105 protein-coding genes, 1 tRNA gene and 1 riboswitch (2 of these 107 cut by a window edge) are annotated in these 113870 nt (G+C 69.7%); of the genes, 45 read left to right on the top strand and 61 right to left on the bottom strand.

The window, feature by feature from the left end:
* On the bottom strand, window positions 1–687 hold the 5' portion of the coding sequence (locus tag OG452_RS19375; RefSeq protein WP_327296832.1) for an ATP-grasp domain-containing protein. The gene continues 594 nt to the left of window position 1, outside the view; 687 of the gene's 1281 nt are visible here — the first part of the coding sequence; its start codon is at window positions 685–687; its stop codon lies beyond the left edge, outside the window.
* A gap of 175 nt (window positions 688–862) precedes the next feature.
* Between OG452_RS19375 and OG452_RS19370 the strand changes: the two genes are divergently transcribed.
* Both OG452_RS19370 and OG452_RS19365 read left to right on the top strand, forming a co-directional pair.
* Complete coding sequence (locus OG452_RS19370; RefSeq protein ID WP_327296831.1) at window positions 863–1864, top strand: LuxR C-terminal-related transcriptional regulator; 1002 nt, start codon at window positions 863–865, stop codon at window positions 1862–1864.
* A 141-nt stretch (window positions 1865–2005) separates the two neighbouring features.
* Window positions 2006–3052, top strand: coding sequence for a LuxR family transcriptional regulator (locus OG452_RS19365; RefSeq protein WP_327296830.1), 1047 nt, complete (start codon window positions 2006–2008; stop codon window positions 3050–3052).
* Window positions 3053–3082: 30 nt separating this feature from the next.
* Here OG452_RS19365 and OG452_RS19360 read toward each other — a convergent pair whose 3' ends face one another.
* From OG452_RS19360 to OG452_RS19330, 7 genes are all read right to left on the bottom strand, one after another.
* Window positions 3083–4564 (bottom strand): uracil-xanthine permease family protein, encoded by a 1482-nt coding sequence (locus OG452_RS19360; protein ID WP_327296829.1) that lies wholly within the window; start codon window positions 4562–4564, stop codon window positions 3083–3085.
* A 128-nt stretch (window positions 4565–4692) separates the two neighbouring features.
* The gene (locus OG452_RS19355; RefSeq protein ID WP_327296828.1) at window positions 4693–5928 is read right to left on the bottom strand and encodes an ATP-grasp domain-containing protein; all 1236 of its coding nucleotides are present in this window, start codon (window positions 5926–5928) and stop codon (window positions 4693–4695) included.
* A 59-nt stretch (window positions 5929–5987) separates the two neighbouring features.
* Window positions 5988–7025, bottom strand: a complete 1038-nt coding sequence (locus OG452_RS19350; RefSeq protein ID WP_327296827.1) for an isopenicillin N synthase family dioxygenase — start codon at window positions 7023–7025, stop codon at window positions 5988–5990.
* 33 nt (window positions 7026–7058) lie between these two features.
* Entirely contained in the window at window positions 7059–7619 is a 561-nt protein-coding gene (locus OG452_RS19345; protein WP_327296826.1) for a TIGR00730 family Rossman fold protein, read from the bottom strand.
* Window positions 7620–7638: 19 nt separating this feature from the next.
* Window positions 7639–8409: an FAD-dependent thymidylate synthase gene (gene thyX / locus OG452_RS19340; RefSeq protein WP_327296825.1), complete on the bottom strand. Its 771-nt coding sequence runs from the start codon at window positions 8407–8409 to the stop codon at window positions 7639–7641.
* Window positions 8410–8463: 54 nt separating this feature from the next.
* Entirely contained in the window at window positions 8464–8664 is a 201-nt protein-coding gene (locus OG452_RS19335; RefSeq protein WP_327296824.1) for a hypothetical protein, read from the bottom strand.
* Between the two features lie 591 nt (window positions 8665–9255).
* Window positions 9256–9579 carry a hypothetical protein gene (locus OG452_RS19330; RefSeq protein WP_327296823.1) on the bottom strand — a complete coding sequence of 108 codons (324 nt, stop codon included), beginning with the start codon at window positions 9577–9579 and terminating at the stop codon, window positions 9256–9258.
* Between the two features lie 227 nt (window positions 9580–9806).
* Here OG452_RS19330 and OG452_RS19325 point away from each other — a divergent pair, with 227 nt between their 5' ends.
* The 3 genes from OG452_RS19325 to OG452_RS19315 all read left to right on the top strand — a co-directional run bounded on the left by OG452_RS19325 (window position 9807) and on the right by OG452_RS19315 (window position 12368).
* The gene (locus tag OG452_RS19325) at window positions 9807–10586 is read left to right on the top strand and encodes an alpha/beta fold hydrolase (RefSeq protein ID WP_327296822.1); all 780 of its coding nucleotides are present in this window, start codon (window positions 9807–9809) and stop codon (window positions 10584–10586) included.
* A gap of 310 nt (window positions 10587–10896) precedes the next feature.
* The gene (locus tag OG452_RS19320; protein ID WP_327296821.1) at window positions 10897–11721 is read left to right on the top strand and encodes a hypothetical protein; all 825 of its coding nucleotides are present in this window, start codon (window positions 10897–10899) and stop codon (window positions 11719–11721) included.
* Between the two features lie 56 nt (window positions 11722–11777).
* Window positions 11778–12368: a Uma2 family endonuclease gene (locus OG452_RS19315; protein WP_327296820.1), complete on the top strand. Its 591-nt coding sequence runs from the start codon at window positions 11778–11780 to the stop codon at window positions 12366–12368.
* Window positions 12369–12487: 119 nt separating this feature from the next.
* On the opposite strand, the gene groL is transcribed toward OG452_RS19315, so the two are convergent.
* From groL to thrC, 4 genes are all read right to left on the bottom strand, one after another.
* Window positions 12488–14113 (bottom strand): chaperonin GroEL, encoded by a 1626-nt coding sequence (groL, locus tag OG452_RS19310; protein WP_266855604.1) that lies wholly within the window; start codon window positions 14111–14113, stop codon window positions 12488–12490.
* 306 nt (window positions 14114–14419) lie between these two features.
* Window positions 14420–14623: a cold-shock protein gene (locus OG452_RS19305; protein WP_005315736.1), complete on the bottom strand. Its 204-nt coding sequence runs from the start codon at window positions 14621–14623 to the stop codon at window positions 14420–14422.
* Window positions 14624–15067: 444 nt separating this feature from the next.
* The gene (locus OG452_RS19300) at window positions 15068–15343 is read right to left on the bottom strand and encodes a MoaD/ThiS family protein (protein ID WP_266855603.1); all 276 of its coding nucleotides are present in this window, start codon (window positions 15341–15343) and stop codon (window positions 15068–15070) included.
* Between the two features lie 76 nt (window positions 15344–15419).
* On the bottom strand, window positions 15420–16721 hold the full coding sequence (gene thrC / locus OG452_RS19295) for a threonine synthase (RefSeq protein ID WP_327296819.1): 1302 nt from the start codon (window positions 16719–16721) through the stop codon (window positions 15420–15422).
* A gap of 15 nt (window positions 16722–16736) precedes the next feature.
* Window positions 16737–16864: riboswitch (SAM riboswitch) on the bottom strand.
* Window positions 16865–17020: 156 nt separating this feature from the next.
* Between thrC and OG452_RS19290 the strand changes: the two genes are divergently transcribed.
* The 3 genes from OG452_RS19290 to OG452_RS19280 all read left to right on the top strand — a co-directional run bounded on the left by OG452_RS19290 (window position 17021) and on the right by OG452_RS19280 (window position 21381).
* Entirely contained in the window at window positions 17021–17971 is a 951-nt protein-coding gene (locus OG452_RS19290) for a glucosyl-3-phosphoglycerate synthase (RefSeq protein WP_327296818.1), read from the top strand.
* A gap of 368 nt (window positions 17972–18339) precedes the next feature.
* Window positions 18340–19800, top strand: coding sequence for an APC family permease (locus tag OG452_RS19285; RefSeq protein ID WP_327296817.1), 1461 nt, complete (start codon window positions 18340–18342; stop codon window positions 19798–19800).
* Between the two features lie 156 nt (window positions 19801–19956).
* On the top strand, window positions 19957–21381 hold the full coding sequence (locus OG452_RS19280) for an alpha,alpha-trehalose-phosphate synthase (UDP-forming) (protein ID WP_327296816.1): 1425 nt from the start codon (window positions 19957–19959) through the stop codon (window positions 21379–21381).
* Window positions 21382–21394: 13 nt separating this feature from the next.
* On the opposite strand, the gene otsB is transcribed toward OG452_RS19280, so the two are convergent.
* The 3 genes from otsB to OG452_RS19265 all read right to left on the bottom strand — a co-directional run bounded on the left by otsB (window position 21395) and on the right by OG452_RS19265 (window position 23848).
* A complete protein-coding gene (gene otsB, locus OG452_RS19275; protein WP_327296815.1) occupies window positions 21395–22246 on the bottom strand; it encodes a trehalose-phosphatase in 852 nt (283 codons plus the stop codon).
* Between the two features lie 61 nt (window positions 22247–22307).
* Window positions 22308–22556 (bottom strand): DUF3263 domain-containing protein, encoded by a 249-nt coding sequence (locus OG452_RS19270; RefSeq protein WP_327296814.1) that lies wholly within the window; start codon window positions 22554–22556, stop codon window positions 22308–22310.
* A 74-nt stretch (window positions 22557–22630) separates the two neighbouring features.
* Window positions 22631–23848, bottom strand: coding sequence for an ABC transporter substrate-binding protein (locus OG452_RS19265; RefSeq protein WP_442810162.1), 1218 nt, complete (start codon window positions 23846–23848; stop codon window positions 22631–22633).
* Window positions 23849–24245: 397 nt separating this feature from the next.
* On the opposite strand from OG452_RS19265, the gene OG452_RS19260 reads away from it, so the two are divergent.
* The 3 genes from OG452_RS19260 (at window position 24246) to OG452_RS19250 (ending at window position 27295) form a co-directional block, all read left to right on the top strand.
* Entirely contained in the window at window positions 24246–25139 is an 894-nt protein-coding gene (locus tag OG452_RS19260) for an ROK family protein (protein WP_442810161.1), read from the top strand.
* Window positions 25139–26293: an N-acetylglucosamine-6-phosphate deacetylase gene (gene nagA / locus OG452_RS19255; RefSeq protein WP_327296811.1), complete on the top strand. Its 1155-nt coding sequence runs from the start codon at window positions 25139–25141 to the stop codon at window positions 26291–26293. Before OG452_RS19260 ends, nagA begins: the two co-directional genes overlap by 1 nt.
* 78 nt (window positions 26294–26371) lie before the next feature.
* Complete coding sequence (locus OG452_RS19250) at window positions 26372–27295, top strand: 1-phosphofructokinase family hexose kinase (RefSeq protein WP_327299694.1); 924 nt, start codon at window positions 26372–26374, stop codon at window positions 27293–27295.
* Window positions 27296–27342: 47 nt separating this feature from the next.
* On the opposite strand, the gene OG452_RS19245 is transcribed toward OG452_RS19250, so the two are convergent.
* Together OG452_RS19245 and cdgB are read right to left on the bottom strand one after the other, a co-directional pair.
* A complete protein-coding gene (locus OG452_RS19245) occupies window positions 27343–28326 on the bottom strand; it encodes a carbohydrate-binding protein (protein WP_327296810.1) in 984 nt (327 codons plus the stop codon).
* Window positions 28327–28436: 110 nt separating this feature from the next.
* The gene (gene cdgB, locus OG452_RS19240) at window positions 28437–30122 is read right to left on the bottom strand and encodes a diguanylate cyclase CdgB (RefSeq protein ID WP_327296809.1); all 1686 of its coding nucleotides are present in this window, start codon (window positions 30120–30122) and stop codon (window positions 28437–28439) included.
* 244 nt (window positions 30123–30366) lie between these two features.
* Here cdgB and OG452_RS19235 point away from each other — a divergent pair, with 244 nt between their 5' ends.
* Window positions 30367–30957 (top strand): flavin reductase family protein, encoded by a 591-nt coding sequence (locus OG452_RS19235; RefSeq protein ID WP_442810050.1) that lies wholly within the window; start codon window positions 30367–30369, stop codon window positions 30955–30957.
* 109 nt (window positions 30958–31066) lie between these two features.
* Here OG452_RS19235 and arfB read toward each other — a convergent pair whose 3' ends face one another.
* Window positions 31067–31495 (bottom strand): alternative ribosome rescue aminoacyl-tRNA hydrolase ArfB, encoded by a 429-nt coding sequence (arfB, locus tag OG452_RS19230; RefSeq protein WP_327296807.1) that lies wholly within the window; start codon window positions 31493–31495, stop codon window positions 31067–31069.
* Window positions 31496–31719: 224 nt separating this feature from the next.
* Between arfB and OG452_RS19225 the strand changes: the two genes are divergently transcribed.
* On the top strand, window positions 31720–32295 hold the full coding sequence (locus tag OG452_RS19225) for a TerD family protein (protein WP_266855589.1): 576 nt from the start codon (window positions 31720–31722) through the stop codon (window positions 32293–32295).
* A gap of 172 nt (window positions 32296–32467) precedes the next feature.
* Here the strand turns inward: OG452_RS19225 and OG452_RS19220 are convergent, their stop codons facing one another.
* On the bottom strand, window positions 32468–33880 hold the full coding sequence (locus OG452_RS19220) for a M1 family metallopeptidase (RefSeq protein WP_327296806.1): 1413 nt from the start codon (window positions 33878–33880) through the stop codon (window positions 32468–32470).
* Between the two features lie 84 nt (window positions 33881–33964).
* On the opposite strand from OG452_RS19220, the gene OG452_RS19215 reads away from it, so the two are divergent.
* Complete coding sequence (locus OG452_RS19215; protein ID WP_327296805.1) at window positions 33965–34462, top strand: hypothetical protein; 498 nt, start codon at window positions 33965–33967, stop codon at window positions 34460–34462.
* 78 nt (window positions 34463–34540) lie between these two features.
* Here OG452_RS19215 and OG452_RS19210 read toward each other — a convergent pair whose 3' ends face one another.
* On the bottom strand, window positions 34541–35227 hold the full coding sequence (locus OG452_RS19210) for a pentapeptide repeat-containing protein (RefSeq protein WP_327296804.1): 687 nt from the start codon (window positions 35225–35227) through the stop codon (window positions 34541–34543).
* 209 nt (window positions 35228–35436) lie between these two features.
* On the opposite strand from OG452_RS19210, the gene OG452_RS19205 reads away from it, so the two are divergent.
* The 4 genes from OG452_RS19205 (at window position 35437) to OG452_RS19190 (ending at window position 39317) form a co-directional block, all read left to right on the top strand.
* On the top strand, window positions 35437–36597 hold the full coding sequence (locus OG452_RS19205) for an NAD(P)-binding protein (RefSeq protein ID WP_327296803.1): 1161 nt from the start codon (window positions 35437–35439) through the stop codon (window positions 36595–36597).
* Window positions 36598–36738: 141 nt separating this feature from the next.
* Window positions 36739–38283 carry an MFS transporter gene (locus OG452_RS19200; RefSeq protein WP_327296802.1) on the top strand — a complete coding sequence of 515 codons (1545 nt, stop codon included), beginning with the start codon at window positions 36739–36741 and terminating at the stop codon, window positions 38281–38283.
* A complete protein-coding gene (locus OG452_RS35460) occupies window positions 38280–38678 on the top strand; it encodes a Scr1 family TA system antitoxin-like transcriptional regulator (protein WP_442810159.1) in 399 nt (132 codons plus the stop codon). Before OG452_RS19200 ends, OG452_RS35460 begins: the two co-directional genes overlap by 4 nt.
* Window positions 38679–38885: 207 nt before the next feature.
* Window positions 38886–39317 (top strand): VOC family protein, encoded by a 432-nt coding sequence (locus OG452_RS19190; protein WP_327296800.1) that lies wholly within the window; start codon window positions 38886–38888, stop codon window positions 39315–39317.
* Window positions 39318–39456: 139 nt separating this feature from the next.
* Here the strand turns inward: OG452_RS19190 and OG452_RS19185 are convergent, their stop codons facing one another.
* The 3 genes from OG452_RS19185 to OG452_RS19175 all read right to left on the bottom strand — a co-directional run bounded on the left by OG452_RS19185 (window position 39457) and on the right by OG452_RS19175 (window position 42460).
* Window positions 39457–39933 carry a GNAT family N-acetyltransferase gene (locus OG452_RS19185; RefSeq protein WP_327296799.1) on the bottom strand — a complete coding sequence of 159 codons (477 nt, stop codon included), beginning with the start codon at window positions 39931–39933 and terminating at the stop codon, window positions 39457–39459.
* Window positions 39934–39976: 43 nt separating this feature from the next.
* Window positions 39977–41245, bottom strand: a complete 1269-nt coding sequence (locus OG452_RS19180) for an ATP-binding protein (RefSeq protein ID WP_327296798.1) — start codon at window positions 41243–41245, stop codon at window positions 39977–39979.
* 162 nt (window positions 41246–41407) lie between these two features.
* The gene (locus OG452_RS19175) at window positions 41408–42460 is read right to left on the bottom strand and encodes an aminoglycoside phosphotransferase family protein (RefSeq protein WP_327296797.1); all 1053 of its coding nucleotides are present in this window, start codon (window positions 42458–42460) and stop codon (window positions 41408–41410) included.
* On the opposite strand from OG452_RS19175, the gene OG452_RS19170 reads away from it, so the two are divergent.
* From OG452_RS19170 to OG452_RS19160, 3 genes are all read left to right on the top strand, one after another.
* Entirely contained in the window at window positions 42459–43148 is a 690-nt protein-coding gene (locus OG452_RS19170; RefSeq protein ID WP_327296796.1) for a rhomboid-like protein, read from the top strand. The two genes, OG452_RS19175 and OG452_RS19170, sit on opposite strands and share 2 nt — an antisense overlap.
* A gap of 46 nt (window positions 43149–43194) precedes the next feature.
* A complete protein-coding gene (locus OG452_RS19165; RefSeq protein ID WP_327296795.1) occupies window positions 43195–44619 on the top strand; it encodes an NAD(P)/FAD-dependent oxidoreductase in 1425 nt (474 codons plus the stop codon).
* A 390-nt stretch (window positions 44620–45009) separates the two neighbouring features.
* Window positions 45010–46557, top strand: coding sequence for a hypothetical protein (locus tag OG452_RS19160; RefSeq protein WP_327296794.1), 1548 nt, complete (start codon window positions 45010–45012; stop codon window positions 46555–46557).
* 36 nt (window positions 46558–46593) lie between these two features.
* Here the strand turns inward: OG452_RS19160 and OG452_RS19155 are convergent, their stop codons facing one another.
* Window positions 46594–47052 carry a MarR family winged helix-turn-helix transcriptional regulator gene (locus tag OG452_RS19155; RefSeq protein ID WP_405565463.1) on the bottom strand — a complete coding sequence of 153 codons (459 nt, stop codon included), beginning with the start codon at window positions 47050–47052 and terminating at the stop codon, window positions 46594–46596.
* 119 nt (window positions 47053–47171) lie between these two features.
* A complete protein-coding gene (locus OG452_RS19150; protein WP_327296792.1) occupies window positions 47172–47315 on the bottom strand; it encodes a hypothetical protein in 144 nt (47 codons plus the stop codon).
* A gap of 298 nt (window positions 47316–47613) precedes the next feature.
* Here OG452_RS19150 and OG452_RS19145 point away from each other — a divergent pair, with 298 nt between their 5' ends.
* The 6 genes from OG452_RS19145 to rfbH all read left to right on the top strand — a co-directional run bounded on the left by OG452_RS19145 (window position 47614) and on the right by rfbH (window position 56278).
* Window positions 47614–49503: a chloride channel protein gene (locus OG452_RS19145; protein ID WP_327296791.1), complete on the top strand. Its 1890-nt coding sequence runs from the start codon at window positions 47614–47616 to the stop codon at window positions 49501–49503.
* Between the two features lie 219 nt (window positions 49504–49722).
* Window positions 49723–51639: an alpha-L-fucosidase gene (locus tag OG452_RS19140; RefSeq protein WP_327296790.1), complete on the top strand. Its 1917-nt coding sequence runs from the start codon at window positions 49723–49725 to the stop codon at window positions 51637–51639.
* A 234-nt stretch (window positions 51640–51873) separates the two neighbouring features.
* The gene (locus OG452_RS19135) at window positions 51874–52941 is read left to right on the top strand and encodes a glucose-1-phosphate thymidylyltransferase (RefSeq protein ID WP_327296789.1); all 1068 of its coding nucleotides are present in this window, start codon (window positions 51874–51876) and stop codon (window positions 52939–52941) included.
* Complete coding sequence (rfbB, locus tag OG452_RS19130) at window positions 52938–53924, top strand: dTDP-glucose 4,6-dehydratase (protein WP_327296788.1); 987 nt, start codon at window positions 52938–52940, stop codon at window positions 53922–53924. The genes OG452_RS19135 and rfbB overlap by 4 nt, the downstream gene beginning before the upstream one ends.
* A gap of 111 nt (window positions 53925–54035) precedes the next feature.
* Window positions 54036–54938 carry an NAD-dependent epimerase/dehydratase family protein gene (locus OG452_RS19125; protein WP_327296787.1) on the top strand — a complete coding sequence of 301 codons (903 nt, stop codon included), beginning with the start codon at window positions 54036–54038 and terminating at the stop codon, window positions 54936–54938.
* Between the two features lie 32 nt (window positions 54939–54970).
* On the top strand, window positions 54971–56278 hold the full coding sequence (gene rfbH / locus OG452_RS19120) for a lipopolysaccharide biosynthesis protein RfbH (protein WP_327296786.1): 1308 nt from the start codon (window positions 54971–54973) through the stop codon (window positions 56276–56278).
* A gap of 224 nt (window positions 56279–56502) precedes the next feature.
* Here rfbH and OG452_RS19115 read toward each other — a convergent pair whose 3' ends face one another.
* Together OG452_RS19115 and OG452_RS19110 are read right to left on the bottom strand one after the other, a co-directional pair.
* Window positions 56503–57720 (bottom strand): cytochrome P450, encoded by a 1218-nt coding sequence (locus tag OG452_RS19115; RefSeq protein WP_327296785.1) that lies wholly within the window; start codon window positions 57718–57720, stop codon window positions 56503–56505.
* Between the two features lie 30 nt (window positions 57721–57750).
* Window positions 57751–58905: an acyltransferase family protein gene (locus OG452_RS19110; RefSeq protein ID WP_327296784.1), complete on the bottom strand. Its 1155-nt coding sequence runs from the start codon at window positions 58903–58905 to the stop codon at window positions 57751–57753.
* A 377-nt stretch (window positions 58906–59282) separates the two neighbouring features.
* Between OG452_RS19110 and OG452_RS19105 the strand changes: the two genes are divergently transcribed.
* From OG452_RS19105 to OG452_RS19075, 7 genes are all read left to right on the top strand, one after another.
* Entirely contained in the window at window positions 59283–60236 is a 954-nt protein-coding gene (locus tag OG452_RS19105; protein ID WP_327296783.1) for a nitroreductase/quinone reductase family protein, read from the top strand.
* 247 nt (window positions 60237–60483) lie between these two features.
* Window positions 60484–61749, top strand: a complete 1266-nt coding sequence (locus OG452_RS19100; RefSeq protein ID WP_327296782.1) for a beta-ketoacyl-[acyl-carrier-protein] synthase family protein — start codon at window positions 60484–60486, stop codon at window positions 61747–61749.
* Window positions 61746–62951 (top strand): ketosynthase chain-length factor, encoded by a 1206-nt coding sequence (locus OG452_RS19095; RefSeq protein WP_327296781.1) that lies wholly within the window; start codon window positions 61746–61748, stop codon window positions 62949–62951. The genes OG452_RS19100 and OG452_RS19095 overlap by 4 nt, the downstream gene beginning before the upstream one ends.
* A 26-nt stretch (window positions 62952–62977) precedes the next feature.
* Window positions 62978–63238: an acyl carrier protein gene (locus OG452_RS19090; RefSeq protein ID WP_327296780.1), complete on the top strand. Its 261-nt coding sequence runs from the start codon at window positions 62978–62980 to the stop codon at window positions 63236–63238.
* A 3-nt stretch (window positions 63239–63241) separates the two neighbouring features.
* A complete protein-coding gene (locus OG452_RS19085) occupies window positions 63242–64165 on the top strand; it encodes an aromatase/cyclase (protein WP_327296779.1) in 924 nt (307 codons plus the stop codon).
* Window positions 64166–64179: 14 nt separating this feature from the next.
* Complete coding sequence (locus OG452_RS19080; protein WP_327296778.1) at window positions 64180–65364, top strand: serine hydrolase domain-containing protein; 1185 nt, start codon at window positions 64180–64182, stop codon at window positions 65362–65364.
* A gap of 87 nt (window positions 65365–65451) precedes the next feature.
* Window positions 65452–66237: a 3-oxoacyl-ACP reductase gene (locus OG452_RS19075; RefSeq protein ID WP_327299693.1), complete on the top strand. Its 786-nt coding sequence runs from the start codon at window positions 65452–65454 to the stop codon at window positions 66235–66237.
* Between the two features lie 133 nt (window positions 66238–66370).
* On the opposite strand, the gene fabD is transcribed toward OG452_RS19075, so the two are convergent.
* Complete coding sequence (fabD, locus tag OG452_RS19070) at window positions 66371–67330, bottom strand: ACP S-malonyltransferase (RefSeq protein WP_327296777.1); 960 nt, start codon at window positions 67328–67330, stop codon at window positions 66371–66373.
* Window positions 67331–67466: 136 nt separating this feature from the next.
* On the opposite strand from fabD, the gene OG452_RS19065 reads away from it, so the two are divergent.
* The gene (locus OG452_RS19065; RefSeq protein WP_327296776.1) at window positions 67467–68435 is read left to right on the top strand and encodes a superoxide dismutase; all 969 of its coding nucleotides are present in this window, start codon (window positions 67467–67469) and stop codon (window positions 68433–68435) included.
* Between the two features lie 84 nt (window positions 68436–68519).
* The gene (locus OG452_RS19060; RefSeq protein WP_327296775.1) at window positions 68520–69278 is read left to right on the top strand and encodes an FkbM family methyltransferase; all 759 of its coding nucleotides are present in this window, start codon (window positions 68520–68522) and stop codon (window positions 69276–69278) included.
* On the opposite strand, the gene OG452_RS19055 is transcribed toward OG452_RS19060, so the two are convergent.
* Entirely contained in the window at window positions 69254–70519 is a 1266-nt protein-coding gene (locus tag OG452_RS19055) for a nucleotide disphospho-sugar-binding domain-containing protein (RefSeq protein WP_327296774.1), read from the bottom strand. The two genes, OG452_RS19060 and OG452_RS19055, sit on opposite strands and share 25 nt — an antisense overlap.
* Window positions 70520–70706: 187 nt before the next feature.
* Between OG452_RS19055 and OG452_RS19050 the strand changes: the two genes are divergently transcribed.
* On the top strand, window positions 70707–71297 hold the full coding sequence (locus tag OG452_RS19050; protein WP_327296773.1) for a dTDP-4-dehydrorhamnose 3,5-epimerase family protein: 591 nt from the start codon (window positions 70707–70709) through the stop codon (window positions 71295–71297).
* Between the two features lie 166 nt (window positions 71298–71463).
* On the opposite strand, the gene OG452_RS19045 is transcribed toward OG452_RS19050, so the two are convergent.
* Together OG452_RS19045 and OG452_RS19040 are read right to left on the bottom strand one after the other, a co-directional pair.
* Window positions 71464–72408 (bottom strand): MBL fold metallo-hydrolase, encoded by a 945-nt coding sequence (locus OG452_RS19045; RefSeq protein WP_327296772.1) that lies wholly within the window; start codon window positions 72406–72408, stop codon window positions 71464–71466.
* A 55-nt stretch (window positions 72409–72463) separates the two neighbouring features.
* Complete coding sequence (locus tag OG452_RS19040) at window positions 72464–73312, bottom strand: AfsR/SARP family transcriptional regulator (RefSeq protein WP_327296771.1); 849 nt, start codon at window positions 73310–73312, stop codon at window positions 72464–72466.
* Between the two features lie 639 nt (window positions 73313–73951).
* On the opposite strand from OG452_RS19040, the gene OG452_RS19035 reads away from it, so the two are divergent.
* Window positions 73952–75097 (top strand): glycosyltransferase, encoded by a 1146-nt coding sequence (locus tag OG452_RS19035; protein WP_327296770.1) that lies wholly within the window; start codon window positions 73952–73954, stop codon window positions 75095–75097.
* A gap of 139 nt (window positions 75098–75236) precedes the next feature.
* On the opposite strand, the gene OG452_RS19030 is transcribed toward OG452_RS19035, so the two are convergent.
* The 4 genes from OG452_RS19030 to OG452_RS19015 all read right to left on the bottom strand — a co-directional run bounded on the left by OG452_RS19030 (window position 75237) and on the right by OG452_RS19015 (window position 78657).
* Complete coding sequence (locus tag OG452_RS19030; protein ID WP_327296769.1) at window positions 75237–76205, bottom strand: Gfo/Idh/MocA family protein; 969 nt, start codon at window positions 76203–76205, stop codon at window positions 75237–75239.
* A gap of 169 nt (window positions 76206–76374) precedes the next feature.
* Window positions 76375–77409, bottom strand: coding sequence for an LLM class flavin-dependent oxidoreductase (locus OG452_RS19025; RefSeq protein WP_327296768.1), 1035 nt, complete (start codon window positions 77407–77409; stop codon window positions 76375–76377).
* A 39-nt stretch (window positions 77410–77448) separates the two neighbouring features.
* Entirely contained in the window at window positions 77449–78180 is a 732-nt protein-coding gene (locus OG452_RS19020; protein ID WP_327296767.1) for an SDR family NAD(P)-dependent oxidoreductase, read from the bottom strand.
* Window positions 78181–78219: 39 nt separating this feature from the next.
* A complete protein-coding gene (locus OG452_RS19015) occupies window positions 78220–78657 on the bottom strand; it encodes a nuclear transport factor 2 family protein (protein ID WP_327296766.1) in 438 nt (145 codons plus the stop codon).
* 230 nt (window positions 78658–78887) lie between these two features.
* Here OG452_RS19015 and OG452_RS19010 point away from each other — a divergent pair, with 230 nt between their 5' ends.
* Both OG452_RS19010 and OG452_RS19005 read left to right on the top strand, forming a co-directional pair.
* Complete coding sequence (locus OG452_RS19010; protein WP_327296765.1) at window positions 78888–80054, top strand: acyl-CoA dehydrogenase family protein; 1167 nt, start codon at window positions 78888–78890, stop codon at window positions 80052–80054.
* 25 nt (window positions 80055–80079) lie between these two features.
* Complete coding sequence (locus OG452_RS19005) at window positions 80080–80577, top strand: nitroreductase family deazaflavin-dependent oxidoreductase (protein WP_327296764.1); 498 nt, start codon at window positions 80080–80082, stop codon at window positions 80575–80577.
* 45 nt (window positions 80578–80622) lie between these two features.
* Here OG452_RS19005 and OG452_RS19000 read toward each other — a convergent pair whose 3' ends face one another.
* From OG452_RS19000 to OG452_RS18920, 17 genes are all read right to left on the bottom strand, one after another.
* The gene (locus tag OG452_RS19000) at window positions 80623–81306 is read right to left on the bottom strand and encodes an ArsR/SmtB family transcription factor (RefSeq protein ID WP_327296763.1); all 684 of its coding nucleotides are present in this window, start codon (window positions 81304–81306) and stop codon (window positions 80623–80625) included.
* A 29-nt stretch (window positions 81307–81335) separates the two neighbouring features.
* Window positions 81336–82607, bottom strand: coding sequence for an MFS transporter (locus OG452_RS18995; RefSeq protein WP_327296762.1), 1272 nt, complete (start codon window positions 82605–82607; stop codon window positions 81336–81338).
* Window positions 82604–83872 carry an ATP-binding protein gene (locus tag OG452_RS18990; protein WP_327296761.1) on the bottom strand — a complete coding sequence of 423 codons (1269 nt, stop codon included), beginning with the start codon at window positions 83870–83872 and terminating at the stop codon, window positions 82604–82606. Before OG452_RS18990 ends, OG452_RS18995 begins: the two co-directional genes overlap by 4 nt.
* The gene (locus OG452_RS18985) at window positions 83869–85176 is read right to left on the bottom strand and encodes an ATP-grasp domain-containing protein (RefSeq protein ID WP_327296760.1); all 1308 of its coding nucleotides are present in this window, start codon (window positions 85174–85176) and stop codon (window positions 83869–83871) included. The genes OG452_RS18990 and OG452_RS18985 overlap by 4 nt, the downstream gene beginning before the upstream one ends.
* A gap of 81 nt (window positions 85177–85257) precedes the next feature.
* On the bottom strand, window positions 85258–86241 hold the full coding sequence (cysK, locus tag OG452_RS18980) for a cysteine synthase A (protein WP_327296759.1): 984 nt from the start codon (window positions 86239–86241) through the stop codon (window positions 85258–85260).
* Window positions 86242–86282: 41 nt separating this feature from the next.
* Entirely contained in the window at window positions 86283–86891 is a 609-nt protein-coding gene (gene epsC / locus OG452_RS18975) for a serine O-acetyltransferase EpsC (protein ID WP_442810048.1), read from the bottom strand.
* 85 nt (window positions 86892–86976) lie between these two features.
* Window positions 86977–87267, bottom strand: a complete 291-nt coding sequence (locus OG452_RS18970; RefSeq protein WP_327296758.1) for a hypothetical protein — start codon at window positions 87265–87267, stop codon at window positions 86977–86979.
* Window positions 87268–87328: 61 nt separating this feature from the next.
* Complete coding sequence (locus tag OG452_RS18965; protein WP_327296757.1) at window positions 87329–87934, bottom strand: NADPH-dependent FMN reductase; 606 nt, start codon at window positions 87932–87934, stop codon at window positions 87329–87331.
* Between the two features lie 23 nt (window positions 87935–87957).
* Entirely contained in the window at window positions 87958–89205 is a 1248-nt protein-coding gene (locus tag OG452_RS18960; RefSeq protein ID WP_327296756.1) for an FAD-dependent monooxygenase, read from the bottom strand.
* Entirely contained in the window at window positions 89202–90566 is a 1365-nt protein-coding gene (locus OG452_RS18955; protein WP_327296755.1) for a dihydroorotase, read from the bottom strand. Before OG452_RS18955 ends, OG452_RS18960 begins: the two co-directional genes overlap by 4 nt.
* Window positions 90554–91684 (bottom strand): acyl-CoA dehydrogenase family protein, encoded by a 1131-nt coding sequence (locus OG452_RS18950; protein ID WP_327296754.1) that lies wholly within the window; start codon window positions 91682–91684, stop codon window positions 90554–90556. Before OG452_RS18950 ends, OG452_RS18955 begins: the two co-directional genes overlap by 13 nt.
* Window positions 91685–91698: 14 nt before the next feature.
* Window positions 91699–92709, bottom strand: a complete 1011-nt coding sequence (locus tag OG452_RS18945; protein ID WP_327296753.1) for a PrpF domain-containing protein — start codon at window positions 92707–92709, stop codon at window positions 91699–91701.
* A complete protein-coding gene (asnB, locus tag OG452_RS18940; protein ID WP_327296752.1) occupies window positions 92706–94508 on the bottom strand; it encodes an asparagine synthase (glutamine-hydrolyzing) in 1803 nt (600 codons plus the stop codon). Before asnB ends, OG452_RS18945 begins: the two co-directional genes overlap by 4 nt.
* A gap of 327 nt (window positions 94509–94835) precedes the next feature.
* The gene (locus OG452_RS18935; protein ID WP_327296751.1) at window positions 94836–95768 is read right to left on the bottom strand and encodes a PLP-dependent cysteine synthase family protein; all 933 of its coding nucleotides are present in this window, start codon (window positions 95766–95768) and stop codon (window positions 94836–94838) included.
* Window positions 95768–96589 carry an HpcH/HpaI aldolase family protein gene (locus OG452_RS18930; RefSeq protein WP_327296750.1) on the bottom strand — a complete coding sequence of 274 codons (822 nt, stop codon included), beginning with the start codon at window positions 96587–96589 and terminating at the stop codon, window positions 95768–95770. The genes OG452_RS18935 and OG452_RS18930 overlap by 1 nt, the downstream gene beginning before the upstream one ends.
* Window positions 96586–97443, bottom strand: coding sequence for a TauD/TfdA dioxygenase family protein (locus OG452_RS18925; protein WP_327296749.1), 858 nt, complete (start codon window positions 97441–97443; stop codon window positions 96586–96588). Before OG452_RS18925 ends, OG452_RS18930 begins: the two co-directional genes overlap by 4 nt.
* Before the next feature lie 47 nt (window positions 97444–97490).
* Complete coding sequence (locus tag OG452_RS18920; protein WP_327296748.1) at window positions 97491–98693, bottom strand: serine hydrolase domain-containing protein; 1203 nt, start codon at window positions 98691–98693, stop codon at window positions 97491–97493.
* Between the two features lie 313 nt (window positions 98694–99006).
* Here OG452_RS18920 and OG452_RS18915 point away from each other — a divergent pair, with 313 nt between their 5' ends.
* Both OG452_RS18915 and OG452_RS18910 read left to right on the top strand, forming a co-directional pair.
* Window positions 99007–100245 (top strand): nucleotide disphospho-sugar-binding domain-containing protein, encoded by a 1239-nt coding sequence (locus tag OG452_RS18915; RefSeq protein WP_327296747.1) that lies wholly within the window; start codon window positions 99007–99009, stop codon window positions 100243–100245.
* Between the two features lie 42 nt (window positions 100246–100287).
* Entirely contained in the window at window positions 100288–101664 is a 1377-nt protein-coding gene (locus OG452_RS18910; protein ID WP_327296746.1) for an NDP-hexose 2,3-dehydratase family protein, read from the top strand.
* Between the two features lie 285 nt (window positions 101665–101949).
* Here the strand turns inward: OG452_RS18910 and OG452_RS18905 are convergent, their stop codons facing one another.
* From OG452_RS18905 to OG452_RS18880, 6 genes are all read right to left on the bottom strand, one after another.
* The gene (locus tag OG452_RS18905; RefSeq protein WP_327296745.1) at window positions 101950–102339 is read right to left on the bottom strand and encodes a thiol-disulfide oxidoreductase DCC family protein; all 390 of its coding nucleotides are present in this window, start codon (window positions 102337–102339) and stop codon (window positions 101950–101952) included.
* Between the two features lie 105 nt (window positions 102340–102444).
* Window positions 102445–103581 carry an HTTM domain-containing protein gene (locus tag OG452_RS18900; protein ID WP_327296744.1) on the bottom strand — a complete coding sequence of 379 codons (1137 nt, stop codon included), beginning with the start codon at window positions 103579–103581 and terminating at the stop codon, window positions 102445–102447.
* Complete coding sequence (locus OG452_RS18895) at window positions 103562–104158, bottom strand: DUF5819 family protein (RefSeq protein WP_405561805.1); 597 nt, start codon at window positions 104156–104158, stop codon at window positions 103562–103564. Before OG452_RS18895 ends, OG452_RS18900 begins: the two co-directional genes overlap by 20 nt.
* A gap of 258 nt (window positions 104159–104416) precedes the next feature.
* Window positions 104417–105700, bottom strand: a complete 1284-nt coding sequence (locus OG452_RS18890) for an ice-binding family protein (protein ID WP_327296743.1) — start codon at window positions 105698–105700, stop codon at window positions 104417–104419.
* 686 nt (window positions 105701–106386) lie between these two features.
* The gene (locus OG452_RS18885) at window positions 106387–106716 is read right to left on the bottom strand and encodes a hypothetical protein (protein WP_327296742.1); all 330 of its coding nucleotides are present in this window, start codon (window positions 106714–106716) and stop codon (window positions 106387–106389) included.
* A 1040-nt stretch (window positions 106717–107756) separates the two neighbouring features.
* Window positions 107757–107830 (bottom strand) — tRNA-Thr (locus tag OG452_RS18880).
* Window positions 107831–108011: 181 nt separating this feature from the next.
* On the opposite strand from OG452_RS18880, the gene OG452_RS18875 reads away from it, so the two are divergent.
* From OG452_RS18875 to OG452_RS18865, 3 genes are all read left to right on the top strand, one after another.
* A complete protein-coding gene (locus OG452_RS18875; RefSeq protein WP_327296741.1) occupies window positions 108012–109145 on the top strand; it encodes an ABC transporter ATP-binding protein in 1134 nt (377 codons plus the stop codon).
* Between the two features lie 281 nt (window positions 109146–109426).
* Complete coding sequence (locus OG452_RS18870; RefSeq protein ID WP_327296740.1) at window positions 109427–109840, top strand: hypothetical protein; 414 nt, start codon at window positions 109427–109429, stop codon at window positions 109838–109840.
* A gap of 143 nt (window positions 109841–109983) precedes the next feature.
* On the top strand, window positions 109984–110721 hold the full coding sequence (locus OG452_RS18865) for a nucleotidyltransferase family protein (RefSeq protein WP_327296739.1): 738 nt from the start codon (window positions 109984–109986) through the stop codon (window positions 110719–110721).
* A gap of 159 nt (window positions 110722–110880) precedes the next feature.
* Here the strand turns inward: OG452_RS18865 and OG452_RS18860 are convergent, their stop codons facing one another.
* The 3 genes from OG452_RS18860 to cysS form a co-directional block, all read right to left on the bottom strand.
* Window positions 110881–112512, bottom strand: a complete 1632-nt coding sequence (locus OG452_RS18860; RefSeq protein ID WP_327296738.1) for a DoxX family membrane protein — start codon at window positions 112510–112512, stop codon at window positions 110881–110883.
* A 291-nt stretch (window positions 112513–112803) separates the two neighbouring features.
* A complete protein-coding gene (gene rlmB, locus OG452_RS18855; RefSeq protein WP_327296737.1) occupies window positions 112804–113760 on the bottom strand; it encodes a 23S rRNA (guanosine(2251)-2'-O)-methyltransferase RlmB in 957 nt (318 codons plus the stop codon).
* A gap of 84 nt (window positions 113761–113844) precedes the next feature.
* On the bottom strand, window positions 113845–113870 hold the end of the coding sequence (gene cysS / locus OG452_RS18850; RefSeq protein ID WP_327296736.1) for a cysteine--tRNA ligase. It continues 1375 nt past the right edge of the window; only the last 26 of its 1401 coding nucleotides appear in the window; the start codon falls outside the window, past its right edge — the gene reads right to left on this strand; it ends in the stop codon at window positions 113845–113847.

Here is a 113870-nt window from a genome sequence, read left to right as displayed (position 1 = left end):
CCACACTACGGGGTGGACCACGTACTCCCCGTATGCGCCGACTACTTCAACGGAACAGATCTCACCGGAGACACAGCGCTCCAGGATGAAGTTTCCGTCGTGAGGCTCCGCCAGGTGGCGTTCGAGCGCCGCCTCGTCGGGGATGACCACCATGCCGGCGCCCATGCAGTCCCAGAGCGGCTTGCTCAGCACGGGAAAGCCCATGTCGGAGACCTGCAGGAGGATCGAGTCGACGTAAGCCGGGATCAGCAGCCCGCGGCCGGCCAGGACGTCGCTGTCGACGAGCACACCGGGCGGGGTGTCAAAACCCTGCTCGATGAGCATGCGTTTGGTCTCCCATTTGTTCGCCGTCAGCCCCGTGGCGAACACACTGTGCATGACCATCGGAATTCCGAGAGGTTCGAGCCTGCGCTTCACCACCGCGTCGCGCAGGGCGTTCTCGTCGGCTATGGAAAGCGAGATGACACCATCCGCCGACCAGTCGATGACCTTTTTGGCGAGATCGTCGGCCGATATATCGACCGGCACCTTCTCGGAGGTTCCCGGGAATTCATCCGGTCCGCACTCGCCGTCGGTGTAGAAGAGCCTGGCCTCGATGCCGTCCCGCTCGAACCTCTCCGACAGGTTCTGCAGAAAAGGCTTTGTCTGCTGGATTTCGATAGAACGCAAGAATGCGATTCGACGCATGCTGAGTCACCCTTCCGGGGAGCTTCGGCCGTGAACTCGGCCGTGCTGTGAGCGCGATATGAAGACCTTGACAGCCGCAACGACCGCCGTGGGGGGATACTCGGTGTCCTAAGCTGGCCAGACCGGAAGAGGTTCTCGACAAATGGGGCATTCAAGGATGCAATGGGGCGGCGAAATGTCCCTGCTTGAGAACAACTCACTGTCCGTCTACGAATGGGCCCTGCGGAATGGCACGCTCCGCGCCGGGAGCGCGGCTGCGGCCGATCTGGGCCTGACCCCGGAGGAGTTGGCGCAGGCGCGGGCCGACCTGCTGGACCTGGGGCTGCTCCTGCCGGCCGGTGACGGCACGGGGGAGATTCCGGCCGACCCGGCGATCGCCGAGATGATGGTCAGCGCCCCGCTAGAACAGGAGATAGAGCAGCGGCAGCAGGCCCTGATCCGCGTCCATGAGCAACTGCGCCCGCTGTCACCCCTCTTCGCGGAGCACACGCTCACGGGGCGGCAGGGCGAGGGGATACGTTCCTTCGACGAACCCGCGGCTGTACAGCGAGAGTTGTCGATGATGACCCGGCTGTGCAGCGAGGAGATGGTCTCCATCCAGCCAGGCGGTGGCCGGAATCCGGACACTCTGCGGGGCATCGTGCAGGAGAGCCTGTCGATGCTGGAACGCGGGGTGCGGCTGCGCACCCTCTACCAGCACACGGCCCGGGCGAGCCTCACGACCAGGGCCTATGTACGGGAGGTGTCGGCGGCGGGGGCCCAGATACGCACCACGGCCGAGGTGTTCGACCGGATGATCATTTTCGACCGCGAAACAGCCTTCGTACCGCAGCCGCGTACCGACGGCCGGCCGCATGGCGCTTCGCTGGTCACCGACCCGACCGTCGTGGGCTTCCTGTTCCGGATGTTCGAGAGCATCTGGGAATCGGGCCAGCCCTTTGAAACACAGCAGGCGGAGTACCAGCAGACCGCCGAGCAGCTGCGGATATCGATCCTCCGGCTGATGGCGGCGGGCCTCAAGGACGAGGTCATCGCGAAGCGCCTGGGCATGGCGACGCGTACGTGTCGGAGGTATGTCAAGGATATTACGGATGAACTGGGAGCGGCGAGCCGATTCCAAGCGGGCTATATGGTTTGGAAATTGGGGCTTCCGCTGGAGCCGGAACGCGGAGAGTGACCGTCAGGAGGGTCCGTTGAGGGCCGCGCCCGGTCATCCGGCAATGCGTCGGCCTGCCGGGCGAACCACCACTTCTGCACCGGACGATCGGCTAGACTCCACTCGTTTCAGTGGACGACGTCCCTATAAATGGAGTTGGCTATGTGCGCAGCAAAGCCAGTGGCACTCGTTCCCAGTGCGAAAGCCCGCACGGCGTATGTCGAACTCCTCCGCGGCGAGACCCGCGCACAGTCGCAGCAGGAACGTTCCCCCGCACTGGGCGGGAACCACTCCCCCGACCGCGAGACCATCCAGGAGCTGATCCGGATGGGGATGGTGAGCGAGGACGCCTCGTCGCCCGCTCAGGTGTCCCCGGTGGACCCCGGCATCGTTGAGGCGCGGCTCGGCAGCCTGCTGCGTTCGTCGGCACTGACCATGCTGGAAGAGGCGCGCTCCCTGACGGACCTGCTCCGTCCACTGATCGGCGAGGCACGCAGCGCGTCGGCGCACGGCGGGGAGCCCATCGTCCGGATCGAGGGCAAGGCGGCGATCAGCGCCATCGTCGGCGAGACCGTGCAGCAGGCCGCCAAGGAGCTGCTGACGGCGCAGCCCGGGGGCGGCAGACCCCGGGCCACGCTCGCCACGATCCGCGAGCAGACCGGCGCACTGCTCGACCGCGGTGTCGAGATACGGACGCTGTACCAGCACACCGCCTGGCACGACGGCCCCACCCGGGAGTACGTCTCCGAGGTGACAGCGCTCGGGGCGCAGGTACGCACGCTGGACGAGTTCTTCGACCGGCTCATCATCGTGGACCGGAAGCTGGCGTTCATCCCGGCGGACACCGAACGTGAACGGGCTGTCATCATCCGCGAGGCAGCCGTCGTCCGCTTCCTCGTCGAAGTCTTCGAGCGCAACTGGCAGCGCGCCAAGACGTTCCAGGGCTCCCGCACCCCGAACGAGTCGGTCGACATCAGCGCCGGGTTGCGGGAGACGATCATCCGCTGCCTGATCCACGGGGACAGCGACAGCAAGATCGCGAAGCGGATCGGGCTCAGCACCCGCGCCTACTCCTCCCATCTGGCCAAACTCAAGGCCGAGTTCAAGGCAGAGAGCAGATTCCAGCTCGGCTATCTGCTGGGCCAGCTCGCGGCGGAGGAAGCGGCCTCCGGAGCGAACGAGGCGGTCCCCGGCGCCGGGGGGTTCTGACCCCCCGGCACCGAGGCGCTCCGGCCGGTCTCAGGCCCCGGCCCCGGCCGTGACAGGACGGCCTTCGGACGAGACGTCGACAGGGACATCGGCAGCGGCATCGGCACGGGCACCGGGCTGCTGAACGGCTGTACGCGCGGGCTCTGTCCGGGCCGGAGCTTCCGCCGGTCGCCGCCGGCCGACGAAGGCCAGACCGTGGTACCCCACCAGCGTCACGAGCGTGCCCAGTGCTATCCCGCTGATGGAGAAGGTGTCCGTCAGCGTGACCGAGACCCCGCCGATCCCCAGCACCGTGCCGGCCGCGATCGGGACGAGGTTCTGCGGGTTGCCGAAGTCCACGCCCGCCTTGATCCAGATCTTCACGCCCAGCAGCCCGATCATCCCGTACAGCACGACGGTGATGCCGCCGAGTACGCCGCCGGGGGTAGCCGCCACGAGCGCACCGAACTTGGGGCACAGGCCGAAGACCACCGCGGCTCCGGCCGCCGCCCAGTACGCGGCCGTCGAGTAGACCCTGGTCGCGGCCATGACCCCGATGTTCTCGGCGAACGTGGTCGTCGGCGCACCGCCGACCGACGAGGACATCGCGGTGGCGAGACCGTCACCCAGAATCGCCCGGCCGAGCGTCGGATCGAGGTCCTTCCCCGTCATCTCGGCGACCGCCTTGATGTGCCCGGTGTTCTCGGCGAGCAGTGCGATCACCCCCGGGAGTACGAGCAGGATCGCCGACCCGGAGAACGTCGGCGCCTGGAAGTGCGGCAGCCCGACCCACGGCGCCGAAGCGACCCCGGACAGCTGCACCCGCAGATGTCGGCCCACCCCCCCGCTCGGGCCCGGCGAGGTGATCGGGCCGGCGAGCCGGTCCAGCAGCCAGGACAGCAGGAAGCCGGAGACCAGCCCGACGAACACCGCGAGCCGTCCCCAGAAACCGCGCAGCAGCACACCGGCGCCGACGACGACACACATCGTCACGAACGCCACCCACTGGTCCTGCGGCCAGTAGATCTTCGCGACCACCGGCGCCAGATTGAGCCCGATGAGCAGCACGACGGCTCCCGAAACCACCGGTGGGAACGCCCTGTTGATCAGACCGGGGCCCGCGTAATGGACCACGAGACCGACCAGGGCGAGCACCAGGCCAGCGACGAGGATCGCGCCGGTGACGGTGCCCGTGCTGCCGCCGGCGGCCCTGATGGCCGCGACCGCGCCCACGAAGGACGCGCTGGTCCCCAGATAGCTGGGAATCCGCCCCTGCACGACGAGCAGGAACAGGACGGTCGAGAGCCCCGACATCATGATCGCCAGGTTCGGGTCGAGGCCCATGACGACGGGGAACACAAAGGTCGCGCCGAACATCGCCACGACGTGCTGTGCCCCGAGCCCTACCGTACGGGGCCAGGAGAGCCGTTCGTCCGGCATCACCACGGCTCCCGGCAGCGGACGGCTGCCGTCGCCGTGCAGGCTCCAGCCGATGCCGAGCAGTCGGCGCGGCGAGCGGTACGTGCCTTTCATCTTTCCCTCCGGTCCATGGCGGGGCCGCCGCGCACCATGCCCGGCGGCCCCCACAGCGTTCGACGGTCGATGGACGGTGCCCGATGGATGACGGCAGGCGGACGGTGATCGACGGGCACCGGCTCCGGTCAGGGCTCCACCCGGCTGGAGATGCCCGCGATCGCCGCGTCGGCGCGCTGGTCCGCCAGGTCGGCACTGGGCGCCTGGACGATCACATGGCCGAGCCGGGTGTACTTCCGGTGGGCGCTGCCGATGAGGTCTCCCGGCTGCACATAGGAGCGCACGAGTGCGACGTGCGGGCTCTGCGCCAGCCCCTCCAGGCCGCGGAAGACACCGTGGCGCACCGTGCTGATGAACCTGATCGCGGCGGCGTCGGTGCGCCGCGGCCGGGTGCCCGGTCGCTCGCCCAGGACGGTCTGGAGGTACACCGCTGCCGTGTTGACCCCGGTCGCGAGCTCGATCGCCTGCATGGTGGGTACGTCGGGCGGCCCGACGTCCACCGCGATCACCGTTGGCCCGGCCTCCGTCACCCTGAGATCGCTGTGGGCGACTCCGTCGCGCAGGCCGAGCGCGGCCAGCCCGCTCTCCACCGTCGAGAGGATCAGGGCTTCGGCCGGCAGCCCGAAGCCGGCCGGCATCGTACGGCCGGTGTCCTCGCGGAAACGGCCGGTGGTGGTGTAGTTCCGCATGATCGCCAGGTGGGTGAACTCCCCCTGGTGCACGGCCGTCACCACACCGCACGACGCACCCTCCACATGCTGCTGGATGAGGACGGTCGTATCGACGGGCGCACCGTACGGCAGGCTCTTCCGGCGCCGCTGCGCCACCCGCACCATCCCCGCCAGGTCGTCGGGGGAGTCCACCGGAATCACCCCCACCGAACCGGCGCTCTCGGCCGGCTTCACCACCAGGGGGTAACCGAGCCCTGCCGCGCTCCCGGCCGGAATCCCGCCGTCGGGCGCCGGTACGGCCAGGGTGCGCGGGTGCGGGACTCCCCGTTCGCGGAACGCCTCCGCCATCAGCCACTTGTTACGGGTCGCGGGCGCGGCGGCGGGATCGTGCCCCGGCAGTCCGAGCCGGGCGGCCAGCAGGGCGCCCAGCGGGGAGAGGAACTTCCAGCTGACCCCCACGCCCCCGACCCCGCCCTGGACGCAGTGCTCGGTGAGCTGGTCCAGGGCGTGCAACGGGATACGGAAGTCGGTGAACACGACGCCTGCCAGCCGGTTGCGCAGCGCGTCCCCGTAGTTCCGGTAGAGCGTCCGGTGGGTCGCCACATGGAGCCGGATGTCGAGCTCGTCGGCGGCCTGCGCGAGGCGTTCGGCGACTTCGCTCTCCGCTCCGAGGAGCAGCACTGTTCTGACCACGGTTGGTCAACTCGCCTTCCGCGGAGTGCCCCAGGGCAGCCCGGCGTGCTTCCGGGCCGTCACGTGCCGTAGGCCCTGCTGAACTTCCCGATGATGTAGTCGCCCGAGCGCACCGGCTGGTGCCTGGGCGGGTTGTCCGGCCCGGTACAGGTCGGAATGCACTCGATGAGCGCGTCGTAGGAGGGCTGGTGGAAGAAGGGCACCGAGTACCGCTCCCGGCCGGCCAGCTCCCGCGGCGGGTTGACGACCCGGTGCACGGTGCTCACCCAGCGGTTGTTGGTCCAGATGGCCATCAGATCGCCGATGTTGACCACGAACGAGCCCTCGATCACCGGGACATCGAGCCATCGGCCCTCCTTGTCGAGGACCTGCAGCCCGCCGGGGCCGTCGTCCTGGTAGAGGATGGTGAGGCTGCCCCAGTCGCTGTGCATGCCCTTGCGCAACTGCCCCGGCGCCGGCGGAACGGGCTGCTTGGGGTAGAAGTTCGCGGTCAGATTCGTCATGTGGTGCCGGATCTTCTCCTCGAACCAGTCCTCCGGGAGGTCAAGGGCGAGGGCGAAGAGCCGCATGATGTCCGCTGCCAGTGTCTCCATGGCCGCGTAGTAACTCCGGTACGCCTCCGCGAAGCCGGGCAGCTCGGGCCACCGGTTGGGCGTGCGCAGCGCGGGGTCGGCATCCGGCGGAAGAGCCGATTCGCCAGGCTCGCCCAGGCGGTTGACGGTGTACGTCTCCGACACATCCGGCAGGGCCCGCTCCTGCTCGACCAGGGCTTCCTCGTTGGACGCGGCGAGGCTGCCCTCGCGGCCGAAGCCGCGCATCAGCGGGTCGGACGCATCCGCCCGCAGCGCCACCTTCCGCGCGGCGGGCAGCGCGAAGAACTCCCGGGTGGCCCGGTACATCTCGGAGATCGTGTGCTCCTGGACGCCGTGCCCGACGACGACGAGGAAGCCGCTGGTCCGGCAGACTTCGTCGATCACCGCGGCAAGTCTCCGGTCCGCGCTCTCCCCCGTACGGGCGGAGCTGAGGTCGATCACCGGGACATAGCCGTCCACCACCGTGACCGGGTCGGCCTCCCGCGGCTTGCTCTCCAACTTCACTACCGACATCATTCCCACTTCCGACTTCCGATTTCAGCCCCAGCGCGGAGGCGGAGGCTCCCACGATCCGATCAACTCGATGAACTCGTCGGCGTCCGCGACCGCCGGGAGCGTCCCGGCCTCGCCGGGACGGAGGAAACCACTGGCGGACATCCGGCAGTTCATCCGCAGCAGCCGGTCCCAGTACCCGTCGACATTCAGCAGGGCCATCGGCTTGTGATGGCTGCCGAGGATCAGCCATGCCCACACTTCGAGGATCTCCTCGACCGTGCCGACACCGCCGGGAAGCGCCACGAAGGCGTCCGCCAGGTCGGCCATGAGCTGCTTGCGCTGGTGCATGGTGTCGACGACGTGCAGTTCGGTGAGGCCCGGATGGGCCACCTCGGCATCGACCAGATGGCGGGGAATGACTCCCGTGACCCGGCCGCCGGCGGCCAGGGCCGTGTCGGCGACGACGCCCATGAGGCCCGCCGCACCGCCGCCGTAGACAATCTCGTGTCCCGCCGCGACCATCTCCTTGGCGAAGACAGCCGCCTCGTCCCGGTAGGCCGCCCTGTTGCCCAGGGCCGATCCCGCGTAGACCGTGATACGCATGGCAGAGATCTCCGTCCGGTCAGGGGCTCACACGCCCGCACTTCTCGAAGGACGCGTGGGTCAGCGGCATCAGCCGCGCGAACTCGTTCTCCATCTGCTCTGCGACCAGCTCGATCTCACGCTGGGGATGCGACACATACGTGGCGTCCGAGCGGTTGGTGCGCAGGGCGAGGAAGTGCATCAGTGAGCGGGCGTTGCAGGTCGCGTAGACCGTCGAGTACGTGGCCACCGGGAGTACGATCCGGGCCAGTTCACGGGCGATCCCGGCATCGAGCAACCGCTGGTACTCGCGGAACGCCGCCCGGTACGCCTCACTGGTGGACGTGGACAGCAGCTCGTAATCCTGCTCGGTGCCCTCCACGTACTGGTAGTGCCCCGGCTTGCCCTCCTGGCGGAGCATGCGGTCACGGTCGGGGACGTAGAAGACGTTCTTGAGGTCCTTGTAGCGGGCGCTCTCCTCATTGAACGACCACATGCGGTGGCGCATCATGTGCCGGATCGTGAAGATCGGCGCGTGCACCAGGAAGGTCAGCGAATTGTGCTCGAAGGGGCTGCCGTGGCGGCTGCGCATCAGATAGTTGATGAGTCCCGCTATATACGCGTCGCCGCGTTCCTCGCGGTGTGCTTCCTCACCGGCGGTGGACACCCGGGCGGCGCGTACCACCGCGAGATCGGACGCGGTGTGGTCGACGAGTTCGGCGGTGATCGTGGAGCGGAGCTCGATCTCGGGACCGAAGACCGCGGATTCGGCAGTTCCGGTCCCGGATTCCAGGGCTGTGGTGATCGTCATTCGTTCTCTCCTCAGCTGAGGTGGCGTGATTGCGTCGGCCGGAAATACAACAGATCAGTCCCAGCCGTGGTCGCTTGCCGGGGACACGTCGGCCGCTACGCGGGTGGTGGCGGTGTGCGGACCGGCCGCGAACTGCGTGACCGCACCGGCTCCGACGACAGATGCGAACGTCGCGCCGGCCACGGCGGCCACCAGCGCCGCCTTGACTCCACGGCGAGCGGCGACGGTCTTGATCTGGTCGTTGTACTTCCGCATGGCTTCTTTTCCTTTTCGCTGAGTCTGCGAGTCTTCGAGTCCGCTTCTGCGTTCTCCGTGCGACCCCTTCGCACATTTCTATTCTTCGAGAAGGGGACGCCCGCTATAAGGTCAGACTTGTGCAGTGCGTAAGTAGGAACCATGGGACCGGGCGCTCGACCAGCAGAAACGGTGAGGCTCCGGTGCCGCAGCCGACCGATGAGTCGACTGCGGCAACGGAGCCTCACCGTCGCGATGGTGGTCTCTCCACGGGAACGGAAAACTGAGCCCGATCCCCTTCACGGCCCCCTCCGCCGGAATGCTTCCTACCGGAATATTCACTACCGGAATAACGGCTACCGGAATGCTGTAATTCCGGAATGCCGGCTACCGGATTCTTCGATGCCCGAATATGCCCAGGGGTAATGCGCCCTGCTAAGGGCTGTCCCGCAATTCCTGGTGGATCAGCGCGCGGCGTCAGATGCGGTGCATCGCAAGGCGGAGGGACGTCCGCATACTGGATGTATGTGGACGTTCCGACAACGCGGCGAGGTGCCGTAGCTGTCGTCGCGCGCCCGCCGGGAATTGCGGGACAGCCCTTAGGTCCTGGGCCTAACGGTCGAGGCCGCAGACGACCCTTCCCGGCCGCTGGACACTGCCGGACTCCTGCACCAGGCCCCTGCCGGACTCGTCGTGGATCTGCCGTACGGCGAACGTCGCCGTCACGACGGCGGCGCGGGCGTGCCCGAGCGCCTCCCGTGCGGAGTCCACGTCACGGTCGGCCCTGGGGAGCCGTTCGACCACGTCCGCCGCGCACTCGATGAGATGCAGCGCGGCACGCGCAAGACGGTCGTCACACGGAAAGCCCTGGGCCACCGCCTTGTGGGCCGTCTCCAGCATCGCTGTCGCGGTCAGCTGGGTGTCTGTTTCGGTCACGGCTGATGTCCCCTCGATAGGTCGGTCCACGTCGATAGGTCGGTCCGCGCCGGCGCCGGTCGAGCACGATTCTGTTGCCGCCCCCGGAATCCCGGAAGGGTCACATCCATGCAGGTGCAGAGAACTGCACGTCAACCAGGGCGAGTTCACGACCTGGCGAGCCGCACGGCAGCACGGCAGAGCCTTAGACTCAGCGGTCAGCCATCTTGACCGCAGGGGAGCATGCTGTGCGCAGTACCGCAGTGACAGGCAACGGTGACCGCATCAGGTGGGTCGAACTCCCGGGCGCCGAGCCCGCACGTATCTATCTGCACGGCCTCGGCGCGACCTCACCCGCCTACTTCGCCGAGGTCGCGGTCCATCCACTGCTGGCAGGCCGCAGGTCGCTCCTGATGGACATGCTCGGCCACGGCATCAGCGACCGCCCCACCGACTTCGGCTACACCCTGGAGGCGCATGCCGACGCCCTCGCGGCGGCCATCACCGCGGCGGGCGTCTCCGGCGCCGAGGTCGTCGCGCACAGCATGGGCGGCTCGGCGGCAATCGTTCTCGCCGCACGCCACCCGGAGCTGGTCTCCCGCCTCGTCCTGGTCGACGCCAACCTCGACCCCCTGGTGCCCACGCTGGGAACACTCGGCAGCAGCGGCATCGCCGCCTACTCCGAGGAGGAGTTCCTCGCGTACGGCTGGGCAGAGGTACGCGACCAGGCCGGGGCCCACTGGTGGTCCACCATGCGGCTGGCGGGCCGGGAGGCCCTGCACCGCAGCGCCACCCACCTGGCCCACGGCAGCACGCCGTCGATGCGCGAGCTGCTCCTCGGCCTGAAGATCCCGCGCGCTTTCCTGTACCCGGAGACCGACGGCTCGCTCCCCGGCGCCGACGGGCTCACCGCGGCCGGCGTATCAGTGGTCGCGATCCCGGACTGCGGGCACAACATCATGCTGGACAACCCGGCCGCGTTCGTCAGGGCCACGGCCAGGGCACTCGAAGCCGACACCGCTCACTGACCTCGCCCGGCCCCGGGGGCGCCCCGGGGCTCAAGTCCCGCGCCCCGAGCCCTCTTGACAGTGATGGGGTGGAGGGTCCGATACCCCACCCAACCACCCTCCCCGCGCGTGCTGTTGACTTCTCGTGACCGACTTGCCACGGGCAGTTGCCAGGCTCTAGCGTGCTCACAGAACGTGAACGGCCCCGGTCGGTGCGCCAACACCGGCTCCGGGGCCTGACCATCCAGATCGATATAGCTGCGAGGTTCGATCCATGGCTGACAGCCACCTTAATCCTGCCCCGAACCCGACACACGGGGCCCCTCACCCGATGGCCAATCCGGGCTACGGAAAGCGCTCCGCGCCAGGTCAACGCGCGTACAGCGCAGCAGATTTCGCGCTGCTGCCGCCCCGCGAAGCGGCCATCGCCGCGTACATCGACCGGCTGCCGGACGGGGCCGACATCTCGGTGAAGACGCTGGCCAAGGTCCTTCCGTACGGGCAGTGCGCCCTGCGCACCGCGCTCAACGCCCTTCAGCGCGCCGGGCATCTGCGCCGGGGCAGCGAGCACCTGATCGGGGCGGACAGCGCCCGCTGGGTGACCCGTACGTGGTTCTCCCGCACCGCCCGCGACGACGACTGGTGGGCCGCCTTCACCACCGGAGGCGTACCGGAGGACGCACTTCCACCCCAACGGCCCACCCGGTCACGGGCGTTCATCCTGCTGGCCGCCCTCGGCCGCACCGCGCCCTCGTTGAGCCTGTCGGCGGCGGACTGTGCCGCGCTGGAGCCCCTCGCCGCCACGTGGTTCGACCGTCGCGCCACCGAGCCGGAGATGCTGCACGCCCTGACCGCCGGGCTGCCCTCCCCCGTACACCGCGCGTCCTCACTCGTCCGCAGGCGGCTCACCGACAAGCTCCCGCCCGAGCGCCCGCCACTCCCGGCGCCACGCCTCCCGCGCCCGGCTCTGCGGATTCTGGAGTGCGGAAAGTGCGGGGTCCCCGGGCGCCCGGAAGCCCTGCCCGGCGGTGAGTGCGCGGAGTGCCGGGGCGGACCCGTACGCCGCCCCGCCCCGCTCACCCCGGCCCAGGTCCACACCCGGGCGGCACAGGCCCGTGCGGCAGCGACTCGACAACCCGAGAGGACCCGCACATGACCGTTCAGCTCACTCGGCCCCGGAACAGGGCACGATGGAAGGGAGGAGGCGACGCCATGACCCCCAGCACCGCTGACCACGCCCAGGACGCCCAGATGTCCGTCGAGGAGTTCGAGGAACTCGCCCGCCACGCGCCCGAGACGGTGTCATTGGAATTCATCAGTGGAAAGCTTGCGGTCAAGCACGTGCTGGACCAATTGCATGGCGCCATTGTCATGTGGCTGCTGAGGCAATGCATGCAGCATCGCCCTGAGCTGGCCCTGTATCCGGAGCAGGGACTCAAGGTGGACTCCTACCGCAGGGGCCGCGCCTGCGCGGACGGTGCCCTGGCCCCGCTCGACCACTACGTGGGCCAGAGCGGCGAGTGGGCGGACCCCGATGGCACGCTCATGGTTGTGGAAGTCACCTCGTACGACGCGGACACGGACCTCCGTGACCGCGTGGAGAAGCGCGACGGCTACGCGGCCGCAGGCATCCCCGTCTACCTTCTCGTCGACCGGGACGCGGAGAAGCTCGTCGTCTACAGCGAGCCGGACCGGGGCGAGTACCGGACCCGTACGTCCCACGCCTATGGCTCCACGGTCACTCTTCCCTCCCCGGTCTCGATCACCCTGGAGACCGGGAGGCTCAAGGACTACGCCGGCTGACGAAACCCTCAGGGAACGCCCGAGGGCGGTACCCCTCCGAGAAGGGGTACCGCCCTCGGTCCGTACGAACTGCTCGCCGTGCTACGGCTGGAACAGCCGATCCTCGCTCTCGCTGAGGATCAGAAGTCCATGTCACCGCCGGGCATACCGCCCGGGGCGCCGCCGGGAGCGGCCTTCTCCGGCTTGTCGGCGATGACGGCCTCGGTGGTGAGGAACAGCGCGGCGATCGACGCGGCGTTCTGCAGCGCGGAGCGCGTGACCTTCGCCGGGTCGATGATGCCCTCGGCGATCATGTCGACGTACTCGCCGGTCGCGGCGTTCAGGCCGTGGCCGACCGTCAGGTTGCGGACCTTCTCGACGACGACTCCGCCTTCGAGACCACCGTTGACGGCGATCTGCTTCAGCGGGGCCTCAAGCGCGAGCTTCACGGCGTTGGCACCGGTCGCCTCGTCGCCTTCGAGCTCAAGCTTCTCGAACACCGCGGAAGCCTGGAGCAGGGCCACGCCACCACCGGCGACGATGCCCTCCTCGACGGCCGCCTTCGCGTTGCGAACGGCGTCCTCGATGCGGTGCTTGCGCTCCTTGAGCTCGACCTCGGTCGCGGCACCGGCCTTGATGACGGCCACGCCGCCGGCCAGCTTCGCGAGGCGCTCCTGGAGCTTCTCGCGGTCGTAGTCCGAGTCGGAGTTCTCGATCTCGGCGCGGATCTGGTTGACGCGACCCTGGACCTGGTCGCTGTCACCGGCACCGTCGACGATCGTGGTCTCGTCCTTGGTGATGACGACCTTACGGGCGCGGCCGAGCAGGTCGAGACCGGCGCTCTCCAGCTTGAGGCCGACCTCCTCGGAGATGACCGTGCCACCGGTGAGGATGGCGATGTCACCGAGCATGGCCTTGCGGCGGTCGCCGAAGCCCGGGGCCTTGACGGCGACGGACTTGAAGGTGCCGCGGATCTTGTTGACGACCAGGGTCGACAGCGCCTCGCCCTCGACGTCCTCCGCGATGATCAGCAGCGCCTTGCCGGACTGCATGACCTTCTCGAGCAGCGGAAGGAGATCCTTCACGTTGCCGATCTTGGAGTTGACGATCAGGATGTACGGGTCGTCGAGCGACGCCTCCATACGCTCCATGTCGGTGGCGAAGTACGCCGAGATGTAGCCCTTGTCGAAGCGCATGCCCTCGGTGAGCTCAAGCTCAAGCCCGAAGGTCTGCGACTCCTCGACGGTGATGACGCCTTCCTTGCCGACCTTGTCCATCGCCTCGGCGATGAGCTCGCCGATCTGGGTGTCAGCGGCGGAGATGGAGGCGGTCGAAGCGATCTGCTCCTTGGTCTCCACGTCCTTGGCCTGCTCCAGCAGAGCGGCGGAGACGGCCTCGACGGCCTTCTCGATGCCACGCTTGAGGGCCATCGGGTTGGCACCGGCGGCGACGTTGCGGAGGCCCTCACGAACCAGCGCCTGCGCGAGGACGGTCGCGGTGGTCGTACCGTCACCGGCGACGTCGTCCGTCTTCTTGGCGACCTCCTTGACCAGCTCGGCGCCGATCTTCTCGTACGGGTCCTCGAGCTCGATCTCCTTGGCGATGGAAACACCATCGTTGGTGATCGTGGGGGCGCCCCACTTCTTCTCAAGGACGACGTTGCGGCCCTTGGGGCCGAGGGTGACCTTGACGGCGTCGGCGAGCTGGTTCATCCCGCGCTCGAGACCGCGCCGTGCCTCCTCGTCGAACGCGATGATCTTGGCCATGTGAAGTGGTCCTCCCGGACAGGGGGTGGAAAGCGTCAGACCTGGCGGTGCCCGCGACGGACGGCCTGCTTGCCCGGTGGTTCCTTGCCCCACCCGGCCCGCGGGCCTCACCAACCCGGTCCTTCTGTCACTCTCACTGGGAGAGTGCTAACGCCAATGATTAGCACTCGACCCCTGTGAGTGCAAGCGCCTTCGAAGAAGGCCCACGTGGGTGCGGTGCTGCCCCCGGACGCACGAGAGGCCCGCGCCCCTGTGTGGGGTGCGGGCCTCTCGGCGTGAGTGGGTCGGTGGCCGATCGCGCCGAGATCAGACGGCGAGTTTGACCATGTCCGCCTGCGGACCCTTCTGGCCCTGCGAGATCTCGAACTCAACTCGCTGACCTTCTTCAAGGGTGCGGTAGCCGTCCATCTGAATCGCGCTGTAGTGGACGAAAACATCCGCACCACCGTCGACCGCGATGAAGCCGTACCCCTTCTCCGCGTTGAACCACTTGACGGTGCCCTGAGCCATGCCTAACTCCCCTATTACTGGCCCTTGCACAGAGCCCGCACTTCGCGGGATCCGGGTCAGACCTTGCGCCGGAACGCGTCGACCGCGGCTGAATGTATCTGCCCAACTGCCCTCTGCAACAGGTCAATCGGACGAGAATTCTGAGCACGGCTGAACGCCCCATTGGGCGGATTTCCGGGTATCCCAGGGCAAGTCGGGCCGGGCAAAGGGCACTTACGACGCAAAGAGATCTACGCATTGCCCAGACATTGACGCGTGCTCATACGCGCTCGGCGCGGGCGATCAAGGGGGCTGCCCCAACTCTACCGTGTTCAATCATGCTGAATTGCCCCCTCCGCTTCGTACGCGGAGAGGGCAACGGGTCCAGCAGATGACACGACGGACGGCGGGGCGGACCCCCGGGCGGCGAGCACCGGGGGTCGCCGCGGCGCCGCAGGGGCTTGCTCAGCCGCCGGCGACGGCCGGGATGATGGAAACGCCCGCGCCGTCCGGCGTCGCCGTCTCCAGGCCCTGCTCGAAGCGCACGTCGTCGTCGTTCACGTACACGTTCACGAAGCGGCGCAGCTTGCCCTGGTCGTCCAGGACGCGGGCCGCGATGCCGGTGTGGTTCTTCTCCAGGTCGGCGATGACCTCGGAGAGGGTGCCGCCGTCGGCGGCGACCTCGGCCTGGCCGCCCGTGTAGGTGCGGAGGATGGTGGGGATGCGGACCTTGACGCTCATACGGGATTACCTTCCAGGAGTCCGGGGCGGGACGGAACGGGCGGGTACGGACAGGGCTGGGTACGGAGAGCCCGGGTCAGGCGCCCGTGGCCAGGCCGGCCTCGCGGAACGCGTCCAGGGTCGGACGGATCGTCGCGGTCGGGCCGGACGTCGGGGCGACCGCGTCCAGGGTCTTGAGGCCGTCACCCGTGTTCAGTACGACGGTGGTGAGCGACGGGTCGAGCAGACCGGCCTCGATGAGCTTCTTCGTCACGCCGACGGTCACGCCGCCCGCAGTCTCCGCGAAGATGCCCTCGGTACGGGCCAGCAGCTTGATCGCATCGACGATCTGCTCGTCGTTGACGTCCTCGACGGCGCCGCCGGTGCGGCGGGCGATGTCCAGGACGTACGGGCCGTCCGCCGGGTTGCCGATGGCCAGCGACTTGGCGATCGTGTCCGGCTTCTGCGGCCGTACGACGTCGTGACCGGCCTTGAACGCGGTGGAGACCGGTGAGCAGCCCTCGGCCTGCGCGCCGAAGATCTTGTACGGCTTGTCCTCGACCAGACCGAGCTTGATCAGCTCCTGGAGCCCCTTGTCGATCTTCGTGAGCTGGGAGCCCGACGCGATCGGGATGACGATCTGGTCGGGCAGCTGCCAGCCGAGCTGCTCGCAGATCTCGTACGCCAGGGTCTTGGAACCCTCGCCGTAGTACGGGCGGAGGTTGACGTTGACGAAGCCCCAGCCCTCACCGATCGGGTCGCCGATGAGCTCGGAGCAGAAGCGGTTGACGTCGTCGTAGTTGCCCTCGATGCCGACCAGTTCGCCGCCGTAGACGGCGGCCATCACGACCTTGCCCTGCTCCAGGTCGTGCGGGATGAACACGCAGGAGCGGAAGCCGGCGCGGGCGGCGGCGGCGCCGACGGCTCCGGCCAGGTTGCCCGTCGATGAGCAGGAGAGCGTGGTGAAGCCGAAGGCGCGGGCGGCCTCGACGGCGATGGCGACGACACGGTCCTTGAAGGAGTGCGTCGGGTTGCCGGAGTCGTCCTTGACGTGCAGAGCGCCGGTGACACCCAGCTCGCGGGCGAGGTTGTCGGCCTTGACCAGCTTGGTGAAGCCCGGGTTCAAGTTGGGCTGGTCGGCCACACCGGCGGGGACCGGCAGCAGCGGGGCGTAGCGCCAGATGTTGTTCGGGCCGGCCTCGATGCGCTTCTTCAGCTCGTCGGGGGAGCCGCTCGGGAGGTCGTACGCCACTTCGAGCGGCCCGAAACAGGAGGCGCAGGCGAAGAGGGGGCCGAGAGGGAAACGCTCTCCGCACTCGCGGCACGAGAGGGCGGCGGCGGGGCCGAGATCGACGGCCCCGGTGGAGTCACTGGTGCTGGTGACGGTCTGTACAGCCATGGTGGCGAGGTCCTCTCCTCATCTTCCTCGCGACGTACTTCGCCGCAAGACGGAATTGGCACCTTCCCCACCATGACCTCGCGGTCGGCAGGAGGGTTGCCGGGACTTCTACGGGCCGTTCCCTCAGTCCCTCTGGATGAGCGCTTATGACGCGAGCCTTGAGGCCCGGCGTGTTTGTCCGCATCTGCTGACCCCGGCATCCCGTGGCCATTTGCGTTGTTCAAGACTGTAACCGAAGGCAGTGACAGTTGAGATAGTCGTCCGAACCGCGAGATGGCTCACAGTCAAGGAGACGCGTCGTGCTGGAAGAGGTGGACCGCTGGCTGACCAGGCGTTCCTGGTCGGCGGCCGACCGTCCGCTGGACCGGCTGATCGCGGCCAAACGCGGCACGAGGGTAAGTGTCGTCCTGCCCGCGCTCAACGAGGAGGCGACGGTCGGGGCGATCGTCGCGACCATCCGGCGGGAGCTGATGGACGCCCTGCCGGTGCCGCTCGTGGACGAGCTGGTGGTCATCGACTCCGGCTCCACCGACCGTACGGCCGCTGCCGCCGCTGCCGCCGGGGCGCGGGTGGTGCACCGGGACGAGATCCTGCCGCGGATTCCGGCCGTGCCCGGCAAGGGCGAGGTGCTGTGGCGTTCGCTCCTGGTGACCGGCGGCGACATCGTCTGCTTCGTGGACGCGGACCTGCGGGAGTTCTCGGCGGACTTCGTCTCGGGGATCGTCGGGCCGCTGCTGACCGACCCCGATGTGCAGTTCGTGAAGGCCATGTACGACCGGCCGCTCGGCGAGACCGCCGGTCAGGGCGGCCGGGTGACCGAGCTGGTGGCGCGGCCGCTGCTGAACCTGCACTGGCCGCAGCTGGCCGGCTTCGTCCAGCCGCTGGGCGGCGAGTACGCGGTACGGCGCTCGCTGCTCGAACAGCTGCCCTTCCCGGTCGGTTACGGGGTGGAGCTGGGCCTGCTGGTCGACGCGCTCCACACGGTGGGGCTCGACGCGCTGGCGCAGGTCGACGTGGGCTCGCGCAAACACCGCCACCAGGACGGGCTCGCGCTGGGGCGGATGGCGGCGGCGATCTACCGCACGGCGCAGCTGCGGCTGTCGCGGGGGCAGCTGGTGCGGCCGGAGCTGACACAGTTCGAGCGGGGCGCGGAAGGGTCGGGCTTCGTACCGCGGACGCACGCGGTGGACACCGAGGAGCGGCCGCCGATGCGGAGCGTCGGGGAGTACGCGGCCCGCCGGGCCGCCTGACCGGAGACTGCCGGGGCGGACGGCCACGGACAGTGTCCGGCAGCTGTCCATGGAAAGGTTTTAGCCATAGTCGGCACGAGAATCCGCACCCCTCACCAGGCCGCGATATCCGTGTAGTCACCGCCTTATTGGCGGGAAGGAGCACTGCGACACCGTAAAGAAACAACGGATTTCGTTGCGATGACGCTTTAACGAACCCTTGACGTGAATGGTCGTCGGGAGTTGTATTCGGTCACCGGAGCGGCGTGGACGTCGTCGCGGTCCGCCCCGCATGTGCGGCACTCTTCAGCGAATACCCAGCGAATGCCCGAAGGTGCCCGCCCCCTCATGCCGCCAGCCTCATGACGCCAGCACCGATGGGACAACGGATGACCTCTACGCCCGACACGACCGTTGCCGCGACCCCCGGGAAACCGGAGGCCGACACCCGTGCCGCCAGGGCCGGGGAAGCGCCCACCCTCACCCGTTCCATCGGTGTGGTGGGAGGGACGCTGCTCACGCTCTCCTGTCTGACCCCGGCATCGTCGCTCTTCGTGATCGTGCCGGACTCTTTCGCTACCCTGGGCACCGGAACGGCCCTCACCATCGCCATCGCGGGTCTGCTCTGTATCGGAGTCGCGTTCACCTACTCGGAGCTGGGCACGCTCATACCGAGCTCCGGTGGCGAGTACGCCATGGTCGGGACCCTCATGGGCCGGCTCGCCGGCTGGCTGGTTTTCGTCCTCTCGCTGATCGTCGTCATGATCGTGCCGCCCATCATCGCGCTGGGCACCGCCGACTATCTGGCGCCGATCGTGCATCTGAACCCGCAGTACACGGCGGCCGGAGTGATGCTCCTCGCCACCGCGATGGGCCTGCTCGACCTGCGCGCCAACGCCTGGATCACCGGCATCTTCCTGGTCCTGGAAGTCGTGGCCTGCGCGGTCGTCGCCTTCCTCGGCTTCACCCACACCAGCCGGTCCGCGTCGGTCCTCATCCACCCGGTGATGGACGCCGGGCACGGCCAGAGCTCGGCCGTCACCGCCGGTCTGATCGTGACCGGACTCGCCACCGCGCTCTTCATCCTCCAGGGCTTCTCGACCGCCGTGTACCTGGCCGAGGAGATGGACAACCCCCGCCGCAACGTCTCCCGCACCGTGCTGTGGACGCTCGCGATCGGTGCGGCCGTCGTCCTGATCCCGGTCATCGCGATCACGCTCGGCGCCCCGGACCTCAAGACCCTCGCCACGGGCAATGTCGCGGGCATGGTGCAGACCTGGAGCAACTCCGGCGTCGGCACGTTCGTCAGTCTCTGCATCGCGCTTGCGATCATCAACGCGGCGATCGTGATGGTGATCCAGAACTCCCGCGTCGTCTACTCGTCGGCCCGTGACGCGGCCTGGCCGACCGCCGCCAACCGCGTCCTCTCCCACATCGGCAAGCGCTACAGCTCCCCCTGGGCGGCGACGCTGGCCGTCGGCGTCCCCGGAGCGGTGCTCTGCTTCGTCAATCTGGACACGCTGAGCGAGGTCACCGGTGTCGCGGTGGCCGCGATGTACGTCTTCGTCGCGCTCGGCGCCCTGGTGTCGCGCCGCGGTGAGCACAAGCACCGGCTGGCCTGGCGCATGCCGCTGTGGCCGGCGATCCCCGCACTGCTGGTCGTGGTCCTGGCCTGGGTGCTGTACCAGCAGAGCGTCGAGAGCCTGGTCATCACCGGTGTCATCGTCGCCGTCGCGGCGCTGTACTGGGCGCTGTACCTCCGGCCCCGGCAGGCCACGCACTGGGTGATCTCCGTCCCCGAGGACGAATTCGCCCCGGCGACGGACGCTTCGGGCACCTCGTCGCGCTGATCCCCGCGCAGCACGGAACACCTCGTCGCACTGACCCCCGCGCCACCTGACCACGGGCCGTACCGGCCCCCGCGCCGTACGGGCGGCGGACCGCACCCCCCGGCGGCTCCGCCGCCCGTACGTTTGAGCGTCTCCGGCACGGGCTAGGTTCGCGTCATGGCCTCTCCGCACGCCGCCCGCGTCCTCGTCGCCTCCAACCGTGGCCCCGTCTCGTACTCCCTCCGTGACGACGGTGAACTCACGTCGAAGCGGGGCGGTGGCGGTCTCGTCTCGGGGCTCTCCGCCATCGGGGGGAACGCCGAATCGCTCTGGGTCTGCGCCGCACTCGGCGACGGTGACCGGGCCGCCGTGCGGCGCGGGATCGCCGAGGACGGGGTACGGATGCTCGACATCGACCCCGGGGTGCACGCCGACGCGTACAACGGCATCGCCAACTCCGTGCTCTGGTTCGTCCACCACATGCTCTACCAGACCCCGCTGGAGCCGGTCTTCGACGCGGAGTTCCGGCGCCGCTGGGACGCGTTCCGTACGTACAACCGGGCCTTCGCCGACGCGCTGGCCGCCGAGGCCGCCGAAGGCGCCGCCGTGCTGGTGCAGGACTACCACCTGTGCCTGGTGCCGGGGATACTGCGCGAACTCCGCCCCGACCTGCGGATCGCGCACTTCTCGCACACCCCGTGGGCGCCTCCCGAGTACTTCCGGCTGCTGCCCGACGACATCGGCGCGGAACTGCTGCGCGGCATCCTGGGCGCCGACCGGGCCGGATTCCTGACCCGGCGCTGGGCCGACGCCTTCGTCGCCTGCTGCACCGAGGTCCTGGGCGGCACCGGGGATACGCAGATCGCGGTGCACGGCCTCGGCGCCGACGGGGACTTCCTGCGGAAGCGGTCGCACGAGCCAGATGTGGACGAACGGATGGCCGCGCTGCGGGAGCGCATCGGCGGCGGCACGGGCGAGGGGCCCGACGGCCGCCGCAAGACGATCGTCCGGGTGGACAGGACCGAGCTGTCCAAGAACATCGTGCGCGGGCTGCTCGCCTACCGGGAGTTGCTCGACACCCGTCCCGAGTGGCGCGGCCGGGTGGTGCACATGGCGTTCGCGTACCCCTCGCGGCAGGACCTCGCGGTCTACCGCGACTACATGGCCGAGGTGGAGCGCGTCGCCGACGAGATCAACTCCCGTTACGGGACGGCGGACTGGACCCCGGTCGCCCTCTACCTCAAGGACGACTTCGCCCGCTCGCTCGGCGCCTACCGGCTCGCGGACGTCGCCCTGGTCAACCCGATCCGCGACGGCATGAACCTGGTCGCCAAGGAGGTCCCGGTGGTGACCGACCACGGGTGCGCGCTGGTGCTCTCGCGGGAGGCCGGGGCGTACGAGGAGCTGGGGCGCGACGCGATCACCGTGAATCCGTACGACGTGAGCGCCACCGCGGCCGCGCTGCACGAGGCACTCACCATGCCGGACGGCGAGCGGGCCGAGCGCAGCAAGCGGCTGGCCGCCGCGGCGACCGCGCTGCCGCCGCAGCAGTGGTTCCTGGACCAGCTGAACGCCCTGGACCCGGCCGCCTCCACGGGGTGACGGGAGCCTGCGGTCACGACGTGATGGCGTGGGCGATGGCCGCGAGCAGGCCGGCCACCGCGCCCGGTCCCGGCACCACCAGGTCGGCCCGCGCGGCCAGTTCGGGCACCTCGTCGCCGCCGCTGCACACCAGGAGGCCGAACACGCCCTGTGCGCGGAGCTCGTCGACGGCGTCGTAGGCGGTCAGGTCCCCGAGGTCGTCCCCGGCGTAGAGGACGGCCGCGGCGTCCGTCTCGCGTACGTACGCGGTCAGCGCCACGCCCTTGTCGACGCCCGGCGGGCGCAGCTCAAGGACCATCCGGCCGGGCTCCACGATCAGGCCATGCCGCGCGGCGAGCCCGGCCAGCGGGGCGCGCAGGGCCTCGAAGGCGGCTTCGGGGTCGGCGGCGCGGCGGGTGTGGACCGCCACCGCCCGGCCGCCCTTCTCCTCGATCCAGGTGCCGCGTCCGGCGCCCTCCGCGTCCAGCAGTCCGGGGAGTTCGGCGCGGGCGGCCGCGACGCCGGGGTGCGGGGCGGGGGCGTCCACCGTACCGGTGGCGGCGTCCCAGCGCTCCGCGCCGTAGTGGCCGAGCACGACCAGGTGCTCCAGACCGGGGACGCCGGCGAATCCCCCGTACCGCACGGCCACCTCGGCCGGGCGCCCGGTGACGACCGCGACGGAGGCGACCTCCGGTGCGAGCGCGACGAGGGCGGGCACGGCGTCCGGGTGGGCGCGGGCCTGTTCCGGGTCGGGGACGATGTCGGCGAGCGTGCCGTCGAAGTCGAGGGCCACGACGGCCTTCCGGGGCCCGGCCAGCAAGGCGGCGAGGCCGTCACGGCCGGCGGCGGTGGCGGGGGTCGGCAGGATGTTCGGTGAGCTGCCCATGGGGCGACCCTAGCGGGGTTACCGGCCCCCGGCCCAGGCGCCTTCCCCTCGGATCAGCCGGTCAGCGGCGCTCGCGGCGGGCTGCCCGGACCCGGCGCAGGCGGTTGACCGTCACCGGGTCGTGCTCCAGCGCCGCCTGGTCGTCCAGCAGGGCGTTGAGGAGCTGGTAGTAGCGGACCGGTGAGATGCCGAGCTGCTCCCTGATGGCCCGTTCCTTGGCGCCGGTGCCCGGCCAGGAGCGGCGCTCCAGCGCGAGCACGGCGCGGTCGCGCTCGGGGAGCGCGGGGCCGTGCGCGTCGTCGCCAGTCATATGAGCCAACGTACTGGGGAGCCCGCCGACCGGGCCAGTCCAGTACCGGGACCGGGACCGGACCGGCTGCTCCGCTACTCCGCGTTCTGCGCCGCCGCCGCCTCGCTCTGGATCTGGTTGAGGACGCTCGCCGGGTTGCCGCCCGGCGCCACGGCCTTGCCTATCTCCTTCTTCATGTCGTCGCTCACCTCCGCCCAGGACGTCTTGCCGACCGGCGGCAGCTGCGAGTTGGGCAGCTCGTTCAGGAAGGTCCTGAGGGACTTGTGGCGCGGATCGTCGGCGAGCGTGCCGGACGCCGATGTGGTGGTTGGCAGCAGGTTGTACTGGCGGGTGAGGTCCAGGACGTTCTTGTCGCTGAAGACATCGTCCAGGAACGCCCCGATCTGGGCGCGGTGGCCGTTCTGCTTGAAACCCATGATCCAGTCGGCCACGCCCATGTCCGCCTTGGTCGGACCACTGATGCCCGGCATCGGGACCATGCCGACCTTGATGCCCTTCTTGGCGGCCTGCTGCGCCAGCTGCGGATGGCCGTTGAGCATGCCGACCTGGCCCTGGGTGAAGGCCGCGTACGCCTGCCTTCGGTCGAAATCGGCGGGCGCGACGGGTCCGGTCAGCTTGGCGCCGACCAGGTCGTTCTTCAGCCAGTCGAAGGTCTTGACGTTCTGGACCGAGTCGATCGTGTACGTACCGACGCCGTCGGTGAGGCCGCCGTCGCCGCTCAGCAGCCACTGCACCGCCTCGACCTGGGCCTCCTCGGTGCCCAGCGGAAGGGCGTACGGGTACTTCACGCCCCGCGCCTTGAGCACCTCGGCGTCCGACTTGAGGTCGGCCCAGGTCTTCGGCGCCTTGAGGCCGGCCTCCGAGAACAGCTTCTCGTTGTAGAAGAGCAGCCGGGTCGAGGCGACGAACGGCATCCCGTACTGCACCCGGTCCTGCTCGCCCGCGTCGGAGAGCGAGCTGAGGAAGTTGGCCTGCACCTCGATGGAGAGCAGGTCGTCCGCGCTGTACAGCTTGCCCTGGTGCGCGTAGTCGGCGTACGAGCCCATCTGGGCGATGTCGGGGGCGTGGCCCGACTTGACCATCTCGGCGACCTTCGCGTCGATGACCTTCCACGAGTAGACGGAGACGTCGACCTTGATGTGCGGGTTCTTCGCCTCGAAGGCGGCGGCGAGCTTGTCCCAGTACTGCTGGTTGCTGGGACCGTCGTTCGGGTCGTAGTTGGCGGCGACGACCTTGAGGGTGACGTCCCCCGATCCGGTGTCCGATCCGCAACCGGAGAGCACCGCCGTCATACCGAGCGCGGCTATCGCCGCAGTAAGCCCCAAGAAGCGCCGCTGCACAGCCTTTTCCCACCCTCTTGTTGCACTATGTTTCAGCCGGTCCCCCGTGCCGTACCGTCGCACGTGGCTGCGATTTTCCATGACGGCCACCTACTGGTCCACAGCAATGCGGTCTCGCTTCGGCAACACGCGTCACGGGGGCATCAGGCGCCACAGGGCGGCGTCGCGCCGGTTCTTGCCCGGATCTTTGCCCTGACTTTGTATGGATGCGCAACAACCCAACAGAGTGGACTAGACCTTTCTCGGTTATCCGAGCCACACTGTCCGGGTGACTGCATTCTCCCGGGGAACCACCCCCGGTCTCCCGGCCGAAAACCACGTCATCGCCCTCGACGTGGGCGGCACCGGCATGAAAGCCGCCCTGGTCGGAGCGGACGGCGCGCTGCTCCACGAGGAGCGCAGGGCCACCGGCCGGGAGCGCGGCCCCGAGGCCGTCGTCGCGTCGATCATCGACTTCGCCGCCGAGCTGCGCGCGTACGGCGAGGAGCACTTCGGCCGGACCGCGTCAGCCGCGGGCGTAGCCGTCCCCGGCATCGTCGACGCCGAGAACGGCGTCGCCGTCTACGCCTCCAACCTCGGCTGGCGCGACGTCCCGATGCGGAAACTGCTCAGCGCCCGGCTGCACGGCGTCCCGGTGGCGCTGGGCCACGACGTCCGCACCGGCGGGCTCGCCGAGGGCCGGATCGGGGCGGGCAAGGGCGCCGACCGCTTCCTCTTCATGCCGCTCGGCACCGGTATCGCGGGCGCCATCGGCATCGAGGGGTCCATAGAGGCGGGCGCCCACGGTTACGCCGGGGAGATCGGCCACATCGTCGTACGGCCCGGCGGCGTCGACTGCGGCTGCGGACAGCGCGGCTGCCTGGAGCGGTACGCATCCGCCTCCGCCGTTTCGCTGGCCTGGGCCGAGGCGTCCGGCGACCCGGAGGCCGACGCGGCCGACTGCGCCAAGGCCGTCGAGTCCGGCGACCCGAGGGCCGTCGCCGTCTGGCAGAACGCGGTGGACGCGCTCGCCGACGGCCTGGTCACCGCGCTCACCCTGCTCGACCCGCGCACGCTGATCATCGGTGGCGGCCTCGCCGAGGCCGGGGAAACCTTGTTCGTACCACTCAAGGCAGCGGTGGCGGAACGCGTGACGTTCCAGAAGCTGCCCCACATCGTCCCAGCGGCCCTCGGGGACACCGCTGGATGCCTGGGCGCAGGGCTGCTCGCCTGGGATCTACTCTCCACGGAGGTATCCGCCTGATGGCCGGAAGCGAAGCAAGCACAGTCCTCGCCGGAGCCCACGTGGTGCTGCCCACCGGGACCGTCGAGGGCGGCCGGGTCATCGTGGAGGGCTCGCGCATCGCCGGGAGCGCTCCCGAGGGCGCGGCGGTCCTCGACCTCGCCGGACACTGGGTGGTCCCCGGGTTCGTCGACATGCATGTGCACGGCGGCGGCGGGGCGTCCTTCACCTCCGGCACCCCCGAGGAGGTGCTCAAGGGCATCGGCACCCACCGGCGGCACGGCACGACGACGATGGTCGCGTCCACCGTCACCGGCGAGATGGACTTCCTCGCCAGGCGGGCCGCGGTCCTCTCCGAACTGGTCGAGCAGGGCGACCTGGCCGGCCTTCACTTCGAGGGCCCGTTCATCTCCCCGTGCCGCAAGGGCGCGCACAGCGAGTCGCTGCTGCGCGACCCCGACCCGTCGGACGTCCGCAAGCTGATGGACGCGGCGCGCGGTACGGCGAAGATGTTCACCCTGGCCACCGAGATGAAGGGCGGCATCGACTCCGTACGCCTCCTCGCCGAGAACGGCGTCATCGCGGCCGTCGGCCACACCGACGCCACCTACGAGCAGACCGTCGAGGCCATCGAGGCGGGCGCGAGCGTCGCCACCCACCTCTTCAACGCGATGCCGCCGTTCGGCCACCGCGACCCCGGCCCCATCGCCGCCCTCCTGGAGGACGAGCGAGTCACCGTCGAGCTGATCAACGACGGCACGCATCTGCACCCGGCCTCGCTGGAGCTGGCGTACCGCTCGGCGGGCTCCGCGCGCGTCGCCTTCATCACCGACGCGATGGACGCCGCCGGATACGGCGACGGCGTCTACCGGCTCGGCCCGCTGGAGGTCGAGGTCAAGGAAGGCGTCGCCCGGCTGGCCGAAGGCGGCTCGATCGCGGGCTCCACCCTCACCCTGGACACGGCCTTCCGGCGCGCGGTGACCGTCGACGAACTGCCGGTGGACGACGTCGTACGGTCCATCTCGGCCAACCCGGCGCGGCTGCTCGGCCTGTACGACCGGATCGGCTCGCTGGAGCCCGGCAAGGACGCGGATCTGGTCGTCCTGGACGCGGACTTCGAGCTGGCCGGTGTGATGCGCAAGGGCGCCTGGGTGATCGAGCCGAAGCTGAACTGAGCAGAATCACGCAGAACTGACGAGAAGCGGCAGGTCCAGGGCTGGGCGTGCCGCTCTCTGTTTGGCATGATCAATCAAGTGCTGCTGACCGTCACCCTGAACACCGCCCTGGACATCACCTACCACGTCCCCGAGCTGATCCCGCACGCCAGTCACCGAGTCGAATCGGTCAACGAGCGCGCGGGCGGCAAGGGCCTGAACGTGGCCCGGGTGCTCGCGGCACTCGGCCATGAGACCGTCGTCACCGGCTTCGCCGGCGGGTCGACCGGCGAGGTGCTCCGCGAACTGCTCGCCGGGCTGCCGCCCACCGACGCGCTCGTCCCGGTCGCCGGGACCACCCGGCGCACGATCGCCGTGGTCGACGCCGCGTCGGGCGACACGACCCAGCTGAACGAGCCGGGCCCGACCGTCTCGGCCGACGAGTGGGACGCCTTCCTCACCGCGTACGGGAAGCTGCTGGCCGACGCCGAAGCGGTGGCCCTCTGCGGCAGCCTGCCGCCGGGCGTCCCGGTCGGCGCGTACGCCCAGCTGGTGAAGCAGGCCCGTGGCGCGGGCGTCCCGGTCCTCCTGGACACCAGCGGCGAACCGCTGCGCCGTGGCATCGCCGCCCGCCCCGACCTGGTCAAGCCGAACGCCGACGAACTGGCCCAGCTGACCGGCTCCCGCGAACCGCTGCGCGCCACCCGCGACGCCCGCCGCCGCGGCGCGCACACGGTGGTCGCGTCACTGGGCGCGGAAGGAATGCTGGCCGCGACCCCGGATGGCAGCTGGCAGGCCCTGCCCCCGGTCCGCTTCCAGGGCAACCCGACGGGCGCGGGCGACTCGGCGGTGGCCGGACTGCTCTCGGGCCTGGTGGAAGAACTTCCGTGGCCGGAACGGCTGGCGAGGGCGGTGGCGCTCTCGGCGGCCACGGTGCTGGCGCCCGCGGCGGGCGAATTCGACCGGGAAGCGTACGAGGACCTGCTTCCGCAGGTCCTCGTCAATGAGCACACACCGTCGTAGCGGCGGGGCGGGTGGGTGCCGCTGCTGGTGGCGGGTCCGTCAGGATCTCAGGAGGACTTGTCACCCTGGTTCTTCAGGAAGACCTGGTCCAGATTGACCCCGCACTGATCACCGGTCTCGCAGGAGATCTTGATCGTGTTGGAGCCCTTCTTGAGGTTCACCAGGTTCCAGGTGTTGGTCCACCCCTTCGAGGCGTCACCGTCCGGGGCGTTGGCGTAGTTCTTCATGCTGATCGACGCGGGCTTCGGGGCGTCGTTCACCGTGAGCGAGGTCTTGGCGTCCTTGCCCGGCACGCCGTAGTTGATGGACAGCTTGTACGTACCCGCGTGGGGCGCGTCGACCGTCCAGGTCGCCGAGTCGCCGGGCTGGTTGAGCACGACGTACGAACCGCCCGCGCCCTTGGCGCCCGGCACGTCCGTGGCCGTCGTCGCCGCTCCGCCGAGCTGGAGCGTCGCCGCGTCCTGCTTCGGAAGGGGGGCCTTGGCGGGCGTCGATGACGGGGCCTGGCTGGGCTTGACCGTCTCAGCCGCGGTCCGGCCGCCGCCCGCGTTGTCCGAAGTGGCGTTCTGGTTCTTCGAGTCGTTGCCACTGGTCGCCAGCGCCACACCGATGCCGATGACGACGACCGCGACCACCGCGACCGCTCCGATCAGCAGGCCCTTGTGGTTCGGGCCACCGCCGCCGTTGCCCGGCCGCGGGGGCTGCTGGACGGGAGGGCCGCCGGGGTACGTCTCCGGTGCCGCGTACTGCGCGGTCGGCTGGCCGTACGCCTGCTGCTGGCCGTACTGCTGGGGCGGCTGACCGTACTGCTGCTGAGGTGCCTGCTGCCCGTACTGGCGCTCGCCGACCGTCCGCACATGGTTGTACGACGTCCGGGGCACCCCGGGCTGCCCGCCGGACGTCGGACCCGGGTAGCCGTATCCGCCGCCGCCGGGCGGGGGAACGGCTCCTGCTGCCCGGCCGTCCTCATACAGATAGCCGAACGGATCGTCGTCCTCGGGCGTGCTCGTGCCGTTATTGCCGGCCGTCATCCCTTGCACTCCTCACACATCGCTGACCCGGGCGAGCCTACCCCGTACGGATGAACAGTCCGGCCAGTGCGCATAGCACCGGCCCGTCCCGGGGGCCCCGGCGGTACCGCCTACCCCGCCCGCCTGTGCAGCTTCGACCTGGAGCGTTTCTCCACGTACATCCGCTGATCGGCCGAGCGCAGCACCTCTTCGACGGTCATGCCGCAGCTTGCCCAGCCGATCCCGAAACTGGCCCCGACGCGGACCGCCCTGCCGTCCACCCGGATCGGCGGAATGATCGCGTTGCGCAGCCGTACGGCCAGGTCGGCGGCGTCCGCCGAGCCGAGGCCGTCCGCCAGGACGACGAACTCGTCGCCGCCGAGCCGGGCGACCGTGTCGCCGTCGCGCACGCCCGACGTGAGCCTGCGCGCCACCTCGATGAGGACCGCGTCCCCGGTGTGGTGGCCGAAGCGGTCGTTGATCGACTTGAAGCCGTCGAGGTCGCAGAAGAGCACCGCGAGACCCTTCGTGCCGTCGTCGGCCTCCGCGCCCGGCCCGGCTCCGTCGCCCGTCTCGCCCGACGGGGCGGCCGTGTGGACGTGCTCGTAGAGGCCGCCCCCCGGTCCGCCCCCGAAGGCGAGCGGGTTGGTCGCGTGGCGCCGGCCCGTCCCTGCCGGGCCCTGCTCGTACGCCGCGTCGAGCGCCTCGATGGCCGTCTCGCCCACCGCGTCGGGCCAGTCGCAGAGCCGGGAGCTGAGACGGGCGCGCAGCTCCGCGCTGTTGGGCAGCCCGGTCAGCGAGTCGTGCGAGGCACGGTGCGCGAGCGCGATCTCGTGGCGCTTGCGCTCCTCGACGTCCTCGACGTGGGTGAGCAGGAAACGGGGGCCGTCGGTGGTGTCGGCCACGACGGAGTTACGGAGTGAGACCCAGACGTACGAGGTGTCACGGCGCCGCAGCCGCAGCTCGGCGCGGCCGCCCTCGGCGGAGGTCCTGAGCAGGGTGCCGACGTCCTCGGGGTGCACCAGGTCGGCGAAGGAGTAGCGCCGCATCGCGGAAGCGGGCCGCCCGAGCAGCCGGCAGAGCGCGTCATTGGTACGGAGCAGCCGGCCGTGCTGGTCGCCGCCCATCTCGGCGATGGCCATCCCGCTCGGCGCGTACTCGAAGGCCTGCCGGAAGGACTCCTCGCTGGCGCGCAGGGCCTGCTGCTCGCGCTCCAGGCGGACCAGGGCGCGCTGCATGTTGGCGCGCAGCCGGGCGTTGGTGATCGCGATGGCGGCCTGGAACGCGTACATCTGGAGCGCTTCCTGGCCCCAGGCGCCGGGGTGCCTGCCGTTGCGCGGGCGGTCGACGGATATGACGCCGATCAGCTCACCGCCGGACGCGTCGGTCGCGTACATCGGCGCGAAGAGCCGGTCGGAGGGGTGCCACTCGTCCTCGAAGCGCGGCTCGGGGCCGTCGTTGTGCACCTGCGGCACGTCGTCGTCGTCGAGGACCCAGCCCTCGGTGTGCGGGATGAACCTGAGGTCGCCCCAGCCGACGCCCATCGAGAGCCTGCGCTCCCAGGCCGTGCGGGAGCCGACCCGGCCGGTCATCAGGACGGCGGCGGAGTCGTCCCCCGCGAGGGCCGCGACCATGAGGTCGCCGTCCGGGCGTACCAGATTGACGCAGGCCAGTTCATAGCCGAGACCGGCGACGATGCCGTCCGCCACGGTCTGCAGGGTGTCCGCCAGGCTGCGGGCCTGATTGAGATTGGCCACGGCTTGGTGCAACTGGCGCAGGGTCGCAAGGCGGACGTACGGCTCCGACTCGCTCTCCATCGTTCGCTCTCCCCGAGACCTCGGCAGCAACTCCAGGGTTCTTTTACCGGCGCTCTTGGTGCAGTGTCTCCGCCACTGAATCACAGCGAGCTGCCCGTCAGGTACGCAGGGTCAACAATTTATGCCCGTCGTGACTCAAGTCACAACAGGGTACGAAGGGTTGAATGAGAAGTAACGGGGCAGTCGTGCCGTTCGGTGTACCGGTCCTAGGACGTCCAGGGGACTCGTCTGGTCCTGTGGCCCGATGCGGGCGTACCGGGCCGAAGCTAGCGTTCTTGATGTGTTCCAGACGATCCCCACCCCGCGCCCCGAGCCCATCCCCCATCCTGAGGGGGTGAGCAACGACGACTTCCGCGCCGCCATGTCCCGGCTGACCGCAGGCGTGGTGCTGGTGACGGCCCATGACGCGGACGGCGGCCCGCGGGGCGCCGATGTCGGGATGACGGCGACCGCGTTCATGTCGGTGTCGCTGGATCCGCCGCTGGCGATGGTGAGCGTACGGAACGGTTCCCGGATGGACGACCTGCTGGCGGAGCAGCCGCACTGGGCCGCCTCGCTCCTGGCGGAGAGTCAGCGCCAGATCGCCGGCCGGTTCGCGATGAAGGGCCGCATCAGCGACGACCTGCTGTTCGCCGACATCCAGTTCACGCGCGGCGAGGCGTCGGGGGCCCCGCTGGTCGGGGGTGCGCTGGCGACGCTGGAGTGCGTGACGGAGCAGCGGGTGGAGGCGGGGGACCACACCCTGGTGATCGGCCGCGTCCTGACGGCGGATCTGCCGAACACGGAGGGCAGCCCGCTGGCGTACTTCAGGGGGCGGTACCGGCAGCTGGGCTGAGGGCTGGCGTGTGGGCTGCGGGGTGGGGGCTCTCGTGTGGGCTGCGGCTGTGGTGGGGGCTGTGGGCCGGGCGACCGGGCCGAGGGCCCGAAGGCCGGGCCGGCCGCGGTCAGTCCCAGCCGCGTCCGGTGCGGCCCCGCTTGGTGTCGCTGCGCTGCTTCTTGTTCCGCAGCCGCCGCTCGTTGATCCCGCGGGGGATCTTCGTGGCCCGCCGGGGCTTCGGCGGCGGCGCCGTGGCCTCCGCGAGCAGCGAAGCGAGCCGCACCGCCGCCATCTCCCGGTTGCGCCACTGCGACCGGTGCTCCGACGCCCGTACGGTGACCACCCCGCCGACCAGCCGTGCGGCCAGCCGCTCCAGGGCGCGCTCCTTCCAGACCGGTGGCAGCGCCTCCGTGTTCGCGAGGTCGAAGCGGAGCTCCACCTGCGTGTCACTGGTGTTGACGTGCTGGCCACCGGGTCCTGACGAGCGCGAGAAGCGCCACATGAGTTCGGCCTCCGGCAGGGAGACCGCACCACGGACGACGTAGGGACCGGACATGTGTCCATGGTCGCTGGTCCCGACCGGCGCGTCACCCGTTTTTCGAGGCGGGTCCGCCACGGATGACCGCGCGCCGGGTAAAGGCCCCGGACAAGACCCGGGGTAAAGAAAGTAAAGAGGGCGAGGAGAGTTGGAACCTCTCGGTCCCCTGCGGACGTTATGGCGGGTAACGGTAGCGTCGTGACCACACGAGGCCCGCGTACAGAACGGAAAGGGACATCCCCATGGCTGTAAGCCTGTCCAAGGGCGGCAACGTCTCCCTCACCAAGGAGGCCCCGGGCCTGACCGCCGTCACGGTGGGCCTCGGCTGGGACGTCCGCACGACCACCGGCACCGACTTCGACCTCGACGCCTCGGCCATCGCGGTGAACACCGAGGGCAAGGTCTACTCCGACGGGCACTTCGTCTTCTTCAACAACAAGGCGACGCCGGACCAGACCATCGTGCACACCGGTGACAACGTCACTGGCCAGGGCGAGGGCGACGACGAGCAGATCAAGGTCAACCTGGCCGGTCTGCCCGCCGACATCGAGAAGATCGTCTTCCCGGTCTCGATCTACGACGCGGAGAACCGCTCGCAGAACTTCGGCCAGGTGCGGAACGCCTTCATCCGCATCATCAACCAGGCGGGCGAGGCCGAGATCGCCCGCTACGACCTGAGCGAGGACGCCGCCACCGAGACCGCCATGGTCTTCGGCGAGCTCTACCGCAACGGCGCGGAGTGGAAGTTCCGCGCGGTCGGCCAGGGTTACGCATCGGGCCTGGTCGGCATCGCCCAGGACTTCGGCGTCACGGTCTGACGCCCGGGGCCGGACCGGCCCGCGGAGCGGAGCGGTGGCGGGCCACCCCGGTGCATCGGGGCGGCCCGCGCCGTGCACACAGAGATGCCCGGCACACGCCCGGACCGCACCGCACCGCAGCACACCGACCGCACCGCGCCCCGCCTGCACCAACCCGCCGCCCCGCCGCCGCCTACGACTTGTACGGGTTCCCCGGCTTCTCCTTCCCCTCCCCCTTGCCGTACAGCCAGTCCTTCCAGACCACGCCCAGGTCCTTGCCGGTCTTCTTCTCCGCGTACCGCGTGAAGTCCGCCGTGGCGGCGTTGGAGTACCGGTGGTCCTTCACCCAGCCCCGCACCAGGGCGAAGAACGCGTCGTCGCCGACCGTCCTGCGGATCATCTGGAGCACCATGGCCCCCCGCCCGTACACCGGTGAGGCCGAGATCTCCTTCGGGCCCGGCGGGTCGGCCGGCGGGAACTCCCAGTTGCCCTCGGAGTCGTAGGCGTCGTTGAAGTGGTCCTGGATGCTCTCGCCGTCGTGGTCCGCGTCCCACAGCCAGGTCGCGTACGTCGCGAACCCCTCGTTCAGCCACATGTCGCGCCAGGACTCGGGGGTCACCGAGTCGCCGAACCACTGGTGGGACAGCTCGTGGACCACCGTCGAGAGGCTCGCCTGGTCGCCGGGGAGCACCGGCCTGGTCTGCGTCTCCAGCGAGTAGCCCGCGGCCCCGACGGGGGCGATGACCGCGCCCGCCGAGTCGAAGGGGTACGGACCGAACTGCTTGCTCTCCCAGGCGATGATCTCGGGGATCCTGGCCACCACGGAAGCGCTGCTCTTCACCTCCGACGGTGCGACAGCCGTGAAGACCGGCAGCCCGGACGGCGCCGTGAAGGAGTGGGTCTTGTAGTGGCCGACGGCCAGCATCGCGAGATAGCTCGCCATCGGCCGGCCGGTGTGCCAATGGAAGGTGGTGCGGCCCCCGCTGGTCCGCTGCGAGGTCAGCCGGCCGTTGGAGACGGCCTGGAGCCCGGCCGGAACGGTCACCGCGATGTCGTACGTCGCCTTGTCGGACGGGTGGTCGTTCCCGGGGAACCACGCCATCGAGCCGGTCGGCTCCCCGAGGGCGAGCGCGCCGTCCATGTCGTCCGGCAGCCAGCCCTCCTCGGACGCGTCCGGGTCGGTGATCTTCTTCGGCATACCCGCGTAGCGGACGACGGTACGGAAGGTGGCGCCCCGCACGAGGTCGTGGTGCGGCCGGATGGTCAGTTCGGTGCCTGCGCGGTGGGCGGAGGCGTAACGGCCGTCGACGGTCGCGCCCCGCACGGTCATCCCCGTGAAGTCCAGATTGAACGCCGACAGGCCCTCGGTAGCGCGGGCGGTGATGTCGGCGGTGCCCGTGAGCCGGCCGGAGTCCGGGTCGTACGCGAGGGTCAGGCTGTAGTGGCGGACGTCGTAGCCGCCATTGCCGAGCCGGGGGAAGTACGGGTCGGGATGGTGCAGCCGGTCGCCGCCAGGCTGCCCCTGCACGCCGCCGCACCCCGCGATGAGCAGCAGGGCGGCCCCGACCGTTGCGGGTACGGCTGTACGGCGTCGGCGCTGGTCCACGTCCCGATCCTATGAGCGAGCCAGGCCGGGGGCCCGCCCGGGACACCACACCGGTGACACCGCCGTCCGTGACACCATCGACCCGTGCTCGACATCGGCTACTCCCTCTCCCGCCGCTTCCCGGATCCCCCGCAGACCGACTACCGCCGCGCGGACGTCCGCTCGCTGCGGCACGACCTCTTCTGCGGTGACGTCTACCTCGCCGACACCAAGGCGGACCGCGAGGTATCCACAGCCTGGGGATGGGTTCCGGTGCTCGACTTCGCGTGGGCGCTCTGCGACATCGTCGAGCAGCTCGACCGGGATCCGCGTGGCAACCGTGCCTCGCGGCCGCAACACGCCGAGCTGGACTTCACCGAGTCGACGGACCGGATGCTCTTCGAGCGGCGGTTCGGCTGGGTCGATGTCGCCGCCGACTGGATGCCGGTGGAGGAGGATCCGCTGACGTTCGGGCACACGGTGCTGCGGCGGGAGGCCCGGGACTTCCTGCATGACCTGATCGCGGATCTGGGGGACATGCATGAGGGACTTGCGGACAATCCGGTGATCTGGGACCTGCAGGGGCGGTTCCCCCGGGTGTAGCCGGAAAGCGCCGGGGGAGGAGAAAAGCGCGGGACGGGAGCGAAGGCGCGGCGGGGCCCCGGAGCCGGCCCCTCCGCGCTACTCGCCCGGTACCTCCACCCGTACTCCGATCTGCGCGGCGAACGCCGGTGCGAGCGACAGCAGTTGCGCCGGACTGATGACCGCCCCGGCCAGCCGCTCCACCCCGCGGGCGATGTGCAGCTCGGCCACCGTCCGAAGATCGACGTCCTTCATCCGGGCTCCGCTGAAGTCCGCCCCGCGCAGCGTGCACCCGGTGAACTCCACCCGTTCCAGCCGCGCCGAGCCGAAGTCCGGTTCCGTCAGGATGCAGTTCTCGAAGACGACGTCCTTGAGCCGCGCCTCCCGCAGGTTCAGATAGTCGATCTTCCCGCCGCGCACCACCACCCTCTCCAGCACGGCTCCGTACAGCTGGACGCCGCCGAGCCGTGCGTCCACCACCTCGACATCGCGGAGGGACGCCTCCGCGAGGTTCGTGCCCACGCCTCTCGCCCCGGTCAGTACGGAGTCGATGAAACGCGCCCGCACCAGCTCCGTCGTCTCCAGCACACACTCGCGCAGTGAGCAGTCCATGAAGCGGGCCCCGCGGCCCGACTGTCCTGTGAAGTCCTCGCCGGTGAACTCCAGTCCGTCATAGTCCCCATCGGGCTCAAGGCCCCGTCCGGCGTAGGGACTGAGTGGGGGAAGCCGCACTTCCGGTCGTCGTACTTGTGGGGGGGTTCTCTTCGTGCCGTTCCGTGCTGCCATGTCTTCATGGTGACCCACACCACTGACATCGAACCTTCCCGAATGTCACATCTGCGCCTGCTCCATCCGTCCTGATGACAGAGAGCGTCCGAAAAAGAGCGGTCGCCCTCCGGAACAGACACAGGACAGGACAGCAGGACAGGCCGGCAGAACAGGCCACCAGGACAGCAGGACTGGACGCAGGACGAGACAGGAAGAAGGGATGGATCATGCGTCGCATCACCGTTGTCGGCGGAGGCTTCGCCGGGCTCACCGCCGCGATCACCGCTGCCGATTCGGGCGCCCGGGTCACGCTGCGCGAGGCGCACCGGACCCTGGGCGGCCGCTCCCGCACAGCCGAAGGCCCGTACCGCGTCAACGACGGACCGCACGCCATCTACAGCGGCGGCCCGCTATGGGCCTGGCTCAAGCAGCAGGGCTTGCTCGGCCCGGTCGTGGGCGTACCGGGCCTGGAGGCCACCCGGTTGCGGCTCCACCAGGGCGGGACGCTGCGCAGGACACCCCCGCTCGCGCTGTTCCGGCTGGCGCGGCGGCCGGCCGGAGGGGTCCCCGTCGAGCAGGACTTCCTCTCCTGGGCCACCTCCCAGGTCGGCGAGGCGGGCGCCCGCGCCGCCGCCAACTACACAGGGGTCGTCCTCTACCACCACGACCCGGGCTCGCTCTCCGCGGCGTTCGTCCACGCCCGGCTGCGCCGCGCCACCTCGCTGCCGCCCGAGGCGCACTTCGTACGGGGCGGCTGGGGCGCCCTCATCGACCGGATGACCGCCCGCGCCCGCGACCTGGGCGTACAGATCGAGACAGGCGACCGGGTCACCGAACTCCCCACGGCGGAGGGGCCGGTGATCGTCGCGACCTCCCTGGACGCGGCCCGGCACCTGCTCGGCGCATCCGGTCTGCGCTGGCCCAGCGGCCGTACGACGCTGGTCGACATCGCGTTCAGGACCCGGCGCGGCGACGCCTGGGTGATCTCCGACCTCGACGCCCCCGGCTGGATCGAACGCTTCACCGCCCAGGACCCCACCCTGGCCCCGGCGGGCGAGCAACTGATCCAGGGGCAACTGCCCGTCGCGCCGGACGAGTCGAAGACGGACGGGGTCGCCCATGCCGAGCGCCTGCTCGACCTGGGCTTCCCTGGCTGGCGCGAACGCCTCACCTGGCGCGGCTCGTCCGTCGCCGCGGGGCGCACGGGCGCGGTCGACCCGCCCGGTACGACCTGGCGCGACCGGCCCGCCATCAGGCGCGGCGACGGGGTGTTCCTCGCGGGCGACCAGTGCGCCGCGCCTGGAATGCTCGCCGAGGTCTCCTTCAACAGCGCGATCGAGGCGGCCACCCTGGCCTTGACCTCAAGCGGACTTGAGGTTGCACCGTAGCCCCATGAGAGCCATTCGGCTGTACGAGTCGGGCCCGCCGAGAACCTCACGTACGACACCGTCGCCAACCCGGAACCGGACCAAGCACAGAAAACCCCCCCCTAAAGAGCGAACAGCCCCATTCTGTGATCCTCTGGACAGATGAGCGACCCGGCGATATCCACCCCGGAGCCCACCAGTCCCGACCAGCCCGACCCCCATCGCTGGTGGGGGCTGGCCGTCATCGCGCTGGCGCAGCTGATGGTGGTGCTCGACGCCACCATCGTGAACATCGCCCTGCCGTCCGCCCAGCACGACCTGCACCTCACCAACGGCAACCGCCAGTGGGTCATCACGGCGTACACGCTGGCGTTCGGCGGGCTGCTCCTGCTCGGGGGCCGCGTCGCCGACCTGGTCGGCCGTAAACGGACGTTCATCATCGGCCTCATCGGCTTCGCCGCCGCCTCCGCACTCGGCGGCGGGGCGGTGAACGGCTCCATGCTCTTCGCGGCCCGTGCGCTCCAGGGCGCCTTCGCCGCCCTGCTCGCTCCGTCCGCGCTCTCCCTGCTCACCACGACCTTCTCGCTGGGCAGGGAGCGCGCCAAGGCGTTCGGCATCTACGGCGCCATCGCGGGCGCGGGCGCGGCCATCGGGCTGCTCCTCGGCGGCATCCTCACCGAGTTCCTCGACTGGCGCTGGTGCCTGTACGTCAACGTGCCCATCGCGGCCATCACCGTCTTCGGCGCCTTCACGCTGCTCAGCGACCGCCAAGGGCAGAAGGAGAGCCACCTCGACATCCCCGGCGCGATCCTCGGCTGCGGGGGTCTCGTGGCGATCGTCTACGCCGTGAGCGAGGCCCAGTCGAAGGGCTGGTCCTCGGCCCTGGTCATCAGCCTGCTCATCGCCGGCGGCGTCCTGCTCACCGTCTTCGCCTGGTGGCAGACGCGCGCCCGGCATCCCATGCTGCCGCTGCACATCGTCAGCGAACGCAGCCGCGGCGGCTCGATGATCGCCATGGGGACGGCGACGCTGGCCATGTTCGGCCTCTTCCTCTTCCTGACGTACTACTTGCAGAACATCCTCGGCTACAGCCCCCTGCGAGCGGGCGTCGCCTACCTCCCGATGTCCGCGATGCTCATCTTCGCCTCGACGCAGATCTCGGCCCGGCTGCTGCACCACGTACCGCCGCGCCTGCTGATATCGCCCGGGATGCTGATCGGCGCGGGCGGTCTCTTCGCTCTGACCTACATCGGGCCGCACTCCAACTACGTCGAACACATCCTGCCGGGCACCCTGCTGCTCGGTCTCGGCATGGGCCTGGTCTTCATGCCGGTGATGGCGACGGCCACATCGGGCGTGGCCCCCCAGGATTCGGGCGTCACGTCCGCAACGGTCAACACGGCCCAGCAGGTGGGCGGATCGATCGGTACGTCCCTGCTCAACACCATCGCGACGACCACCACCGCGAGCTACCTCGCCAGCCATATGCGACCCGGCATCGGCAAGCCCGAGCAGGCGCAGCTCTCGAAGACCGCGGTGGTGCACGGCTTCACCATCGCGACGGCGTGGGCGGCCGGCTTCATGGTGGTGGGTTCTGTGGTCGCGTTCCTCATGGTGACCGCACCCTCACCGAGACGACGCGAGGCGGCGGAGGCGAAGGCGGAGGGCGAGGCGGAGGGCGAGGGCGCCGGGGGGACTTCGGGCTGACGGGGGCGGAGGGGGAGCCTGGGCGCGGCGCCCTTGCGGGGGCGCTTGGCGTACTGGAAGCCGGCCGCGGAGCGCTCAGTTGGCCGTCGGCCCAGAGTGGTCAGTCCCCCAAGTACCCAGCGCGTGATCCGCAAGGGCAACGCCGCTTCGCTTTCCTGGTCGAGGAGTCCGTCTTGCACAACGGGCTCGGTGACGCCGACACTCAGGCGGAGCAGCTTGACCACCTGCTGACGGTCGGAGCGCTGCCCGACGTCAGTGTCGGCGTGATCCCGACCCGCCCCATCCGCGCGCGGATGCCGGTGGAGGATGCCGTCCACTCTGGCCTGCAAAGCGGCATACGGGGAGGCAGCTTTCAAGATCCGGTTCCGGCGGAATGCTCCTGGTACGAAAACTGATCGGGCACAAAGCGTGGCGGGAGGCGTGCCGGAGGCGGGGCGTCAGCCGTGGACGCCCGTACGAACAGCCCGCAGAGCGTCGCCGACGCCGTCGTCCACGCCCTCGACCAGCCCGCCGCCGTCACCGTCAACGACCTGATCATTTCCCCCGCCCGACAGAACTGGTAACCGTCAGGCACACCACGCCACACGGAAGGAACCCAGCCCATGACCGTTCTCGACTCCCCCATCCCCCGCTTCCACCTCGCCGTCCCGGTCGACGACCTGCCCGCCGCCCGCCACTTCTACGGCCAGACGCTCGGACTGGAGGAAGGCCGCAGCGCCGACACCTGGGTGGACTGGAACCTGCACGGCCACCAGCTCGTCACCCACCTCGCCCCGGCCCGCACCGAACAGATCCACAACCCCGTCGACGGCCACGGCGTGCCCGTGCCGCACTTCGGGCTCGTCCTGACCGTCGACGCCTTCCACGGGCTCGCCGACCGGCTGCGCGCCGCGGACACCGAATTCGTCATCGAGCCCTACGTGCGCTTCGCAGGCGAGACCGGCGAGCAGTGGACGATGTTCCTGCTCGACCCGGCGGGCAACGCCCTGGAGTTCAAGGCGTTCGCCGACGACTCCCAGGTGTTCGCCGTCTGACGAGGCGCCGTGGCCCGGCCGAGGACACCTTCTGGGCGCGGTAGGTAGCGACCTCCCACCGACCGGCCCCGGTTGTCCGCTTCCCCCGTGGCGGACAGCCGGGGTCTTCGCACATCCGCCCCGCTCCGCCCTCCTCCGCCTACTCCGCCCCACCCAGCGCCGTCAGCGCCTCGTCGGTGAGCCGGTAGACCGTCCACTCGTCCTGCGGCCGGGCACCCAGGGACTCGTAGAACTTGATCGACGGCTCGTTCCAGTTCAGCACCGACCACTCAAGGCGTTCGTACCCGCGCTCCACGCAGGTCCGCGCCAGTTCGGTCAGCAGGGCCTTGCCGTACCCGCCGCCGCGCAGTTCCGGGCGTACGTAGAGATCCTCCAGGTAGATCCCGTGCACCCCGCGCCACGTGGAGAAGTTGAGGAACCACAGGGCGAACCCGGCGGGCTCCCCCTGCGGTGTCTCCGCGATGAACGCGAACGCCGCCGGGCGCTCGCCGAACAGCGCCTCGTGCAACTGCGCCTCCGTGGCGCGGGCCTCGTGCAGGGCCTTCTCGTACTCCGCGAGCTCACGGACCATCGCGTGGATGACGGGGACATCAGCTGCTGTGGCGTTGCGAATCATGCGCGCAGCCTAATGGCGTCCCCGGGGGCCGCAGGAAGCGCTGTCAGGTCCGGGCATGCCTGGTGATGTCGGCCCTGAAGTCCTCCAGCATCCCCGGCGTCACAGTCGGCTTGGCCAGGGCCAGTGCGGCGAGGTAGTCCTCGGTGGTGGCGCCCACCGATCCGTCCTCCCCGCCGGAACGGTCCCGCTCGAAGGCCGCCTGGGCCGCCTTCCGCGCGGCATGCTCCATGTCGGCCGGGGTGAACAGCTCGCTGGCCTCGACCAGCCGCCGCACATCCACATCGGTCCTGGTCACGGTGAACCTGGACCAGATGGCCTCGCGCGCCACCGCGTCGGGCGTCCCGATCGGCAGCAAGTAGTCGAAGCGTCCGGGGCGCAGGAACGCCGGGTCCAGCGAGCGGATCGAGTTGGTCGCGCAGACCAGCAGCCGCTCCTCCCCCTCCCGGAAACCGGGTATCAGCTTCAGCAGCTCATTGGTCACTCCGTGCATCCCCGGCCGTTCCGCGCTGCCGCGCTCGGCGGCGATCTCCTCGACCTCGTCGATGAAGACCAGGACCCGTTCCAGCTCGGCGATACCGGCGAACGCGGCCCGCAGTGCGGCGGCGAGGTTGCCCTCGTCGGCCAGCCGTGAAGGCAGGAGCTCGACGAACGGCCAGCCCAGCCGGGAGGCGATCGCACGGGCGAACGTGGTCTTGCCGGTCCCCGGCGGGCCGAACAGGGTGATCGCCCTGGGCGGCAGCACCCCGTGCCTGGCCGCCCGCTCGGGCTCCGCCAGCGGACGCACCACCCGGGCCTCGATCAGGTGCTTCTCCTGCTCCATCCCGGCCACCGCGGCCCACAGGTCGTTGTCCAGCAGCCGGCCGCCGAGTTCCTCCAGCCGGCCCCGGGCGGTTCCGCGCGCCGGGGACTTCTCGAAGTAGGCCACGGCGGGACGGCGGTCGTAGCCGGCGTTGTGCAGGCCCTCGCCGAGAAGCTCCTCCTCCGGCAGCACATAGGCGATGGTCCGCACCCCGGCCCCGACCAGCCGCCGTTCCAGCTCCTTCAGCAGCGCGCTGGCCAGGCCCTGGCCGCGCAGCCCGGGGACGATGGCGATCCGCATCACCCAGGCCCTCGTCCCGGACACCGTCGCCAGCGCGGTCCCGATCGGCACGCCGCCGCTGATCGCGACCACGGCCGGCTGGCGGGAGGTGAGCGCCCCGATGCACTCGGCCAGGGAGAACACCGACTCCTGGCCGAGTTCGGCGGTGCTGTCGATCAGATGGACGACGGCGGCGAGGTCGTCCTCGCGGTAGTCGTGGATGAGCCAGTTCATCGTTGTCACCTCTGGTCGGAAGGACCCTGAGGCTACGAGCGGCGGGGCGCCGGGGCTTTCGACACCGCGGACAAAGCCGGGCGGCGCACCGTACGCTTCGTCGCTGGACGGCCGCCCCGGAGGACTGGTGCCCGGAGCCGCGGCTGCCCGGAGTCAGGTGTGTCAGGTGCATCCGTTACGGGCCGGGCGTGCGGGCCCCCGTCGGCCGACCGCCCCCGGCGCCAGCAGAGTCCGGGCGATCTCCGTCATCTCGGTGCTCAGCCGCCCGCCGCCCTCCGCCACGGTCCAGAGGCTGTTCTGCAGGACGCGCCCCAGCGTCCACGCCCGTGCCCGTTCCCGGTCCCCCGCCATCCCCAGCACATCGGTCATCAGGTCGAACCGGCGCAGCAGCCTGCCCTCCCCGAAGCGGTTCCACAGCGCGGGCATCAGCTCGAACCCCGGATCGCCCGCGAGCGGCTTCGGATCGATGGCCAGCCAGGGCTCACGGCCCGCCGCCAGGACGTTCTCGAAGTGCAGGTCCCAGTGGAGCAGCCGGTCCCCCGGTTCGCCCGCCACCTCCCGTACGGCCGCCGCGCAGCTCTTCAGCAGCCGCCGGTCCGCCTCGTCCGCCAGCGACCCGACCGCATCCGGTACGCGGTCGAGCATCCGGGCCGTGATGTCCCCGAGCCACCGCGTCCCGCCCGGCGCGGGCACCGACGTCAGCCGGGCCAGCAGCTCCGCGACGACCTCGGTCGCCGCCAGGACGTCCGGTACCGAAGCCAGCGGCCTGGCCTCGTCCAGCCGCTCCAGGAGCATCGTCCCGGTCGCCGGGTCGTGGTCGAGCAGCCGGACCGCGCCCCGGCCGTCCCAGACCCGCAGCGCGACCGGCTCCCCCACGGTCTCCCCGTCCACCTCCTGCAGCTTCAGCGCGGCCCGCGTCCCGTCGGCCGTACGCACCACTGGCAGGACGACCGCGGCCCGGCCGCGCATCGGCGGTCCCTCCTGTCGCAGCCCCCATCGGTCCAGGAACTCCCCGGCGCGGTCCGCCGCAGGACGCGCCCCACCGTCCGCCGCCCCACCATCAGCCACTCTGCCGCCACCCACCGGCTCGCTCCCGTCCGCCCGCTCACCCACGTCGCGTTCCCTCCCCTTCCGTACGCCCGCCACCCCCGCCCGCGCCGTCACGGCGCGGTGACCCCGGCTCTCCAGGCAGCCAACGCGCAGAATCGGGCGCATGAACCGCGTCCGCCACGCCGTCGCCTCCTACATCCGCAGCGCTCCGGGCACCTACGTCTGGCTGGCCATCCTCTTCTTCACCACCATCGCGCTGCACCAGATGTCGCCAAGTTTCGAGCGGCACTACCTCGGCAGGCGCTCCACCAACATCCACGAACTGTCCACCCACCCCGTCCGGGTGCTGTTCCAGAGCGCGATGTACATCGACGGCAGCGGCTGGACCTCGTACGCCGTGCTCTACACCATCTTCCACGCGCAGGCCGAGCGCTGGCTCGGCACGCTCCGCTGGCTGTCCGTCGCCGTACTCGCGCACGTCCTCGCCTCCTTCATCAGCGAGGGCGCCCTGCTCTGGGCGATCCACCACCACCGGGCCCCCGAGTCGGCCGTCAACACCCTCGATGTGGGCGTGAGTTACGCCCTGGCCGGGGTGATCGCCGTACTGACCTACCGGATCGCCCGGCCCTGGCGTTACGTGTATCTGGCCGGTGTACTCGCGGTGTTCGGCCTGCCGCTGTTCACCGACCGCACCTTCACCGACCTGGGCCACTTCGCCTCGGTCCTCATCGGCCTCGCCTGCTACCCGCTGACCCGGGGCCTCGGCGGACCGCCGTGGAACCCGCTGAGTCTGCTGGCCCCCCTGCGGCGCTACGCTCCCGGCAACCGCCGGAGGAACACCGAACGGCCCTGATCAAGCGGTCCGATCCGGCGGACCGGTCCAGAAGGCAGAGGTCCCCATGAGCTCCACCGGCAGTGGCACAGTCAACGGCACCGTCAACGGCGGCATATCGTTCTGGTACGCGGACCGGGGCACCCCCCTCGCCCGCGAGCCCCTGCCGGGCGACGCGAGCACCGACGTGGTGATCGTCGGCGGCGGGTACACCGGGCTGTGGACGGCGTACTACCTCAAGAAGGCCGTCCCGTTCCTCAACATCACCGTGCTGGAGGCCAGGTTCTGCGGCTACGGCGCGTCCGGCCGCAACGGCGGCTGGCTCTACAACGGCATCGCGGGCCGCGACCGGTACGCGAAGCTGCACGGGCACGATGCGGCCGTCCGCCTCCAGCAGGCCATGAACGACACCGTCGCGGAAGTCGTCAAGACGGCGGCCGACGAGTCGATCGACGCCGACATCCAGCAGGGCGGCGTCCTCGAAGTCGCCCACACACCGGCCCAGTTGCAGCGGCTCAAGGACTTCCACTCGGTGGAGATCGCCTTCGGTGAGACGGACCGCACCCTGCACGGCGCCCGCGAGACCGCCGAGCGGATCCGGGTCACCGGGGCCGTCGGTTCGACCTGGACCCCGCACGGCGCGCGGCTGCACCCGGCGAAACTGGTCCAGGGCCTGGCCGAGACGGTGGAGGCCCTCGGCGTCACCATCCACGAGTCGACACCGGTCACCGAGATCAGGCCCAAGCACGCGGTCACCCCGTACGGAACGGTCCGCGCGCCCTACATCCTGCGGTGCACCGAGGGGTACACGGCCGGCCTCAAGGGCGCCCGGCGCAGCTGGCTCCCGATGAACTCCTCGATGATCGCCACCGAACCGCTGCCGCAGGCCGTCTGGGACACCATCGGCTGGGAGGGCGGCGAGACGCTCGGCGACATGGCGCACGCGTACATGTACGCGCAGCGCACCGCCGACGGCCGGATCGCGCTCGGCGGGCGCGGCGTCCCGTACCGCTACGGCTCGCGCGCCGCCCGCGCCGACCGCGCCGGGCGCACCGAGCCCGCCACCATCGACGCGCTGCGCGAGATCCTGGTGCGCTTCTTCCCGGCCACGGCGGGCGTACGGATCGACCACGCCTGGTCCGGGGTGCTCGGCGTCCCGCGCGACTGGTGCGCCACCGTCACCCTGGACCGGTCGACGGGCCTCGGCTGGGCGGGCGGTTACGTCGGCTCGGGCGTGGCCACCGCCAATCTGGCCGCCCGTACACTGCGTGACCTGATCCAGCAGGACTCGGGCCAGTCGGGCCCGACCGACCTCACCACGCTCCCCTGGGTGAACCACAAGGTGCGCAACTGGGAGCCGGAGCCGCTGCGTTGGCTGGGCGTGCACGGGATGTACCGGGCGTACCGGGCGGCGGACGCCCGCGAACTCACCGGCCGCAGCACGGCCACCGACCGGATCGCGACGATCGCGGACCGGATCGCGGGGCGCTGAGGTCCGCGGCTTCCCGGGTTCCGGGAAGCGCTGCCCCAAGTCCCCTCGCACCGACGGTAATCCGGAGTTCACAGCAGGCCCGTCCGTGGTAGATACGTAGACACACAGTGACGGTCTCCGGACGCCTCGGCGCCGGGTGGCCGGCGACCGGGGGGTGGCGGCATGTCTGGGGATCAGCAGGACGGGGCAGCGAGAAGCGGCGGGCCGGAGCCTTCGGGCGGGTTCGGGCCGCCGGAGGTTCTGGGGGCGTCCGGCGGCTTCGGGGGGTCGGGCGGGTCAGGCGGCTTCGGGGGGTCCGGCGGCTTCGGCGGCCGGGAAGAGCACAGCGGACAGGGCGGATTCGGCGGGTTCAGCGGATTCGGCCCGCCGCCCCCGTCCTCCCCTCCCCCGATGCCCACCGTCCCGCCCGCGCCTCCGACCCCGCCCGCACCGGCGGACCCATTGCGGGCGGCGGCCGTGGCGCTGCTCAACCTCAGTGGCCTGGGGCTCGGCTATCTGCTGCTCAGGCGCTGGCTCGCGCTGGCGGTGTGCTGGGTGGCCACGGGCGTGCTGCTCTCGGTCGCCCTGCCCGCAGACCCGGACGGCGTGCCCGTCGGCGCGGTCGTCGCGTACCTCGCCTTCCTGGTCCTGGTCGCGGCCCACGGCGCGTACCGGGGCCTGCGGCACGGCGTCATCCGGCCACCGCGGTCACCGGTCGCGATCGTGCTCGGCCTGGTGCTGCTGGCCGCGCCCGTCGGCGGTGTCGTGCTGTACGACGGGGCGCGCGACGAGGCCACGCAGCAGATGCTCCTCGGCCGGCTCGCCGACGCGGACCAGCTGGTCACGCAGGCGAAGGGCCAGGACTTCACCACCGCGCGGGCGTCCTACAGCAAGGCCCTGACCACCTACCACGACCTCGACGCCCGCCACTCGGACTCCCGGGCCGCCCGCCGCGTCCCGGCCTCCCTCCACACGTACTACGAGACGGTCGCCACACCGTTCGGCGAGAAGAAGTACTGCGAGGCCGTCGAACCGCTCACGTATCTGCGGACGGTTCCCGGGACCTACGGCAGGAAGCAGCTGGGCGCGCTGGCCGGGTGGCCCGACGACAAGCTCGCGACCTCGCTGTACGAATGCGGGGTGACGGGCCTCGGCACCGGGAAGGACGTCGTGTCACCGAGCGGGAACCTGGGCGAGCTGCTCACGACGTTCCCCTCCTCGAAGCAGGCCGCGAAGGTGGAACCGGCCGTCAGCTCGGAGATCAACAGGGCCGCGGGCGACCTGAAGGGCTCCCAGCCCTGCGAGGCCAACGAGCGCCTGAAGATCCTCCAGGGCCAGGCCGTCGGCCTGCCGGGCAAGGAGGCGGGCGTCGACAGCGCCCTGACCGACGCGCTGCGCAAGGACGCGGCGACCGCCGGGCAGAAGGTCCGGTCGGGTACGTACGCCTGCGGTGTCGACCAGTACAAGAAGGGTGACTTCACCGGAGCGCAGAAGACGCTTTCCGACTTCGCGAGCGCCTACCGGAGCGACAAGAACCACGCCCGCGCCCAGAAGACCGCCATAGCCGCGGAGATCGCCCAGAGCGACGCGGCGGCGGGCAAGCACCTGCCGTCGATGTCGTCCGGCGGCAGCATCCCGGTCACGATCAGCAACGACAGCCCGGACGAGGTCGAGATCCTCTACACCGGCCCGGTCACCGGAAGCTTCAAACTCAAGCCGTGCAAGGGGTGTTCGACGTACTCCAGCGACGTGACGGCGCAGCTCAGCGCCTGTAAGGGCGGCAAGAGCTACCCGAAGCGGACGATCTCGCTGCCGCCCGGCACGACGTACTTCCTGCACAAGTCGCTGAACAGCTCGAACACCACCTCGGGCAGCAACACGGCCAAGATCAGGCCCGGTTACACATACACGGAGTGCGCGTACGTGGTGCAGAGAATCGGTTCGGGCTACACGTCCTGACCCGCATCCGCACCCGTCACCGCGGGTGGCACCGGCTCAGAACCCGGTGCCGTCCGCGAGCACGTCCCGGGCGTCCGGGGCCCCTGGCCGGCCCAGCGTGGGGCTCTCGGCGGCGACGGTCAGCGCCCTGAGCCCCACGACGAGCCCGGCCCGTACGTCCACCGGGAGCCGGCCCACCAGCGCGGCGACTTCCCGGTGCCGGTGCTCAAGGACCGTGCCGACCAGCGCCGTGCCCTCGTCGGTGGTCCGCAGGACGACCTCCCGCCGGTTCTCCGGATTGACCTTGCGGTCGACCAGACCGCTCGCCTCCAGCCGGTCCACCATCCGCATCGCGGTCGACGCGTTGACGTCCAGCGTGGCCGCCAGCGCCGCCAGCTTCACGGGCCCGCTGGAGTCCAGCACCACCAGCGTCCGCAGCTGCGGAAGGGTCAGCGCGCTGCCGACCTCGGCGAGCGCACGCGCCGAGAGTCCGACCAGCAGCCGTGCGGCGGACATCACCGCGGCGGTGACCTCATCGGTCTCGTCATGGGGGCTGTCCGCGGAAATGCCTGGGGGAACCTCTGTGAGACCGGCCACGTCCCCGGCGCGGCTGCCGGCAGCCGTCTGCTCGCCCGTCATACGGTCCGTCCACCGTTTCCGACCGCCGGGCTTCCCACCCGGGCGGTCCTGTCCGCCGGGGTGTCCACCCGGCTGCTCATCAGGCCGTTCATCAGGCTGTCCATCGCGCCGTTCACCAGCTCGTTCAACAGTTTGTTCACGAGGCCGCATTAATCATTGCAGTCTGCAATGGTAGTCTGGGGACCGCTCATCCGTTCCCACCAGTATCCGGGCATCCGCACCCGGCGTCTCCCACGCCGCGGACCGCCCCTCCCCGTACTGCCGCCCTCCGCACAGGGCATCGGCAGCTCCCAGGGCAACGACGCCCTACACCGCCATCGCGTAAGCCACTCGTACGCAGGGGCGCCGGCACCGCTTCACCCGCGGTACGCCGACGGCCCTTCTTCCGTGCGCCCGTGACGGCACTGCCCCTGCCTGCACCACCAACGGAGGAAACCCATGACCCCGCCCGTCCCCGCCGCGGAACCGAAACCGGCCCGCACCCCCGGCCGGCTCGTACCCCCGCAGAAGGTCAAGAGCCTGGGGGACTTCCATGTCCCGCCCCGGGTCGCGCTGATCGCCGTACTCGCCGTCCCGGTCGGCGTGGCCGCCGCCCTGGTCGCGGTGGGGCTGCTCAAGCTGATCAACCTGTTCACCAACCTCTGCTTCCACGGGCAGTTCGCCTTCGGCACCACCACACCGGGCTCCACCTCCCACTGGTGGCTGATCCTCTTCATGCCCATCGTGGGCGGGCTGGTCATCGGCTTCATGGCCCGGTACGGATCGGAGAAGATCCGCGGCCACGGGATGCCGGAGGCCATCGAGTCGATCCTGGTCGGCGGCAGCAAGGTGCAGCCCCGGCTGGCCGTGCTCAAGCCCGTCTCATCGGCCATCGGCATCGGCACCGGCGGGCCGTTCGGCGCCGAGGGGCCGATCATCATGACCGGCGGCGCGGTCGGTTCGATCCTCGCCCAGTTCCTGCATGTCACCACCGACGAGCGCAAGACGCTGCTGGTCGCCGGTTCCGCCGCCGGTATGGCGGCCACCTTCAACTCGCCGCTGGCCGCGATCCTGCTCGCCGTCGAGCTGCTGCTCTTCGAGTGGCGCCCGCGCTCCTACATCCCCGTCGCGGTCGCCGCGGTCACCGCGACCCTGGTCCGCGAACCGATCCTGGGCAGCGCCCCGCTCTTCGGCGGTTCCCATGTCCCGGCCACGCTGCCCATCTCCGCGTACGGCCTGTGCCTGGTCGCCGGGCTCGGCGCCGGGCTGCTCGCACTCGGCGCGACCGCTCTCGTGTACTTCTCCGAGGACATGTTCGCCAAGCTGCCGCTCCACTGGATGTGGTGGCCCGCCATCGGCGGCCTGATCATCGGAGCCGGCGGGCTGATCGAGCCCCGCGCGCTGGGTGTCGGGTACGACGTCATCGACCAGCTCCTCACCGGCCGGGCCACCGTGGGCCTGATCATCGGCATCCTGGTGGTCAAGACCCTGATCTGGGGGCTGTCGCTCGGCTCGGGCACCTCAGGCGGCGTCCTCGCCCCGATGTTCATGATCGGCGGTGCGCTGGGCGCGGCCGAGGGGCTGATCTTCCCGACCGTGAGCCCCGGCTTCTGGGCCCTGGTCTCGCTGGCCGGAGTCCTCGGCGGAGTCATGCGCTCCCCGCTGACCGGCATCGTCTTCTGCCTCGAACTGACCCATGAGATGAACGCGATGCTCCCCATGGTGATCACCGCGTCCTCCGCCTATCTGCTCTCGGTGATCGTCCTCAAGCGGTCAGTCCTCACCGAGAAGCTCGCCCGCCGGGGGCTGCATCTCACCCGGGAGTACTCGGTGGACCCGCTGGAGGTCCATCTCGTACGGCAGCTCGAATCCCCCATCACCGCCACGTTCCGCACCGAGGAGACCGTGGCCGACATCAAGCGGGAGCTGGCCGCTCCGCACGGCAGCCATGACGTCGACGGGTTCCTCGCCCAGCGGCTCTACCCCGTGATGGACCCGGCGGGACACCTGGCCGGCGTCGTCACCCGCTCCGACTTCCTGTTCAGCTCCCACGACGACCGGACCCCGCTCGGCGAACTCGCCCGGCCCGCCGTGACCGCGTACCCGGACGAGACCCTGCGCACCATCGCCAACCGCATGGCCTCGCACCAGGTCACCCGGGTCGTGATCGTCGACCGGGACGACCCGGACCGGCTCGAAGGGCTGCTGAGCCTGCGCCAGTTGCTCGAAGCCCGCCGGATAGACCTGCACGAGGAGCACCACGCCGAGCGCTTCCTCAGCCTCGTACCGCGCCGCTTCCAGCAGGCTGTGGAACCGGAGCTGCAGCCGGAACTCCAGCAGGGCGGATAAGCGGGGCGGACAAGCGGGGCGGGCAGCCCGGAGAACGCGAAACAGCAGTGCGGGGCGACCGATGCACATATCGGCCGCCCCGCACTGCTGTCCGCCGGCTGTTCGCGTACGGCCCCTTGTCAACGCCCCCGGACCCGCAGCAGACTGCTGCCCGACAGACAGACATTGGATGTCTAGACCATACGTTCCACTCTGCGTCCATGGACCGAAGGAGCACTCATGGGAACGCCTGTCGGGCGACGATCCGTACTGGCCCTGGGAGTAGGCGTCGCCTCCTTGCCACTCCTGTCCGCCGCACCAGCGATCGCCTCCCCGGGAAAGGACAGCCCCAGCGGCGCTCCCTTCGGAAAAGATCGGACTACCTCCGCGTCGCAGATCGCGATCGACGCGTCCGACACCCCGGCCACGATCGTGCGCAAGGCGTCCCAAGTCGTCCCCCGGCCCTCCCAAGTCGCCTGGCAGCAGCGGGAGGTGACCGCCTTCACCCACTTCGGCATGAACACCTTCACCAACCGCGAATGGGGCTCCGGCGCCGAGGACGAGGCGACGTTCGACCCGTCCGCGATGGACGCCGACCAGTGGATGCGCGCGTACAAGGCGGCGGGCGCCCGCCAGGTGATGTTCACGGCCAAGCACCACGACGGCTTCGTCCTCTTCCCGACCCGCTACTCCAACCACTCGGTGATCGCGAGCCCCTGGTGGATCCGCACCGACGGCTGCTCCGACGCAGAGCGGAACGCCACCGCCAAGGCCCGTGCACAGGCCGAGGCCCACCGCTCCGACGACCCGGCCGCCTACTGGCGGGCCCGTGACGCCGGCTGCCGCAACCCCCAGGGCGACGTCCTCGGCACCTACCTCAAGGCCGCCCGCCGGGCCGGCCTCAAGGTGGGCGTCTACCTCTCCCCCGCCGACGGCTCCGAGCAGCCGCACGCCTGGCACGCCCAGTACGTCGAGAAGATCCGCGCGAAACAGGCGTCGGGGCAGTGGCTCAGCATCGAGGAGCAGGCCACGGTCGACGACGGCGACCGCGCCCCCGGCGGCCAGGGCCGCTACGGCAGCGGAAGCCCGGTCGTCAGCCGTACGATCCCGACCCTGGTCCCCGACGACGACCGGGCCGACGCGCTCGCCGCACGCCGGATCCCGTCCTTCACCGTGCAGGCCGACGACTACAACGCGTACTACCTGAACCAGCTCTACGAACTGTTCACGCAGTACGGCCCCATCGATGAGCTGTGGCTCGACGGCGCCAACCCCTGGACCGACGCCGGGATCACCGAGAAGTACGACTTCACCGCCTGGTTCCGGCTGATCCACGCCCTCTCCCCCGACACCGTCACCTTCGCGGGCCCGCAGGGCACCCGCTGGATCGGCAACGAGAACGGGGCGGGCCGCACCACCGAGTGGAGCGTCACCCCCGCCACCGCCGACCCCGCCACCGCGCACGGCGAAGGGCTGCTCCCGGACGGCCCCAGCGCCGCCGACATCGGCTCGCGAGACAGGATCACCGCACCGGGGATCGAGTACCTCCAGTGGTTCCCCGCCGAGGCGGACGTCTCGCTGCGCCCCGGCTGGTTCTTCCACGCCGATGAGAAGCCCAAGACACCCCAGCAACTGGTCACGATCTACGAGGAGTCGGTGGGCCGCAACGCCGTACTCCTGCTGAACGTCCCGCCGGGCCGGGACGGCCGCATCGCCGCGCCGGACGTCGGTTCCCTCACCGCGTTCGGGGACTCCGTGACCGCTACGTACGGCCGCAACCTGCTCGCTGCGGGGCGCGGCCGCCGCGACCCCGTACTGCGCACCCTGACCGACGGCCGTCTCACCACCGCCTGGTCACCGTCCCAGGGGGCCACCACGGGCGATGTCACCGTGCGGCTGTCCGGGGTACGTGCCTTCGACCGCATCCGGCTCGGCGAGGACATCACCAGGGGCCAGCAGGTGGAGGGGTTCGCGGTCGACATCTGGACCGGCACCGCCTGGCGGCAGACCGCGGTCGGCACCACCATCGGCTACGCGCGCATCCTGACGCTGCCCGGGCCGGTGAGCACGGACCGCATCCGGATCAGAATCCTCCAGGCCCGCGCCACCCCGCGCCTCGCGTCGGCGTCGCTCCACCTGAACGTGCCACCGAAGTAGCGGGGCGGGCCACCGCCCACGCGGACACCGGCCGCACCGAACCACCGCGGGGCCGGCACCTGACAGCCGGCCCCGCGGTGCGCCCCTTCGCCGATGCCGATGCCGATCGCGAAGCGACCTGCGGGCCTGCCGGTACGGCGCCCCTCCACCGCGGCTCGACCTTCCCTGCAGCTATGGCCACCACGCTACGAACGGCGAAAGAGACTGGCGACATCTGCTGTGGAGGTTGGCTACGTGAAGGCACTCGTGCTGTCGGGCGGGGCTGGGACCCGTCTTCGACCGATCACCCACACTTCGGCGAAACAGTTGGTGCCTGTGGCCAACAAGCCCGTGCTCTTCTACGGTCTCGAAGCGATCGCCGATGCCGGCATCACCGAGGTCGGTGTCGTCGTCGGGGACACCGCCGACGAGATCCGCACGGCCGTGGGGGACGGTTCCGCATTCGGCCTGGAGGTCACCTACATCCGTCAGGACGCCCCGCTGGGGCTGGCCCACGCGGTGCGCATCGCCCGTGACTTCCTGGGCGACGACGACTTCGTGCTGTATCTCGGCGACAACTTCATCGTCGGCGGCGTCACGGAGCTGGTGGACAGATTCCGCACCGAACGGCCCCACGCGCACATCCTGCTGACCCCGGTGCTCGACCCGTCGGCCTTCGGAGTGGCCGAACTGGACGCCGAGGGCCGGGTGTCCGCACTGGTGGAGAAGCCAGAGCACCCCAAGAGCGATCTCGCCCTGGTGGGCGTGTACCTGTTCACACCGGCCATCCACGAAGCCGTCCGGGCCATCGAGCCGTCGTGGCGCGGCGAGCTGGAGATCACTCACGCGATCCAGTGGCTGATCGACGAGGGCCGGGACGTGCGGTCGACCACGATCTCGGGCTACTGGAAGGACACCGGCAACGTCACGGACATGCTGGAGGTCAACCGCTCGGTGCTGGAGACCATCGTCCCCGACGTGCTGGGCACGGTCGACGCCGCCAGCGAGATCATCGGCCGGGTCCGGATCGAGAAGGGCGCCCGGATCACCAGCAGCCGTATCGTCGGTCCCGCGATCATCGGATCCGACGCCGTGATCACCGACTCGTACGTCGGGCCCTTCACGTCCGTGTCCGAGGGCTGCCACATCGCGGACAGCGAGATCGAGTACACGATCATTCTGCAGAACTCCGCGCTGACCGGTGTGCGCCGCGTCGAGGCCTCGCTCATCGGCCGCAATGTGCAGGTGACCCCGGCCCCCCGCAACCCGTCCGCCCACCGGTTCGTGCTCGGTGACCACAGCAAGGTGCAGATCTCGTCATGACGAAGCGTGTACTGGTCACCGGCGGTGCCGGTTTCATCGGTTCCCACTACGTCCGGACACTGCTGGGCCCGGAGGGGCCCGGCGATGTCTCCGTGACGGTACTCGACAAGCTCACCTACGCGGGCAACCCGGCCAATCTCGACGTGGTGCGCCGGCATCCCGGCTTCACGTTCGTACAGGGCGACATCTGCGACGAGCGCATCGTCGCGCGGCTGATGGCCGAGCACGACCAGGTGGTGCACTTCGCGGCGGAATCACACGTGGACCGGTCGATCGACGGGGGCGCCGAGTTCGTACGGACCAATGTCCTGGGCACGCACACCCTGGTGAACGCCGCTCACCGGGCCGGCATCGGGACGTTCGTGCACATCTCCACGGACGAGGTGTACGGGTCGATCGACGAGGGCTCCTGGCCGGAGACCGACCCGCTGCGGCCCAACTCCCCCTACGCGTCTGCGAAGGCGTCCAGCGACCTCATCGCGCTGTCCTACCACCGGACGCACGGCCTGGACGTGCGGGTGACCCGCTGCTCCAACAACTACGGGCATCACCACTTCCCCGAGAAGGCCATCCCGCTCTTCGTCACACAGCTGCTGGACGGCAAGAAGGTCCCGCTGTACGGCGACGGCAGCAACGTCCGCGACTGGCTGCACATCGACGACCACGTCCAGGGCATCGAGCTCGTACGGACCCGGGGGCGCGCCGGCGAGATCTACAACATCGGCGGCGGCACCGAGCTGTCCAACAAGGAGCTCGTGGAGTTGCTCCTCGACGCGTGCGGTGCCGACTGGGACGCCGGCGTCGTCCATGTCGAGGACCGAAAGGGCCATGACCGCCGCTACTCGGTCGACTGCGCCAAGATCACCAGGGAGTTGGGTTACGCGCCGCGGGTGGATTTCCACAAGGGCCTGCTGACAACGGTTCAGTGGTACCGCGACAACCGCGCCTGGTGGGAGCCGCTGAAGGAGCGGGCGGCGCTCTGACCCCCTCCGCCTCCCCCGTCCGTCCTCTCCCGTCGAGCCCGGCCGGAGAGGACGACACACCCATGAGAAAGGTCCTTCGATGGAGGCTCTCGTACTGTCGGGCGGCGCCGGGTGAACATCGTCGTGCTGGGCGCCCGCGGCTTCCTGGGCAGGCACATCTGCCGGACTCTGACGGACGCGGGCGACCGGATCGTCACCGTCCCTGCCGGCTTCGACCTGGTGACAGCCGAACCGGAACGGATCGCGGCGCTCGTCGCCGACGCCGGGGCCGACGCCGTCGTCAATGCCGCGGGCCGGGCCTGGAAGGCCGACGAGCGTCAGATGCACACCGGCAACGTCGAACTCCCCGCCCGCGTGATACGCGCGCTGGCCCTGCTGGAACGGCGCCCCTGCCTCGTCCAGCTGGGCAGCAGCCATGAGTACGGCCCCGGGACGAGCGGCGCGGGCACCCACGAGAACACCGAACCCGCGCCGGTCACCCCTTACGGCCGTACAAAACTCCTCGGCGCGCGGGCTGTGCTCGACGCGGCTGTCGCGGGCGGGCAGCCCGGGGTGGTGTTGCGGATCGCGAACGTCTGCGGCCCCGGCACGCACCCCGGCAGTCTGCTGGGCTCCGTGGCCGACCGGCTGATGCGGTTCACCGCCGACCGGGGCCGCACCGGCGCCCCCGCGGAGCTGCGGCTGCCGCCGCTGCGCGCCTGGCGGGACTTCGTGGACGTACGCGACGTCGCCGACGCCGTCCTGCGCACAGTCCGGGCCGACGACGAGGATGTGGTCGGCCAGGTGATCAATATCGGCAGTGGCAGGGCCGTCCACACCCGCGACCTGGTCAACCGGCTGATCGCGGTCAGCGGGCTGGCCGTCCGGGTCGTCGAGGAGAGCCCGGCCGGCGCGCCGTCCCGTGTCGACACCGAATGGCAGCAACTGGATATCTCGCGCGCCGCCGAGGTGCTCGGCTGGGAGCCGCGCCACTCACTCGAACAATCGCTGCGGGATCTGCTCGCGGCCGCATGACCACCCATCAGTACGGCAGAAAGGAACCGGGCATGAGCGACCACAGGGAACTGGTGCTGGACGAGGTCCGCAAGTACCACCAGGAACAGCACGAAGGCGGCGGGGGCTTCGTGCCCGGCGTCACCGAGATCTGGCCCTCCGGTGCGGTGCTGGGCGAGGAGGACCGGGTGGCGCTCGTCGAGGCCGCGCTGGAGATGCGGATAGCCGCCGGCCGCAGCTCACGCAAGTTCGAGTCGGCTTTCGCGCGCAGGCTCAAGCGCCGTAAGGCCCATCTGACCAACTCGGGGTCGTCGGCCAACCTGCTCGCGGTCTCCGCGCTGACCTCCCACCTCCTGGAGGACCGCCGGCTCCGGCCGGGCGACGAGGTCATCACCGTGGCCGCGGGTTTCCCGACCACGGTGAATCCGATCCTGCAGAACGGGCTGGTCCCGGTCTTCGTCGACGTCGAGCTCGGCACGTACAACACCACCGCCGAGCGGGTGGCGCTGGCGATCGGCCCCAAGACCCGGGCGATCATCATCGCGCACGCCCTCGGCAACCCCTTCGAGGTGGCCGAGATCGCCGAACTCGCCGCGCAGCACGAGCTGTTCCTCATCGAGGACAACTGCGACGCGGTCGGCTCCCTCTACGACGGAAAGCTCACCGGGACCTTCGGCGACTTCTCGACGGTCAGCTTCTACCCGGCCCACCATCTGACGATGGGCGAGGGCGGCTGCGTCCTCACCTCGAACCTGGCGCTGGCCCGGATCGTGGAGTCGCTGCGCGACTGGGGCCGGGACTGCTGGTGCGAGCCGGGCGAGAACGACAAGTGCCTCAAGCGATTCCAGTACCAGATGGGAACGCTGCCGATGGGCTACGACCACAAGTACATCTTCTCGCACGTCGGGTACAACCTGAAGGCCACCGATCTCCAGGCCGCTCTGGGCCTGACCCAGCTCGCCAAACTGGACGGTTTCATCGCCGCCCGCAAGCACAACTGGAAGCGGCTGCGCGACGGACTGCAGGACGTACCCCACCTGCTGCTGCCGGAGGCGACGCCCGGCAGCGACCCGAGCTGGTTCGGCTTCGTACTGACCGTCACCCCCGGTGCTCCCTTCACCCGGGCGGCACTGGTCGACTTCCTGGAGAGCCGCAAGATCGGCACCCGGCGGCTGTTCGCCGGCAACCTCACCCGCCACCCGGCCTACATCAACAAGCCGTACCGGGTCGTCGGGGACCTCGCCAACAGCGACGTCATCACCGAGCAGAGCTTCTGGATCGGCGTCTATCCCGCCCTCACCGACGAGATGCTCGACTACGTCATCGCCTCGGTGAAGGAGTTCGTGAAGGCGCAGGGCTGATCACCCCGGCAGGGCCCGCGGGCCCTGCCGACCCCGCGCGAAGCGGCCCGGCCGACCAGCCGGGCCGCTTCGCGCGCTCCGGGGCCGGGGCGGCCCACGACGCCCGGGGGGGCCGAGGCGGTTCACGGTCCGGGGGACCGCGTCGTGAACCGCCTCGGGGGACAGAGCCGAACGACGCGCCGAGGACGTTGTGCGTCCTCAACGCGTCGTTCGGTACTCCTCCTTCAGCCGGCCTGAGGATGCCAGGCGACCGGGAGGCGGCGCGGGCCGCGGATCAACGCGGTGTCCTCGCGCCAGGGCACCTCGGCTTCGGGTACAGCCAGGTGCAGTTCGGGGAACTCGCGCAGCAGCGTCGCGAGTGCGATCCGGACCTCGGTCCGGGCGAGTTGGGCTCCGAGGCAGAAGTGCGGTCCGAAGCCGAAGGCCAGGTGCGGGTTGTGGGTCCGGTCGAGATCGAGGACATCCGGATCGGTGAACACCTCACCGTCGAAGTTGGCCGAGACCATCGCGGGAAAAACCGCTTCCCCCTTGCATACGGTCACGTCCCCCAGCGCCACGTCCTCAGTGGCGACCCTCGGCAGGGACTCGCTGCCACCCAGCGGCACGAACCGCAGCAACTCCTCGACCGCGGTGTCGAACCGGTCCGGTCGCGCCGCCAGTTCCGCCCACAGTCCGCCGACGAGCAGGGTGTGGACGAAGTTGGCGATCGCGTTGGCCGTGGTCTCGTGTCCCGCGGCCAGGATGGTCATACCGAGGGTGACCAGCTCCTCCTCGGACAGCCGTCCCTCGTCCTCGTCGCGCGCCGCGATGAGCTCGGACAGCAGGTCGTCCTGCGGCTCGGCGCGATGGCGCGCGACGTGTTCGGCGAGGTAGGACATCAGCCCGGTGGCGGCGTCCTGGATGTCCTCGGCCGCGACGCCCGCGCCGCTGAACATCAGCTCGGAGAACCGCTGGAAGAAGTGGCGGTCCTCGGCCGGCACGCCCAGCATCTCGCAGATCACGGTGATCGGGAGCGGCATCGTGAACGACTCGACCAGATCCACCGGGGAGCCGGCCGCCCGCATACCCGCGACGAGTTCGTCGACGAGCCCCTCGATGCGGGGCCGCCACAGCTCGACGTTCCGGCGCGAGAACGCTCCTGAGACCAGCTTGCGTATCCGGGCGTGCTCCGGCGGGTCCAACGACAGGATGTCACCACCGGGATTCAGCCACTCCTTCGTACGAGGAATGTCCGCGTGCACGGTGGCGGCCCGGGAGAACCGGGAGTCGCCGAGCACAGTCTTGACGTCGGCCTGCCGGGTCACCAGCCAGCCTTCACCGCCGTACGGCAGGTCCACCCTCTGCACCGGGCACTTCGCCCGCAGATCGGCGAACTCCGTCGGCACGTCCAGCCGGTGGCTGTCGGGGAAGGGGAACTTCATCACCTGGTCCGGATCGGTCACAGGAGCTCCTCGGTCTCTGGAGGGGGGCGGTCAGGCCGGTACGGGGTCGGAGGCCGGCTTCCGTCGTGGCGAGCCGAACCGGCGCATGAGCGGTCGTTCCACCGCGAGGAACATCCCGACGCCGATGAGCTGGACGACCACGAAGAGCACCACCACGATGAGGAGCCCGGTCCCCACGTCGAACTGCTTGAACTGCTTCCCCTCGCCGACCAGGTGCCGGGTCAGTGCGAGCAGTGGGAAATGCACCAGGTAGGCGGCGTAAGAGGAGTTTCCGAGCAACACCATGACCTTGTTGTCCAGCCAGCTCGGCCGGCCCTCCAGGTCACGCACGGCGATGGCGGGGACGAACAGACACAGACCGATGGTGAGCAGGCCGCTGACGCGGAACGTCTCGGGCAGCTGGAACACCAGCCAGCACAGACCGACCGTGATGACGACAGGCCACCAGATGCTCATCCGGGGCCACTTGCCGGTCTGCACGATGCGTGCGAGGAAGACCCCGAGCAGGAACTCGGGCATCCGGGAGAGCGGGAAGAAGTCGGTGTAGTACACCTGGTTCCAGGACATGTTCTGGCCGGGCGCGAGCGGCCCGCCGAGGAAGAAGTGGGTGAATGTGGGGATCGCGACGATCACCACCGCGCACACGGCGAACCAGTGCCACAGCCGCCTGTCGGCGATGCGCAGGATCGGGCGGATCAACAGCGGCAGCGCCAGGTAGAAGAGGATCTCTACGGAGACCGACCAGTTCACACCGTAGACGCTGAAGACGTACGGCATCCGGGGGACCCAGTCCTGCAGCAGGAACAGGTTGGCCGCCGTCGGGCCGGCCTGGGTCTGCTGCCAGGAGCCGATCATCGATATCGGCCCCACGGCGAACAACAACAGCAGGGTGGCCGCCCAGACGATCATGTGCCCGGGGTAGATCTTCACCACGCGGCGCCGCCAGAACCGGCCCACCGTACTGCGCCAGGGCTCACCCCAGGTGAGCACGAAACCGCTGAGCACGAAGAACGTCGCCAGGGCGCCGGTTCCGTAGGGCAGCTGAGTGCCTGCCTTGTTGATCGACTGGTTGGTGAAGAAGTAGCCGGCGCCGAGAGCATGGGTGATGAACACGGCGATGAACAGGATCGCGCGGTAGCCGGTCAGAGAGGGCAGCTGGCGGATCGGTGGAGACGCACTGGTCATGTTCCAGCTCCTGGAATGGGTTGAGGGAGTCGGTGCCCGACGCCGGATCGGCCCGAAAGCTATGGGCGGCCGCTAGGGGCTGACTCGAAATCTGGCTCAACTCCGGTCCACCGGCGGCCGGACGCCCTGGCACGGACACGTTGCCCGCGCCACGGGGTGGTGTTACGGTTTCTCCGAGCCCCGTATGGGCCTACGCATGGAGGTATCGGCTACTCAGCCATTACAGAGATCGGCACAGTCCATCTCTCGCAGCTCGTCAATCCCTTTCCTGGGATTGCTGCGCCCTTCTTCACTGCGTAGGCATGCGGGGTATTTCTGTGTCCATTTCCGGTGGCGTGGCCCTCCTTCTGCGGTCAATCGACTCGGAAAGGTAGTGCATGAGCAAGGATCAGGCCGAGACCTGGGAAGCGCAGGCCGAGACCTGGGCGGGCTTCGACGTGAATGACTTTCAGCGTCAGGTCATCGCCGAGTTCCGGGCGAACAACGGCAGGATGAGCGGCATGTTCGAGGGCTGGACATTGACCGTGCTGACGACCGTCGGAGCCAAGAGCGGCCTGCGCCGGGAGAGCATCCTGGGGTATCTCGAATTCGATGGAAAAGGGGTCGTCGTCGCCTCGTCGAACGGCGCCGACAAGCACCCCGCGTGGTACCACAACATCCGCAAGAACCCGATCGTGACGGTGGAGACGGGTACCGACACCTACCAGGCGATCGCCGCCATTCCGCCGGGCGCGGAGCGGGACAAGCTCTTCGACCGTGTGATCTCCGAGGCGCCGGGGTACGCCGACCACCAGGCCAAGACGACCCGTGAGATCCCGGTCGTCGTACTGAACCGCATCGGCCCCAAGCCCGGCGAGGAACGGGTCAAGGGCATGGGCGACTGGATCGTCGAGGTGCACGACTGGCTACGGGGAGAGCTGAAGACGCTCCGCGCACAGGCGGACCAGCTGATCGACGGCAGCGCGGACGCGATCGAGCGGACTCCGCCGGACCTCGCCCAGCAGATGCGCACCCACTGCCTCAGCTTCTGCGGGGCCCTGAAGAGGCATCACGGCGGCGAGGACGCAGCCATGTTCCCGATGCTGGCCAAGCAGTTCCCGGCGCTCGCTCCGGCGCTGGCGCAGCTCGGCGAGGAGCACGAGGTCGTGGCCCGGCTGCAGGACGACATCCAGCAGCTCGTCGACAGCTTCGTACCCGGTGAGACCGACCCCGTGCGGCTGCGCGCCGACCTGGAGCTGCTGGCGAACCGGCTCGAAACCCACTTCAGGTACGAGGAGGAGACGATCGTGACCGCTCTCAACGCGACAGCTCCGGCTCCGGACTTCGGCTGACCGTCCCCACCAGCACCCCCGCGGCCGTCTCGCTCCTCGGCCCGGGGGTGCTGCTGTGTCCGGGGCCGGCCAGGCGGCCTGCCCGGACCCGGAAATCCCGTTTTCTGCACCCTCGATAGCAGGCGTTGAGTTGTCCTCAAGCGGGGGTCGCCAATATGAGCAAAGGAAGACGCTCGGCATCCTCCTCAGGGGCCGCACAAAGGCTCGCAGCTTGAGTTCTTCCCAGAATCAAGGAAGGAATCAATATATGTCCTGTCGCGTCGTGATTACGGGAATCGGGGTGCGAGCGCCAGGGGCATCCGGAACAAAAGAGTTCTGGGACCTGTTGAGCTCTGGCCGCACCGCGACCCGTCGGATCAGCTTTTTCGATCCCTCGCCCTATCGGTCCCAAGTGGCCGGCGAATGTGACTTCGATGCCGAACTCGAAGGCCTGACCGCGCGGGAGATCCGGCGCATGGACAGGGTCGCGCAGTTCGCCGCGGTATGCACCGACGACGCCGTCGCGGACAGCGGCCTCACGCTGAGCGCACTCGACCCGCACCGGGTCGGAGTGAGCCTCGGCAGTGCGGTCGCGGCCTCCACCAGCCTTGACCGCGAGTACCAGGTCCTGTCCGACGCGGGCAAGCAGTGGAACGTCGACTCCGGGTATCTGTCGCCGCACATGTTCGACTACCTCACCCCCGGTGTGGTGCCGGCCGAGGTGGCGTGGCGGGTCGGAGCCGAGGGGCCCGTCGTGATGGTCTCCAACGGCTGCACTTCCGGGCTCGACGCGGTCGGCAACGCTGCCCAGACGATTCGCGAGGGCGCGGCGGACGTCATGATCGCTGGGGCCGCGGACACCCCGGTCACCCCGATCGTCGTGGCCTGCTTCGACGCGATCAAGGCCACGACCACCTACAACGACGACCCCGAGCACGCCTCCCGGCCCTTCGACGCGACCCGCAACGGCTTTGTACTGGCCGAGGGCTGCGCCATGTTCGTGCTGGAGAGCTACGAGCGGGCCAGCGCCCGCGGAGCGCACATCTACGCCGAGGTCGGCGGCTACGCGACGCGGAGCAACGCTTACCACATGACCGGTCTGAAGAAGGACGGCCGCGAGATGTCCGAGGCCATCGGTGCCGCGCTGGGCCAGGCGAGGACCAACCCTGACGGTCTCGACTACATCAACGCCCACGGTTCGGGCACCAAGCAGAACGACTGGCACGAGACCGCCGCGCTGAAGCGCAGTCTCGGCCGGCACGCGTACGGGACACCGGTCAGTTCGATCAAGTCGATGGTCGGACACTCGCTGGGCGCGATCGGGTCCATCGAGATCGCGGCGAGTCTGCTCGCGATGGAGAACAACGCCGTACCCCCCACCGCGAACCTGCACCAGGCCGACCCGGAGTGCGACCTCGACTATGTGCCGGTGACCGCCCGCGAGCAGCGGGTGGACACCGTACTGAGCGTGGGCAGCGGGTTCGGCGGATTCCAGAGCGCGATCGTGCTGAAGCAGCCGGGAGGAGCGGAATGACCACGGCCGTAGTGACCGGCCTCGGCCTGGTGGCACCCAATGGGCTGGGCATCGAGGAATTCTGGAAGTCCACCCTGGACGGCCGCAGCGGGATCTCAAAGATCACCCGTTTCGACACATCCGAGTACGGTGCCGGACTGGCCGGGCAGATAACGGACTTCGACGCCGCCTGGCAGACTCCCGCCAGGCTGCTGCCGCAGACCGACATCTCCACCCGTTTCGCACTCGCTGCCGCCGAGTGGGCGCTGTGCGACGCCGCCGTGGACCCGTCCACGCTGGTCGACTACGACATGGGCGTGGTGACGGCCAACGCCTTCGGCGGTTTCGAGTTCACCCACAAAGAGCTCAGCAAGCTGTGGTCCAAGGGCGGGCAGCATGTGAGCGTCTACGAGTCGTTCGCCTGGTTCTACGCCGTCAACACCGGGCAGATCTCCATCCGGCACGGGATGCGCGGGCCCAGCAAGGCTCTCGTGGCCGAGCAGGCGGGCGGTCTGGACGCGATCGGGCACGCCCGGCGCACTGTGCGGGAGGGCACCGGCCTGGTCGTCACCGGAGGTGTCGATTCGGCTCTCGACCCGTGGGGCTGGGCGTCCCAGCTGTCCGGCGGCCGGGTGAGCCCCGTCGGCTACCACCCGTTCGACGTGGACGCGAGTGGTTACGTACCGGGCGAAGGCGGCGCGTTCCTCGTCGTCGAGGACATCGACGCGGCCCGTCGGCGCGGGGTCGGCCGGATCTACGGTGAGATCGCCGGTTACGCGACCACCTTCGATCCGGCGCCCGGGTCGCCGCGCCCGCCGGGGCTGCGCCGGGCGGTCGAACTGGCCCTGGCCGACGCGGGACTCGCGCCCGGCGATGTCGACGTGGTCTTCGCCGACGCGGCCGGCGTACCCGAACTGGACCGGCAGGAGGCCGAGGCGATCGCCGCGGTCTTCGGCCCGTCCAGTGTGCCGGTGACCGCACCCAAGACGCTGACCGGCCGGCTCTACTCGGGGGGCGGGCCGCTGGATGTGGCCGCGGCGCTGCTGTCCGTCCGGGACGGCGTGATCCCCGCGACGGCAGGCGTCCGCGACCTTCCCGCCGACCACCTGATCGACCTGGTGCGCGACGAACCGCGCTACCGGACCGTGTCGAACGCTCTCGTTCTGGCCCGCGGCAAGTGGGGCTTCAACGCGGCGATCGTCGTACGTGCCTTCAACGGCTGAGACCTCCTACCTCTAAGGAAGCACCCATGAGCAACGACATCACCGTTGACGATCTCCGCCGCATCCTGGCCTCGTGCGCCGGGGCCACGGAGGGCGGGAGCCTGGACGGGGACATCCTCGACAAGTCCTTCGACGACCTGGGCTACGACTCGCTGGCCATGATGGAGACCGCCTCCGTGATCAGCCGGGAGTTCGGGATCGTGATCCCGGACGACGAGCTCTTCGACCTGGAGACCCCACGGGCCCTGCTCGAACTGGTCAACGGTCTCGTCCGCACGGCCGGCTGAGCGATGCGGAGGCACACCGAACACACACTGATCTCCTCAGCGCCCGCCGGAGTGCTGTACGACCTGGCCGCCGACGTGAGCCGCTGGCCCGCCATCTTCGCGCCGACCGTGTACGCACACCACTTCGAGCGCGACGAGCGGTCCGAGCGGTTCCAGCTGTGGGCCGAGGTGGGCGGCGAGGTGAAGACCTGGGTGTCCCGGCGGGAACTGGACCCGGACCGTCAGCGCATCCGTTTCGACCAGGAGAAGAGCGCCGCGCCCATCGCGAGCATGGGCGGGGAGTGGATCTTCCGGCCGCTGCCCGGAGGCGGTACCGAGATCGTGCTGCTGCACGACTTCACGGCCGTGGGGGACGACCCCGGGACGGTGGACTGGATCAATGCCGCGCTGGACCGCAACAGTCCGGTGGAGCTGGCCGCCCTCGCCCGGGTGGCCGAGCTCGGCCACCCCGTCGAGGATGTGGTCTTCTCCTTCAGCGACACCGTGACCTCGGACGGTTCGGCCGCCGATGTCTACGACTTCGTGTACCGGTCGGACCTGTGGGCGCAGCGGCTGCCCCATGTGGGCCGGGTGACCCTCACCGAGGACGTGCCGGGCATCCAGTACATGGAGATGGACACCGTCACCCAGGACGGTTCCGCGCACACCACCCGGTCGATCCGGGTGTGCGTACCGGGCGAGCGGATCGTCTACAAGCAGCTCGTCCCGCCGGAGCTGCTGCTCGGCCACAGCGGGCGGTGGGAGTTCACCGACACCCCGGACGGCGTGGTCGTCACCGCTGAGCACACGGTCGCCATCGACCCGGCCGCCGTCCCTGCGGTGGTCGGCGCGAAGGCCACGCTCGCTGATGCCAAGGAGTACATCCGGGCGGCGCTCGGCAGGAACAGCCGCAGCACGCTGTCCCATGCCCGGGCGTTCACACGATGAGCAGGGTGGGTGCGGTGAGTGGTGTTCCGCGGGGCGGGTCGGTGGAGGACGCGTTCGCCGAGGTGGCGGAGGCGTTCGAGGCGAACTTCGCGTCGGGCGCGGAGGTGGGGGCCGGTGTGTGCGTCTACCACCGCGGCCGGCCGGTGGTGAACCTCTGGGGCGGCACCGCGAGCGAGAACGACGACGACCCGTGGCGGCCGGGGACGGTGAGCATGCTCGCTTCGCCCACCAAGGCGCTGGTCGCGGTCTCGGCGCTGCTGCTGGTGGAGCGGGGGCTCCTGGAGCTGGACACCCCGATCGCCGCGTACTGGCCCGAGTTCGCCGCGGGCGGCAAGGAGAACATCACGCTGCGGATGGTGCTCAGCCACCGTTCGGGAGTGGTGTGCCTGGACCACGCCCCGATCACGCATGAGGCCATGCGCGCCCACACCCCGATCGCCGAGGCACTCGCCGCGGCGCGCCCGGAGTGGGAACCCGGCACCGCACACGGCTACCACGCCATCACGTTCGGGTACCTGGTGAGCGAACTGGTGCGGCGGAGGACCGGGCTGACCGTCGGCCGGTTCTTCGCGCGGGAGATCGCCGGGCCGCTCGGACTCGACTGCTACATCGGCCTGCCCGACCCGGACGCCGTCCATGTCGCCACCATGTTCCAGTCCAAGGCCGAGGACGTGATGTCGGGTGGAGACCCCGGCGACGCGGTCCCCATGCTGGTCGAACTCGGCAAGCCGGAATCGGTCACCTACCGCGCGACGATCAGCAGCATGTCGCTGGATCCGGGGTTCGTGGATCTGACGGTGGAGGACCCGTCCTACGGGGGCCTGAGCAGCGCGCGGTCGCTGGCCGGGCTGATGGCCTCGCTCATCGGAGAGGCCGATGGTTTCCGGCTCATCGGACCGGCCCTCACCGCTGAGCTGAGCCGGGTGCACGCGAGCGGCCCGTGCCGCATCACGATGATGACGACCGCCTGGAGCCTGGGCTTCATGCGGGGTGACAGCCCGGTGTTCCCGGTCTCGGCCGGCCTCGGCACCGCCTTCGGCTTCGATGGTGCGAACGGCACCTTCACCTTCGCCGACCCGGCGCACGAGCTCTCGTTCGCGTACGTGCAGAACGCGGGCTCGCCAGGACTGGGCAAGTTGGACGACCGGGCCCGCCGCCTGGTCGAGGCCGTCTACCGCAGCGTCGAGGGAATCCGCTGACGGAGGTGCGCGCGGCTCGGGGCGGCTCCGGACGAGTACGGCCCGGGGCCGCCCGTTCCACACAACCAATTCGACCTTTATGGAGGAATCATGCCGGGGAACAACCGGGTGGCTCTCGTCACCGGCGCCACCAGTGGAATCGGCCTGGAGATCACCGAACGCCTGGCCCGGAACGGCGGGCGCGTGTACATCTGCGCCCGGCAGGCCGACGTGCTGGCAGCCACCGTCAAGTCGCTCCAGGACGAGGGCCTGGACGTCGACGGGCAGGTCTGCGATGTGACCTCGCCCGAGGAGATCCGCTCCTACGTGCGGTCCGCGGTCGAGCGCTTCGGCCCCGTCGACATCCTGGTGAACAACGCCGGCCGCTCCGGCGGCGGGGCCACCAAGGACTTTCCGGACGACGAGTGGTTCGACGTGATCAACACCAACCTCAACAGCGTCTTCCTGATGACCAAGGAAGTCCTCAATCACGCGGGGATGCTGGAGAAGGGCCATGGCCGGATCATCAACATCGCCTCGACCGGCGGGAAGCAGGGCGTGCTGCACGGTGCTCCCTACTCGGCGTCCAAGCACGGTGTCGTCGGGTTCACCAAGTCGCTCGGCCTCGAACTCGCCAAGACCGGTGTCACCGTGAACGCGGTATGCCCGGGCTTCGTGGAGACCCCGATGGCCGAACGGGTGCGGGAGCACTACTCCGGTATCTGGGGCGTTCCGGTGGACGAGGTGCACGAGCGTGTGAGCGCCCGGGTGCCGATCGGCCGCTACGTGGTACCTGAGGAGGTCGCGGCGATGGTCGAGTACCTGGCCGGCCCTGGCGCTGCCAGTGTGACGGCGCAGGCCCTCAACGTCTGTGGCGGGCTCGGCAACTACTGACCCTCCCGGAGCCGGGGGCCGCCCCGTCCCCGGTCCGCGGCGACGTGCGTGGACAAGGCAGGCAGCAGCGAGATCGCTTCGCTGCTGCCTGCCTTTGCCGATGGAGGGCGGGGCCAAGGGCTGGCGGGCCGGCTCAGACAGTGCGGCGGCTCCGGTGGAACGCCTCCACGGCCAGCTCCAGGTGGGCGGCATCGCCCGTCCGGTAGGTCTCCACACCGGGGCTGATCCGGCGGCAGAGCCCGCCGAGCGCCTTTCCGGGGCCGACCTCGACGAACTGCCGCACTCCCGCAGACGTCAAGTACCGCACGGTGTCCGTCCAGTTGACGCGGCCGGTGAGCTGCCGGAGCAGACAGGCCCGGGCCTCGTCCCCGTCGGCCACCGGCCCGGCCGTGACACTGGAGATCACCGGGATCACCGGATCCCTGAACTCGACCTCCGCGAGGGCGGCGGCGAACTCGTCCTCGACACTGCCGAGCAGCGTGCAGTGGGCCGCACCGCCGATCTCCAGCACCACGACCCGGTCCGCGCCGGCCGCCGCCACCAGACCGAGGAGGATGTCCACCGCGGCCGTCTGGCCGGAGATCACCACCTGGGTGAAGTCGTTGTGGTTGGCGACCTCCACGACCTGGCCGGACTCCGCGGCGGCCTTGGCGCACAGGGACTCCACGGCCGCCAGATCCAGGCCGACCACAGCGGCCATCTTGCCCGGCACCTTCTCGGTCACGGACGCCATCAACTTCCCCCGCAGAGTCACCAGTCGCAGCGCGTCGGCCCGCCGCAGAACCCCGGCGCACACCATCGCCGTGAACTCGCCCAGGCTGTGTCCGGACACGAAGTCGGGTACGACGCCACGCTCCTCCAGCACACTCAGCGCGGCCAGACTGGTCAGTACCATCGCGGGCTGCGTGACCGTCATATGCCGCAGGGCCTCGGCCGGCCCTGTCCAGCACAGCTGCGACAGTCCGAACCCCAGCAGCTCATCGGCAGGGCGGTAGTGGGTGTCGGCCAGCTTCGGCCAGCGTTTCAGCAGGTCAAGGCCCATGCCTACGCGCTGGGCGCCCTGGCCGGGAAAGACGAACGCGGTCTTGTCCATGGGAGGCAGGATCTGGGACCGGCCTACACGGCTGCTCGAGTACCGCTGAAATTCCGCGGCTCCCTCCCGCTCAAGTGGATTTCAGGCGGGCTCTGCGACAGTGCACGCCGACACCCAGGAGGGAAACATGCAGGGAATGACGACGACACGCCGCGGGTTCCTCGGCCTAGGCGCGGCGCTGGGCGGTGCGGTGGTGCTGGGGGCAGGGCAGGGTACGGCCCGGGCGGCGGACCTCCGGGCCCGGAATGCCTGGCCCACCACACTGAACCTGCCGGACGGCTTCCATCCGGCGGACATCACCATCGGTAAGCAGCCCTACGCCTACTTCGGGTCCCTGCTCGGTGGCGCCATCTACCGTGCCAGCCTCGTATCCGGGCAGGGCGAGGTCATCTATCCGGGGCTCGGTCAGGGGTACATGGCCATCGGGGTCCAAGTGGACGACCGTGGGCGGCTGTTCGTCGCCGGCGGCTGGGGCCGGACCATCACCGTCATCGACGCCGGCAGCGGTGCCGTGCTCAAGACGTACCAGGTGGGCCTCCCCCACTCCTGCGTCAACCATGTGACCGTCACACGGGACGGTGCGTGGTTCACCGACGCCTGCAACGGGCTCCTCTTCGGCCTCCCGTTCGGACCGGACGGGTCGCTGCCCGAGAAGGACGGCGTGGTGACCCTGGAACTGTCCGGGGAGTGGGTGCAGGGGGCGCAGGACATCATCACCTCGGCCGGCGTCGCACCGACGCCGGACGGCAGGGCCCTGATGGTGATCAACCAGTCCGCGGACGGGGGCTCCCTGTTCCGGGTCGACAAGACCACCGGATCCGCTCGCCGGGTGCCGCTGGGCGACCTGAAGCTGCAGACCGCGAACGGGATCACGGTGCATGACCGCATCCTGTACGCGCCGCAGCAGACCGAACTGACGGCCATCCGGCTCAACAACGCCGGGGACAGCGGCCGTCCGGTCCTCGCCCTCACCGACCCGCAGTTCGACACGCCCTGCGCGGCCGCCGTGTACCGCGACCGGCTCTACCTGACGAACTCCCGCTTCCCGCTCCCCCCGACACCGACGACGAAGTACAACGCGGTGTCCATCCCGCTGCCGGTGTAGCGCGCGAACCGTCGGGGCGTGCCGGGGGGATCAGCCCTTCGGTACGCCCCGGCGGCCAAGTCCCAGAGGACAGGAGGAATTTCCATGCCCGAGGACGGCATACAGCTGATCGAGCTGGAGGACGGCTTCCACTGCTACACGAGCAGCGAGGCGGAGGCCCGGTTCATCCACCGGGAGATCTTCCAGGACGACACCTACGATCTGGACGGCCTGCCCGACGCTCCCGTGGTCGTCGATGCCGGGGCCAACATCGGCCTGTTCACCCTGTACATCAAGCGCAAGTACCCCGCGGCCCGGGTCATCGCCTTCGAGCCCGTGCCGGAGAACATCCGCATCCTCAAGAAGAACCTGTGCCTGCACGGCATCGACGATGTCACGGTCCACCCGGTCTGCCTGGGCTCGGAGCCGGCGGCCGGGGCGGACTTCACGTACTTCCCGCGGCTGCCCGGCAACTCCACCCGCTACCCCGAAGGGCTCGCCCTTCAGAAGACACTCATGGCCAGGCACATGGGCGAGGAGCGGGCTGCGGCCGCCCTGGAGCCGACCGGGATCACCGTCCCGGTCGACCGGCTCTCCGACGTGCTGGCCACCCGGCATCCCGAGGTCACCTCGATCGATCTGCTGAAGATCGATGTCGAGGGCGCCGAGCTGGACCTGCTCGACGGCGTCGATCCGGCCGACTGGGCCAGGACGGGCGCCGTGGTCATCGAGGTCAGCGGTCTCGCCGGCGTCCGCGACGAAGTGGAGCGGACCCTCCGGGGGCACGGGCTGACCGTCTCCGGCGCCCGCGCCCCGTTCATGTGGCCGGAGCTGGAGCTCTACAACGTGACGGCCCGGCGCTGAACCCGCCGGGGCGCAACGAGTGACTCAAGGCGCCGGACCATGTCGTGCGGGCCCGGCGCCGCCAGCATCTCCTGGTGCAGCAGGTCGGCGCCCTCGCTGAACGACGGCTCCGTGAGGACCCTGGTCAGGTGCTTCTGCAGCGTCTGGGCCGTGAGTTCCTTCGGGTCGAGCAGCAGCCCCGCACCGCGTTCGGCCATGTACCGCGCGGTGATCGCCTCGCCCCACATCGGCATGGGTGAGATCAGCTGCGGGACCCGGTGCGCCACGGCCGCCGCGAACGTTCCACCGCCACCGTGGTGGATCAGCGCCGTACACGTGGGCAGCACGTAGTTCAACGGCACGTACTCGACCAGACGGACGTTGTCGGGCACCTTGCGGACCGTGTCCAGATGCTTGGCGTGCAGGGTGGCGATCACCTCGATGTCCAGCTCCGACAGGGCCGCCACGACCTCCACGAACGTCACGCCGGCCTCGCGGAACAGCTGCCTGCCGCGCCCGCCGACCCCGAGCGTCAGCAGCACCCTGGGGCGCTCGGGCCGGTCGTGCATCCAGGGCTCCGGCGCGAGGTTCCCGTTGTAGGGGACCCGCCGGATCGGCTCGTACGACACGTCCAGCGGCAGCCGCAGCGCGGCCGGCATCGGGTCGATCGTCCACTCGCCGAGGAGGAGATCCTCCGTGAAGTCGAGACCGTGCGCCTCCAGCATCGGACTCATCAGAGCCGTCACCGGGTCCTTCTCCGCTCCGGCACCCCGCTCGGCCAGAGCAGCACGCGACTTCGCGCGGAGCCAGCCGATGTTGTCCTGGCCCCACAGGAAGCGGGCGTGCCTGGCGCCGGTCACCTTGGCTGCGACCGCGGCCGCCACACAGAACGGGTCCCACAGCACCAGGTCGGGACGCCACCGCTCGCAGAAGTCCACAAGGTCGTCCAGCATCGGTGTGAACAGCGAGAGCATGCCTGTGGAGCCACGCCACTGCTCGGCCCAGGTGTCGTCGTGCTCGGTGTCGAGAGACATGAAGTCGGTGAGGCTCTCAAGTTTCTCGAAGTTGTCGTTCCACTCCATGACGTTCTCAAGACAACCACCGGCGGGAACCGCGGCGAGACCGGCCTCGGTCACCAGGTCCGTCGCGTCCGGATGGATCGCGACGCGGACCTCGTGCCCGGCATTCTGCAACGCCCAGGCCAGCGGAACGATCGGGTGCACATGTGCCGTCGCCGGAAACACACTGAACAGGACACGCATCGAGGCTCTCCCAAAATCCGGGTCGGGGCGGGTTCCTACCACACTGGATGCACTGCCTCGATCCTGGCTTGGGGCCCCGCTCGAGTATCGCCTGCGCCCCGGCGGAGCCGACCAACTACGCCTGCACCAGCGGGGATCGGTCTGGCAACATCGAGCTGACCCCGACCACCGAGCGAATGGAAGTGTCATGCAGGTGCGCGAGCTCGCCGTTCCCGGCAGCTTCGAATTCACCCCACAGCCGCACCCCGACCGTCGTGGGGTCTTCGTATCGCCCTTGGAGGAACCGGCCTTCGTCGAGGCGGTCGGCCACGGGTTCCACGTCGCTCAGACCAACCACAGCCGGTCGGCCAAGGGCGTGCTGCGGGGGGTCCACTTCACCACGACGCCTCCGGGGCAGGCCAAGTACGTCAACTGCGCCAACGGCAGTGCGCTCGATGTCATCGTGGACCTCCGGGCCGGGTCACCGACCTTCGGTGTCTGGGACACCGTCGACCTGGACACCGTCTCGTTCCGGTCGGTCTACCTTCCCGTGGGCGTCGGCCATGCCTTCCTCGCGCTGGAGGACGACACGGCGATCTCGTATCTCGTCTCCACCGGCTATCAGGCGGGGCTGGAGAAGGCGGTGGACGCGTTCGACCCGAAACTCGGCCTGCCGTGGCCCAAGGACACGGAGTTCCTGGTGTCCGAGCGGGACGCCGCCGCACTCAGCCTCGACGAGGCGTTGGAGCAGGGCGTCCTCGCGCGGTACGAGGACTGCTTGCCAGGCCCTTCCATGTGAGTCCCTGAACCCGGCGGAACATGCCGGACTCCTCGGTGCGCCGGCCCGCCACGATGGAGCATGTGGGGGGCGGCGGACATCGGCGCATCGCGCCGGAACGGCTGCCGTGCGCGGGTCCGCGCACGGCAGCCGTTCTGTCACACCGACCGGGCGGCGCCGGACGGGGTCACGCGTGGCAGGAGATCGGGCCTCCGTTGTAGTCGACCATCTCCTGGAAGATGACGCCCATCCTCTTGAGCATGGCCGTGACGTCCGGTTCCTGGCCGACCGCGGCGTCGTACTCCTCGGCGTAGGCGCGGTGCAGGTTCGCCACCAGCCTCTCCGGTTCCAGGAGTTCGGCGAAATCCCCCTTCTCGGCATCGCGCGCCACCTCGCTGGGCGCGAGGCCCGCCGCCATGCCGCCCCTGGCCAGATCCTGTACCCATCGCAGATACGCCTCGCCGGTGTCGAGGATCGCCGGTCCGCCGACCGGGCCGTGACCGCTCACCACGGTGTCGGCTCCCAGCGCGCGCATCAGCTCGATGGCCCGCAGTGAACCGGCGATCGAACCCATGGGGAAGAACGGGGTCACGCCGGACATGACGATGTCGCCGGTGAACAGGACCCGCTGTTCGGGGACCCACACGATGGTGTCGTTGTTCGAGTGGGCGGGCCCGGTGTGGATGAGTTCGGCGGTCAGGTCCCCCACGTGCAGGGTCATGCGGTCGTCGTACGTCGCGACCGGCAGCGCGAGTTCGATCGCGCCCCACGCCACGTCCGGCCACAGTTCGGTGAGGTGCAGGCCGGCCTGACGCATTTCGTCCCGGGCGAGCACATGCCCGAAGACCGTCGCCTCGGGGAACACGAAGTTGCCGAAGGTGTGATCCCCGTGCGAGTGGGTGTTGATGATCGCGAACGGTGCCTGGCGGCCGTTGCGTAGCACGTGCTCGCGCAGCCGGACGGCGCGTGCCTGGGTGGCCGCGGTGTCCACCAGCGCCACCTCCTTGCCCGACGCGAGCACGCCCGCGTTGTTCACGCACCATCCGCCGGGCGCCTGGACGTAGGCGAAGACGCCGTCGGCCACCTCCTGAAGTACCGGCTCGCTCGGGGACGTTGCTGATGACGACGACATGGCAGAGCTCCTCGATGTGTTGATCGTCCTGGTTTTCACGCGCGTGCCGGCGACATCAGGCGACACCGAATTCCTGGAGTGACAGGTCAGGCGTGTTCGCCAGCACGGCCTGGTGCAGTTCCTGCAGCCGGCGGGAGGGCTCGACACCGAGTTCGCCGCTCAGGGTCTTGCGGAGGTCCCGGAACACCTGCAGGGCCCGCCAGGGCGCACCCGACCTGTGGAGCGCGACCATGAGCATGGCGCAAAATCGCTCATCCATGGGGTGCTGGGCGACCAGCATCCGAAGCTCAGGAACCAGCATGGAGTGCTTGCCGAGACTCAGGTCGGCGGAGATGCGCTGCTCGTGGGCCCTCATGCGGCCCTCCTCGAAGCCGATCGACTCCATGTGGAGCACGCGTCCGGCCGGCACATCCATCAGCGCGGGGCCGCGCCACTGTTCGAGTGCCTGAGTCAGATACTTCGACGCGGTGGCGGCGTCCCCCGACTCGAGCGCGAGATAGCCCTTCACCGAGAGCCGCTCGAATTCCCCCACATCGGACGTGCAGGAATCGATTATCAGCTGGTACCCGTTGAAGTGGGTGACCAGGATGTCCTTGGCTCCTCCGGCGCAATCCCTGGGCAGGGACTCCATGATTAGCTTGCGCAGTTGAAGGATGTACGTCTGGAGGGTGGTCGTGCTGCTGCGGGGAATCGTCTCCCCCCAGATCTCGTCCATCAAGGTCGAGACGGGTACGACGCGACCGCAGCGCAGAGCCAACAGGGCGAGCAGCTGCTTCGGCTTCCCGGCCGAAGGCACGATCGATACACCGCCGATTCTCACGTCCAGCGGTCCGAGGAGCCTTATCTCTGCTGATGGTACGTGTCGCGCCTCGATCAACTGTTCCGACACATTGTTCTGGATCATCGTTTCATCCCCCTGTGAATTGACCAGAAGTGCACGTTCAGGAAAATCGACGAACTTTGTGTTTCCCCATTCGGTTGCTCGGTTTTCCCTTCGGGAAAGCATCGAAAAGCGCGGTCGAAACTCGCGCTACATGAGGCCGCGGCCCGCCACCCGCTGCGTTACGGGCTGCTTGGCGGCACTGGGCGGCGACAGGATGCCGGGCGCACTTGGCGCCACAACTGGCGACTCCTCATCCGGTTTGCTGCTGCTTATGCGAGCGATGAGGTAGTCGAGCGGGTCAGGCCCCGCGAGGTCGCCAGGTGGTTGCGTCGATAGGCGTGGTCGTACTTCCCTATCGCAACCTCTTCCGCTGGTTGGCTGGTCCTCGCTCGTGGCTTGATCGTTGCCTATTCTGGCGCCTGCCGCTGCCGGAGCGCAGGTGGATTTCAGGTCACGCTCGGGTCGGACGGCGGCCGTCTGCGACCGCTACGACGGTGGCGCCGGCATCCGTAAAGGAATTCCTGGCGTTACGGAAGCGAGGTGCAAAACGGTGACGTATGCGGTACGAAAACGCTCCCTCTATCAGAGATGTACTCGCGCTCAAGTGGCAGTGCGGAGACTGCGTTCCAGGTTAGGGCTGACGAGAGGAGCTCCGCTGTCATGGGAAGCGGCTTGAGAATGCTATTCGTCGCGGCGGGGAGTCCGGCGACCGTCTTCGCCCTCGCCCCGCTGGCGACCGCGGCGCGCAACGCCGGGCACGACGTTTTCATGGCGGCGACCGAGGAGATGATGCCGGTCGTCGTCGGGGCGGGGCTGCCGGCGGTGTCCCTGACCAGCCGGACGATGCGCGAGTACATGTTCACCAGCGACGACGGGGCCCCGCTCACACTGCCGGACGACACGACCGCCCGGCTGCGGTTCGGCGGTCACGGCTTCGGCCGGCTGGCGGCCGGCAGCCTGGAGAACCTGCGGGCGCTGAGCGAGGCCTGGCGGCCCGACGTCGTCGTCGGAGGCACCCTGTCCTTTGTCGCGGCACTCCTGGCCAGGCACTTGGGCGTTCCCTACGTGCGGCACGCATGGGACATGGGCGAGCCACCCGAAATGGACCTCGGAGCCGCTGAGCGACTCGCGCCGGAGCTGGCCGGGCTCGGCCTCACCGAGCTGCCCGAGCCGGATCTCTGGGTGCACATCTGCCCGCCGAGTCTGCTTGCGCCCGAAGCGCCGGCCGGCCAGGTGATGCGGTTCGTCCCCACCGGCAGGCAACGGCGGATGGAACCCTGGATGTACACCCGCCCGACCAGGCCGCGGGTGTGTGTGACGGCGGGCAGCCGGGCGAGCCGCGAGCAGGATCTGGACTTCCTCAACGGTCTGGTGTCGGAGGTCGGCAACCTCGATGTGGAACTGGTCATCGCCGCACCGGACGAGCTCGCCCCAGCGCTGACCGAGGGGCGGCCGCAGGTGCGCGCGGGCTGGTTGCCGCTGGGCACCGTGCTCCCCACCTGCGACGTGCTCGTACACGCAGGCGGCGGCCAGACCGCACTCACCGCGCTGCACGACGGCGTACCGCAGCTGGTGCTGCCGAACATGCCCAAACTGGTCCCGCACTCGCGGCGGCTCGCGGATTCCGGCGTCGCACTCACGCTGCTGCCCGGGGAGGCTCCCTCGAACGCCGTCGCGGAAGCCTGTCGTCAACTGCTGTCCACGCCGTCGTACCGGGAGCGGTCACAGGCGGTCGCCGCCGAGATGGCCGCACTGCCCGGCCCGGCCGAAGTGCTGGACGTCGTTGTGGATATGAAGACGGGTTGAACATTCCGTTGTATAGCCCGTGCGGACCGAGCAGCCCGGTTCCAGCCATTGTTCTCCGGTCGGCCCACCGCAACGTCTTGGAAGGCTGATGAGATCTGGGTGAGGGGCTGTTCGGCCGTGGGCCGGGCGGCCCCTTGTTCTAGCCCTCGTCGCGCGGCCGGCCGGCCGCGCGGAGTACGGCGGCCAGGAGGTCCGCCTGGGCCAGGCAGTCGGAGTGCGACGTCGCCCCTGTGCGTACCGACGAGACGAAGGCGGACAGGGTGTTCGCGATCTGATCGTCCGGCGACAGCGGGACGGTCCGTGTCCCCGAGGACGTCTCGACTGTGACAGCCGGCGCGTGGTCCGCGGGCGGAGTGAAGGCCCGGTTCACGGTGATCCGGCCCGTGCTGCCCGTCAGTTCGTAACGGGAGCGGTAGGCGTGCTCCATACCGAACGACAGATGTGCGGCGACGCCGTCGTCGCGGCGGAGCAGCACGGCACCGGAGGTGTCGACCTGCCGGCCGGGGGAACGTTCGAGCACGGCGCCCCGGACCGCCAGATTTCCGCCGAGGAAGTGCACCGCCGCCCGTACGGGATAGACGCCGACGTCGTACAGGCTGCCGCCCCCGAGCTCCGGCTGGTACCGGATGTCGTCCCCCGGGAGAGCGGGGATGGTGAAACCCGACTGGAAGCCGCGGAGTTCACCGATCACGCCCTCGTCCACCAGCCGCTTCACCGCCGCGTGCTGGGAGTGATGGACGAACATGACGTTCTCCATCAGCGTCAGCCCTCGCGCGCGCGCCATGTCCATCAGCCCGCGCGTGCGGGCGGGATCCGTGGTCAGCGGCTTCTCCGCGAGTACGTGCTTGCCGGCGGCGAGAGCCGCCTCGATCCACTGCGCGTGCAGCGCCGCGGGCAACGGAACGTACACGGCCTGCACTTCGTCGTGGGCCACCAGCTTCTCGTAGCCGGTGACCGGGCGGCAGCCGAACTGCCGAGCGGTGTCCGCCGCCTTGGCGGCATCCCGGCTGGCGACGGCCGCGATCTCGATACCGGGATGGGCCCGCATCGCGGGCAGCATCCGGCGCCGGGCGATCGCGGCACAGCCGATGACTCCGATTCGCAACATCGAGGGCACTCCACGATTCGATGAGGGGCGGGGCCCCACGGGGCGGGACGACGCCACCATGACCGCACCCTCTCGACATCGGCTTGAGTGCTGACGGAACCGGTCCGGGCCCGTCCGACGGTGCTGAGCGCGGCGCCGACACCGTTCCGCGGAGCTCCCCCGCCGTGCCTCAGTCCCGGACGCCGGACCGGTCGAGGGCCGTCATGGCCTGCTCCAGGATCGCGAGCCGTCCGTCGAGGTCCGTCGCCACCGCCGAGATCATGATGCTCAACGTGGTCACACCCGTGTCGGCGTACTCCCGCAGGCGTCCGGCGACCCGGCTGACGGGACCGACGAGGGACGTCCCGTCGATGAAGTCCCGGGGGACGGCCTTGGCCGCGCGGGGCCTATCTCCCGCCCGGACGAAGCTGCTGACCTCGGCGGCCTCGTCCGCGAAGCCGAGCCGCGCCGCCAGGGAGCAGTAGAAGTTACGTTCGGCCGACCCGATGCCCATGAGGTGCGCGTAGTGGTCCCGCAGCAGGTCGATGCACTCGTCGGTGTCCTCACCGATCGACGTCGCGAGGGCCGGTATCGCCTCGAAGCCGGTCATCGGCCTGCCGACCGACTCACGGCCCCGCCTGATGTGTCCGACGGACTCCGCGACGTGCTCCGGCGCCGCGAACACACCGATCCATCCGTCGGCGATCTCGCCCGCCAGCCGGAGGTTCTTCGGCCCCACCGCTCCCAGGTAGACCGGGACGGGAGAGCGGGCGCCTTCGGTGATCACGTGCAGGGGCGCGCCGCCGGAGCCCGAGTACGGCAACCGGTAGTGCTCTCCTTGGTACCGCACCGGCTCGCCGGACAGCGCCATCCGTACGATCTCCACGTATTCGCGGGTCCTCTGCAGGGGCTGCCCGAAGGGAACGCCGTACCAGCCGTCCGAGACCTCGGGGTTGGACACACCCAGGCCGAGGCGGAATCTGCCGTTCGACAGCGAGTCCAGCGTGGCCGCGGTCAACGCGGCCAGAGCCGGTGTGCGGGCCGGGATCTGCATGACGCCGGAGGCCAGGCCGATGCGTTCGGTGCATCCCGCCACGAGGCCCAGCACACTGGCTGCGTCCGAGCGGTATCCCTCGGGTGCGAAGGCCACGTCGTAGCCGAGCCGTTCGGCCTTGACGGCGAGTTCCGCGGCACCCTGGTAAGTCAGGTTCACGCCAAGTTTCATAACAGTGCCCCCTATGAGCGTCGAGGTTGCCGGTCCTGCTCAGATCAGCAGGTGCGCGCCGCCGTCGGCCAGGACCACCTGGCCCGTGGAGTACCTCGCGCGGTGCAGGCCGACGACCAGCTCGGCGACGTCCTCGGGGGTGCCGACCCGGCGCAGCGGAGTGGCTGCCTCGACCCGTTCCCTGATCGCGGTGAAGCTCTGCGTCCACGGTGTGTCGATCAGCCCGGGGGCCACCGCGTTGACCCGTACGTCCGGACCGGCCGTCGCCGCGAGCAGCCTGGTCATGTGGTCGATGGCCGCCTTGCTGACCGCGTACGGGATGGAGCTGCCCGCGGGCCTGGTCCCTGCCACCGAAGAGATGTTGACCACGTGCCCGTTGGCGGACTTGCGCAGGTGCGGCATGGCCGCGACGGTCGTCTGCCAGGTTCCGATGACGTTGAGACCGAGGATCTCCCGCCAGACCTCACCCGTCGCCGCCTCCAGGTCGGCATGGGGGATGGGGTGGGTGACACCGGCGTTGTTGACGAGCAGGTCCAGCTGCCCGTATTCGGCGATGACCGCCTCCGTCAGGCTGCGGGCCTGTTCCTCGTCGGAGACGTCCGCCTGGACGAACCTCGCGTCCGGCAGCGAATCGGCAAGTTCCTTGCCCGCCCCGACACTCCGTACGGCGTTGACGACCACCGCCATGCCCTCCGCGGAGAGCCGGCGGGCGATGGCGGCGCCGATGCCCGATGACGATCCGGTCACCAGGGCGACCTGTCCACCGGTCATGTGTTGTCCCCTTCCTGCGTGATCGACGGTGCCGGGAGTTCAGAACAGCTGGTCGTGGCCGACCTTGCGGGAACGGTTGCGCAGCTCGCCGTCCTCGAAGACCAGTACGTCGTTCACGAAGCAACTGGGGCCGACGAGCGGCTCCTTGACGCCGGGGCGCGTGGTGAGGACCAGGGCGTAGAAGGAGGCGTCGATGGCACCGTCCGTACGCTCGGTCAGATTGATCATGTTGAACCAGTGGCGCCTCTGCACCGGGTCGTTGTCGAACCGGGTGTTGAAGGAATTCAGTTCGGCGATGATGCCGGCGGTGGTACGCGCGGCGGGCAGACCGGGCGTGTGCTGGAACTCGCCGTCCGCGGTGAACGTCGCCGCGTACTCCTCGAACCGCCCGGAATCGAGCAGTTGAACCTGCTTGGCGTAGAACTGCAGAACCGCAGCGTAGGTATCGGTGAATGTGCCGTTCACGACGGTCGTCATCGCTGGTTCCTCCGGTAGGGGCATCGGTGCGGAACTGGCCACGCCACGGGGCAGCGCAGGCCGCACCGCGGGGCCACGTCCATTCCGTCGACTCTGTGGTGGTCCCCTGGAGCCCGGCTCGAAGGGCCTCTGAGCCGCGGTCGAGCCGGGGAGCTCCAGCGGCGTTCTAGCTGTCCGCGATCGGCGGTGCCCAGGATCGGGCCCGGAGTCGAGCCGAGGAGGCCATGCAGATGACCGACCAGTCTCCGCCCGCGTCAGGGGTGGCACGAGCCGCGCAGGACGTCGCGTCCCTTGCCGCCCTCCGGGTGGACCAGGCAGAAGACGACCGGCAGTTGAGCGCCGAAGTCGTGCGGGCGATCGTCACGGCGGGATTCGCCCGCCACTTCGTACCGGCCGACCACGGAGGAAGCGCCGGCACCTTCACGGAACTGTCCGCCGCGGTCGCCGCCATCGGCGCCCGGTGCGCGGCGACGGCCTGGTCCGCCTCGTTGGTCGCGAACCTTGCCAGGATGGCGGCCTACCTGCCGGAGGAAGGGCGCAAGGAGGTCTGGAAGGACGGGCCCGACACCGTGATCGTCGGCGGCGTCTCCCCCATCGGGAGGGCGCGCGCGGAGGGTGACGGATGGAGGCTGTCGGGGAAGTGGCCCTACATCAGCGTCGTCGACCACTCCGACTGGGCGCTCGTGTGCGGTGTGACATCGACCGGTGACGGTTACGAACCGAGACTCTTCGCGCTGCCCCGCGATGCCTACGCCATCGAGAAGACGTGGTCCGACATCGGGATGCGGGCCACCGGGAGCAACACCCTGGCCGCCGATGACGTGTTCGTACCGGCCAGGCTGAGCTTTCCCGTCAGGGACCTGGTCGAAGGGGGCGGCCCCGGGCCCGTCCCCCCGTGCCACGCGGTTCCGTTGCAGGCGGTGAACGGACTCTCGTTCTGTCTGCCGATCCTCGGCGCCGCCGAGGGCGCTCTGGAACACTGGTCTGCCTACGCCACGAAGAAGATCCGCGCCTGGTCGCCCTCCAGGCCCGGGCCCGGCCCCGCTCGCGGGTTCTACGAGGAGGTGCTGGCCCGGTGCTCCGGCGAGATCGACGCCGCGCGGCTGCTGCTGGAACGGGCGGCCCGGGTCGCCGACACGGGTGCGGGTATCACCAGCGTGGAGACGGCCCGGAACCAGCGGGACTGCGCTCTTGCGGCAGATCTCCTGGTGGGCGCGGTGAACCGGCTGTTCAGAGCCTCAGGAACCGCCGGTCACAGCGCCGACAGCCCACTCCAGCGGATGTGGCGGGACGTCAACTCGGCGGCAGGACACGTAGTGCTCCAGTTCGGTCCCTGCGCCACCGCTTACACCGATCGGGCGCTCGGCCTGGCCGACGGCCGGCCTGCCCACAAGTAGACGCGTACCTCGAAGGGACAGTCGTATGAGCGAGGAAGAGACGGGGACCCCTGGAGAAGCCGGACAGGAGGCCCCCCGGAAGGAATTCGACGCCGGGGCGTTCCAGCGCGGCGTCATCGAGGAGTTCCGTGCGAACGAGGGGAAGGTCGGCGGGATGTTCGAGGGAGCGCGTCTGCTCCTGCTGACCACCGTCGGTGCCAGGAGCGGTGAGCTGCGGACCAACCCGCTGGGAAAGGTCGAGGTCGACGGGGAGACCGTCGTCGTCGGATCGATGTTCGGCGCGCCGAAGCATCCCGCCTGGGTGCACAACATCAGGAAGAACCCGAGGGTCACCGTCGAGACCGGCACCGAGACCTATGAGGCGATCGCGACCGTTCCGCAGGGAGAGGTACGCGACCGGCTCTTCGGGAAGGTCGTCGAAGTGGCTCCCGGGTACGGCGATTACCAGGCCAAGACCACCCGGGTGATCCCGGTGGTGGTCCTGGAACGGGTCGGCCCCGCCACCACTCCCGCAGGCCCCTGAACGGCGCGCTCGCCGAGCGGGGACGAATCGCCGGCGGCGCCGGGGTCAGGACGCGGCGTCCGTGGGCCCTTCCCAGGTCTGCAGGGCGCCGCCTTCGCGGTGCCACCGGGTGATCCCGCCCTCCAGCGGACGGGCCGGGATCTCATGGCTGCGCAGCAGCCTGACCAGATCCGGGGAGAGTACGCAGTACGGGCCCTGGCAGTAGGCGATGACCTCCACGCCCCGAGGGATGCTGTCGATCTTCTGCCTCAGCTCCTCGGCGGGCAGCGAGACCGCCCCTGGCACATGGCCCCTCGCGTAGTCCGCTGCCGAGCGCACATCGACGATCAGGATCTTCGGATCGTCGATGTGCGCTCGCAGTTCGTCGGCCGTGACCGGTTTGAGTTCATCGGTGTTGCCCAGCAGATCATCGATGGCCAGCCGCAGATCCGCGAGCCTGGACTCCGCGCAGGTCTCCAGCGAGCCGAGCAGCCGCGACACCTCGGGCCCGGCGAGCCGGTAGAAGATCCGGTTCCCCTGCCGTCTGGTGCTGACCAGGTTCGCACCACGCAGCTGCTGGAGCTGGGCCGAGGTGTTCTTCAGGCCGACGCCGGACGCGGTGACGAGACCCTCCACGTCCCTCTCACCGTTCTCCAGCAGGTCGAGCAGGCGCAGCCGTACCGGACTGGCCAGCGCCTTCCCGATCCGGGCGAGCTGCGTGTAGACCTCGGCCTCGATGAAATCTCCCATGGGACCATTCTCGCTTCCGGGGCTGACTGCTACGTCTGCTGTGAGCGGGGGCCCGCGAGACCCGGTTCCTGCGGTGCGGCGGGCCCGGGGGGTGGCGCGTCCGGCCGGACCGCCTGTACGGGAAGCCTGGGCTCAAGGCGGATCAGCGTGAGCGCCGAACCGGCGACTCCCACCGCGAGCAGCAGCCACATGCCCGTGGGGGACAGCGTGAGCAGCGCGGTCAGCACGGCGGGCGCCAGCGCGGTCGGGATCGCCCAGGAGAGCTGGTAGACCGCCAGGTGCCGGCCGCGGGTGGCTTCGGGGGCCGCGCTGGCCACCAGGGCGGATGCGGTCGCTCCGTGCATCAGCTCGCCCAGGGTGAACAGCAGCGTGGCAGCGAAGACTCCGACCAGTACCGGAGTCCTGGCCGACACCAGCCCCAGTGCGGCGAACGACAGGAAGGCCGCACAGAACACCAGTCCGCCGAGCGCGGCGACCCGGGTGCGCCGGTAACGCGTGAGCAGCCGGGTCACCGGGATCTGCAGCAGCGCGATACCGACGGTGTTGGTGGCATAGAGCACGCCGACCAGCGAATCCGACGCGTTCAGCTCCTGGGTGATGTACACCGGCAGGCTCACCGAAAGCACCATGTAGCCGAAGGCGGTCGGCACGTTCAGCAAAGTGAGCAGGAGGAACGGGCGGTCGCGCGCGACCAGCCGGTAGCCGCGCTTCGCGCGCGCGGGCGCCGGCGCGTCCGCCGCCCGCGACTGCGGGATGGACCGGATGAGCGCGGCGGCGGCCAGATAGGCGACGGCCACGCCGATGACGATCGCGTGGAAGGCGGCACCCGCCCCCAGGGCGAGTGCGCCGCCCGCGATCAGACCGCCCGCGCCCAGGCCCGCGTTGCGCAGGCTGCGCTGAGCCGCGAGGAGCTTGTCCCGTGCGGTGCCCTGCACGATCTCCGCGATGAACGACTGGATCGACGGCGAGAACGACACGTCGCCGCACGCGACCACGGCCACCACCGCGAACATCGGTACGGCCGAGTCCACCAGTGGATACGTCGCGAAGCCCGCCGCGCGCAGCACGTATCCGCCCACCACGACGGCGCGGGCACCGTACCGGTCGATCAGGACACCGGTGACGGGGTTGCCGACCAGGCCGAGCAGCGCGGCGGTCGTCATGACCGCACCGACCCGGGTGACCGGCATCCCGGTGGCGTGGTGGAAGTACAGCAGCGACAGCGGGAGATACATCCCGCTGCCGGTCGCGTCGACCACCATGCCGAGCAGATAGCGCGTCTGTACCGAGAGCCTTCTCAAGGTGCTGCCGTGATCTCGGTCTGTGCCTCGAAGCGCGCACCGAGCGCCCGCAGCCTGCGTTCGCACTCCGCACGTGTGGGCGCCGACGCGACAGCGCAGGTGAGAAAGTCCGACGAGCCCGAGGCGGGCGGGATCACCTGGCCCACCCCGCCGTAGAGCCAGAAGCGGTCCACCCAGGGCTCATCCGGTACGGCTGGTACGGACCGGACGTGTCCCGGCCGCTTCATCATCAGCACCTGGCCCGCCATGGACCGGGGACGCGGCCTGGTCCCGCCGCGGCTCTGCTCCAGCAGAGGCAGCGGCAAACCGAGGGCGGCCCGGGTCGCGTACTCGCCGAGGTTGAAGCCGAACAGGGAGTGGAAGACCTCACGGACCTTGGCACCGCCCGGCCTGCACGCGATCTCGCACAGCACGAGACGGTCGTCCGGGGTGTGGAAGATCTCCGCGTGGAATCCGTGGTTTTGCAGCCTGCCGCCGGGCTCGCGCAGGGCGGCCAGGACCCGGTTGGTCAGCGACAGCAGGCGCTCGGTGAGCGGGTCGTCCGGGTCCAGGGTCAGATCTATGCGGGCGCCCGGGTCCGTTCCGTAGGAGGCCAGGTCGTACTGGTACTGGGAGGGCCAGGCCAGCGCGGTCCGTCCGTCGATCACGAGCCCGTCGACATGGCACATGCGGCCCGGGACGAACGACTCCAGGATCAGGTCGTCGCGCGGGGCGTCGGCCATCACCTGCGCGGTGTGGGCGCCCAGTTCGTCCCGGTCCCGCAGGATGCGCAGGCCGATGGAATTGAAACCCGCCCGGTCCTTGAAGACCAGGGGGAACCCGTGGCGGTCCGCGAAGGCGAGCGCCTCGTCGGCGCCCTGCGGCACGGTGTAGCGGGCGACCTCGATTCCGGCCTGCTCAAGGCACTCCTTCATCAGTGCCTTGTCCCGGAAGGGCTGTACGTCAGCGGCCCAGGCGCCGTCCAGCCGCAGGGCCTCACGCAGCCAGGCCGCGATGCTCACGTCGCCCTCGTGGTGCGCGACGACGTGCCGGATGCCGAATTCGACCGCGAGCTTCAGGGCCCTCCCGCGTACCTGTTCCTCGTCCTCGAAGTCGTCGAGCATCTCCAGATGGGTGAAGCCGTGGTTCCCGGCCGGTATCTGCTCGCCGAAGAGCTCCAGTTTGTCGCGGGCGGCGAGCACGACTATGTCGCCCGCGTAGTCACTGAGCCAGCGCGCGTACGGGAAGGGCTCGAACGGGTTGCGATGCAGGATCAGTACGCTCATGCCGCATCTCCGGTCAGCTGGGTGAGGGCCTCGGAGCCGGCCACGCGGGCGCGGGCGCTGCCGCCGTCGGTGCGGGCTATCCGGACCTCGACGGTGTCGCGGATGAGCTCCGCGCCGCGCCTGATCGCGGACGTCGCGTCCGGGCCCGTGACGGCCACGAGGCCCAGCCGGTCCCAGTTGTCCTTGAGGTCGCGTACGGCGTCGCCGGGTCCGACGCTGAGCCGCACGGCGAGAACGTCGGGCAGGCTCCGGGCCTCCTCGACGCCGGAGACCGACTCGACCCGCCCCGCGTCGCCGACCAGGAACCGGGTGCTCGCACCGGCGTGGGCCTCGGGTGAGCCGGGCAGCTCCGGTACCAGGCCGAAGGGCCAGCCGAGGGCGTAGGTGACCAGGTCGATGCCGTACGCGCCCTGCACCAGATCCGTGATGGCGTCCCCGGCGATGCGGTTGTGGCTCTCGATGATCGCGGGGCCCCGCGCGCCGATCCGGACCTCGGTGTGGCAGACGCCGTCCCTGATGCCGACCAGATCGAGAAAGCCGCGTACGCGCTCGCCCACCTGCTGGACCGCGGCCGGATCGAGGCGGGCGGGCACGGCGTGTCCGAGTTCGGCGAAGTGCCGGGGGCCGACGAACTTCTCGGTGATCGCCACGACGACGTGGCGGCCCGCGAAGCTGAAGGACTCGACGCTGAACTCGGGGCCGTCGACGTACTCCTCCATCAGGAAGTCCTGAAGGACGAACAGGGTCGAGATCCGGTCCGTGCGGGTGCCGCGCAGCCGTTCCACCTCCGCCCAGACGCGGTCGGCGTCCTCGGGCGCCCCCACCCGGAAGACACCCAGGCTGGCGGTGCCGTCGGTCGGTTTGACGATGAACGGAAATCCGTGGCGGCCGGCGAAGACATCGAGGTCCTCGCGCTTGAGCAGCGGGGCCGCAGCCACCGCCGCCGGGTCGAGTTCGGCCAGGTGCAGACGCATGGCCCACTTGTCGCGGATACGCTGCGCCACCTCGAACCCGGTGCCGCCGAGGCCGAACAGGTCATTGATCCGCCCGGCGTTCTCCAGCCCCGCCTCGGTGATGGAGAGGGCGGCGCCGAAGCCCGGTGACGTCCGTAGCTCCTCGGCGACCGGCCGTACCTCGGCCCAGTCGGTGTAGTCGAGGACCCGTGTGTGGTCCGCGAGTCGCTCCTGTTCGTCACTGAGCTTGCTCGGGTGCTGCAACAGTAAGACGGTCAGGCCGAGTTGCTTGGCCTTCTGCACCGTCTCGTCGTTGGCGCCCACAAGCATCAGTGTGGTCTCCGGATTCAAGCGGTCCGTTCCTTTCGTGGAAGTGGTGTGCGGTGGGGAGGGCCGGGGGTCCGGCCACGCGGGCGTGGCCGGACCCCCCGGTCACGCGGGCGTGCCGTCCCGTGGGGCGGAGGGCCAGACGCTGAGATAGCGCTCGCCCGTGTCGGGCAGGATGGTGACGATGGTCCTGCCCGCGTTCTCGGGGAGCTGGGCGATGCGCCGGGCGGCATGCACCGCCGCACCGGAGGAGACTCCGGCGAGTACGCCCAGGCCCCGGGCGAGCCACCGGGCCGTCTGCATGGCCTCGTCGTCGGAGACGGTCAGCACCTCGTCGATGAGATCGAGATCGGTGGTATCGGCGACGAAACCGCCGGTCAGCCCGGGAATGGCATGCGTACCGGCATAGCCCTTGGTCAGTACGGGGGAGCTCTCCGGCTCCACCGCGATGGCTTTGAGCTGCGGATTGTGCTCCTTGAGGAAGCCGGCGGTGCCGCACAGCGTGCCACCGGTGCCGATGCCGCACACCAGGATGTCGACGCGGCCCTCGGTGTCGGCCCAGATCTCCGGGCCCGTGGTCGCGCGGTGGGCGCGGACGTTGTCGAAGTTCTCGTGCTGCCGGGCGAACCAGGAGCCCGGCGTCGCGCGGTGCAGTTCCTCGGCCCGGTCGATGGCGCCCTGGAAGCGGAGTTCGTGGGGGGTCAGCACCACCTCGGCACCGAACGCCTTCAGCAGTCCGATCCGTTCGGTGGTCGCGCTGTCCGGGAGCACGATCACACAGCGGTAGCCGCGGGCCGCCGAGAGGGCGGCCAGTGCGATGCCGGTGTTGCCGGACGTCGCCTCGACCACGGTGCCGCCAGGCGGCAACTGACCGCTCTTCACCGCGGCGTCGAGCATCCACAGCGCGGCCCGGTCCTTGACGCTGGCCAGCGGATTGGCCGACTCCAGCTTGGCCAGCAACCGCGCGCCCTCCGCCGCCCCGGCCACCGGCAGACTGAGCAGCGGCGTGTTCCCTATCAGCTCCTCGATGCTGCGGGCGATACGGGGGCGGGCACCGGGCACCAGCACCTGCGACGGTGATTCGGACATGGGTGGCCTTCCTCCGACATCCTTGACAGTGCGGGGCGGGGTCACCAGGAGCCCGCAGAGGCGGTGTGGCGCAGGAGCTCGATCGCGCACTGCGGGGTCTGCCGGGGCGGTCCGGGGGTGGTGGCGCGCGCGAGGACCCGTGCTTTCGCCGGCACGTCCTTGACGACGAACGTCCGGGCTCCGACGACGGCGCCGGCCTCGACGGTCACCGGGCCCAGAACCGTCGCGCCCGCGCCCAGCACGACACCGTCCCCGACGACGGGGTGGCGTCGCTCTCCCTCGGGCCGCCCGTTGTCGTGCCACCAGCCGATCGCGCCGAGGGTGACCTGGTGGTAGATCGTCACGTCATCACCCACCCGCGCGGTCTCACCGATGACCACCGCTGCGCCGTGGTCGATGAACACCCTGCGGCCGAGCTCCGCGCCGGGGTGGATCTCCGTACCGGTGACCGAGCGCACGAGAACCATCAACGCGCGTGCGGGCACCCGGTGGCCTCGCCGGTGCAGCCGGTGGGCGATGCGGTGGGTCCACACCGCGGGCAGCGCGGGGTGAAGGAGGGCCTCCACGTGTGTGCGGACCGAGGGATCCCGCTCGATGACGGTACGCAGATCCTCGCCCAGCGTCCGCAGCAGCATCCGTGCTCGGCTCACGCGCCCACCCCCGATTCTTCTCTTCTACTGATCTTTAGATTAACCGAGTGCATTTCGCTCCGCAAGAGATCTCCGTCGGGCCCCATCACTTGACGTCCAGTCCGGCTTCCCGGGGGATGCCGGCCATCGTGTCCTGGTCGAAGTTGACCGCGCTGCACCAGCGGCCCGGCGCCAGCAGCAGCCAGATGTCGCTGATGATGGTTCCTTCGATCACCTCGTCGCCGTGCGCCCATCCGACGGCCTCGTGGCTCACCTTGTCGTCGGGAAGGAGCAGTTGGAGGACAGGGCTGTCCAATGAGGGGCCGGAGCGGACGTTGGCGTCCCGCCAGATCGGCCCGGCCGTGAAGACGTGCGCGCTCTGCTGCTGTTCTGACACGGAAAACTCCTCTGGGATGCGGTGAACGGTGTGGCGAAAGGTGCGGTGATCGGTGTGGGGGTCAGCTGCGGCTGGCGGCCAGGCGCTGCCGGGACGAAGCGGCGGCGTTCAGGGACGCCATGGGGAGCACCTGGGAGATCATCACGGCCATCCGGGCGCGGGACTGGCGCTGTTCGGACGACAGGTCGTCCGTCATCAGCGCCTCGTCGTCGGCCCAGTCGCGCGCGGTCACCCCGAGGGGCGTCGGCCAGGCGCGCAGGGCGTGGCCGATCGTGCGCAGGGTGGTCAGGGTGGATGCCATGCCCTGCGCCCCGGCGCCGACCGCGACGCAGCCGACCGGCACTCCCTCCAGGAACATCCGGGGTGCGACCAGGTCGTTGGCGTAGTCCAGGGCGTTCTTCAGCAGCCCGGAGACCGTGCCGTGATACGTGGGCGAGACGAGAACGAGCCCGTCCGCGCGGCTCAGCGCGCGCACGAACCCGCCGGTCTCGCCGCCCTGTTCGGACAGACCGGGCCGGTAGAAGGGAAACTGCAGCTCGGCCCCTGTGAACACGCGTGCGGAGGCCCCCTGTTTCGCGCACTGCCGCGCGCACCAGCGCGCCACCCGGTCCGAGGTCGAGTCCGCCCTCAGCGATCCGCTGACGAGCACTATGTTCGGTGTGTCCACTGCAGTGACAACCTCCGTCGATGTCATGCGCCGGCCGCGTCGGCGCCTGTCCGGCGGACCGGGATCGTTCGGACCCAGTCCGCTTCGGTGAGAGGAACAGCCGTACCCGGCCGCCAGTCGACGACGTCGAGCGTGGCGGCGTCCTTGCGGCCCCGCTGCCTCATGGCGCCGTCGCGCACCCGCGCGTGCTCCCGGCTCGCGCCCTGGTCGAGGGCGCCCTGGCTGCGCGAGTGCAGCACGATCCGGGCCGTGCGCCCGACGCGCTGCGCCTGGTAGCGGATGAGGGCCTCGCCCGGATCGGCACACGCCCTCAGTGACTCGGCGAGCACGACCGCGTCCTCGATCGCCGTGTTCGCGCCCTGGCCCATCGCGGGTGCCATCGGGTGTGCGGCGTCGCCGAGCAGGGCCACCCGGCCGTCCACCCAGCACGACACCGGGTCCCGGTCGTGGATGTCCGTCACCGACAGGTCCGCCGGGGCAGCGGCACGGATCACCCGTACGACCGGCTCGTGCCAGCCGGCGATGCGGCCGAGCAGCGCCGCGAGCGCACCCTCCTGCCCCATGGCCGGCCAGACACCCGGCGGAGAGGTGATCTTCGCCGTCCAGTACAGCGTCTCCCCGTCGGCCGGGGCCACGAAGATCTGTACGCCCACCCCGTTGACGACGAACGACCGGGGGTGCAGCTCGGACCCGACGGTCCGGCCCCGGACCGAGGTGTACCCCAGGTACTGGGGCGGGCCGTCCCGCAACATGGCGGCGCGCACCGCGGAGTTGAGGCCGTCGGCCGCCACCAGGACATCGCTGTCCAGGGTGGTGCCGTCCGACAGGCGCACGGACACCTGGCCGCCGTCCTGGTCGTACCCCTCCACGGCAGTGCCGAGGCGGATGTCCGCCCCCGCCGCTGCCGCCTCCCGCAGCAGCAGGTTCTGCAGCGCCGTCCGCAGGATGGGCACCTGGGGCAGGCCCAGGCGCCGGCCCATCTCACCGATCGGCTCCCGGGTCAGGACCCGGCCGGCCGAGTCCATCAGCACCCGCACCTCGTCGGGGCCCACCACATGTCCGGCCGCGCGGATCCCCGCGCCCAGCCGGGAGCTGATGGCGTCGGCCGCGGCGATGCCGTTCTGGTAGAGCAGCAGACCGGACCCGACGTCCTCGATGCGCGCCGCACGCTCGATCACAGTGACCGCGAGCCCCGAGGACGCCAAGGCGGCGGCGGTCGCCAGACCGCCGATCCCGCCGCCCGCCACGACCGCACGGTGGCTGACGCTCACTGGATCCACCGTCCCTCGTACGAGCCGAACGTGCCGTTGTCGGCATCCCAGACGACCTCGCCGCGCCGCATGGTCCGCAGCACCCGGCCGGCCATCGTCCAGCCCTCGTACGCCGACCAGCCGCACTTGGACCGCACGCTCCGCGCCGACAGCATCCAGGGGTCGTCCGGGGCGAAGAACACCAGGTCGGCGTCTGCTCCCGGGGCGATCCGCCCCTTGTCCCGCAGACCGAAGAGTTCAGCGGGCCGCGCCGACAGATGGCGGACCAGGCGGGTGACCGCGACGTCGGGATGTTCGTCGGGCAGCCGTCTGCGCATACCCGTCCACACCGCGACCGCCAGTTCCTGTACGCCGGGCTGGCCCGGCGGCGACTCCTGGACCGTCCGGGTCTTCTCCTCGATCGTGTGGGGCGCGTGGTCACTGCCGATCGTGTCGGCCTGACCGGCTGCCAGTGCCTGCCACAGCCGGTCCTGGTCGCTCTGCTGGCGGATCGAGGGCGACAGCCTCGTCCGGGCACCCAGACGCAGGGTGTCGGTGTCGGTGAACGACAGGTGGTGCCCCGTCACCTCGAAGGTGACGGGCAGTCCCGCGGCGCGGGCGGCGCACACCAGATCCGCCTCCTCCCGGCTGGAGAGGTGGAGTACGTGCGCCTCGGTGCCGTGCCGCCGGACCAGTTCGATGACCTTCGCCACCGCCGAGATCCCGCCGCTGCGCGGGCGGCGCGCCTCGTAGTCCAGATAGCTGTCCGGGGCGCCCCACCACCCGTCGAGCAGCGAGAAGAGTTCGCCGTCCTCGGCGTGCAGCACCAGTCGTACCCCGGACTCCGCCGCGGCGATGAATGCCTTCTCCAGCTGCGCCGGGTCACGGAACACGGTCGGAGCCGTGTGGTGACCGGCCATGAAGATCTTCGCGCTGGTGGCGACTGCGGGGTCGAGTCCGGCCAGCGCCTCCGGCCGGGCCGGGTCAGCTCCGATGTGGAACCGGTGGTCGACCAGGGAATGGCCCGCGATCAGCGCCGCCTTCTCCCGGATCTCGTCGGCGGTCAGCGCCGGCGGGCTGGTGTTGGGCATGTCCAGCACCGTGGTGACACCGCCCGCCACGGCCGCCCGGCTCCCGTGCTCCCAGTCCTCCTTGTACGTCAGGCCCGGGGTACGGAAGTGCACATGGGAGTCGATCAGGCCGGGCAGGACGTAGCAGTCGCCGGCGTCGACCACCGTCACCCCGGGGGGCGGTGCGGCACCTGGTTCCAGGACGGCGAGGACGCGCCCGTCCGCGATCAGCACCGTGCCCGCCCGGACCCCCGTGGGAGTCACGAGTCTTCCGGCGGTGACGGCGAGGTCGGCGGTGGTCAGTTCGGCCATGTCGAAGCCACCAGTTCTCTGCAGAGGGCGTTGGTCGGCCCCATCAGGGCCACGGCCCGGACATCGGAGAGCAGCCGGTTGATACCCGAGGCGGCCGTGTATCCGGCCGAGCCGAGCATCCCGGCCGCCTCAAGACAGATCTCCTCGGCCACCGCGGAGGCGTGCAACTTGCTGTGCAGCGTGGTCGTTCCGGGGTCGGCCGACGACCGGGCGCCCGCCCTCTCGACCACCGCCCGCGCCGACTCGACCCTTGTCGCCATGGACACGAGCCGGTCCCTGACGACCGGCGACGCCAACTGGCCCCGCTGTCGCAGGTGTTCGACCAGCAGCTCGAACGCCGCCTGGGCGGCCCCCACGGCGACCGCGCCCAGCGAGGCCCCCGACTCCCGTACCCCCGCGATGATCTGCGCCGCCCGGCCCTCGGGGCCCAGCCGGTCCGTGTCGGCGACGACGCACTCGCGCATCGAGACGAACCCGGTCGCCGACCCCCTCATGCCGACGAGATCGAGGCTCAGATCGGGGAACAGCCCCGGGTGGCCCGCCTCGATGAGGAAGAAGGTCTGTCCGGCCGCCCCGTAGCCGCTGCCCGTATCCACGGGCCGGTCCCCCGTGCGCACCAGGACGAGGTACACATCGGCGACCGACGCGGTGGTGGTGAAGGACTTCGCCCCGTCGAGCACCCAGCTCCCGTCGGGCCGGCGCACGGCGGTACTGCTGAGGTCGCGCTTCGCCGCGCCCGCGCCTTGCTCGCTCCACGCGGAGGCGGCGAGGCAGGTGCCGTCCGCCAGCCGCGGCAGGAGTTCCCGCTTCTGTCCTGGCGAGCCCCACTCGGTGATCCGGGAGCTCACCGCGAAGTGCTGGAAAGCCATGATGGCCAGGGACGGGTTCAGCCGCGCGAGCCGCTCGACGACCCCGTTGACGTCGGTCGCGTCACCCCCCGCCCCGCCGTACTCACGGGGGACCGCGGTGGCGAGCAGACCCGACGCACGCAGCTCGGCCAGCGTCTCGTGGTCCGGTTGCCCGGTGAGAGCGGTCCGGTCGGCCGACTGCCGCAGTCTCACGGCCAGTTCGGGGTCGATATCGGTGTCGGTTCGGACGTCGTGGACGGTGCCAGGCATTTCCGGTGAACTCCTCACAACGTGGTTGGTGCCGACGGCTCCAGCGGGAACGCCCCCTGGAATGTCACCCGTTTACGTTCGACGGAGACCCAGCACAGCGAGGCCACCCCGTCGATGTCCTGGACGGCCGTGGTCACCGCGGTGCGGCCGCCGGGCGTGACGATCTCCAGGCCGTCCGGGCAGCCCAGCTCCTGCGCTATCCGCCAGGGCACGGTGCCGGGGACCCGGATGGCCGAGCCGAGACACACCGCACCGGTCAGCGCGATGGTCGGATGCCACGAGGGCACCGAGATCGCCCGCGCGGCGATCCGGCCCGCCTCCACCGGCAGCAGGGCGGCGATTTTGGGGAACGCCCCGCCCGCGGCCCAGCCCAGCTGGTCCGTCACCGCAGCGCGGATCCGGGCGAGAACCCCGAAGAGGGCATCACCGCCGGCGAACAGCGCGTCGGGGTCCTTGACGCCCACCGTGCGCGCGTCGAGGAACGCGTACGCGTTGCCGGACGACACCAGCGACACTTGGTGCAGCTCACCGTCGACCGCCACCGCGGTCCGCGGCTCGCCGGTGATCAGCAGTTCCGTCAACGGAATCACCCTGGTGGGCACGGAATGCACGGTGAACCGCGCCGTGTCGCGGTCGACGGCGTCGACCTCGCACACCACGCTGTCGCCGTTGTTGAGGACATGCACCCGCACCCTGGTGCCCACGGACAACCGGGGCAGCATGCCCATCCGCTCGGCGACGACGGCCGAGGACAGGATCGAGTGCCCGCACGACCCTCGCAGGTCGAACGACTCCGCCGCCCCCGGCAGCGCCTGTACGAAGCGGTACTCCAGGTCGTACATGGGGTGCGGGGAAGGACGCACCAGCGCGATCTTGAGCACATGCCCGTTGCCGGTCGCGTCGAGGAGACGCCGGACGCCGGCCAGATGCTCCAGCAGGGCGCTCTCGGTCTGCGGAACCGTGTCGGCGGCGAGGACGAGCGTGGGGCAGGGGCTGCCTGTCGCGTACGCGAGATGCGCGATCATGCCGCGGCCCCGACGTCGACCGGTCTCGTCGTCCCCTGGAACTGGTCCCGCCACACCTCGTGCGTCATCAGCGCCCAGATGGTCAGCGCGGTGGTGTCGTCGGGCCGCTGCGCCTGTGTCTCGAAGAGGGCGTCGACCGCGTTCGGGTCGAGCCGGCCGGCGGAGCGCAGCCGACTCGTCGCGAGAGTGTCCCGCGCCATCTCCCACAGGGGTGACCCGGGAGCGATCATGGCCGTGACGGGAAGCGTGAACGGCTGCTTCACTCGCTCGTGCACCGCGTCGGGGACCAGGCCGGCGGCCGCACCGTAGAGCGTCCGCTTGACCTTGCCGCCGCCGATCCTGAGCCGGTCGGGCAGCCCCCGGCCCAGCGAGGTGACGCTGGGCTGGCAGAAGGGCAGTCGCGACTCGACCGAGTGCGCCATGCTGAGGTGGTCCACCCTGCGCAGGTGGTAGGCGGGCAGCCGGTAGGCGAGTTCGAAGTCGGTGACGCGCTGGAGCACCGTGCCTTCGCCACCGCGCAGCGGGCCGAGAGCCTCGGCGGGGATCGCAGGTACGCCCTCGACGAGCAGCCGGTAGTCGTCTGTGTAGAGCGAGTGCCGCCGGTCGGCGGGGACGACGGCCAGCGCGTCGAGATAGCGCGCGTACCACTCGGGGCCGGCCGGAGCGGCCTCGTGTGCCGCGTGCATCCGCGCATAGCCGCCGAACACCTCATCCGCCGCGTCCCCGGTGAGCGCGACCTTGAATCCGGCCTCCCGCACCGCGGCGAACAGGGCGTAGGTGCTCACGGTGATCGGGTCGGCGTTGGGCTGGCCGAGGTGCCAGACCACGTCCTCGATCAGTTCGGGCAGGGTCGCCGGGTCCAGTTCGACCTGGTGGTAGACGGCGCCCGCATGCTCGGCGGCCTGCCGGGCGAAGTGCCGCTCCTCGAACGGCCAGGTGCCCCGATAGGCGATGTTGAACGAGTGCACGGGCCCGTGCTCGGCCGCCAGAGCGGTCACCAGACTGGAGTCGAGGCCGCCCGAGGTGATCACTGCGACCGGGACATCGGCGACCAGGAGGCGTCCGACCTCCGTGCGCAGAGTCTCGCGCACCAGCTCGGCCGCCTTGTCCACGTCGGCGGGAACCGGCGCGGGAGCGGGCGCACGGCGCACCACATCGGGTGCCCCGCCCAGCTTGCACCGCAGCGTGGTGGCTGCCGGCAGGACCCTGATCTCCTCGAACATGGTGCGCTCGCCGAACGGCGTCTTGCTCGCGAGGTACGCGTCGAGCCCCGGTTCCCAGATCGTCCTGCCGAGCCCCTCGAAGGCCAGCAATGCCGGGATCTCGGACGAGAAGCGCAGCGACCTGTCAGCCGGGTCCCATCGGTAGTAGAGCGGCTTCATCCCCATGTGGTCGGTGGCCAGGAGCAGTTCCGGCCGCTCGCGCAGGTCCAGCACGGCGATGGCGTACATGCCGTCGAGGTGGTCGGTGAACCTTTCCCCGTACTCCTCGTACAGGGCCGGAATGATCGCGCCGTCGCAGCGGTCGGCGAAGGTGTGGCCGCGCTGCCTCAGCTGGTCCCGCAGAGCGTCGTGGTTGTAGATCTCGCCGTTGAACACGACCGAGATCCGCCCGTCGATCTCGTATGGCTGGATGCCGCCGTCGAGGTCGATCACGGCGAGTCTGTTGCTGCCCAGGCCCCAGCCGGGGGCCCGGGACATTCCCGTGTGGTCCGGCCCTCCGTGCCGTTGCAGTGCGCTGACCGTCTTCATCTCGCTCGGTGACGCACTGGCATTGAAATAGCCGTAGATACGGCACATCTTCTTTTTCCTCCCCCAGGACCGCGGTGCGGATATGGCGGTCCGGTCAGCCAAGGACCGTCAGGTTGTGCTCATTGAGCTGTGCGAATCAGGTCGTCGATCCAGTGACAGAGGCACGAAAGGCCCAATGAACTCTCAGTGCCAATGGGCCGGTTGGGGACGACAAACGATCCCGCTCCCCCCGCCCGCTCCCCTGCGCGCACGGAGACCCGAGGACCGGCCACGCCCTGAGACAGGCTCCGGGCCGCGTCCGCGAGGTCGCGAGCCCGGCGCGACTTCGCGGACACGGCCCAGCGCCGCGGCGGGGCGGACTCACCTGTCGCGGCACTACTCCGAAGCCATGGACAGATAGCGCTCCCCGGTATCGGGGAAGACGGTCACGATCGTCGCCCCCGCCCAGCGCTCACGCCGGCTCAGCACACGGCAGACGTGCGCCACAGCGCCGGAGGACACACCGGTGAGCAGGCCGGTGGCCAGGGTGATCTCCCGTCGTACGGTCGCCGCCGCCTTGTCCGGCACGGTGATGACCTCGTCGATGACACCGCGATCGGTGATGTCCGACACGTAGCCCGCCCCGATACCGGGAATCCCGTGCGGACCCGCTCCCCCGCCGGACAGGACCGCCGAACGTTCGGGTTCGACGGCGACCACGTGCACCTCCCCACGCTCCTTGAGGTAGCGGGCCACCCCGGTCAGCGTTCCGCCGGTCCCCACCCCGCACACGAAGACATCCGCCCGCCCGGCGCACGCCTCCCAGATCTCCGGCCCGGTCGTCTCGTAGTGCGCACGCACGTTGGCCGGATTACGGTCCTGGTGGGGCAGCCAGGAGCCGGGGATCTCCCTCTGCATCTCCTCAGCGAACTTCCAGGCGGGCAGCAGCCCTTCCGCGTGCGGCACCAGTACGGTCTCCGCGCCGAATTCGCGCAGGATCTGGCGCCGTTCCGCGGTCGCGTTGTCCGGCATGACGATGATGCACCGATGACCGCGCACGGCGCACACGGCCGCCAGCGAGATGCCGGTGCTGCCCGACGAGCACTCGATCACGGTGCCGCCCCGTGCGGGCAGCAGACCGGTCCGCTCCGCCTCCCGCAGCATGTAGAGGACCGCCCGGTCCTTCACGTTGAACAGCGGATTGAACATCTCCAGCTTGGCCAGCAGCCGCACCCCGTCGGGGACTCCGGGCAGCCGCACCTCCATCGTCGGAGTGTGGCCCACCAGCTCCTCCAGGGAGCGGACCGGCCGCGGAACAGCCCCCGTCATCACGGTTTACGATCCGTTTCCGTGACGCGAGCGGCTGCTCGCGTACCGAGCGCGGCGGCCAGATGGGAGGCCGCCGCCTCTTGCAGATGAGTGATGTCGCTCGACACCGTGGCGAAGGTGAACCCCTCGGTCAGCCGTCGGGCGGCCGTGGAGCCGTCCAGACAGTGGATCCCGCATGCGATGCCCGCCTCGGCCGCGGCTCCGGTGACGTCCTTCAGCGCCTGTTCCAGGCGGTCCTGAACCGCCGGGTCGCCGAAGTACGCGGCCCCGAGCGCGACGGACAGGTCCGCCGGACCGACGTACACCGCGTCCAGGTGCGGGGTGGCGCAGATCGACACCAGATTGTCCATCGCGCCGGCGGTCTCGATCATCGCGATGCAGGCCACCGCGTCGTCCAGCTCTCCTGGAACGGCGCCGAGCCGGAGCTCCGCGCGCACCGGTCCCCCCAGGCTGCGAGTGCCCACGGGCCAGTGCCGGCAGGCGCGGGCGGCGACCGCCGCCTCCTCGGCCGTCTCGACCATGGGGACGATCACCGCGCGCGCCCCCGAGTCCAGGGCCGCCCCGATGGCGATCGGGTCGACCGACGGGACACGGATGATTCCCGCCGAAGACCCCATGGCGTCCACGGCGAGCATCGCGGACTGCCAGCCCTGCTGGTGAAGGACACCGTGCTGGCCGTCGACGCCGATGTAGTCGTAGCCGACGCCCGCGATGCGCTCGGTCCCGACCGGGTTGTCGCATGCGATCCAGTAGCCGACGAGCCTCTCCCGGCTCCGCAGCCGGGCTGCGAAGGCTCCCGGATCGCGCCGTCCGGAGCTCACTGGCCCTCCTCGATCACGTAGCTGCTCTTGCCGTCGAGGCCCACCGGCACGTCACCGGTGATCGAGACCCGGTTCAGCACCCGCTTGTGGCTGTCGTAGTCGTTGACCGCGAAGTGCTGTGTGTTGCGGTTGTCGAAGATCAGTACGTCGCCCGGCCGCCAGGTCCACCGCGCCACGTTCTCCGGCCGGTGCACATAGGACTGGAGTACGTCGATGATCGGGCGGGACTCGCGCAAGGTCAGGCCGACCAGGCGCTGGGCGAAACCGCCGAGGAACAGAGACGGTTCGCCGGACTCCGGATGCACCCGCACCACGGGATGCGCGGTCTCGAACCGCTTGGCGAGGAACGCCTTGCGTGTCGCCTCACCGCGAGCGGTGCGGAGCCTCGGCTGCTCGGCGTGGTTGGTGTGGACGGCCCAGAGTCTGTCCGCGATCTCCCGCAGCTCCGGCGGGAGTTGCCGGTAGGCGGCCTCACCGTTGGCGACCATCGTGTCGCCGCCGTAGGGCGGCAGGACGACACTGCGCAGCGTCGTCCCCATTGACGGAGTCGGTGTGAAGCTGATGTCGGTGTGCCAGTGGTCCGCGCGCTGGTCCTCACCGTCGACCGGGATCACCTGGGGATTCCCATCGGCGGTGCGCATCATCGGGTGCTTCTGCGTCAGCGGGCCGAAACGGCCGGCGAAGGCCAATTGCTCCTCGTCAGTGATCTCCTGGTCCCGGAAGAAGAGCACCTTGTGCTCAAGAAGTCCCTGACGGACCTGGGCGAAGACCGGATCGGGCAGCTCCCTGCTCAGATCCACGCCGATCACCTCGGCACCGATACGGCCACCTAATTTGCGGATATCCAAGGACACTTCTTTGTTCCCTTCATCTGCAGCGGCTGGAAGAAGATCAGGAACGGCTATTCACTGAATGCGACGGGCCGGTCCTCCCGATGGCCGGCCTTTCCGACACTGCGGTAGACGGCCTCGATGAGTCGTCGGGGACGATCGTCCAGACTTCCCATCACCGGCGAGCCGGCATTTTGCATGTAGCCGAACGCGAGGTCGTACTCGGGGTCGGCGAAGATGTACGAGCCGGTCGCCGCGCTGAGACCGAAAGCGGTGTCGAGGCCGGCCGAGGCTGGGAACACCGCATGATCGGGCACCTGGAATCCGAGGCCCCAGTTGCACTGCGTCAGCGTCACCAGGCAATGGCCTTCGGAATGAGGCCGTGTCATTTCCGCCAGGGTGGCGGGGCCGAGGAGCCGGATGCCGTCGACCTCGCCGATCAGCGCGGCCATGAAGCGGGCGAGCGAAGGCGCACTGGCTTGCCCCCCGTAGGACGGATCCTCCGCCTCCAGTGCGACCGCACGGCCGCCCAGCGCCAGGCTGCCCATCATCGAACGGTAGGTCAGCGAGGTGGAGTCGATGAACGAGGCCAGGTCAAGGTCATCGCCTGCGAACAGGGCCTCGGCCTTGGACTGGAACATGGTGGCGACATGGACGGCGTCCTGGTCGGGCAGGCCGATGTAGCAGTCGAGTCCGAGCGGCCCGGCGATCTCCCGCGCGAAGAACCGGCCGACGGTCAGCCCGGTCCTCCGCCGCACCAGTTCGCTCACCAGGTACCCAAAGGTGATGCCGTGATAGCCGTGTGCGGTGCCGGGCTCCCACTCCGGGCGCGCCGCGGCGAGTGCCTCGGCGATCGGGGTGTGGGCGCGCATGGCCTCATGCGTGATCGGGGCGTGGTCCAGGCACACCACTCCCGAACGGTGGCTGAGCACCATCCGCAGCGTGATGTTCTCCTTGCCGCCCGCGGCGAACTCGGGCCAGTACGCGGCGATCGGCGTGTCCAGCTCCAGGAGCCCCCGCTCCACCAGCAGCAGCGCCGACACCGCGACCAGCGCCTTGGTGGGCGAAGCGAGCAACCCGAGCGTCCCGGGCCGCCACGGGTCGTCGTCGTTCTTGCTCGCGGTGCCGCCCCAGAGGTTCACCACCGGCCGGCCGCGGTGGTAGACGCACACACCGGCCCCCACCTCCGCGCCCGACGCGAAGTTCGCCTCGAACGCCTCCGCCACCTCGGCGAACGCGTCCTCCACCGACCCGCCCCGCGGAATACCACTCACAGCACCCAACCTCCATTTTTATGCGGCTCACCCACGACGATACTTTCGCCACTCGGGCCTCGCTCAAATCCCGGCAATGCGACGCTGGGGCGATACGGGATGCCGCCGAAAAAGGAGAGAAGGTGCGCAATGTCCGCCGGCGCCGGGGCCCTGGGGTTGCGAAGTTTCCGACTCCGTAATTCCGCTCGGTAACGGAGTCTCACTAGGGCCGCACTCGAATGACGATGGTGCATTCCTGTAACTCGAATTGAAGACCGAATTCGCCCGGGCCGGGCTTCCCAATTCATGGTTGCCCTGTGGCAGCATCCACGTCATGAAAATCCTCTTTCCTGCCGCACCCGGCTATGGGCTGCTGCTGCCGGTCGTGCCACTGGTGTGGGCCGCTCGGGCCGCCGGGCACGAGGTCCTGCTCGCCACCACCGCCTATGTGACAGGTGCCGCGGCGGAGTCCGGGCTCCCGACCGTCGACGTCTTCCCGCACCGCGACGTCGGCGCGGATCTGCTGCTCGCACAGAAGAGCGGGGCCCCCGAGCCGGACGGCGGAGAACCAGGGCCTGAACTGCCGCCGGGCTACTGGGAGGCGGCCCGTGAGATGAAGCCCTTCGACCTCTTCACGCTCGCCATGACCGAGGGCACCATCGAGGCCGGCCGCAGCTTCGGGGCGGACCTGGTGGTGTATCCGTCCGACCACGCGGCCGGCCTGCTGGCAGCCGCCGCGCTGGGGGTTCCGTCGCTGGAGGTCGGCAACCGCGTCTCGTGGTCGATGCGCGACGAGGGCATCAAGGAGAGCGGCGCGCGGAACCACCGCACCGGTGTCATCGACGAGGACTCGCCGGTCATCACCGGACTGCGGGAACGGCTGGGCATCGGCGACCGCCGGCCCCGGCTGGTCGCCCGTATCGACCCGCGTCCCCCGAGCCTCGGCGGCCTGGCCGAGGACCAGGCCGACGCCGAGGGCGGAGCCCCCTGGTGGCCGATGCGCTATGTCCCCTACAACGGCGGTTCCGTCGTGCCCGAGTGGGTGCTGAACCGGAGTGAGCGGCCGAGGATCTGCCTGACCCTGGGCACGGTCATCCCGCTGCTGTCCGACGGCAGTGGCCTTCTGCTGCTGATACAGGCGCTGAGTGAACTGGACGCCGAGATCGTCCTCGCCGACCACTCGACGGACTTCGAGGCCCTCGGCGAACTGCCCGACAACGTACGCCTGGCCGGATACCTGCCGCTGTCGGCCTTCCTCGACACCTGCTCACTGATCGTCCACCACGGCGGCTCGGGCACCACCGCCGCCGCGCTGCACAGCGGAATACCGCAGTTGGTACTCCCCGACGGCGCCGACCAGCCCCTGGTGGCACAGCGGGTCGTCGACTGCAAGGCCGGCCTGTCACTGCCGCTCGACGAGGCGGACCCGGCCACCGTACGGGAGCTGGCCGACCGTCTGCTCACCGATCCGGCCTACGCCGAGGCGGCGGCGGCTGTGAGCGAGGAGATGGCGCTCCAGCCCAGCCCCGCAGCCGTGATCGACCGACTCATGCGGGAGCTGCAGTCCCGGTAGCGGGCTGTGGCTCGGCGTCCGAACCGTACTTGGGAGCTCCAATTGTTCTCTGGAATAGCCGACTTCACCAGCTGGTTCACCGACCGGTGCGAGGCGAACGAGTACCGCGTGGCCCAGGTCCCGCTCGACCGGCTCGACGGCTGGCACGTCGAGCCGGGGACCGGGAACCTGGTGCACCGCAGCGGGCGCTTCTTCTCGGTCGAGGGCCTGGACATCAGGAACTCCGGCCGCGAGGTCGACGCCTGGCAGCAACCGATCATCGTGCAGCCCGAGTACGGGATTCTCGGGTGCCTCGTCAAGCAGTTCAACGGCGTACCGCACTTCCTGCTCCAGGCCAAGATGGAGCCGGGCAATATCAACCTCGTCCAGCTCTCGCCCACCGTCCAGGCGACGAAGAGCAACTACACACAGGTGCACGGAGGCAAGGCGGTCCCGTACCTGGAGTGGTTCGTCTCCCCACGCAGGGGCCGGGTACTGCACGACGCGCTCCAGTCCGAGCAGGCGTCGTGGTTCCTGGGCAAGCGCAATCGCAACATGATCGTCGAGGTGGAGGAGGACATCGAACTGCTCGACGACTTCTGCTGGCTCGGCGTCGACCAGCTCAGTGAACTGCTGGCAGTCGACAACCTCGTGAACATGGACACCCGGACCGTCCTCTCCGGCGCGGCCCTGTTCCGGCTGACCGGCTCCGAGCGCCGGGGCGACACGTTCCGCAACGCGCTGGCCCGATCGTGGCAGCCGGGCTCAGGGAGCCACCGCGACACAGCGGAGCTGCTGAGCTGGTTCACCGAGGCCAAGTGCCGGGCCACCCTGACCCGGGAACGCATCCCGTTGTCCAAGGTGCACAGCTGGTCCTTGTCCGACGGCACCATCACCCATGACGAGAACAAGCACTTCAGCGTCGTCGGCGTCGACGTCGACGCCAGCAACCGCGAGGTGGCCAGCTGGTCCCAGGTGATGCTCAAGCCGTCCAGCGAGGGCGTCATCGCCTTCCTGGCCAAGCGCGTGGCGGGTGTGATGCATCTGCTGGTGCAGGCCCGGATCGAGACGGGGGCCGGCGACGTGATCGAAATGGCGCCGACGGTGCACTGCCAGCCGGGCAACTACGGATCCGCCCCCGACGGCGAGCGGCCGCGGTTCCTCGACACGGTGCTCACCGCGCCGCCCGAGAGCGTCCGCTTCGAGGCGATCCACTCCGAGGAGGGCGGCCGTTTCTACCACGCGCAGAACCGCTACCTGCTGGTCGAGGCGGGCGACGACTTCCCGGTGGAGGTCCCGGACAACTACATGTGGATGACGCTGCGCCAGCTCACGGAGTTCGTACGCTACGGCAACCACCTCAACGTGGAGGCCCGGAGCCTGCTGACCTTCCTGGGCTTCGCCGACCTGGACTCACCTGCCCTGCCCAAGGCCGCCTAGCGCTGCCGCGCCGGTTCACGGGGGCCGATCAGGAAAAAGGGCACAGAAAAGCAAAAAGCCCCAGGTCACGGGCTACGCGACCTGGGGCCCACAGCGCCCCCTATCGGATTCGAACCGATGGCCTACGCATGACAAGGGCCTGCGAGATCATGCCGGTACTGCCGTGGTTGCACGCTGGGTCCTGTCCTTCCGGGTCAGGGGCGTGGTGCTGCTCGCGCCCGTGACTCTCGGTCCCACCCGTGTTTCCCCGTCCGCTCACGCATCGCTTGGGCACGGCGAATCTGACTACGTATACGTCCTGTGTCGGGCCGGCAGCGCACACTCCGACGTTCCGCCTGGCATCCGCTGACGATTATTCGCCACGAGCCGGTAAACACCCTGGGCCGCCCATCGCACAGGGGGCAGGGTCAGCAGCGCTCCCAACACCGGCCATCCACTGTGTGCATTCAGGAACAGCTTGGCAACTGCCTGGCATCCGCCGTGCACCGCCCCTGCCGGTGTCACCCACAAGACTTCGTACTCAGCACGCTGCTGCGTGATACCAAGCGCCCCCAGATCTGCACACTGCCACGGTGTGGTCGCGCAACGGGGGCGGAGACGCCGCTCGGCGAACTTCACCGAGCTGGCACAGAAACCGCAGTCCCCGTCATAGACAAGCACAGCTTGCATCTGCATTTTCTCCTCGTCGCGGATTAGCCGATTGCTGCGGCCACGCGGGTAATCAATTCGAACAACAGCGGGATGTCTGGCCCGGCCGGGATGTCACTTACGGCATGGCCTTCAGGGGCGGCCACGTACGAGGGATCCAGGGCCGGCCTGCTTGGGCACCACTCCTTCCCCTGCCTCCGTGCGTGGCGCGGTACGCGGCGCACTCTGCCGCCGCGAGACCCGTCGGTACAGGTTTGGCACCGCGACGTAGAAGCGATCCGGCAGGAACACCGCGTCTGCGATGATCATCGCGCCGGAGAACAGCGGCAGCCCCATGAGTACTGCGATACCGATGTGCATGCAAAGCAGCATGGTCAGCACCGGGTACTTCATCTTGCCGAAGAGGACGAAGGGGAAGGCGATTTGGAGAAGCACGGTCAGATAGCCGGCCACCGCGATGGTGGCCTGCTGACCGTCTACCCAGTGGGAGAGCGCAGGCCATGGCTGGAAGAGCCCGAGGTTCAGCACATAGTGCAACGCGGTTCCGGCACCCCAGGTTCCGCCCTGTGCCTTGTAAAGACCGGCCGCGCCGTAGAGGAAGCAGACCTGAACCGCGATCACGAGGAGCCCACAGTTGTGCGCGGCCGTGACCAAGGTCTCCCGTGCCTCGCGTAGTTGTGGTGCGACGTCGGACCGCCACCGGCCGGGCTCCCCCCTGGCGGGCCTGCGCCTGGCCCGTCTGGCATCCAGGGACCAGCGGCGTCCGCATGCGGTGAAGACGAGGTAGAGCGCCATCAGGAGGACGAGGTTGTCGCCTCCGTCCGTCATGAAGATCGCCCTCGCGTGGAACGATGTGACGACGGCAGCGAAGAGCACGGACACGGCACGGGTCCGCCAGCCCAGCATGAACAAGGCGCAGATGACGAGTGCCGCCGCGTAGCAGATCTCGAAGTAGGCGCGGCTGTCCGACAGGGTGAGCACACTGGCCCAGCCGGTCTGGGCGAAGAGCTGCCGCGCGAGCGTGGGCGTCCACGGTGAATCGGGGCCCCAGATCTCGTCGCGGTGCGGGAACTCGCGCAGCAGGAAGACGAGGTAGAGCAGGCCGTATCCGACTCGAAGCACCGACACCGCGTAGAGCGAGAGAGGGCGTCCGGTCAGGAGCACCCACGCACCGTGTGCGGGATCGGTCAGCCATCCGAGCAGCCGCCGGCCGGTCGCCCCGTCCTGGGCTGCCGAGGGCCTGATCATGTCATTTCCCGTCGGAGACATCGGAGGCCACCTTCCACCAGGGCAGACGCCGTGTTTCGGCATTCGCGGACGTGGCACGGCGGTCACTGCCCGCGGTGCCTGAAGCGGCAATGGGCCGGGTGACCACCCGGAGCTGGATGAACTCGAACGCCTTGCCGTCCCGGTCGGTCATCCGGTCGGCGGCGATGTTGCGCAGGTACTGCCGCATCATCTCGGCCCGGGGCGAGTGCGAGCTGTCGTCTCCACCGTGCAGTTCGACGTAGGACGTCCAGGAACGACGCAGCAGGTTCTGCGAGGTGTGGCTCGGAAAGACGTTGTGCTTGACGGCAGACTCGTCCATGGCGGTCAGATCGACCCAGGGACTGACCTGGACCGACCCGTCCCGGGCCGTGTGTGCGGTCCGTGCGGAGATCGTCCGGTTGACGGAGTCCGGGTCTGGGGCGAACAGCCGCCAGTTCTGTTCGAAGAGGGGATAGATCCAGGCGTTCACCTGTCGGCTGTAGCGCTGTGAGACGACGTTCGAAGGCGCCACGTGCAGAAACACCATGACGACATGCATCAGGGCCGTGACGAGACAGAGGACCACAGCGGTGTTCAACGTTCCCCGCACCACCCGTTGGGCTCTGCGCGGCCTGTGGATTTCGCCTTGCTCTTCCTCTTCTCCGTGCGTGTGGTCTATGACCAGTCCCGGGCCGGTGGTCTGCCCTCGCATCTGCCCTTGCTCTGATTCGATTCCGCCCAGCACTGCTCGCCCTGTTCTTCTTGTCGTGCGTCTCGTGGAAGCGCGTGGCGGGGCCAGGAGGAGATGCCCCACCACGCGCCGTTCAGTTGGCAGCGCGCGAGCCGCCGCTGCCAACTAGCCTTCGTAGCCGCCGTGCTGCTCGGGCTTGTCGCCGTAGCCGCCGTGCTGCTCGGGCTTGTCGCCGTAGCCGCCATGCTGCTCGGGCTTGTCGCCGTAGCCGCCGTTGTCGCCGCCGTAGCCGCCATGGTCGTGGCCAGGCTTGCCGCCATGGTCGTGGCCAGGCTTGCCGCCATGGTCGTGGCCAGGCTTGCCGCCATGGTCGTGGCCAGGCTTGCCGCCGTTTCCGCCACCCGTGGTGTTGCCGGCGTTTCCGCCGCCCGTGGTGTTGCCGGCGACGTTTCCTGAGGTGTTGCCTGCGATGTTCCCGGTGGTGCTCCCGGTGGTGCCCCCGCCTCCCGAGGTTCCGCCGATGGTGCCGCCTGTCAGGGCTCCGCCCAGTACTCCGCCCAGCACTCCACCCGTGGAAGTGCCGCCCGTCGTACCGCCGGTCAGGACTCCGCCCAGCACTCCGCCCAGCACTCCGGCCGTGGTGCCGGTGGTAGTGCCGCCCGTCGTGGTTCCGGCCGTCGTCCCGGTCGTCGTCCCGCCCGTGGGTCCGGTGGAGCAGGTGGGCCGCGTGATGCGGTTGGTGTCCAGGGTGACCGAGCCGTTACGTGCCAGCGCCCGGCCGTCGATGCTGGCGCCGGTGGTGGCGCCGATCGAGGTCAGGGCCAGGATGTTGCCCACGAAGGTCGAGTTGGTGCCGAGCGTGGCCGAACTGCCGATCTCCCAGAACACGTTGCACGGTTGCGCGCCGTTGATGAGTGAGACGCGGCTGGCGGACGCCGTCGTCAGCCCCGAACCGACCTGGAAGACCCAGACCGCGTTGGGGTCACCGTGGGCGTCGAGGGTAAGGGTGCCGGTGAGCCCCAGGGTCGAGGAGGCGGTGTAGACGCCGGGTACCAGCGTCAGCCCTCCGGCGTCCGGCGGAAGCGCGGCGTCCGTTGCCTGGCCCGCTGCGTTGTTGAACGCCGCGACCAGGTCGGACTTGGCCTGGAGCGCGACGGCGTCCGCCGAGTGCTGGGCCCCGTTCACGATTCCCGGCGGGAATCCACTGATGGCCGTTCCAGGGCTGACCCCGATATCCCCAGTGATCACGGAAGGGCCGGTGTTGGTGATCGATTGACCTGCCAGCACGGCGAAGCTGTCCGCCGTACCCAGCGGCACGGGAGTGGCGGTGGCGAACGCCTGGGCCGGCGCCACAGCCACCATTCCGGCGGCAACAACCGCCGTGAATGTTCCCGTGAGCCAGGCCGAAACAGTGCGCCGTCGTGCAGCCTCAGTAGATCTGAGCTTCATCAGAAACCGATTTCTCTTTGAGAGGCGGCGACTTCCGAGCCTTTCCGGGCTCCCCGGAAGCCGTCGTATGTCGCCCGCATATTACACATTGAAGGGGTCGCGGAATTCCAAAGATTGGGGCGAGTCGATACCTCTTCAGGCATCGCGAGGAGTTACAGGAATCAGATAACACCAAGCTTCAGGCCTTCACGGCGATCCCAGACGATGCAGAATCGTCCCTTCTTGATGCAGAATTGTTTCTTCGAAAGTGAGTGCCCCGACAACGGAAATCGAATATGGAAATAATGCGTCACGCGTTCCCCTGTGAGAAATCAGCCGCAAGACTGCGCGGCGACTGACCGGCGCGCCGACGATGCCCGGGGGTGCCGGCCGGGCCTGCGAGGGCGAGACCGATCGCGACCAGGGGGGCGCAGTCGCTCGGTCCGCTGGTCGTGAATTCGGTCAGGCCGGGTCTCTGCCCGGCGAACGTGCGGTGTCCCCACTCGGCGTTCCGGCAAGCAACTCGACTACGTCGGATTGTCCCGCGCTCGGCCCGTCAGCGGGAAACGCAGGTGGGAGCCGTGACCGATCGGACCACGCCCTGCAACCCGGACACCAGGTACCTGCGGCAATGCACCACACTCACGCAATCGCGATGTTCGCGATCGACGGGAACAGCAACTCCTCCACCCGAAGCGTGCTCTCCTTCACAGCCCGAGCTGGACGTCAAAGTCGCTGTTTGGTTCATCGAGGTGGCCCGAACCGCGGTAGCGGAGGTTGATGGGCTCCACTGAGGCTATGGCCGAGGCAAGAGAGGAATCCCCCCACGCGGTCGACAGGTTGCGGAGCTCGTAACTGGTTATCGAAGTCAGAGGCGTGACCTGCGCGAGCTTGATGGCCCCCCTGTCGCGGGCGGTAATGGAGAGCATCGAGCGATCTTGCCAGGCCTCTGGAAAGGAGCGGGAAGCACTGACCGTGAATATGTAGCGCATCTCCACGGCTGCGAGCTGGGCGTTCTCAATGGGGGATTTACTCATGCGCAACAAGGAAGCCCGGGAACTCAGCGGGGAACGGTTCTTGGGCGCGGCAAGGGAGGCTACCAGCAAGGAGCCCACGCCAGACATGCACTCCGATCGAGGCCAAAAGCAATCCACGCCCTTCTAGCTCTCAAGTAGCCCCAAGGATCGCGGCACGCTCGATCAGCGTTTGTGCCCACCGATACCGCATCCAATTTGTATGGCCATCGGACTCCTCCAGGGCGGCCAGACTCACGGACAGGAAATCGTCAATACCCGGTGACGGGCTGCCCGGTGAGGGCTTCGCGTGCTGCGCTGACCTGTTGGCCGTGTCGGTGCAGGTCGTGTCATCGGGCGGTGGACGACGGCGAGGACGATCGTGTCGAGGAACAGGGCCAGGAGCGTGCCATCCGGGCTGTGGGCGGGGTCGTGCGGAGCATGTCCTTGACCGCTCCGCGCAGCCGGGCGGCGTGCTGGTTTTCGGCGTGGACACGGGAGCGGGAGGCGCGTTCGAAGGCAGCTGCTGCCCGGCAGAGTTCCTCCCTGCAGGGCGTGGGCGAGCAGGGGCAGGGCGTCGATGGTTTCGGCGGGTGCGGTGATGTGGGCCTGTGCGGCAGGCGAGTCGCCGTGGTGGAGGGTGTGCGGATGTGCTCGACGGTGGTGAGGGCGGCCTGCCACGGGCGGCTCGTACTGTCCGTGGCGGCCAGACGCTCTCGGACCCTGGGCCACGACAGGGCGGCAGCCTGACCGTCGCCGAGTGGCTCGACCGGTGGCTGGCGGGCAAACGGATCCGCAAGTCCGGGCTGAACCGCTACGAAACCGACATCCGCGTCCACCTCAAGCCCCACATCGGCTCTCGTCGGCTCGGCCCAAGGCTCCCGTCTGGACGGAACCGAAGACCGACAAGGGCACGGGCAAGCGGCCCGACAAGTAGGTCGCAGAGCCGCTCCGCTCACGCATCGCTCACGCAAGCACTTCCACGGCATCCCTGTCGTGCGGATCGTCGCGCCCCGGCCATGAAAAACCCCAGGTCACGAGCGCTGCGACCTGGGGTTTCTTCGAGCCCCCTATCGGATTCGAACCGATGACCTACGCATTACAAGTGCGTTGCTCTGGCCAGCTGAGCTAAGGAGGCGTGTCGGAGCATTCTAACCGCAGTGCGGGCGTGACTCTGTCGGAAATTTGCCCGGCCCCGAACTACTGACAGACCGCAAACCGCCAGGTAGCGTCTCGTTGCAGTTCACCCGTGTGGACTACACCACTCACCTTTACTCGGATCGTCCGGCACGTTCCTGCCGGTGAAGGAGCGCACACCCATGGCAACAGTCACGTTCGACAAGGCCACCCGGATATACCCCGGATCCACCAAGCCCGCCGTGGACGCGCTGGAGATCGATGTCGAGGACGGCGAGTTCCTCGTCCTCGTCGGTCCTTCCGGCTGCGGCAAGTCGACCTCCCTGCGCATGCTCGCGGGTCTTGAGGACGTCAACGGCGGCGCGATCCGCATCGGTGAGCGTGATGTCACGCACCTTCCGCCGAAGGACCGCGACATCGCGATGGTGTTCCAGAACTACGCGCTGTACCCGCACATGACCGTCGCGGACAACATGGGCTTCGCGCTCAAGATCGCCGGCATCAACAAGACGGAGATCCGCGCCAAGGTCGAAGAGGCCGCGAAGATCCTCGACCTCACGGACTACCTCGATCGCAAGCCGAAGGCCCTCTCCGGTGGTCAGCGCCAGCGTGTCGCGATGGGCCGCGCCATCGTCCGTGAGCCGCAGGTCTTCCTCATGGACGAGCCGCTGTCGAACCTCGACGCCAAGCTCCGTGTCTCGACCCGTACGCAGATCGCGTCGCTCCAGCGCCGCCTCGGCATCACCACCGTCTACGTCACCCACGACCAGGTCGAGGCCATGACCATGGGCGACCGCGTCGTGGTGCTCAAGGACGGTCTGCTCCAGCAGATCGACTCGCCGCGCAACATGTACGACCGCCCGAACAACCTCTTCGTCGCCGGCTTCATCGGCTCCCCGGCCATGAACCTGGTCGAGGTCCCGATCACCGACGGCGGCGTGAAGTTCGGCAACAGCGTCGTCCCGGTCTCCCGTGAGGCGCTCGCCGCCGCGGCCGAGAAGGGCGACACCACGGTCACGGTCGGCGTCCGTCCCGAGCACTTCGAGGTCGTCGAGCACGACGAGGTCCCGAAGTCGCTCGCCAAGGACAGCGCCGACGCCCCGGCCGGTCTGGCCGTCGCCGTCAACGTCGTCGAGGAACTCGGCGCCGACGGTTACGTCTACGGCTCCGCCGAGGTCAACGGCGTGGACAAGGAGCTCGTGGTCCGTGTCAACGGCCGCAAGGTCCCGGACAAGGGCACCAAGCTCCACGTCGTCCCGCGCACCGGCGAGATCCACGTCTTCTCGACCTCGACCGGCGAGCGCCTCAGCGACTGAGTCCGGCTCTGAGGACTCTGAGGTCTCTGAGGACTCTGAATGTTCTCCTCCGGGGTTCTCCTCCGGGTTCTCCTCAACGACTGACGGATCAACGACGCGTTGCGGCCCCGCCCTCCCTCACCCGGAGGTGCGGGGCCGCGGCGCGTTCCCGGTAAACACCCCGGCAGAGCGGGCATTTCGCAGTGGGCCGTCAACACGTGATTCGAAAAGCAAACTCGAACCATCCCCCGCACGAGTGACTAAATGTCGCCAAATCATCACCGCCCGCTACGCTCCACAGCGTGACCCACACAGCCCGCCGAATCGGCCGAACTCTCGCACTCGTCCTGCCCGTCGTCCTGGTTCTCTCCGGGACGCTCGCGGTCACCCGCGTCCCGTGGGCAGGCACCTCCAACGGCACGCAGATGCTGACCGCCGCCACCAAGGAGGTGTCGGTACGCGCCAAGACCCGTACCCCGCAGGACATTCTGCGCGACAAGCTCCTCACCGAGCTCCAGGAGAAGGATCCGGGTACGGCGCTCACGCACCTCCAGCGTGAGGTCGAGAGCCGACCCTCCCTGGCGAGCCACTGCATGTCGATCGCCCGCTCGCTGGGCCGTGCCGCCGTCGAGCGGTACGGGCCGACGCGCGCCCAGTCGTTCTCCCGCCCGGTCTGCGACACCTCCTTCGCGTACGGGGTCGCGCACCAGCACTGACGTCATGCCGGGACTGACTCCATGCCGGGTACGGGTACGACGCCGGCCACGTACGGGCGTCAGCCCGGCAGCGACGTCGGCCGAGCACCGAGGTCGGCCGAGCACCGACGTCATGAGGCGCACCAGGTCGTAGGGTGCGCCTCATGATGACGACCGCTGATCCTCACGCTCACGCGCTGCCCACGCAGGCCGTGGTTCTGGCGGGCGGCCAGGGCTCCCGGCTGCGCCCGTACACCGACGACCGGCCCAAGCCGATGGTCGAGATCCCGGGCACCGGCACGCCGATCATCGGCCATCAGCTGGCCTGGCTGGCATCCGAGGGTGTCACCGACGCCGTCATCTCCTGCGGCCATCTCGCCGAAGTGCTCCAGGAGTGGCTGGACTCCGCCGAGTTGCCCCTGCGGGTCACGACCGTCGTCGAGTCCGAACCGCTCGGGCGCGGCGGCGGTCTCAAATACGCCGCCGCACATCTGCCCCACCCAGACCGGCCCTGGTACGCGACGAACGGCGACATCTGGACGCGCTTCTCACTGCGCGAGATGGCCGCCTTCCACGCCGAGCGCGATGCCGTCGCCACGCTCGCTCTCGCCCGGCCCCGGATCCCGTGGGGCGCGGTCGAGACGGACCAGTTCGGGCATGTGCTGGACTTCATCGAGTCGCCCCCGTCGCCCTACCTCATCAACGCGGGCATCTACGTCTTCTCCGCGGGCTTCACGCCCCTTCTCCCGGACCGCGGCGACCACGAGCGGTCCACGTTCCCCCGGCTCGCCCGCGAGCGCAGGCTGGCCGGCTACCCGCTGCCGCACGGCGCGTACTGGCGGGCCATCGACACCGCCAAGGACCTCACCGAGGCGGCGAAAGAACTCGGCGGCCCCACCTGAGCCACCACGCGGCCCTGTGACGCTCCCTGCTGGGCGGGGCCACACCTCAACTCCCCGCACAGCCGCGGGAAAGTCACGAGTAAGGGGCGACCGCCCACGCGATCGCCCCTACCTACGCACCTACGGGGCCCCCGGCACCCCGACGCCCCTGCGCCTCCGTCAGCCGAGAAGGCCACCGATCGGGTTCTTGTTGCTTCCTCCCCCGCTGGACGAACTGCCGCCCGCGCCACCACCCGACGTACCGGAGCCGCCGTTGGCGCCGCCGCCGGTGCTGGTCCCGCCGGACGCCGAGGGACCCGCGCTGGTCGCTGCCGGGGGCGGCGGAGCCTGTTGCTGCTGTTGCTGCGATGGCTGCCGGCCGGTGCCCTGGGTCTCGCTGGGCTGCTGGCGGCCCGTGGTGCCGGCGGTCGCGCTCTCCCGGACCGTGGCGGGCGTCGACGACTTCGCCGAGGGATGAGCGGCGCCGCTCGCGGACGGTGCGGGCGCCCTGGACGTGCGCTGCTGCGACGGGCTGCCCGATGCGCCGGGCTCCTGCGGCAGCGGCTGTCCCGGCAGCCGGTTGGTGGGATCGGTGTTCGGACCCGGTACGGTCACGACCTCGGCGGAGCGCACGGCGCCGCCCAGCACCGCGCCGATGATCAGCGTCAGTCCTACGACCACCGATGCGACAACGGCGCCGCGCCGCAGCACCCGCCGCCGCAGCTCGGCGAGTTCGGAGCGCGGACCGAGGGTGCGCCAGGCCTCGCCCGCAAGGCGGCTGTCGATCGAGTAGACCGGCGCACCCGCGATGATCAGCGGCGACCAGGCGGCGAGGTAGATGATGTCCGGCGCGTCGTACACCGGGACGGTCCGCCAGCTGACCGTGACGACGAGCGCAGCGGAGAGCAGCGCGCCGAAGACCCCCGCGACCCGCTGCCAGAGCCCGAGTACGGTCAGTACCCCGACCACGACCTGCAGGAACGCGATGGTCAGCCCGGCGCCCACCGGATGCGACAGCGCGAAGTCACGGAGCGGGCTCGCCAGGGCCCAAGGGTGCAGCGAGTGCAGCCACTTGACCATGGAGCCGCGTTCGCCGCCGTCGAAGTAGACGGGGTCGCAGAGCTTGCCCATGCCCGCGTACATCGAGATGAACCCGAGGAACACGCGGAGCGGGAGCAGCACCACGCCGAGGTTCATCCGGCGGTCGGGGTAGTAGGCGTGGCGGACGCCGTCCGAGCCGCGCCCGGCCTCCGTACCGCTCCCGTTGCCGTCGGGGCCGTAGCCGAGGCCGTCGTCGAACGCGTCGTCGGCATCGTCGGCGCCATCCGCGTACGGGCCGCCGGAGTAGCGCTCCTGCTCGTCGTACGCGCCGACCGCCTCGCGCATCCTGGGCAGCAACTGCGTGCCGGGGCCCTCTCCCCCGGGGCCGCCGAGCCGGGAGCCGTCCGCTTGGTCGACGCCGACACGGGGGATGACCTGGGTGGCTCCCGCCTCGTGGCCGGACGCGTAACCGACCTCCTGGACGCCGGAGTTCCGCACGGCCTGGAGAAGTCTGATGGCCCCGGTGTCGTCGGGGGCGGACTTCCCACTCCACACGACAGGGGCCCGCCGCCGCCCGCCCGCGCCGGAGACCGCGGGGATTCTTGCCGTGTCCTTCAGGCCCGAACCGGCGGGCCGCAGAATCGAGTTCGGTGCGAGCTGCACCCGGAAGCTGGCGTGGTTGACGACGACCTGTGCGGGATCGCACGGCACCTTGACCATGCTCAGCGCGGGCAGGTCGTCGAACCCGGGTGTTCTGGTGTCCACGCTCATCTAACCGAGTGACACAGGTTTAGGACACTGCCTTGACACTCCGGATCTGTCCGCGACCCGTCAACAGGCGTTCCCCGTAAGGCGAAGCGCCTCCCCGCGGAGCATCCGGCCTGCCGCCCCCGGCTTCAGGCACGCAGCCCCCACCAGCCACAACAGCGGCCACCCGCAACAGGGGCCACGAGAGCCCCAGGAGCGGCAACAGCCACAACAGCCCGGTGCGCACCGTCCGTAATGACGAACGGTGCGCACCGGGCCGCGTTCTGGCTCCCGCCCCCGCTTCCGGTTTCCCGGTCAGGCGCGGCGGCGCGCCGCCTCGTACAGGACGATGCCCGCCGCCACACCCGCGTTCAGCGACTCCGCGCCGCCCGGCATCGGGATCCGCACCCGGTAGTCGCAGGTCTCGCCGACGAGTCGGCCGAGGCCCTTGCCCTCACTGCCGATGACGATGACGACCGGGCCGCCCAGCGCCTCCAGGTCCTGCACCTCGTGTTCGCCGTCCGCAGCCAGGCCGACGACCGTGATGCCGGCCTTCTGGTAGCCCTCCAGCGCCCGCGTCAGGTTGGTGACCCGGGAGACCGGCGTACGCGCGGCCGTGCCGGCGGACGACTTCCAGGCGCCCGCAGTCATCCCGGCCGCCCGGCGCTCCGGGACGACCACGCCGTGGCCGCCGAACGCGGAGACGGAGCGGACGATCGCACCCAGGTTCCGCGGGTCGGTCACCCCGTCGAGGGCGACGATCAGCGGGTCCTCGTTGGCGTCGTACGCGGCGGAGGTGAGGTCCTCGGGGTGCGCGTACTCGTACGGCGGGACCTGGAGGACGAGGCCCTGGTGGTTCAGGCCGTTCGTCATCCGGTCCAGCTCGGGGCGCGGGGCCTCCATCAGGTTGATGTTGCCGCGCTGCCCGGCGAGCTGGAGCGCCTCGCGCACCCGCTCGTCGTTGTCGATGTACTGCTGGACGTACAGGGTCACCGCCGGGACGCCGTCGCGCAGCGCCTCGAAGACCGGGTTGCGGCCGACGACCATCTCGGACGTGCCCTTGGCCCCGCCACGGCGCGGCGCCGGGCGGCGGGCCGCGGCCTGCCGGGCCTGGGCGCCGGCGATGCGGTTCTTCTTGTGCCCCTTGCGTTCGGACGCGGGCGGCGTCGGACCCTTCCCCTCCAGGCCGCGGCGTCGCTGGCCCCCGCTGCCGACCTGCGCGCCCTTCTTGTTGGACGTGCGGCGGTTCCTGCGCTGGCTGTTCCCGGCCATGACCTACCTGTTTCTCTGCTGCTCAGTACGTACTACGTATAGGAAAGTGTGCCGCGATCGGCGGCGCGGCGCTCACCGCGGGCATCACCGCGGGCCGAGAGTCCAGCGGG

Source organism: Streptomyces sp. NBC_01197 (assembly GCF_036010505.1).
Taxonomy (GTDB): Bacteria; Actinomycetota; Actinomycetes; order Streptomycetales; family Streptomycetaceae; genus Streptomyces.
The sequence above is the reverse complement of the archived record's forward strand: the minus strand, read 5'-3'. Positions and strand labels throughout refer to the sequence as shown.

Bases quoted from the DNA above. Each gene is read 5' to 3' on its own strand.
- OG452_RS19370 (WP_327296831.1), top strand. From the start codon at position 863: ATGTCCCTGCTTGAGAACAACTCACTGTCCGTCTACGAATGGGCCCTG.
- OG452_RS19365 (WP_327296830.1), top strand. From the start codon at position 2,006: ATGTGCGCAGCAAAGCCAGTGGCACTCGTTCCCAGTGCGAAAGCCCGC.
- OG452_RS19360 (WP_327296829.1), bottom strand. From the start codon at position 4,564: ATGAAAGGCACGTACCGCTCGCCGCGCCGACTGCTCGGCATCGGCTGG.
- OG452_RS19345 (WP_327296826.1), bottom strand. From the start codon at position 7,619: ATGCGTATCACGGTCTACGCGGGATCGGCCCTGGGCAACAGGGCGGCC.
- thyX (WP_327296825.1), bottom strand. From the start codon at position 8,409: ATGACGATCACCACAGCCCTGGAATCCGGGACCGGAACTGCCGAATCC.
- OG452_RS19335 (WP_327296824.1), bottom strand. From the start codon at position 8,664: ATGCGGAAGTACAACGACCAGATCAAGACCGTCGCCGCTCGCCGTGGA.
- OG452_RS19320 (WP_327296821.1), top strand. From the start codon at position 10,897: ATGGCCAATCCGGGCTACGGAAAGCGCTCCGCGCCAGGTCAACGCGCG.
- OG452_RS19315 (WP_327296820.1), top strand. From the start codon at position 11,778: ATGACCCCCAGCACCGCTGACCACGCCCAGGACGCCCAGATGTCCGTC.
- groL (WP_266855604.1), bottom strand. From the start codon at position 14,113: ATGGCCAAGATCATCGCGTTCGACGAGGAGGCACGGCGCGGTCTCGAG.
- OG452_RS19305 (WP_005315736.1), bottom strand. From the start codon at position 14,623: ATGGCTCAGGGCACCGTCAAGTGGTTCAACGCGGAGAAGGGGTACGGC.
- OG452_RS19300 (WP_266855603.1), bottom strand. From the start codon at position 15,343: ATGAGCGTCAAGGTCCGCATCCCCACCATCCTCCGCACCTACACGGGC.
- thrC (WP_327296819.1), bottom strand. From the start codon at position 16,721: ATGGCTGTACAGACCGTCACCAGCACCAGTGACTCCACCGGGGCCGTC.
- OG452_RS19285 (WP_327296817.1), top strand. From the start codon at position 18,340: ATGACCTCTACGCCCGACACGACCGTTGCCGCGACCCCCGGGAAACCG.
- OG452_RS19280 (WP_327296816.1), top strand. From the start codon at position 19,957: ATGGCCTCTCCGCACGCCGCCCGCGTCCTCGTCGCCTCCAACCGTGGC.
- otsB (WP_327296815.1), bottom strand. From the start codon at position 22,246: ATGGGCAGCTCACCGAACATCCTGCCGACCCCCGCCACCGCCGCCGGC.
- OG452_RS19270 (WP_327296814.1), bottom strand. From the start codon at position 22,556: ATGACTGGCGACGACGCGCACGGCCCCGCGCTCCCCGAGCGCGACCGC.
- OG452_RS19265 (WP_442810162.1), bottom strand. From the start codon at position 23,848: ATGACGGCGGTGCTCTCCGGTTGCGGATCGGACACCGGATCGGGGGAC.
- OG452_RS19260 (WP_442810161.1), top strand. From the start codon at position 24,246: ATGAAAGCCGCCCTGGTCGGAGCGGACGGCGCGCTGCTCCACGAGGAG.
- nagA (WP_327296811.1), top strand. From the start codon at position 25,139: ATGGCCGGAAGCGAAGCAAGCACAGTCCTCGCCGGAGCCCACGTGGTG.
- OG452_RS19245 (WP_327296810.1), bottom strand. From the start codon at position 28,326: ATGACGGCCGGCAATAACGGCACGAGCACGCCCGAGGACGACGATCCG.
- cdgB (WP_327296809.1), bottom strand. From the start codon at position 30,122: ATGGAGAGCGAGTCGGAGCCGTACGTCCGCCTTGCGACCCTGCGCCAG.
- OG452_RS19235 (WP_442810050.1), top strand. From the start codon at position 30,367: ATGCGGGCGTACCGGGCCGAAGCTAGCGTTCTTGATGTGTTCCAGACG.
- arfB (WP_327296807.1), bottom strand. From the start codon at position 31,495: ATGTCCGGTCCCTACGTCGTCCGTGGTGCGGTCTCCCTGCCGGAGGCC.
- OG452_RS19225 (WP_266855589.1), top strand. From the start codon at position 31,720: ATGGCTGTAAGCCTGTCCAAGGGCGGCAACGTCTCCCTCACCAAGGAG.
- OG452_RS19210 (WP_327296804.1), bottom strand. From the start codon at position 35,227: ATGGCAGCACGGAACGGCACGAAGAGAACCCCCCCACAAGTACGACGA.
- OG452_RS19205 (WP_327296803.1), top strand. From the start codon at position 35,437: ATGCGTCGCATCACCGTTGTCGGCGGAGGCTTCGCCGGGCTCACCGCC.
- OG452_RS19200 (WP_327296802.1), top strand. From the start codon at position 36,739: ATGAGCGACCCGGCGATATCCACCCCGGAGCCCACCAGTCCCGACCAG.
- OG452_RS19190 (WP_327296800.1), top strand. From the start codon at position 38,886: ATGACCGTTCTCGACTCCCCCATCCCCCGCTTCCACCTCGCCGTCCCG.
- OG452_RS19185 (WP_327296799.1), bottom strand. From the start codon at position 39,933: ATGATTCGCAACGCCACAGCAGCTGATGTCCCCGTCATCCACGCGATG.
- OG452_RS19180 (WP_327296798.1), bottom strand. From the start codon at position 41,245: ATGAACTGGCTCATCCACGACTACCGCGAGGACGACCTCGCCGCCGTC.
- OG452_RS19170 (WP_327296796.1), top strand. From the start codon at position 42,459: ATGAACCGCGTCCGCCACGCCGTCGCCTCCTACATCCGCAGCGCTCCG.
- OG452_RS19175 (WP_327296797.1), bottom strand. From the start codon at position 42,460: ATGCGCCCGATTCTGCGCGTTGGCTGCCTGGAGAGCCGGGGTCACCGC.
- OG452_RS19165 (WP_327296795.1), top strand. From the start codon at position 43,195: ATGAGCTCCACCGGCAGTGGCACAGTCAACGGCACCGTCAACGGCGGC.
- OG452_RS19160 (WP_327296794.1), top strand. From the start codon at position 45,010: ATGCCCACCGTCCCGCCCGCGCCTCCGACCCCGCCCGCACCGGCGGAC.
- OG452_RS19155 (WP_405565463.1), bottom strand. From the start codon at position 47,052: ATGTCCGCCGCACGGCTGCTGGTCGGACTCTCGGCGCGTGCGCTCGCC.
- OG452_RS19145 (WP_327296791.1), top strand. From the start codon at position 47,614: ATGACCCCGCCCGTCCCCGCCGCGGAACCGAAACCGGCCCGCACCCCC.
- OG452_RS19140 (WP_327296790.1), top strand. From the start codon at position 49,723: ATGGGAACGCCTGTCGGGCGACGATCCGTACTGGCCCTGGGAGTAGGC.
- rfbB (WP_327296788.1), top strand. From the start codon at position 52,938: ATGACGAAGCGTGTACTGGTCACCGGCGGTGCCGGTTTCATCGGTTCC.
- rfbH (WP_327296786.1), top strand. From the start codon at position 54,971: ATGAGCGACCACAGGGAACTGGTGCTGGACGAGGTCCGCAAGTACCAC.
- OG452_RS19110 (WP_327296784.1), bottom strand. From the start codon at position 58,905: ATGACCAGTGCGTCTCCACCGATCCGCCAGCTGCCCTCTCTGACCGGC.
- OG452_RS19105 (WP_327296783.1), top strand. From the start codon at position 59,283: ATGAGCAAGGATCAGGCCGAGACCTGGGAAGCGCAGGCCGAGACCTGG.
- OG452_RS19100 (WP_327296782.1), top strand. From the start codon at position 60,484: ATGTCCTGTCGCGTCGTGATTACGGGAATCGGGGTGCGAGCGCCAGGG.
- OG452_RS19095 (WP_327296781.1), top strand. From the start codon at position 61,746: ATGACCACGGCCGTAGTGACCGGCCTCGGCCTGGTGGCACCCAATGGG.
- OG452_RS19090 (WP_327296780.1), top strand. From the start codon at position 62,978: ATGAGCAACGACATCACCGTTGACGATCTCCGCCGCATCCTGGCCTCG.
- OG452_RS19085 (WP_327296779.1), top strand. From the start codon at position 63,242: ATGCGGAGGCACACCGAACACACACTGATCTCCTCAGCGCCCGCCGGA.
- fabD (WP_327296777.1), bottom strand. From the start codon at position 67,330: ATGGACAAGACCGCGTTCGTCTTTCCCGGCCAGGGCGCCCAGCGCGTA.
- OG452_RS19065 (WP_327296776.1), top strand. From the start codon at position 67,467: ATGACGACGACACGCCGCGGGTTCCTCGGCCTAGGCGCGGCGCTGGGC.
- OG452_RS19060 (WP_327296775.1), top strand. From the start codon at position 68,520: ATGCCCGAGGACGGCATACAGCTGATCGAGCTGGAGGACGGCTTCCAC.
- OG452_RS19055 (WP_327296774.1), bottom strand. From the start codon at position 70,519: ATGCGTGTCCTGTTCAGTGTGTTTCCGGCGACGGCACATGTGCACCCG.
- OG452_RS19050 (WP_327296773.1), top strand. From the start codon at position 70,707: ATGCAGGTGCGCGAGCTCGCCGTTCCCGGCAGCTTCGAATTCACCCCA.
- OG452_RS19045 (WP_327296772.1), bottom strand. From the start codon at position 72,408: ATGTCGTCGTCATCAGCAACGTCCCCGAGCGAGCCGGTACTTCAGGAG.
- OG452_RS19040 (WP_327296771.1), bottom strand. From the start codon at position 73,312: ATGATCCAGAACAATGTGTCGGAACAGTTGATCGAGGCGCGACACGTA.
- OG452_RS19035 (WP_327296770.1), top strand. From the start codon at position 73,952: ATGGGAAGCGGCTTGAGAATGCTATTCGTCGCGGCGGGGAGTCCGGCG.
- OG452_RS19030 (WP_327296769.1), bottom strand. From the start codon at position 76,205: ATGTTGCGAATCGGAGTCATCGGCTGTGCCGCGATCGCCCGGCGCCGG.
- OG452_RS19025 (WP_327296768.1), bottom strand. From the start codon at position 77,409: ATGAAACTTGGCGTGAACCTGACTTACCAGGGTGCCGCGGAACTCGCC.
- OG452_RS19020 (WP_327296767.1), bottom strand. From the start codon at position 78,180: ATGACCGGTGGACAGGTCGCCCTGGTGACCGGATCGTCATCGGGCATC.
- OG452_RS19015 (WP_327296766.1), bottom strand. From the start codon at position 78,657: ATGACGACCGTCGTGAACGGCACATTCACCGATACCTACGCTGCGGTT.
- OG452_RS19010 (WP_327296765.1), top strand. From the start codon at position 78,888: ATGACCGACCAGTCTCCGCCCGCGTCAGGGGTGGCACGAGCCGCGCAG.
- OG452_RS19005 (WP_327296764.1), top strand. From the start codon at position 80,080: ATGAGCGAGGAAGAGACGGGGACCCCTGGAGAAGCCGGACAGGAGGCC.
- OG452_RS19000 (WP_327296763.1), bottom strand. From the start codon at position 81,306: ATGGGAGATTTCATCGAGGCCGAGGTCTACACGCAGCTCGCCCGGATC.
- OG452_RS18990 (WP_327296761.1), bottom strand. From the start codon at position 83,872: ATGAGCGTACTGATCCTGCATCGCAACCCGTTCGAGCCCTTCCCGTAC.
- cysK (WP_327296759.1), bottom strand. From the start codon at position 86,241: ATGTCCGAATCACCGTCGCAGGTGCTGGTGCCCGGTGCCCGCCCCCGT.
- OG452_RS18955 (WP_327296755.1), bottom strand. From the start codon at position 90,566: ATGGCCGAACTGACCACCGCCGACCTCGCCGTCACCGCCGGAAGACTC.
- OG452_RS18950 (WP_327296754.1), bottom strand. From the start codon at position 91,684: ATGCCTGGCACCGTCCACGACGTCCGAACCGACACCGATATCGACCCC.
- OG452_RS18945 (WP_327296753.1), bottom strand. From the start codon at position 92,709: ATGATCGCGCATCTCGCGTACGCGACAGGCAGCCCCTGCCCCACGCTC.
- asnB (WP_327296752.1), bottom strand. From the start codon at position 94,508: ATGTGCCGTATCTACGGCTATTTCAATGCCAGTGCGTCACCGAGCGAG.
- OG452_RS18935 (WP_327296751.1), bottom strand. From the start codon at position 95,768: ATGACGGGGGCTGTTCCGCGGCCGGTCCGCTCCCTGGAGGAGCTGGTG.
- OG452_RS18915 (WP_327296747.1), top strand. From the start codon at position 99,007: ATGAAAATCCTCTTTCCTGCCGCACCCGGCTATGGGCTGCTGCTGCCG.
- OG452_RS18905 (WP_327296745.1), bottom strand. From the start codon at position 102,339: ATGCAGATGCAAGCTGTGCTTGTCTATGACGGGGACTGCGGTTTCTGT.
- OG452_RS18900 (WP_327296744.1), bottom strand. From the start codon at position 103,581: ATGTCTCCGACGGGAAATGACATGATCAGGCCCTCGGCAGCCCAGGAC.
- OG452_RS18890 (WP_327296743.1), bottom strand. From the start codon at position 105,700: ATGAAGCTCAGATCTACTGAGGCTGCACGACGGCGCACTGTTTCGGCC.
- OG452_RS18885 (WP_327296742.1), bottom strand. From the start codon at position 106,716: ATGAGTAAATCCCCCATTGAGAACGCCCAGCTCGCAGCCGTGGAGATG.
- OG452_RS18875 (WP_327296741.1), top strand. From the start codon at position 108,012: ATGGCAACAGTCACGTTCGACAAGGCCACCCGGATATACCCCGGATCC.
- OG452_RS18865 (WP_327296739.1), top strand. From the start codon at position 109,984: ATGATGACGACCGCTGATCCTCACGCTCACGCGCTGCCCACGCAGGCC.
- OG452_RS18860 (WP_327296738.1), bottom strand. From the start codon at position 112,512: ATGAGCGTGGACACCAGAACACCCGGGTTCGACGACCTGCCCGCGCTG.
- rlmB (WP_327296737.1), bottom strand. From the start codon at position 113,760: ATGGCCGGGAACAGCCAGCGCAGGAACCGCCGCACGTCCAACAAGAAG.